66 protein-coding genes, 2 tRNA genes and 1 pseudogene are annotated in these 87625 nt (G+C 68.7%); 38 read left to right on the top strand and 31 right to left on the bottom strand.

Annotated elements, in window-relative coordinates:
• Positions 1 to 163: 163 nt before the first annotated feature.
• The 3 genes from AC16DP_RS12160 to AC16DP_RS12170 all read right to left on the bottom strand — a co-directional run bounded on the left by AC16DP_RS12160 (position 164) and on the right by AC16DP_RS12170 (position 5509).
• A complete protein-coding gene (locus tag AC16DP_RS12160) occupies positions 164 to 2611 on the bottom strand; it encodes an LPS-assembly protein LptD (protein ID WP_329734061.1) in 2448 nt (815 codons plus the stop codon).
• Between the two features lie 75 nt (positions 2612 to 2686).
• Positions 2687 to 3724, bottom strand: a complete 1038-nt coding sequence (locus AC16DP_RS12165; RefSeq protein WP_329734062.1) for an FYVE zinc finger domain-containing protein — start codon at positions 3722 to 3724, stop codon at positions 2687 to 2689.
• Between the two features lie 135 nt (positions 3725 to 3859).
• A complete protein-coding gene (locus AC16DP_RS12170) occupies positions 3860 to 5509 on the bottom strand; it encodes an ATP-binding protein (RefSeq protein WP_329734063.1) in 1650 nt (549 codons plus the stop codon).
• A gap of 313 nt (positions 5510 to 5822) precedes the next feature.
• On the opposite strand from AC16DP_RS12170, the gene AC16DP_RS12175 reads away from it, so the two are divergent.
• Positions 5823 to 7589, top strand: a complete 1767-nt coding sequence (locus tag AC16DP_RS12175; protein ID WP_329734064.1) for an ATP-binding protein — start codon at positions 5823 to 5825, stop codon at positions 7587 to 7589.
• An 88-nt stretch (positions 7590 to 7677) separates the two neighbouring features.
• On the opposite strand, the gene AC16DP_RS12180 is transcribed toward AC16DP_RS12175, so the two are convergent.
• The 3 genes from AC16DP_RS12180 to AC16DP_RS12190 all read right to left on the bottom strand — a co-directional run bounded on the left by AC16DP_RS12180 (position 7678) and on the right by AC16DP_RS12190 (position 12396).
• A complete protein-coding gene (locus tag AC16DP_RS12180) occupies positions 7678 to 9837 on the bottom strand; it encodes a spermidine synthase (protein ID WP_329734065.1) in 2160 nt (719 codons plus the stop codon).
• A gap of 16 nt (positions 9838 to 9853) precedes the next feature.
• Complete coding sequence (locus AC16DP_RS12185) at positions 9854 to 11101, bottom strand: cytochrome P450 (protein WP_329734066.1); 1248 nt, start codon at positions 11099 to 11101, stop codon at positions 9854 to 9856.
• A gap of 77 nt (positions 11102 to 11178) precedes the next feature.
• Entirely contained in the window at positions 11179 to 12396 is a 1218-nt protein-coding gene (locus AC16DP_RS12190; RefSeq protein WP_329734067.1) for a cytochrome P450, read from the bottom strand.
• 344 nt (positions 12397 to 12740) lie between these two features.
• On the opposite strand from AC16DP_RS12190, the gene AC16DP_RS12195 reads away from it, so the two are divergent.
• Entirely contained in the window at positions 12741 to 13352 is a 612-nt protein-coding gene (locus AC16DP_RS12195; RefSeq protein ID WP_329734068.1) for a hypothetical protein, read from the top strand.
• 4 nt (positions 13353 to 13356) lie between these two features.
• On the opposite strand, the gene AC16DP_RS12200 is transcribed toward AC16DP_RS12195, so the two are convergent.
• Both AC16DP_RS12200 and AC16DP_RS12205 read right to left on the bottom strand, forming a co-directional pair.
• Positions 13357 to 13956 (bottom strand): hypothetical protein, encoded by a 600-nt coding sequence (locus AC16DP_RS12200; RefSeq protein WP_329734069.1) that lies wholly within the window; start codon positions 13954 to 13956, stop codon positions 13357 to 13359.
• 10 nt (positions 13957 to 13966) lie between these two features.
• A complete protein-coding gene (locus tag AC16DP_RS12205) occupies positions 13967 to 15091 on the bottom strand; it encodes an AAA family ATPase (RefSeq protein ID WP_329734070.1) in 1125 nt (374 codons plus the stop codon).
• 218 nt (positions 15092 to 15309) lie between these two features.
• Between AC16DP_RS12205 and AC16DP_RS12210 the strand changes: the two genes are divergently transcribed.
• From AC16DP_RS12210 to AC16DP_RS12220, 3 genes are read left to right on the top strand one after another with little or no spacing between them, the layout of a single operon-like run.
• Entirely contained in the window at positions 15310 to 16665 is a 1356-nt protein-coding gene (locus AC16DP_RS12210; protein ID WP_329734071.1) for a M16 family metallopeptidase, read from the top strand.
• Entirely contained in the window at positions 16666 to 18078 is a 1413-nt protein-coding gene (locus AC16DP_RS12215; protein ID WP_329734072.1) for a M16 family metallopeptidase, read from the top strand.
• Positions 18075 to 18797: an RluA family pseudouridine synthase gene (locus AC16DP_RS12220; RefSeq protein ID WP_329734073.1), complete on the top strand. Its 723-nt coding sequence runs from the start codon at positions 18075 to 18077 to the stop codon at positions 18795 to 18797. The genes AC16DP_RS12215 and AC16DP_RS12220 overlap by 4 nt, the downstream gene beginning before the upstream one ends.
• A gap of 30 nt (positions 18798 to 18827) precedes the next feature.
• Here AC16DP_RS12220 and AC16DP_RS12225 read toward each other — a convergent pair whose 3' ends face one another.
• From AC16DP_RS12225 to AC16DP_RS12245, 5 genes are all read right to left on the bottom strand, one after another.
• Positions 18828 to 19070 (bottom strand): hypothetical protein, encoded by a 243-nt coding sequence (locus AC16DP_RS12225; RefSeq protein ID WP_329734074.1) that lies wholly within the window; start codon positions 19068 to 19070, stop codon positions 18828 to 18830.
• 8 nt (positions 19071 to 19078) lie between these two features.
• Complete coding sequence (locus tag AC16DP_RS12230) at positions 19079 to 20068, bottom strand: FAD binding domain-containing protein (protein WP_329734075.1); 990 nt, start codon at positions 20066 to 20068, stop codon at positions 19079 to 19081.
• 17 nt (positions 20069 to 20085) lie between these two features.
• The gene (locus AC16DP_RS12235; RefSeq protein WP_329734076.1) at positions 20086 to 22560 is read right to left on the bottom strand and encodes a xanthine dehydrogenase family protein molybdopterin-binding subunit; all 2475 of its coding nucleotides are present in this window, start codon (positions 22558 to 22560) and stop codon (positions 20086 to 20088) included.
• The gene (locus AC16DP_RS12240) at positions 22560 to 23201 is read right to left on the bottom strand and encodes a (2Fe-2S)-binding protein (RefSeq protein WP_329734077.1); all 642 of its coding nucleotides are present in this window, start codon (positions 23199 to 23201) and stop codon (positions 22560 to 22562) included. The genes AC16DP_RS12235 and AC16DP_RS12240 overlap by 1 nt, the downstream gene beginning before the upstream one ends.
• A 154-nt stretch (positions 23202 to 23355) precedes the next feature.
• Positions 23356 to 24093 (bottom strand): dienelactone hydrolase family protein, encoded by a 738-nt coding sequence (locus tag AC16DP_RS12245; protein WP_329734078.1) that lies wholly within the window; start codon positions 24091 to 24093, stop codon positions 23356 to 23358.
• A 207-nt stretch (positions 24094 to 24300) separates the two neighbouring features.
• Between AC16DP_RS12245 and sitA6 the strand changes: the two are divergent.
• The 4 genes and pseudogenes from sitA6 to AC16DP_RS12265 form a co-directional block, all read left to right on the top strand.
• Positions 24301 to 24540: pseudogene (sitA6, locus tag AC16DP_RS12250) on the top strand (SitA6 family polymorphic toxin lipoprotein); the annotation flags it as partial.
• Between the two features lie 4 nt (positions 24541 to 24544).
• Positions 24545 to 25264 carry a SitI6 family double-CXXCG motif immunity protein gene (gene sitI6, locus AC16DP_RS12255; RefSeq protein WP_329734079.1) on the top strand — a complete coding sequence of 240 codons (720 nt, stop codon included), beginning with the start codon at positions 24545 to 24547 and terminating at the stop codon, positions 25262 to 25264.
• Positions 25265 to 25322: 58 nt separating this feature from the next.
• Positions 25323 to 28352, top strand: a complete 3030-nt coding sequence (locus AC16DP_RS12260) for a DEAD/DEAH box helicase (protein ID WP_329734080.1) — start codon at positions 25323 to 25325, stop codon at positions 28350 to 28352.
• Between the two features lie 76 nt (positions 28353 to 28428).
• A complete protein-coding gene (locus tag AC16DP_RS12265) occupies positions 28429 to 29631 on the top strand; it encodes a C39 family peptidase (protein WP_329734081.1) in 1203 nt (400 codons plus the stop codon).
• A gap of 179 nt (positions 29632 to 29810) precedes the next feature.
• Here the strand turns inward: AC16DP_RS12265 and AC16DP_RS12270 are convergent, their stop codons facing one another.
• From AC16DP_RS12270 to AC16DP_RS12285, 4 genes are read right to left on the bottom strand one after another with little or no spacing between them, the layout of a single operon-like run.
• Complete coding sequence (locus tag AC16DP_RS12270; RefSeq protein ID WP_329734082.1) at positions 29811 to 31178, bottom strand: M50 family metallopeptidase; 1368 nt, start codon at positions 31176 to 31178, stop codon at positions 29811 to 29813.
• Between the two features lie 18 nt (positions 31179 to 31196).
• Positions 31197 to 31859: a hypothetical protein gene (locus tag AC16DP_RS12275; RefSeq protein WP_329734083.1), complete on the bottom strand. Its 663-nt coding sequence runs from the start codon at positions 31857 to 31859 to the stop codon at positions 31197 to 31199.
• Entirely contained in the window at positions 31856 to 33256 is a 1401-nt protein-coding gene (locus AC16DP_RS12280) for a hypothetical protein (RefSeq protein WP_329734084.1), read from the bottom strand. Before AC16DP_RS12280 ends, AC16DP_RS12275 begins: the two co-directional genes overlap by 4 nt.
• Positions 33257 to 33295: 39 nt before the next feature.
• Positions 33296 to 33874, bottom strand: a complete 579-nt coding sequence (locus AC16DP_RS12285) for a hypothetical protein (protein WP_329734085.1) — start codon at positions 33872 to 33874, stop codon at positions 33296 to 33298.
• 279 nt (positions 33875 to 34153) lie between these two features.
• Between AC16DP_RS12285 and AC16DP_RS12290 the strand changes: the two genes are divergently transcribed.
• The 6 genes from AC16DP_RS12290 (at position 34154) to AC16DP_RS12315 (ending at position 39546) form a co-directional block, all read left to right on the top strand.
• A complete protein-coding gene (locus AC16DP_RS12290; protein ID WP_414640807.1) occupies positions 34154 to 34912 on the top strand; it encodes an MlaE family ABC transporter permease in 759 nt (252 codons plus the stop codon).
• A 23-nt stretch (positions 34913 to 34935) separates the two neighbouring features.
• Positions 34936 to 35676, top strand: a complete 741-nt coding sequence (locus tag AC16DP_RS12295; protein ID WP_329734125.1) for an ABC transporter ATP-binding protein — start codon at positions 34936 to 34938, stop codon at positions 35674 to 35676.
• 12 nt (positions 35677 to 35688) lie between these two features.
• A complete protein-coding gene (locus AC16DP_RS12300; RefSeq protein ID WP_329734087.1) occupies positions 35689 to 37215 on the top strand; it encodes an MlaD family protein in 1527 nt (508 codons plus the stop codon).
• A 122-nt stretch (positions 37216 to 37337) separates the two neighbouring features.
• Positions 37338 to 38261, top strand: a complete 924-nt coding sequence (locus AC16DP_RS12305; protein ID WP_329734088.1) for a PfkB family carbohydrate kinase — start codon at positions 37338 to 37340, stop codon at positions 38259 to 38261.
• A 172-nt stretch (positions 38262 to 38433) separates the two neighbouring features.
• On the top strand, positions 38434 to 38781 hold the full coding sequence (locus AC16DP_RS12310) for a TIGR02266 family protein (RefSeq protein ID WP_329734089.1): 348 nt from the start codon (positions 38434 to 38436) through the stop codon (positions 38779 to 38781).
• Between the two features lie 33 nt (positions 38782 to 38814).
• Entirely contained in the window at positions 38815 to 39546 is a 732-nt protein-coding gene (locus AC16DP_RS12315) for a metallophosphoesterase family protein (protein WP_043393211.1), read from the top strand.
• Positions 39547 to 39653: 107 nt separating this feature from the next.
• On the opposite strand, the gene AC16DP_RS12320 is transcribed toward AC16DP_RS12315, so the two are convergent.
• Entirely contained in the window at positions 39654 to 40430 is a 777-nt protein-coding gene (locus AC16DP_RS12320) for a hypothetical protein (RefSeq protein WP_329734090.1), read from the bottom strand.
• Positions 40431 to 40723: 293 nt separating this feature from the next.
• On the opposite strand from AC16DP_RS12320, the gene AC16DP_RS12325 reads away from it, so the two are divergent.
• The 5 genes from AC16DP_RS12325 to hisS all read left to right on the top strand — a co-directional run bounded on the left by AC16DP_RS12325 (position 40724) and on the right by hisS (position 46377).
• Positions 40724 to 42145, top strand: a complete 1422-nt coding sequence (locus AC16DP_RS12325) for a hypothetical protein (RefSeq protein WP_329734091.1) — start codon at positions 40724 to 40726, stop codon at positions 42143 to 42145.
• 5 nt (positions 42146 to 42150) lie between these two features.
• On the top strand, positions 42151 to 43413 hold the full coding sequence (locus tag AC16DP_RS12330) for a hypothetical protein (protein WP_329734092.1): 1263 nt from the start codon (positions 42151 to 42153) through the stop codon (positions 43411 to 43413).
• 115 nt (positions 43414 to 43528) lie between these two features.
• A complete protein-coding gene (locus AC16DP_RS12335; RefSeq protein WP_329734093.1) occupies positions 43529 to 44203 on the top strand; it encodes a hypothetical protein in 675 nt (224 codons plus the stop codon).
• A 42-nt stretch (positions 44204 to 44245) separates the two neighbouring features.
• Complete coding sequence (asd, locus tag AC16DP_RS12340) at positions 44246 to 45088, top strand: archaetidylserine decarboxylase (RefSeq protein ID WP_329734094.1); 843 nt, start codon at positions 44246 to 44248, stop codon at positions 45086 to 45088.
• A 26-nt stretch (positions 45089 to 45114) separates the two neighbouring features.
• Positions 45115 to 46377 carry a histidine--tRNA ligase gene (gene hisS, locus AC16DP_RS12345; protein ID WP_329734126.1) on the top strand — a complete coding sequence of 421 codons (1263 nt, stop codon included), beginning with the start codon at positions 45115 to 45117 and terminating at the stop codon, positions 46375 to 46377.
• 123 nt (positions 46378 to 46500) lie between these two features.
• Here hisS and AC16DP_RS12350 read toward each other — a convergent pair whose 3' ends face one another.
• The gene (locus AC16DP_RS12350) at positions 46501 to 48516 is read right to left on the bottom strand and encodes a hypothetical protein (RefSeq protein ID WP_329734095.1); all 2016 of its coding nucleotides are present in this window, start codon (positions 48514 to 48516) and stop codon (positions 46501 to 46503) included.
• A 164-nt stretch (positions 48517 to 48680) separates the two neighbouring features.
• Between AC16DP_RS12350 and miaA the strand changes: the two genes are divergently transcribed.
• Together miaA and AC16DP_RS12360 are read left to right on the top strand one after the other, a co-directional pair.
• Positions 48681 to 49580, top strand: a complete 900-nt coding sequence (gene miaA / locus AC16DP_RS12355) for a tRNA (adenosine(37)-N6)-dimethylallyltransferase MiaA (protein WP_329734096.1) — start codon at positions 48681 to 48683, stop codon at positions 49578 to 49580.
• A 198-nt stretch (positions 49581 to 49778) separates the two neighbouring features.
• Positions 49779 to 50267 carry a hypothetical protein gene (locus AC16DP_RS12360; RefSeq protein WP_329734097.1) on the top strand — a complete coding sequence of 163 codons (489 nt, stop codon included), beginning with the start codon at positions 49779 to 49781 and terminating at the stop codon, positions 50265 to 50267.
• Positions 50268 to 50275: 8 nt separating this feature from the next.
• Here the strand turns inward: AC16DP_RS12360 and AC16DP_RS12365 are convergent, their stop codons facing one another.
• The 3 genes from AC16DP_RS12365 to AC16DP_RS12375 all read right to left on the bottom strand — a co-directional run bounded on the left by AC16DP_RS12365 (position 50276) and on the right by AC16DP_RS12375 (position 54136).
• Positions 50276 to 52012, bottom strand: a complete 1737-nt coding sequence (locus AC16DP_RS12365; RefSeq protein WP_329734098.1) for a response regulator — start codon at positions 52010 to 52012, stop codon at positions 50276 to 50278.
• A 49-nt stretch (positions 52013 to 52061) separates the two neighbouring features.
• Positions 52062 to 53021, bottom strand: coding sequence for a diguanylate cyclase (locus tag AC16DP_RS12370; RefSeq protein ID WP_329734099.1), 960 nt, complete (start codon positions 53019 to 53021; stop codon positions 52062 to 52064).
• A gap of 365 nt (positions 53022 to 53386) precedes the next feature.
• Positions 53387 to 54136 (bottom strand): tetratricopeptide repeat protein, encoded by a 750-nt coding sequence (locus AC16DP_RS12375; protein WP_329734100.1) that lies wholly within the window; start codon positions 54134 to 54136, stop codon positions 53387 to 53389.
• 93 nt (positions 54137 to 54229) lie between these two features.
• Here AC16DP_RS12375 and AC16DP_RS12380 point away from each other — a divergent pair.
• The 5 genes from AC16DP_RS12380 (at position 54230) to AC16DP_RS12400 (ending at position 57063) form a co-directional block, all read left to right on the top strand.
• Positions 54230 to 54315: transfer RNA gene (locus AC16DP_RS12380), tRNA-Leu, on the top strand.
• 88 nt (positions 54316 to 54403) lie between these two features.
• Positions 54404 to 55054: a response regulator gene (locus tag AC16DP_RS12385; RefSeq protein ID WP_329734101.1), complete on the top strand. Its 651-nt coding sequence runs from the start codon at positions 54404 to 54406 to the stop codon at positions 55052 to 55054.
• A 21-nt stretch (positions 55055 to 55075) separates the two neighbouring features.
• The gene (locus AC16DP_RS12390) at positions 55076 to 56446 is read left to right on the top strand and encodes an RsmB/NOP family class I SAM-dependent RNA methyltransferase (protein ID WP_329734102.1); all 1371 of its coding nucleotides are present in this window, start codon (positions 55076 to 55078) and stop codon (positions 56444 to 56446) included.
• Between the two features lie 92 nt (positions 56447 to 56538).
• Positions 56539 to 56937: a hypothetical protein gene (locus AC16DP_RS12395; RefSeq protein ID WP_329734103.1), complete on the top strand. Its 399-nt coding sequence runs from the start codon at positions 56539 to 56541 to the stop codon at positions 56935 to 56937.
• Positions 56938 to 56990: 53 nt separating this feature from the next.
• Positions 56991 to 57063, top strand: a tRNA-Ala gene (locus AC16DP_RS12400).
• Between the two features lie 228 nt (positions 57064 to 57291).
• Here the strand turns inward: AC16DP_RS12400 and AC16DP_RS12405 are convergent.
• Together AC16DP_RS12405 and AC16DP_RS12410 are read right to left on the bottom strand one after the other, a co-directional pair.
• The gene (locus AC16DP_RS12405) at positions 57292 to 58398 is read right to left on the bottom strand and encodes a polyprenyl synthetase family protein (protein WP_329734104.1); all 1107 of its coding nucleotides are present in this window, start codon (positions 58396 to 58398) and stop codon (positions 57292 to 57294) included.
• Positions 58399 to 58751: 353 nt separating this feature from the next.
• Positions 58752 to 59675, bottom strand: coding sequence for a class I fructose-bisphosphate aldolase (locus AC16DP_RS12410; protein WP_329734105.1), 924 nt, complete (start codon positions 59673 to 59675; stop codon positions 58752 to 58754).
• 203 nt (positions 59676 to 59878) lie between these two features.
• On the opposite strand from AC16DP_RS12410, the gene AC16DP_RS12415 reads away from it, so the two are divergent.
• Positions 59879 to 60442: an MlaC/ttg2D family ABC transporter substrate-binding protein gene (locus AC16DP_RS12415; protein ID WP_329734106.1), complete on the top strand. Its 564-nt coding sequence runs from the start codon at positions 59879 to 59881 to the stop codon at positions 60440 to 60442.
• 30 nt (positions 60443 to 60472) lie between these two features.
• Here AC16DP_RS12415 and AC16DP_RS12420 read toward each other — a convergent pair whose 3' ends face one another.
• Positions 60473 to 61654 carry an N-acetyltransferase gene (locus AC16DP_RS12420; protein WP_329734107.1) on the bottom strand — a complete coding sequence of 394 codons (1182 nt, stop codon included), beginning with the start codon at positions 61652 to 61654 and terminating at the stop codon, positions 60473 to 60475.
• A 9-nt stretch (positions 61655 to 61663) separates the two neighbouring features.
• The gene (locus AC16DP_RS12425; protein ID WP_329734108.1) at positions 61664 to 63205 is read right to left on the bottom strand and encodes an aminotransferase class I/II-fold pyridoxal phosphate-dependent enzyme; all 1542 of its coding nucleotides are present in this window, start codon (positions 63203 to 63205) and stop codon (positions 61664 to 61666) included.
• A 440-nt stretch (positions 63206 to 63645) separates the two neighbouring features.
• On the opposite strand from AC16DP_RS12425, the gene AC16DP_RS12430 reads away from it, so the two are divergent.
• The 6 genes from AC16DP_RS12430 to AC16DP_RS12455 all read left to right on the top strand — a co-directional run bounded on the left by AC16DP_RS12430 (position 63646) and on the right by AC16DP_RS12455 (position 73602).
• Positions 63646 to 66126 carry an efflux RND transporter permease subunit gene (locus AC16DP_RS12430; RefSeq protein WP_329734109.1) on the top strand — a complete coding sequence of 827 codons (2481 nt, stop codon included), beginning with the start codon at positions 63646 to 63648 and terminating at the stop codon, positions 66124 to 66126.
• A complete protein-coding gene (locus tag AC16DP_RS12435; protein WP_329734110.1) occupies positions 66123 to 67070 on the top strand; it encodes a phosphatase PAP2 family protein in 948 nt (315 codons plus the stop codon). The genes AC16DP_RS12430 and AC16DP_RS12435 overlap by 4 nt, the downstream gene beginning before the upstream one ends.
• 16 nt (positions 67071 to 67086) lie before the next feature.
• On the top strand, positions 67087 to 68283 hold the full coding sequence (locus AC16DP_RS12440) for an aminotransferase class I/II-fold pyridoxal phosphate-dependent enzyme (protein WP_329734111.1): 1197 nt from the start codon (positions 67087 to 67089) through the stop codon (positions 68281 to 68283).
• Positions 68284 to 68352: 69 nt separating this feature from the next.
• Positions 68353 to 69123 carry a class I SAM-dependent methyltransferase gene (locus tag AC16DP_RS12445; RefSeq protein ID WP_329734112.1) on the top strand — a complete coding sequence of 257 codons (771 nt, stop codon included), beginning with the start codon at positions 68353 to 68355 and terminating at the stop codon, positions 69121 to 69123.
• Between the two features lie 28 nt (positions 69124 to 69151).
• On the top strand, positions 69152 to 70126 hold the full coding sequence (locus AC16DP_RS12450) for a hydroxymethylglutaryl-CoA lyase (RefSeq protein ID WP_414640808.1): 975 nt from the start codon (positions 69152 to 69154) through the stop codon (positions 70124 to 70126).
• Positions 70127 to 70134: 8 nt separating this feature from the next.
• Positions 70135 to 73602 (top strand): methylmalonyl-CoA mutase family protein, encoded by a 3468-nt coding sequence (locus AC16DP_RS12455; protein WP_329734114.1) that lies wholly within the window; start codon positions 70135 to 70137, stop codon positions 73600 to 73602.
• 61 nt (positions 73603 to 73663) lie between these two features.
• Here AC16DP_RS12455 and AC16DP_RS12460 read toward each other — a convergent pair whose 3' ends face one another.
• Positions 73664 to 74938, bottom strand: coding sequence for a penicillin-insensitive murein endopeptidase (locus AC16DP_RS12460; protein ID WP_329734115.1), 1275 nt, complete (start codon positions 74936 to 74938; stop codon positions 73664 to 73666).
• 503 nt (positions 74939 to 75441) lie between these two features.
• On the opposite strand from AC16DP_RS12460, the gene AC16DP_RS12465 reads away from it, so the two are divergent.
• On the top strand, positions 75442 to 78693 hold the full coding sequence (locus AC16DP_RS12465) for a C45 family autoproteolytic acyltransferase/hydrolase (protein WP_329734116.1): 3252 nt from the start codon (positions 75442 to 75444) through the stop codon (positions 78691 to 78693).
• 9 nt (positions 78694 to 78702) lie between these two features.
• Here AC16DP_RS12465 and AC16DP_RS12470 read toward each other — a convergent pair whose 3' ends face one another.
• The gene (locus AC16DP_RS12470) at positions 78703 to 80202 is read right to left on the bottom strand and encodes an FAD-dependent monooxygenase (RefSeq protein ID WP_329734117.1); all 1500 of its coding nucleotides are present in this window, start codon (positions 80200 to 80202) and stop codon (positions 78703 to 78705) included.
• A 311-nt stretch (positions 80203 to 80513) separates the two neighbouring features.
• Between AC16DP_RS12470 and AC16DP_RS12475 the strand changes: the two genes are divergently transcribed.
• Together AC16DP_RS12475 and AC16DP_RS12480 are read left to right on the top strand one after the other, a co-directional pair.
• Positions 80514 to 82409 carry a CHAT domain-containing protein gene (locus AC16DP_RS12475; RefSeq protein WP_483956708.1) on the top strand — a complete coding sequence of 632 codons (1896 nt, stop codon included), beginning with the start codon at positions 80514 to 80516 and terminating at the stop codon, positions 82407 to 82409.
• Positions 82406 to 84592: an nSTAND1 domain-containing NTPase gene (locus tag AC16DP_RS12480; RefSeq protein ID WP_329734119.1), complete on the top strand. Its 2187-nt coding sequence runs from the start codon at positions 82406 to 82408 to the stop codon at positions 84590 to 84592. The genes AC16DP_RS12475 and AC16DP_RS12480 overlap by 4 nt, the downstream gene beginning before the upstream one ends.
• On the opposite strand, the gene AC16DP_RS12485 is transcribed toward AC16DP_RS12480, so the two are convergent.
• Positions 84572 to 86053 (bottom strand): hypothetical protein, encoded by a 1482-nt coding sequence (locus AC16DP_RS12485; RefSeq protein ID WP_329734120.1) that lies wholly within the window; start codon positions 86051 to 86053, stop codon positions 84572 to 84574. The two genes, AC16DP_RS12480 and AC16DP_RS12485, sit on opposite strands and share 21 nt — an antisense overlap.
• A 97-nt stretch (positions 86054 to 86150) precedes the next feature.
• Here AC16DP_RS12485 and AC16DP_RS12490 point away from each other — a divergent pair, with 97 nt between their 5' ends.
• Positions 86151 to 86273, top strand: coding sequence for a hypothetical protein (locus AC16DP_RS12490; RefSeq protein WP_329734121.1), 123 nt, complete (start codon positions 86151 to 86153; stop codon positions 86271 to 86273).
• Between the two features lie 23 nt (positions 86274 to 86296).
• On the opposite strand, the gene AC16DP_RS12495 is transcribed toward AC16DP_RS12490, so the two are convergent.
• The gene (locus AC16DP_RS12495) at positions 86297 to 86707 is read right to left on the bottom strand and encodes a hypothetical protein (protein ID WP_329734122.1); all 411 of its coding nucleotides are present in this window, start codon (positions 86705 to 86707) and stop codon (positions 86297 to 86299) included.
• A 373-nt stretch (positions 86708 to 87080) separates the two neighbouring features.
• Positions 87081 to 87625 (bottom strand): hypothetical protein (locus AC16DP_RS12500; protein WP_483956709.1); only part of this gene is annotated, 545 nt, incomplete at its 5' end.

Consider the following 87625-nt stretch of genomic DNA (forward strand, 5'->3'; position numbering starts at 1 on the left):
GGTGCGAGATGGGCTTCCGCTCGCAGTGAGTCCATGAGCCGAAGAGCCGGATGCGGGAATTCCGCACGTCCGGATCCGTGGGGGGCCGGGGAGGTAACTCCCCGGTCTACCCGACCAAGTTCGTGAACATCGCGCCCGGAGGGCTCCCTCGTGACTTCCGGGCTCAGCGCCCGAAGGTGCCCAGGTTCAGCACCGTCACGCTCAGGCCCCAGTCGAAGTTCGTCCCGGGTCCCACTCGCGCCCAGGAGTTGAGCCGCCAGCAGTCGCACGAGGGGCTGAACGAGACGCTCAGCGTCTGGGAGAACAGCTCGGCCACATCGCAGCGCGCGGGATCCTTCCGCTGCACCTCGGCCGCGTAGCCCACGTTCAAGCCGAACGGCAGGCGTGTGTCGGCGCCCAGCAGCACGCGGTCGATGGGCTTGTTGGCGAACGCGGCCGCGCTCGAGCAGGACACCGCCGCACCCGGGATCGGCTCCCGCGGAGCGAGGGGCGGGGGCAGCAGCATGTCGATGGGCCGGCGCACCTGCTCCGAGCTCGCCAGGGCCCGCTCGTACCCGGCGTTCACGCTCAGCCTGGGATGGATGGTCCAACCGATCCTCGCCGACAGCTGGGTCAGCCGCTCTTCCGTCTCGGGGGTGAAGAGATCCAGCCGGCCCCGGGCCTCCGCCGACACCGGCCCCAGCACCGCCAGGATGCGCCCGGACGTCTCGCCCATCCGCCGCTCGAGGAAGTCCACGCCCTGCACCACGTCGAACCGTCCCAGCTCGCGGGTGCCGTGGGTCCCGACGCGGGCGAGCAGCTTCTGGCGCAGCGCCACCTGGGCCTGGAAGAACCCATTCCCGGGCACGGCGGCGTCCACCTCGTCGTAGATCTGCGGCGAGCCCTGGCCGAAGACATGCGGCACCGCGCGCACCTCCACCGAGGGCAGGATGCTGTGGCGGATCGCGTTGGCTCCCTCTCCGAACACCCGCGACAGCTCCGTGTCCATGTACGCGCCCACCATCCCGTATGCCCGGTGGTTCGTCTCCCGGGTCGCTTCGTAGAGGTAGAGGCTCTCGCGCACCGCCAGGTACGGGGTGAGCCGCAGCACGCCACCCAGGTCGAAGGTGGCGTTCACCCGTGGCATCACGTCCAGCCGGGTGCGGGCCTGACGCTCGCCCGGATCGAAACGGCCGTTGCCCTGGGTGCCATCCGCGTCCGCCAGGAGCGGCCAGTAGGTGCCGTCCGTGCCCTCGTCCCCGAGCAGCCCGTCGATCGGCGAGAGCCGGGACAGCTCCACCTCCACGCCGCCGGTGAGCGGACCGAACAGCGGTACCGTGGGCAGCGCGTACCGCAGCGTGGGCAGCTCCTGGAAGACGGGCGGGCGCGGGGCGTCGCCGAAGAGGGGATAGCCCCAGCGGATGTCCTGGCGGTAGGCGAGGGCGAGCCCCGCGTAGTCGTCCGCGCCCCGGTGGTACACCGTGGCCGTGGAGGGGACGTCATAGTACGAGCGGGCGAATCCGGAGTTGTTGGTGGTGTCCGCGAAGAGGAAGCCGTCCGAGAAGAGCTTCACGTCCGCCCGCGCGAAGAAGTCATTGCCGAGCTTCTGCCGGTGCTCCAGCAGGCCCCAGCCGCGCAGTCCCCGCCGTGGCGCGCCGGGCGCGAGCACGTTGTAGTTGAGGGGATCCCGCTCGGGCTTCAGGTCGTAGAGCAGCTGCATCCACAGCCGCCCCTCCATCGCGGGATTGCCGTCGGGGTCGGCGAGGGGCACGTACCGGAGCTCGGTGGACAGGCGCGGACCCTTCACGCCGAGCGAGCCCCGGGTGGGATCCGCGGGCTCGGTGCCGAACGCGTACCCCGGCGAGAGCGTGAGATCGTAGCTCCGCCCGAGCGTGAGGAAGAGCGGCTCGTCCAGCTGGAATCCGCTCAGCCCCGAGCCCGTGATCTCGGGCAGCAGCAGGCCGCTCGCGCGCTGGGCCAGGGGCAGGTAGACCCATGGCAGCAGGAGCACGGGCACGCCGTACACGCGCACCGCGGGCAGGGTGAGGGTGGCGCTCTCGTCGGGCTTCACCGTCGCGCCGCTCGTGGAGATGCGCCAGGTGGGCGTGAGCACGTCGCAGTCACAGGGCGTGAAGGACGACTGCTCCAGCACGTACGTGCCATCCTCCTCGATGCGCAGGCCCCGGGTGGTGAAGGAGAAGGCGTTCTTGCCCACCTTGGCCAGTTGCTCGGCGGTCTCCTGGGCGGCGAGCTCCTCCGGGCTCACGTTCTCCTTCTGGACGAAGGCGGCGCCCTCGCCGTTGGCGTTCTCGGCCGTCAGGGTGCGCGTCCGGCGGTCCAGGGTGAGGTGCTCGGCGAAGCCGGCCAGGCCGCGCATCACCAGCAGCACGTTGCCGCGGGCCTCGGCCACCTGCGTGGTGTGGTTGTAGGAGATCTCATCGGCGCGGATGACCGACGTCCCCGAGCGCAGCACCGCGTTCTTCCGGGCGACGATGACGACCCCGGGTTCGGTCTCCACGCGCAGGTCGCCCTGGAGCTCCACCGTCTCTCCCAGGAGCTCCCCGGGCGAGGCGGGCACCGGGAGCTGCCCGGAGGCGGTGGTGAGGGCGAGGGTGAGGATCAGGCCAACCATGGGACCGCGCACTCAAGACCAACGCCGGTCCTTCGGCAATGGACTATCGCGGGCTCGGGCGCGGCCGGGCGCGGCTCACCCATTCGCACAGCTGTCGCAGACCCGCACGGCCTCGGCACTCTGCTCCACGTCCTGTTCACCGGGTTTCGTCGCGGGCTTCACGACGATCATCGTCTTGCTCGAACAACTGGAGCAGAAGATTCTTCCGCATTGACGGCAGTGGTGCTTGCGCGTGAACACGCCAAACGACGTCATGCACTTCGTACAGCGGGACACCTCGCTGTCCGGCTGCCAGACCGGGCGCTTCAGCCGGAGCGGTGGCGCTCCCTTCTTGGTGGGCACTGGCATTTCGACGGCACACTGCTTGAACTTGATGAGGGCCTTGGTGGAAGCACAGTCCGTCAGCGCCTGCTTGCTCTCGTTGGGAACCAACCCCAGCATCCGATGTCTCTCGTAGGAACAAAGCGAGACATAGCTCTCTGGATTGGAGCCCATTTTCTTGTCCGCGTAATACTGGGTGGTCTCCAGCTCGCACTGGATGAAGACCCCTCTCTTGTTTGGATCGAGAGCCAGATTGCGCGCCCGGCCACACTGGCCATAGGAGATCAGGATGTGCACGTCCAAGGGGCCGCTCTTCTTGAGCACCTCCTTCTCATGATCCTGGCAGATCTCGAGACCACACCGGAAGCCCTGCCATTGGAAACGGCCGCTCGCCGTACCTGCTTCGAACTCGTAGCCCTTCACATCCTCGGTGATCCCCGCCTTGTGCTTCTTGTCATAGCGGAGCACCTGGCCCCTGGACGCGATGAGGGCGCTCACGAAGAGCTTCTTCGACGTCGGGTCCACCCACTGCATCGAGCCGGCGACGAAGAGGACCTTCTGCGGGAGCTGATCCGCGATGGCTTGAACCTTGACGTGGTATGCATTGAAGTCATCCACGCCGTACGGCACGTCATGGAAGAACAGGTAGTCCGGCCCCACGAGCGCACACAGCTCCGAGCCGTCCCTGACGTGATTGAGCTGCGTCACCGCATGGGAGAGCAGCTCGAGCTTGTTCTTGAGGGACAACTTGAGGACGTCCGCGTTGGGCGGATTCCAAAGGATGACCTGCATGGCCATGGTCTACACCTCGGCGTGCGACGGGTTCCTCACTCCCGCCGACTCTATGCCACTTCACGAGGCGTTCTGTAACCCGATAGCGGAAAGACCCCGCGATTCCGCCTTTGGAGCGGCGCGAGCGGCGCTGGCCTACCGCAGGCAGGCGCGCACGGTCTCCGGGCTGAAGGGCTTCTCGATGCACCTCGGGCCGTGCTGATCCACGAACGCGATGGCACGTGGAGTGAAACCGCCCGCCGTCATGAAGACCATGCGCTCGAGCAGCTCCGGGTACTTCGAGGTGATCACCTCGTGCAGATCCATGCCCGTGAGCTCCGGCATCATGAGATCGCAGAAGATGACGTCATAGCCCGCGTCCTGCGCCAGCAGCTCCAGCGCGCGCCTGCCGCTGCCGGCCCGCTCCACGGTGTGCGACGGACCGATGGTCCGCACGAGCGCCTCGATGACCTCGGGCTCGTCGTCGATCACCAGCACGCGGCGGGCCTCCGGATCCCCGGGGCGCCGCACGCGCACCTCACCGGAGGCCTCGGGGGTCACCGCCTTGCCCGCCACCGGCAGCAGCACGCGGAACGTGCTCCCCCGGCCCGGCGTGCTCTCCACCTGGAGCTGGCCTCCCATGCTCGTGACGATCCCATGGCACACCGAGAGCCCCAGCCCCGTGCCCTCGCCAATGGGCTTCGTGGTGAAGAACGGCTCGAAGAGGCGGGGAAGGTTCTCCGCGGGAATGCCACACCCCGTGTCGCGCACCTCGATGGCCACCCACGACTCCTGGTGGGGCCGGATGGTGAGCGTCACCTGGTTGCTCGACACCGCCCCCTCGGGGAGCGCCTGCGTGGCGTTGAGCAGCAGGTTGAGGAACACCTGGCCCAGGCGCGACTCGTTGCCCACCACGGCGGGCACCGGCGTGTAGTCGCGCAGCAGCTGGGCGCGCAGGCGCAGCTGGTGCTCCGCCATGGACACGGCGAACTCCAACGCCTCCCGCACGTCCACCGTCCCCAGCGAGTCGAACTTGCTGCTGGCGAACGTGCGCAGATCCCGGACGATCCCCCGGATGCGCTCGGCGCCCTTGCGGGCCTGTTGCAGCGCGTCCTGCACCTCCTTCATCGCCTCGTCCAGCTCCCGCTCCGCCAGCTCCTCCAGCGCGAACGTCACGTTGGCCAGCACGTAGGAGAGTGGGTTGTTGATCTCGTGCCCCACGCCCGCCGCGAGCTGGCCCGCCGTGGCCAGCCGCTCGGCCTGGATGAGCGCGTTGCGCGTCAGATCCAGCTCGGCGGAGTGGCGGCGCACCTGCTCCTCGGCCTCCGTGCGGGCCTGGTGCTCTCGCGCGAGCAGCGCATCCCGCTCCTGCTCGGCGCGGTGCCGCCGGTTGATGTCCTCGATGACGGCGATGAAGTAGTCCGGGGTGCCATCCGGCTTGCGCACCAGGGACACCGTGAGGTTGACCCAGATGGTCTCCCCGGACTTGCGGAAGTAGCGCTTCTCCATCGAGTAGGTGGAGAGCTCTCCAGCGATCACCTGCTGGAGCTGCTGGAGATCCGCGGCCAGGTCATCCGGGTGGGTGATGTCCTGGAAGGACAGCTCCATCAGCTCGTGGTACGGGTAGCCGACGATGTCGCACAGCCGCGAGTTGACGCGCATCCACCGGCCATTCGTGCCCACGTGCGCGAGGCCCACGGCGGCCTGCTCGAAGGTGGCCTGGAAGTGGCGCAGCAATTCGTCGACGGTATCGGACGCCTGACCGCGGGAGGTGTCTGGCATGAGGGAGGAGGGCACGCTGTCCATGAGGGGGCTCAACGGGCTCCATTCTAGGACGAGACGCGGAGCCCGGAAGAGTGCCTCACGTTTTCCGGTACCCGCCGTGCATCTCTTTGAGCCCGGAGTATCAACACCGGTCGCTCCTCCGCGGCCCCCCGCCCGGACGCGCGCTCAGTCGAGCAGGTGCGGGTTGCGCAGGATGAGCAGCCCGGCCTGCACGGTGCTGGCGTAGTCGTTGCCGCGAGCGCGCTCCACCAGCAGTTGATTCGCAACCAAGGTTTTAGTTGGTGAGATCCAGAATGTCCCCCAATCGCCAATAGGGAGGGAGGGGGATTGCCCGATGCAGGAGGTCCGCTATCAGATTCATGGAAACCGGGAAGAGCGGGATCAGGTGAGCGGACGGATGGAGTGGCCCAACCACCCCTGGAGTGCCGGGAAGGGGGACCCGGCGAGTGAGCTGCGAGCCAGCCATCTGCTGTTGCAGGCGCTCACGGAGGTGCAGACGGAGTTCATCCAGGGGCGCGAGGTGCCGCAGCTCTTCGACAAGCTGCTGTCGGTGCTGTTGAAGCTGACGGGCAGCGAGTACGGCTTCATCGGCGAGGTGCTGCACACGCCGGAGGGCAAGCCCTACCTGCGCACCCACGCCATCACGAACATCGCGTGGACGGAGGAGCTGCGGGAGTTCTTCGCCCGGCAGGCGCCCCGGGGCATGGAGTTCACCAACCTCCAGACGCTCTTCGGGGCGGTGATGACGAGCGGCGAGCCGGTGGTGTCCAACGCTCCGGCGGTGGACTCGCGCCGGGGAGGGCTGCCCGAGGGCCATCCGCCGCTGCGCGGCTTCCTGGGGCTGCCGTTCCACTCGGCGACGGAGCTGGTGGGGATGGTGGGGATCGCCAACCGTCCGGGGGGCTACGACGAGGGGGTCATCGACTTCCTGCAGCCGTTGCTGGCCACGTGCTGCGCCATCCTCCAGGGGGTGCGCAGCGAGCGGCGGAGGCGCCAGGCGGAGGAGGAGCAGCGGCGCTCGGCGGAGAGCTTCCGGACGCTCATCGAGCGGAGCCCGGAGGCGATCCTCATCCATCGGGAGGGGGTGGTGGTGTTCGCCAATCCGGCGGCGGCGTGCCTGCTGGGCCATGCCTGCGGGAAGTCGCTGCGGGGGCGGCCCATCGCGGAGCTGGTGCAGCCGGGGTGCGAGGCCGGGCTCATCGAGCCGTCCCCGGTCAGCGCGCCCCACGAGGTGCTCTTCCGGCATCGCGAGGGCCGGCGGGTGTTGGGAGAGGTGGTGACACTGCCGCTGCTGTTCGACGGGCAGCTGGCCACGGTGTCCATCGCGCGCGACATCACCGAGCGCCGGCAGGTGCAGGAGAAGCTGCTGGCCACCGAGCGGATGGCGTCGCTGGGGACGCTGGCCGCGGGCGTGGCGCATGAGATCAACAACCCGCTGTCGTACATGCTGAGCAACCTGCGCTTCATGGAGGACGAGTTGTCGGCGATGGCCGGCTCGGGCGAGGGGCTCGCGGGGGAGCGGGGGCAGGAGGTGCGGGAGGCGCTGAAGGAGGCGCTGTCCGGCAGCCAGCGCGTGGTGGACATCGTGAAGGACCTGAAGACGTTCTCGCGGGGCAGCGACGAGCGGCGGGGGCCGGTGGACATCCAGTCGGTGCTGGACTTGTGCGGGAACATGGCGTGGAGCGAGATCCGGCACCGGGCTCGGCTGGTGAAGGACTACGGCGGAGTGCCACCGGTGCACGCCAACGAGTCACGGCTGGGACAGCTGTTCCTCAACCTGCTCATCAACGCGGCGCAGGCGATTCCGCACGGGGACAGCCGGGGGAACGAGATCCACGTCTCCACGAGGTACGAGGAGGAGCACGTGGTGGTGGCGGTGAGGGACACGGGGGTTGGGATTCCGGAGGAGAACCTGGGGAAGCTGTTCCATGCCTTCTTCACCACGAAGCCGGTGGGAGTGGGGACGGGGCTGGGGCTGTCCATCTGCCACGGCATCATCACCGAGCTGGGCGGGCGCATCGCGGTGAAGAGCGAGCCGGGGAAGGGGACCACGTTCCAGGTGTTCCTGCCGGTGGGCCAGCCGCCGGTACTCGAGTCCTGAGCCCTTGGCCGTGTCCATTTCCCCTCGCCGCGTCAATTTCCCCTCGCCGCGTCAATTTCCCCTCTCCCGAGGGGAGAGGGAGTATGGGTCACTCCCCCTCGCGAGGTTCGCGCCGGAGCACGGGCAGCACGCTGTGGTGCTCATCCGTCCAGAGGATCGGCGGTGGCCCGTCCTTCACCTCCAGGCGGTACACGCGGGCGGCCGTGCCAGTGAATGTAGGCCCCTGCGAGAAGCCCGCATCCGGCGCGAGAATCACCCACGTACTGCGCAGCCTGTCCCCCTGGCTCTTGTTGATGACGAGCGTCGCGTGCATGCCGGAGTCCCGGGCATGCGCGAGCGTGACGGGCAGCAGATCCAGGTGCGAGCTGCTGATGTGCAGCGCCAGCACGCCTCCGGGTGCCAGGTGCGCCCGATAGAGCGCCACGGCCTCGCGCGTGAGCAGGTGCATGGGGATGGCGTCCGAGCTGAAGACATCCAGCGCGAGCACATCGAACCCCCGAGCCTCGCCGCGCTCCAACTCCTGCTCCAGGGAGATACGAGCATCGCCCCGCACCACCTCCACCCGTGCGGGCGTGTCGCGCAGGTAGCTGAAGTAGCCGCCCTCGCCCTGGGCCAGCGAGATGACGGCCGGGTTGATCTCATAGAAGCGCACCGAGTCACCGGCCCGGGCGAGCGAGGCGCTCGTGCCCACGCCCAGTCCCAGCACCCCGATACGCAGAGCCGGTGATCCCGCCGCCTCGTGCAGCCGCCGTTGCTCGGCGATGGCCAGCCCCAGTCCACTGTCCGCCGTGAAGTAGGCCGTGGGTCTGCTCCGGCGCGAGGGCTCGATGAGCTGGAATCCGTGGGTGGTGGTGCCGTGCTTGAGCGCGAACAGATGCCGCTCCGGGTCTCCCACGCCGAGCTCCAGCACCTGCACCACGCCGAAGAAGTTGCGCACGGTGACGCGCACCTCGCGCCGGATGTCCAGCAGCGACACGCCCAGCCCCATCACCGCCGAGGCGAGCAGGAACACCCGGGCCAGCCGCCCCAGCCGCCCCAGCACCCCCTCGCCGGGTGAGGGCGACAGCAGGGGCACCAGCGCCACGATACAGCTCGCGGCGAGCGCCAGCGGGTACTCGCTGTACGTGTGGAAGACGTGCGGCGCCACCAGGCCCACGAACACCCCGCCGAGCACGCCGCCCGCGGACACCTGGAGGAAGAAGGCGCTCAGGTGACGAGGGGCCGGACGCAGGCGGTACAGCTCACCGTGGCACACCATGCAGCCGGCCAGCAGCGCGCCGCCGTACGCGAGGAGCTGGAAGGACAGCGGCCAGTGAGGCCCCTCGAAGAAGGCGCGCAGCACGCCGCCCACCGACACGATGAGCAGGGGCACCCACACCGAGCGGCGGTAGAACGCCTCGCGCTCGAAGGTGAGGATGAAGGTGAGGAGATACAGCCCCAGGGGCAGTACCCACAGGAAGGGCCCGGCCGCCACGTCCCGCGAGAGCTGATTCGTCGTGGCCAGCAGCAGCACCGACGCGCAGGCGCTCAGCCCGAGCCACGCCACCGAGTGCCACGGCCCCAGCCGCTGCGAGTCCTCGGGTGCACCCATGTCGCCCGAGGACTGCTCCGAGGCCTGCCCGGGAGCAGCGGCCTCCGCCCGCTTCCACACGTCCCACGCGCAGGAGGCGCACCCGGCCGTGAAGATCAGGAAACCCACGCCCCACGCCTGTCCCTGTGCCGAGCGGGACAGAGCGGGCTCGATGAGGAAGGGGTAGCCCAGCAGCGCGAGCAGCGAGCCGGCGTTGGACAGGGCGTAGAGCCGGTAGGGCGAGACCCCCGGCCGCGCGCGGCTGAACCAGGTCTGCAGCAGGGGCGCGGTGGTGGACAGCACGAAGAAGGGGAGCCCGAGCGAGACGGCCAGCATCGCCAGCAGCCGGCCGGTGAGCAGCGCCTCGGTGCCGGTGGAGCGCCACTCGGGCCCGGGGGCCACCGGAGAGCCCATCAGCACCGCGCGCACCCCGAGCGCTCCCACAGCGAGCACGAGCAGGCCCAGGTGCAACCGCACCTGCCGGCGCGGAGGGAGTCGCGTGGCGCTCGCGTGCGCGTAGGCGTAGCCCGCGAGGAGCGCGCCCTGGAAGAACAGCATGCACGCCGTCCACACGGCGGCCGTGCCGCCGAACCAGGGCAGCGCGTACCGGCCCGCCAACGGCTGGACACCGAACAGCAGGAAGGCACTGAGGAAGAGCGTGAAGGCGTAGCGGGCCATGACGGGGGCGCGAGGCTCAGGCGGCCCGGGCGGGCTGGTGCCGTTCGGCCTTCAGCCGGAGGCTCTTGGGGCCGCGGATGAGGAAGGCCTGGTTCCAGGGGATGGTGCCCTCCTGGCCCGGCGCGAACGACACGCGGCGCACCCGGCGGAAGAGCTCCTCGAACACCACCTTCGCCTCGAGCCGCGCCAGCGGAGCGCCCAGGCAGAAGTGGATGCCGTGGCCGAAGGAGATATGGCCCTGGGCCGCCTCCCGCGTGACGTCGAACCGATCCGGCTCGGGGAACCTGCGGGGATCCCGGTTGGCCGCCGCCAGCAGCAGCAGGACGCGCGAGCCCTTGGGAATGGCCTGGCCGGCGAGCTCCGTGTCCTCCGTCACCACCCGGACGAGGGACTGTGCCGGACTGTCGTAGCGCAGCATCTCCTCGACGGCGTTGGGGATGAGCGAGCCATCCGCCGCCAGCCGCTCCCACTCGGACGGGTGACGCAGCAGGGCCACCATGCCATTGCCGATCAGGTTGGTGGTGGTCTCGTTGCCGGCGACGAGCAGCAACCGGGTGAAGGCCATGATGTCCAGGGTGGAGAGGAAGCCGCCCTCGGCCTCGCTCGCCTCGATGAGCGCGCTGATGAGATCGTTGCGCGGCTCGCGGCGGCGCTGCTCGACGACGGCCTCCAGGTACGCGTGGAACTCCAGGAGGCTGTCCCTCAGCCGGGTGAGCTCTCCGGGCGCCCTCTGCGGGGAGATGGTGAGCAGGACGTCGTCCGACCAGCGCTTGAAGTCCAGGCGGCGCTCGGGCTCGACGCCGAGCATCTCGGCGATGACCACGACGGGCAGCGGCGCGGCCAGCTCGCGGATCAGCTCGAACTCCTCCCGGGCGAGCATGGCATCGAGCATCTCGCCGGAGAGCTCCCGGATGCGCGGCTCGAGCTCGGCCACGCGGCGCATGGTGAAGGCACGGCTCACCAGGTTGCGCAGGCGCGTGTGCAGGGGCGGAGCGGACGTGAGGAGGTTGTTCTCCGACATGAAGTGGCGGAGCACGTCCTCGCCGAGCTCCTTGGGCATCATCGCGCCGGGGCCCATCAGCTTCGAGGAGAACAGGGCCGGATTCTTGAGGACCGTGGCGATGTCCTCGTGATGGGTGAGGACGTAGCAGCCCCGCATCAGGGACGGGACGAACTGGACCGGGCCGGCTTCTCGCAGCGAGGCGTAGAACGGGTACGGATCGAGGGTGACCTCGGGGGAGAACTGGGGGGCGAGGGATGACATCGATGCTCCAGACAGAAGGTGCCTGGAGTATGCCGTGCCGGAGGGGCGCGTGCTCTCCTGTCTGGAGGGCCGGCGGGCTAGCGGCGTTCGGCACGCAGCCGGAGACTCAGGGGGCCCCGGACGATGAAGGTCTCGCTCCAGGCGATGGGGTCCTCCTGGCCGGGAGCGAACGAGACGCGGCGCACCCGGCGCAGCAGCTCCTCGAAGGCCACCTTCGCCTCGAGCCGCGCCAGCGGAGCGCCCAGGCAGAAGTGGACGCCGTGGCCGAAGGCGAGGTGCCCATGGGCATCCCGGGTGATGTCGAAGCGGTCCGGCTCGGGGAACCGGCGCGGGTCCCGGTTGGCGGCCGAGAGCAGGAGCATGATGCGCGAGCCCTTCGGGATGGGGTGGCCGGCGACCTCCGTGTCCTGGGTGGTCACCCGCAGGACGCTCTGGGCGGGCCCCTCGTAGCGCAGCATCTCCTCGATGGCGTTGGGGAGGAGCGAGGGGTCCGCCACCAACCGCTCCCACTCGGAGGGGTGTTGCAGCAGGGCCACCATGCCGTTGCCGATGAGGTTGGTGGTGGTCTCGTTGCCGGCGATGAGCAACAGCCGGACGAAGTCGATGAGCTCCAGGGTGGAGAGGAAGCCGCCCTCGGCCTCGCTCGCCTCGACGAGGGCGCCGATGAGATCATCGCGGGGCTCGCGGCGGCGGCGCTCGATGGCGGCCTCCAGGTAGGCCTGGAGCTCGCGGATGCTGTGACCCAGCTGGCTCTTGTCCCGGATGGTGAAGGAGGCGGCCTGGATGATGGCATCGGACCAGCGCTTGAAGTCCTGGCGGTGCTCGGGCTCGATGCCGAGCAGCTCGGCGATGACGGTGACGGGCAGGGGCGCGGCCAGGTCCGCCATCAGCTCGAACTCCTCGCGGGCGAGCATGGCGTCGAGCAGCCCGCGGGTGATCTCCCGGAGGTGGGGCTCGAGCCCGGCCACGCGGCGGGGCGTGAAGGCGCGGCTGACGAGGGTGCGCAGGCGCGTGTGCTCGGGCGGATCCGAGGAGATGAGGTTGTGCTCGACGCGGAAGTAGCGGAGCACCTCCTCGCCGAGCTCGGGGGGCATGACCTGCTCGAAGCCCATGACGCGGGAGGAGAACACGGTGGTGTTCTTGAGGATGGCGCCGATGTGCGCATGGCGCGTGACGACGTAGGCGCCCATGAAGGCCTCCACCTTCTGGACCGGAGTGGCCTCGCGCAGGGCGGCGAAGAAGGGATGGGGGTTGGAGAGCAGCTCGGCCATCGGCGGGAGGGAGGGGGCCTGCATCGGGCGCTCCGGTGGAGAGGGGCAGCCTGGGCTGCCCGGGTGATGGAGGACCATGAGTCTCCGCCGCCGCCTCGACAGGCCGTTCCGCCGCCGGATTGGATTGCTCTGCCCGTCACACTTCCTAAGAGGTATCCTGTACGGCCTGTCTGGCAGGCGACTCCAGGGTGGTCGGCCATCCCGGTACCATGACGCTGACGGCTACCCGTGAGGTGAGGGGCGGCGGGCATACACCGGGTGCCGGACCTTCGCCTTTGTGAATGCCGGACACTCGGGGGCCGAGACGCCGAGGGCATCTGTTCGGATGTTGGGTTGACTCGCTCCACGGCAGGCAGCAGCCTTGCGCCATGGCTCACGATTGGACCTCACTGATCCACGATGCCGTGGTCGGTGCCGTGGACGACCCCTATGTTCGCCTGCTCAAGGAGCGATTGCGTGCAGGAAGCGAGGTCGTCCGCATCCAGCTGGCGGACTCCGAGCGGGGTCCTGAGTACGTGCTCATCCTCTCGCTCCACCGGCAACTCTCCGAGATGCGCATCCCGCACTCGGACGCCTTCACGAACTGGTCCCTCGATGCGGGGGCGAGGCTGGCGGACGAGGAACAGGAGATGCGCCGGTTCGAGCTGCTTCTCCACCAGCGCTTCGCTCCGCTCCGGGATGAGCTGGACGCGAGCACCTTCGATGCGCTGCTCGTCCAATATGTGCGAACGCTCGGCCCTTCGCGTGCTTCCTCCTTGGTGCAGAAGCTGCGGACTCCGCAGTATGCGGCACAGGAGGGCAGGGCAAAGCAGCGAGCCATGCAGCGTATCGAGGACGTACTGGTGGAGCTGGCCCGGGCGCTGGGGCGTTCACTCCGGTATGACGAAGCCGCGACGAGCCGGATCTTGGACGGAGCGCTTGCTCAGTGGATGAGCCGGCACCTCACAACCGAGACCCAGGAAGAGAGCTTCCCGGGATAGGGGCTCACCAGGCGAGTACCTGGTTCATGAACCACTGGAAGCTGGGCCGGAGGGAAAGCCGGGAGAGGGCGTCCGGTTGCATGAGGGCCTCGAGCGCGAGGCGCTGCTGCTCCCGGCTGGATGGCAGGGGTTTGCCGAAGAAGTCCTTCTTGAGCACGCTGCGGGCATAGCGCTGCTCGGGGGATGGCTCGGTGAACGGATGCGCCTTGATGATGAGGAGCCAGGTTTCCAGCGTCTGGATCGGGACGACCACGCACGAGCGGTAGCCAGGATCCCGCCACCCCTGGGGAATCGTATCGAGCAGCCAGCACACGCGGCATCCGTCTGGATCCGCGACATGCTCGGCGACCTGATGGCTCGGGTGGTGGGGAAGTCCCTTGCGGCTCCCCCCATCATTGTCGATGGCGATGAGTGCGTGCCGGACACCCTCCTGTGCGGCCCTTTCGAGATAAAGCCCGGCCTGCTTGCGGACGTGCTTGCACCCGTTGAACTCGATCTCGCTCTTCCACGCCTGTACCGGGGTGTCGAGTATCCGCTCGAGCAGGCAGCGGTAGAGCTCGCCGTCATAGGCGTGGAACTCGCTGGCAATCGCGACCGTGAGCACGGCGTGGTCCTCAGAATGCGGCGCTGAACGCGCCCGTTTCGAGCAGATCTCCTGGCGGCGTCTGCTGGAGCAACTCGAGGAGTTCCGGGACGTCGGACAGGCGCTTCACCCGGGTTCCAGTCTCCGAGCGGCGGAAGAGGAGGATGGCCTCGGGCTCATCGCGGAAGGCGTTGAGGAGGACGGTCGAGTGAGTGGCGATGACGAACTGGCACTTCCGCTCCCGGACGATGTCCTTGAGCAGGTCCACGAGTTCCCGGAGGCGCTTGGGATGGATGGACTGTTCCGGCTCTTCGATGAAGAAGAGCTGTCCTTCCTCGGCGCTGATTGCGTGCATGGCGAGGGCGGTGAATGCGAGCACGCCGTCGGAGACGTGCTCCGAGTCGAACTGCTGCCCGTCCTTCTGGTTGAACCACAAGCGCTGGTGGCCAGGGGTCGGGGCCGGGCGCACGAAGACATTCCGGATTTCTGGAAGGCATCGGGCCAGGAACTGCTCCAATGCCACTGCCTTCTCCGGCATGGCCCCTCGCCAGAGTCCCAGGACGGCGGCGAGCCCGCGACCATCAGGGCCAAGCACGGGCTGCGGAATCACCTCGGAATCTGCTCGAAGCGAGGACAGCGAGAGCTTGATCATTCTGGCAGATGCCAGGCTGCGCCAGATCTCAAGGAACCCATTTAGCAATCCTATGGGTAATCCCCCGGAGCTGGCCCATTGGCGAATCATCAATGATTGGGGGTTGAGACCCGTGCGTACGGTCTCGTCGCCGAGGTTCGCCACTGCGCTTTGCCGAAAGAAGCTCTTCTCTACATCCTCGCTCTTGAGGTCTTCGTCACGAATACGCCACCCCAAAGGGGTGGAATCAAACCTCATGGAATAACTTCCATCGAGCGTGCTCCAGCCAATCGTGCAGCTAGCCCCTTGAAAAGGCGGACGGTGGAGGAGGAACTCCGCGCCCCCCTCTTGGCGAAGAGCTTCAGGCAGATCCGCAACGGTGCTGTTTGAGATTAACCGCCCCACGCTCATGAAGTTCGACTTGCCCGAGTTGTTCGGTCCCACGAGCACGGTGATGGGCTCGAGCGGGATGGTTTGAAGCTCGCCGAAGCTCTTGAAGTTCTGGAGCGAGATCGACTGGATCATGGAGCCCAGCGTAACCCGGGGCCACGGACCCGGCCACATTCGAGTCGGGTCGATGACCCGACTCCAGAGGTTCGCAAGAGGCAGGTGACGGGGACCGGCCAGCCGGTGGACCCCGGCTTCCACCGGGTGCCGGACACCCGGGGTTGTGAGTGCCGGACACTCGGGGGCCAAAAGCCGTGCTTCCCCCCGAGAGAAGCCGTGTATACGGTGGGCCACCTATGCCGAAGGCACCCGCGAACTCCGCCGTGCGCAAGGCGGATCCCGTCCTGCAATCCCTCTTCGACGTCCAGGAGGCCACGCTGCCCAACGGCCTCCGCGTCCGTCTCCTGGCCAACCACGACACGCCCGTGGTGAGCCTCTACACCTTCTTCCAGGTGGGCAGCCGCAACGAGCGCCCTGGCATCACCGGCATCAGCCACCTGTTCGAGCACATGATGTTCAACGGGGCCAAGAAGTACGGGCCCAAGAAGTTCGACCAGGTGCTCGAGTCGAACGGCGGCCGCTCCAACGCGTACACGTCCACGGACATGACCGTGTACTACGAGGACTTCGCCTCGGACGCGCTGGAGACGGTGTTGGACCTGGAGTCGGACCGGATGCGCTCGCTGCGCATCGACGACGACGCCCTGGAGAGCGAGCGCCAGGTGGTGATGGAGGAGCGCCGCGTCCGCGTGGACAACGACATCACCGGCACCATGGACGAGGAGCTGGGTACGCTCATCTGGAAGGCCCACGCGTACCGCTGGCCGGTCATCGGGTGGGAGAAGGACATCGCGAACATCACCCGCAAGGACTGCGAGGACTACTTCCGCACGTACTACGCGCCCAACAACGCGGTGCTCTACATCTGCGGGGACATCGACCCGAAGAAGACGCTGGCGCTGGTGCGCCGCTACTACGGGGACATCCCCAAGGGCCCCTCGCCCGTGCCCGTGCTCAACGCCGAGCCCGTGCAGAAGGGCGAGCGCCGCGCCGAGGTGCGCCACCCCGCCCAGTCCCCGGCCCTCATGCTCGCCTGGCACGGCCCGGCGGCGCGGGACGAGGACACGCTCGTGCTGGACATCATCCAGTACGCGCTGACGAAGGGCGAGGGCAGCCGGCTGGTGAAGAAGCTCGTCTACGAGACGCAGCTGGCCGTGTCGGTGATGGTGGACTGGGGCTGGCGGGTGGACCCGGGTGCCATCATCGTCTACCTGGAGCTCAAGCAGGACTCGGATCCGCGCAAGGTGGAGGAGGCCCTGTACGCCGAGCTGGCGCGCGTGGCCACCGAGGGCCTGACGGAGCGCGAGCTGCAGAAGGCGAAGAACAACCTGCGGGCGGATCACCTGCGGGAGCTGGCGACGAACAGCGGGCGGGCGCACGCCATGGGCCACTACGAGGTGCTGCTGGGCTCGTGGAGGGACGGGCTGACGCTGCCCTCGGTGTACGCGGCCGCCACGAACGAGCGGGTGAAGGCGGTGGCGGCGAAGTACTTCTCGCCCGAGCGCCGCTCGGTGGTGACGCTCATCCCCACCCCGGACAAAACCACGGACGAAGCCGCGGACGGAGCCGCTGACGGAAAGGACGCCGAGTAGATGGCCACCCGAGCCACGAAGAAGACGGTGAAGAAGGCGGCGGCGAAGGCCGTGAAGGCCGTGAAGAAGGTGGTGCGCAAGGAGGAGTCCGCGCCAGCCGCCGTGAAGCTGCCCGCGCTGCACGAGAGCACCACGTCCAGTGGGCTGAAGGTGCTGGCCGCCCAGCGCGGCGTGCTGCCGCTGGTGGCGGTGCGGCTGGTTCTCCGCGCGGGCAGCTCGGTGGATCCGGCGGACAAGCACGGCCTGTCGGACTTCACCGCGCGGCTGCTGCGCCGGGGCACGGCGAAGATGAGCGCGGACGAGCTCGACGAGACGATCGAGTTCGTGGGCGCGAGCTTCTCGGTGGGGAGCAGCGAGGACGTGCTGTCGCTCTTCGTCGCGACGCCCGCGGAGCACTTCCCGGAGATGCTGTCGGTGCTGGGGCAGCTGGTGCGCGAGCCCTCCTTCCCGGAGCGCGAGGTGGAGCTGGCGCGCGAGCGGGCGCTGGCGGGCTTCGTGAACGATCTGGACGATCCGTCGGTGGTGGCGGACCGGGCCTTCGTCCGGGCGCTGTGGGGAGACCACCCGTACGGGCACGACGTGGGGGGCAGCAAGGCGCACGTGCGCACCTTCACGCGGGAAGACCTGGTGCGCTTCCACCGCGAGCGGATGGGCCCTCGGGTGGCGCTGCTGTCGGTGGTGGGAGCGGTGAGCCCGGACGTGGTGGCACGGGAGGCGGAGAAGGCCTTCGCGGGCTGGGAGGGCGGACCGGAGGCGCCGGTGGAGCTGCCGCCGGCCGACATGAAGACGTCGGGCCGGATCATCCTGGTGGACAAGCCGGAGCAGACGCAGACGCAGGTGCGCATCGGCGGGCCGGGCTTCCGGGTGGGACATGCGGACTACTTCCCGGCGGCGGCGATGAACAACGTGCTGGGAGGCGGGTTCACCTCGCGGCTGGTGAACGAGATACGCGTGGAGCGCGGCCTGACGTACGGCATCCACAGCTACTTCGAGATGATGAACGCGGGAGGCGTGTTCGGCATCTCCACGTTCACCCAGACGGACAAGACGCGGGAGATGATCGACGTCACGCTCGCCGAGGTGGCGAAGGTGCGCGCGAAGGGCATCACCCCGGCGGAGCTGAAGAAGGCGCAGCGCTACCTGGCGGGGCTGTACCCGCTGCGGACGGAGACGAACGAGTCGGTGGCGTCGGTGATCAGCGACATCCGGGTGCACGGGCTCGGGGACGACTGGGTGGAGAAGTTCCGGGAGCGGCTGATGGAGGTGAAGCCGAAGCAGACGCTGGAGGTGGCGGGGAAGTACCTGTTCTCGCAGCCGCCGCTGATCGTGCTGGTGGGCAAGGCGTCGGAAGTGAAGAAGCAGCTGACGGGGCTGGGGCCGGTGACGGTGGTACCGGCCTCGGATTACGAGTGAGCGGGGTCCGCGTTCTCTTCGAGGGCGCGGGGCTGCTCGCGGTGGACAAGCCCGCGGGGATGCTGGTCATCCCCGGGCGTGGTGAGGGCGGAGGCCCGTCGCTGCGCGAGGTGCTGGAGGAGCAGCTGAAGCGGAAGGTGTACGTGGTGCACCGGTTGGATCGGGACACCTCGGGGGTGATGGTGTTCGCGCTGGAGCCCGGGGTGCACCGGACGCTGTCGATGGCGTTCGAGTCCGGGAAGGTGCGCAAGCGTTACCTGGCATTGGTGGAGGGGAGGGTGGAGGCGCCGCGGGTGGTGGACGCGGCGCTGGTGCCGGCGCGCAAGGGGCGGATGCGGGTGGCGAGGCCGGGCGAGGAGGGGAAGCCCTCGAGGACTCGGGTGAGGCCGGTGGAGGTGTTCACGGCGGCCTCGCTGGTGGAAGCCGAGCCGATGACGGGGCGGACACATCAAATCCGCGTGCACCTGTTGTCGGAGGGGCACCCGCTGCTGGTGGATCACCAGTACGGGCGGGACGAGCCGCTGAAGGCGAAGGACGTGGGAGGGGAAGGGGAGGAGGTCGTGCTGGCGCGCACGCCGTTACACGCGGCGAGACTGGAGTGGCCGGCACTGCCAGGAGTGGAGGCGAGGGCGCTGGAGTCCCCGCTGCCCGAGGACATGGCGAGGACCGTGGAGCTGCTGCGCAAAGCCCCCTCTCCCTCTGGGAGAGGGTTGGGGTGAGGGTCGTGCCGGAACTCGCGCGGTGCGCTCTCAGGGAAACCCCGCCTTATCGGTGGGGGCCCGGAAGCAGAGGCGGGCCTCTCCACAGACGTGCGGGTGCACCTGGTTGTCATCGGGCCCGACGCTCTCGCCCGTCGCGACGCACCAGAACGTCGCGGTCGAGACGTAGCCCGTCTCCCAAGCCACCGCCGAGTCGTACCGGACGCCCGGCGTTCCCTTCGAGCGCATCCGCCGGCAGACGCACGGCGGTTTCTGTCCGTGGCTCGAGTCCATGCGCTCCCTCAGGCCGCCGCCGCGGCGAGCACCGTTCTCCGCACCACCGCCTCGAGGACCGGCACCTTGTAGGCGTTCTTCGACAGGGGCGTCGCGCCATTCACGGCCGCCTTCGCCACCTGCCGCGCGAGCTCCTCGTTGAGCGTCTTCCCCACGAGGAGCTTCTCCGCTTCCGCCGCGCGCCGGGGCGTGGGCGCCACCCAGCCCATGGCGATCGCCGCCTGCCGGACGACCCGTCCATCCATCCGCAGCACCACCGCGACGTCGCAGAGGGGCCAGTCGTAGCTCTCCCGCTCGCCCTGCTTGTGGTACGCCGACTTCGTTCCCGCAGCCGGGGGCGGGATGCGCACGCGCGTCAACAGCTCGTTGGGCGCGATGACCGTGTCCGTCGAGCGCTTCATGTCCGGAGGCAGCAGGAACTCGGACACGGGCACCACCCGCGTCTTGCCCCCGGGACCGGTCAGCTCCACCGAGGCCCCGTACGCCACCAGCGCCGTGGCCGGGGTGGAGGCATGCACCATCACCGTGCGCTGGTTGTCGAAGATGGCGTGGTACTGGTTCTCCCCCTCGCGCACCCGCTCGACGTCATCGCCACCGGCCTGGTGGAAATGGTCGTACCGGAAGTACCAGCAGCGGGGCCGCTGGAGCAGGTTCCCTCCCATGGTGGCGGCGTTGCGGACCTGGGGTGTCGCGGCATGTTCCGCCGCGTCCGCGAGCGCCACGAAGCGCTTGCGCACCTCGGGCTCCCGCGACACCCGGGCCAGGGTCACCAGGGCGCCCAACTCCAGGCCCTGCTTCGCGTCGAAGCGCACCCCGTCCAGTCCCTTGATGGTCTTGATGTTGACCACCCGCCGGGGCGCCATCACGCCGTTCTTCATCAAGTCCAGCAGATCCATCCCGCCGGCCTTGGCGACCACGCGCTGGCGCTCGCTGCCTTCCCCCAGCAGCGACACGGCGTGTTCCACGGATTCAGCATCCACCCACTCGAAGCTCTGCATGCATCCTCCGATTCGTGTCAGCCGCGCAGCGCCGCGAGCACGTTCGCGGGCGTCATCGGGAGCGTGCGGATGCGCTTGCCCGTCGCGTTGTAGAAGGCATTGGCCACCGCCGCCGCCGTCGCCACGTTGGCGGGCTCGGCGACTCCCCGGGCATCCGTCGAGGACTGCGCCCCGAGCTGCTCGAGCAGGATGACCTCGATCTTCGGCGTCTCGCGCGAGCCGACGATCTTGTACTGGTCCATGTTGGCGTTGAGCTGCTGGCCGCTCCCGGGGTCCAGGTGCCGCTCCTCGTAGAGGGCGTAGCTCACGCCCTGGATCACGCCTCCGTAGATCTGGCTCTCGGTGAGCTTGGGGTTGATGGGGCGCCCGCAGTCATGCACCGCGACCACCCGCTCCACCTTGACGATGCCCGTCTCCGTGTCGACCGCGACCTCGGCGAACTGCACGCCTCCAATGCCGTGCCGGCTCAGGCCCATGTCGGGGGTCTTGAACACGTACCCCTCGTAGTCGTCCCGGCGCTCGGCGCGGTGGGAGATCTCCTCGAACCCGGCCTTCTTGACCGCCTCGCGGAAGGGCATGGCCGTCGCGGTCTTGCCCTTCACCATCACCTTGCCGTCGGCGAAGACGATGTCGTCCGCGTTCGCCTTGAAGACGGGGGCGAGCCGCGAGGCCAGCTCCCGGGCACAGCGGTACGCGGCGTTGCGCGCGGCCGGAGTCAGCGAGCTGGTGACGCGGCTGCCACCCGAGGCGGGCCCCATCGGATAACGGGAGTCTCCGATATGGGAGCCGATGTCCTCGGCGCGCAGGCCGAACTCCTCGGCCACCACCTGCGCCAGGATGGTCCGCGTCCCCGTCCCGATGTCCTGCGTGCTGCTGAAGGCCTCGACGGAGCCATCTCCCGAGACACGCACCTCGCACGCGGAGCTCGGCTGGACCAGGTAGAGCCACTGGGACTGGGCGAAGCCGATTCCCCGCTTGATGGGTCCCTTGTCCGCGCCCGCGGGCCGCCGCTTGTTCCAGCCGGCCCGCTCGGCGCCGATCTTGCGCTCGTGGGCTCGGGCCAGGCAGTCATCCGTGCCCGAGATGTCGATCTTCCCGCGCAGCGCGAGCGGATCCATGCCGATCTTCTCGGCCAGCTCGTCGATGGTCTGCTCCAGCGCGAAGATGCCCTGGACCTGACCGGGTGCGCGGAAGGCGGCGCAGGGACCGGCGTTGGTGAAGACGTCGTACTGCTCCACCGTCACGTTGGGGCACTCGTAGAGCGTGGAGTGGCAGAAGCCGACGCCCGCGCCGCCGGCCACGCCTCCGGTGCCGTAGGCCTGGACCTGGAGCGCCATGAGCGAGCCATCGCGCTTCGCGCCCAGCTTGAGCCGCTGGAGGCTGTTGGGACGGTTGCCGCCCGACACGTGCTCCTCGCGGCGATCCAGCATCATCCGCACCGGCGCTCCGGCCTTGCGCGACAGGTGGATGGCGAGCAGCCCGTAGTTGCCGATGCCGTACTTCGCCCCGAAGCCGCCGCCGGTGAAGTCGCTGATCACCCGGACCTTGCTCTTGGGCAGATCGAACATCTCGGCGGCGTCCTCGCGGACGCTCGTGACGAACTGGGTGGAGGCGTAGAGCGTGAGCCCCTCGTCCTTCCAATCGGCGACGAGCCCGTGCGGCTCCATGGGCACGTGGGTCTGCACCTGGGTGCGGTACTCGGCCTCGATGACGACGTCGGACTCGCCGAGCCCCTTGGTGACGTCGCCGCGCGGGCCCACGCCCCGGGGCTTCGTGTCGGGACCGCGCACGTTGCCCTTCTGGGGCAGGCCCGGGGGCGCGCCTCCGCCTCCCGCGGTCGCCGGCTGCTCGGTGGGGCCGGGGAAGACGCGCGGGGCGTTGTCCTTCATCGCCGCCTCGAGCTCGGAGACGTGGGGGAGGGGCTCGTACTCCACCTTGATCAGCTTCACCGCGGCCTCGGCGGCGCGGGGCGAGTCGGCCGCGATCGCCGCGATGGGCTGGCCGGCGTAGCGGACGGTGGGGTAGCGGTTGCCCTGATCCGCCTTGGGGTCACGCAGCTGCGCGGACGCGAGGATGCGCTCCAGGACGTGGATGGCCCGGACGCCCGGGTAGCGCTCGGCCGCCGAGGTGTCGATGGACTTGACGCGCGCATGGGGCAGCGGCGCGGCGACCCATTTGGCCCAGAGCATTCCGGGGAGCTGGACGTCGAAGGTGTAGCGGGCCTTGCCGGTGACCTTCTCGATTCCATCCAGCCGCGATACCGGCTTGCCGATGGACTTGAGCTTCGCGTTCTCGGGCAGGGGAGGGGGCTCGTCCTCGGGAACCCGGCGGGTGACCTCCTCGAGGTTCGCGCCGACGATTCCATACGGCAGGGCCTGCTGCCGCGAGGGCCCCGGGTTGGGCTGCGGGGGACCTCCTGCTTGTTGCCGCGGCTGTCCGCCATGGGGCTTGTTGGAGGCCCGGGGATCCGAGGTGTCCTTGACGTCTTGCATCAGCTGTTCCCCTTTGCCTTTCCGCCTCCCTGGGCCGCGGCCAGGGTCGCCTTGAAGACGTTGGGATAGGTGCCGCAGCGGCACAGATGACCACTGACCGCCTGCTTCACGTCGTCGAGGGTGCACTTGGGATTGCGCTCGACGAGGGCGGCGCAGCTCATCACCATGCCGGGCGTGCAGAAGCCGCACTGCATGGCGTCGTTCTCCACGAAGGCGCGCTGCACCGGGTGGAGCTCCTCACCCTTGGCGAGCCCCTCGATGGTGGTGACCTTGCGGCCCCGGGCGTCGAAGGCGAGCGTCATGCAGCTGGCGGCGACCTCGCCATCGAGCCAGACCGTGCAGGCCGAGCAGGCGCCACGGTCGCAGCCGATCTTCGTCCCCGTCATGCCGAGCTGGTGGCGCAGGAGCTCGGCGAGCGTCGTGGCGGGATCGGCCTGGACGGTGACGGTGCGGCCGTTGATGGACAGGGACAGGGGAGCCGGCTCCGGGCCCAGCACTGGCGGAGCATCGGCCGCTTGCGCGGCGGACGGGGCCAGGGTGGCGCTCAGGGCGGAGGCACCCGCGCCTTTGAAGAAAGCGCGGCGGCTGAGCTTGGGAAGCAGCGGGTTGTTGGGGACGGAGTCATCATCGGGTGGGGCCAATGTCGAACGCTCCTCTCGCCGGGCAAGCTACAGGAGCCATCCGATGACGGCCCATCAGGATGTCTAGGGTTGGGCCGCGAGCATTGTCTCGTCAACAGATGGGAGGCGATGGGCCTCCCGGACGGTTGTGCACTGGTCGGGGATGGGCAACCGGTCAGGCGTGGAGCGTGCGGCCGAACAGCTCGAGCAGCTTGCTCCAGTGCCGTTCGGCGGCGTCCTTGTCGTAGACGGCCGAGCCCTCCACCGCGAAGCCGTGGCGTGCGCCGGTGTAGAGCTCGGACTGCGCCTTGACGCCGGACTCCTTCAATGCGGCCTCGAGGCGCGCGATGGCCTCGGCCGGCATGGAGCCATCCTGGTCCGCGTGGGCGAAGTAGAGCTCGCCCTTCACCTTGCCCACGACGCGGTGGGGGCTGTCGGGTGAGTCCGTGGCGAGGCGTCCGCCATGGAAGGAGGCCGCCGCGGCGATCCGATCCGGGAAGGCGGCCGCCATGTGCACCGCGATGGCGCCGCTCATGCAGTAGCCGACCACGCCCACCCGTTGGCCCTTCACCTGGGGTTGCGCGGCGAGGAAGTCGAGCTCGGCGGTGGCGTCGGTGATGACCCGCTCGGGCGTCAGCGTCGCGACGAGGCCCAGGATGCGCTTGCGGAAGGCCTCGTCCGCGAAGGAGCCCTCCATGTTGGGGAGCGGCGCGCGTCCTTCGCGGTAGTAGACGTTTGGCAGCAGGACGACGTAGCCCGCCTTCGCCAGGCGGCGCCCCATGGCCTCGAACACCGGCCGAATGCCCATGGCATCCGTGAGCAGGATGACCCCGGGCCCCGGCTTCTGGTTCTCCGGGTGGAACAGCTTCGCGTCCATCGTGCCTTCACGGGTCTTGATGTCGACGTCTTGCATGAACCCTGCGCCTCCGTGGTTGGGTCGCATGGCTCTAATTCATCGGGCGCGCCTTTCCACGCGGAAAACCCACGGAACATGGCGCGGGCAACAGTCGAGGATCAGCGGCCGTCCGATGGATTGTGAGCGTGCACTCCCGACAGTACAACAGCGACCCGCCAGCCCCAGGTAGACTTCGCGGCCCATGCGAACGACACGAACACTCTGTGGTTCGAGGCCCGCGGAGTGACCGACATTCATCAGTACACCCTCCTCATCCCCGAGCATGTCCACATCCGCATCCACAGCCGAGGGCCCAAGGGGGGGATGTGGAACCAGGCCTGGAAGGATTTCAAGGAGGCTCGCCCCAACGCCTCATCCGAGGCCATCTACCGCCATGCTGGAGAGCTCATCTTCCGATTCGAGCTGACGGGCCCCGTCGTTCCGTATGCGCGCGGGGGCAGGTGACGAGATGACGAAGTTCTACCGGATCCGAGCACCCAGAAACTCCCGGTACACCGGCAGCCTCAGTGCCAGACACAAATGGGGCAGCCTGCCTGGGCTTCGCTGCCCTGAATGTGGAGCCACATGGGCCGGGGGGATGACCGGGTATCCAGGCGTGGATCTGTCCTCTCTTCCCGAACGCGGTGCGTACGAGAAGCCCCGGCCGGAGCCCTTCGACGAGTTCGTGCGTTTGCGTGAGCTGGTGCGGCCTCTCGTGCCACCTGGCGCCCAGTTGCTCCCAGGCGCGAAGTTCGGCCCGCTGGTGGGCACCGCCACCGGTGGCTTCAGCCCGTTGTTCTTCCACTACGTCGAGATGCCGCTGGCTCACCGCGAAGCGCTGGAGAGATTGCAGGCCGAGGGGGTACGCGGTCTTCACGGTTTCCCGACGGAGTTGCGCTTCCGCCAGAAGAACCACCCGGAGTTGTTGGAGCTGCAAGTCCTGCCTCACGGCCGGTTGCATCCGGAGTGCACACCGCCGGATCGGCGCCCTCCATGCCCCAAATGTGGCTGGGATGATTACGCCTTCCCTGAGGAGCCCATCCTGGATGCGGCATCACTGCCCGTGCACACGGACCTGTTCCGGCTGAGCGACTTCGAAACCGTCTTCATCGCCACCGAACGCCTCGTGGAGGCCGTGCGGCGCCTGGACCTGGAAGAGGTCGATATTCGCGAGGTTCCGGTGCGCTGACCCGAAGCGGATGCGTTTGTTGCCCGAGGCCCGCAGCGGGGATAGGGATGCGGTTCTCATGTCTCTGACCGCGGAGCTACTCGATGCCGTCCGGGAGGAAGCGCGCCCGGACACCTGGTCCGCCGGTATGGGCCTGGCCCGCGCCGGTGCCGTCTCGGTTCAGTCCGTCGGAGAGGAAGAGGCCGTACTGCGCGTGCGCGCCGCCGGCCGGCCCGCTCCCTTGACCACGGTGCTCTACCCGGAGGACGAGATCTGGGAGTGTGACTGCCGGGGCCGCGTGGACCCCTGCGAGCACGTGGTGGCGGCGGCCATCGTCCTCCATCACTCGATGTCCCAGCGAGCCCCCGCCCCGCGTGCACCCGCGCGGCCCGTGCCGCCGTCCCGGCCCGCTCCCGCCCAGGCCCCCGTGTCGCAGGGCGGCCCGCGTCCGGCGGTCGCGCCGAAGTCGGAGCGCATGGTGTACCGCTTCAAGCGCGTGGACGGGGGGCTCCAGCTCGAGCGTCTGCTGGTGCGTCCGGACAACACCGCGCGGTTGCTCGCGCGCAGCCTGGCGTCGGTGCTGACGAACCCCGTGGAGGCGGCCCGCATCCAGGTGGAGCCGTGCGACCTGCTCGCGGACAAGCTGCTGCTCAAGCCCACGCGGGGCGCGCTTCCCCCCGAGCGGCTCGAGGCGCTCCTGCGTGTCCTGGAGCCCGCGCGCACCATCATCTTCGACGGCGCGCTGGTGTCCGTTTCCAGCGAGCCCGTGCTTCCCCGCGTCACCGTGGAGGATCGCGGCGAGCAGACGGTGCTCAAGATCGAGAAGGACCCGCGCATCACCGAGCTGGTGTCCCCCGGAATCGTGGTGTGCGGAGGCACGCTCTGCCGGCTCGGAGAGCAGGGGCTCGTCGGCTCGCGGATGGAGAGCCTGCCGCAGGAGCGCGTCTTCCCGCCCGAGCAGTTGGGGGACCTCACCGGGAAGGTGCTGCCGGACCTCGCGCGGCGCATGCCGGTGGACGTGAAGAGCCAGCGGCTGCCGCCCATCGATCGCACGCTCCAGCCGCGCATCTCCCTGGATCTCAATCAGCTGGACTCGGGCCTCTCGGTGCTGCCCACGCTGGTGTACGGCTCGCCGCCCACGGTGCGCATCGACAACGGGCGCATGGTGTACCTCCAGGGCGCGGTGCCCGTGCGCGACGAGGGCACCGAGCAGAAGCTCATCCACCAGCTCCGCGACGAGCTGAACATGGTGCCCGGCCGCCGTGTGACGGTGCAGGGCAAGGACGCGGTGCAGCTCGCCGACAAGCTGCGGCGCTGGCGCGGGGGTCTCACCGGCGACGCGGCGCGCGTGGTGAGCCCCAACGTGAAGCTGAGCCCCACGCTCTCCGTGGAGACGGGCGCCACGCAGAATGGCGTGCCGCAGGTGGGCTTCTCGCTCCAGTTCCAGGTGGAGGGTGCGGGGCCGGGTGCGCCGCGCTCGGTGGACGCGGCGGCGGTGATGCGCGCGTGGGAGGAGGGTCTGGGGCTGGTGCCCCTGGAGGGCGGTGGCTGGGCGCCGCTGCCCACGGCATGGCTGAAGACGCATGGCCAGCGCGTGGCGGACCTGCTGGCCGCGCGCGGGAAGGACGGGCGGCTCGCCAACCATGCCATCCCGCAGCTCACCGGGCTGTGTGACGCGCTGGAGCATCCGCCTCCGCCCGGGCTCGAGCGGCTGGCGCCCCTGGTGCAGGGCTTCGAGAAGCTACCGGACGTGCAGCTCCCGAGGGATCTCACCGCGACGCCGCGCCCCTACCAGCTCCAGGGCATCAGCTGGCTGACCTTCCTGCGTCAGGCGGGTCTTGGCGGCGTGCTCGCGGACGACATGGGTCTCGGCAAGACGCTGCAGACCATCTGCGTGCTGGGGCCGGGGACGCTGGTGGTGGCGCCCACGAGCGTGCTCCCCAACTGGGTGGCGGAGGTGAAGCGCTTCCGTCCCTCGTTGAAGGTCTCCGTCTACCACGGCCCCGGCCGAACCCTGGACGAGACGGCCGATGTGACGATCACCACCTACGCGCTGATGCGTCTGGACGCGGCGGTGCTCGGGGCGAAGACGTGGGACACGGTGGTGCTGGACGAGGCCCAGGCCATCAAGAACCCGGACAGCCAGGTGGCGCGCGCGGCGTATGGGCTCCAAGCCAACTTCCGGGTGGCCCTGAGCGGCACGCCCATCGAGAACCGGCTCGAGGAGCTGTGGAGCCTGATGCACTTCACCAACCAGGGGTTGCTCGGGGGGCGCAAGGAGTTCGACGAGCGGTGGGCGCGGCCCGTGTCGGACAACCAGAAGGGCGCGGCTGAGGCGCTGCGCGCGCGCATCCGTCCCTTCGTGTTGCGCAGGCTCAAGCGGGACGTGGCGCCCGAGCTCCCGCCGCGTACCGAATCCGTGCTGCACGTCACCCTCAACGAGCGGGAGCGCGCCGTCTATGACGCGGTGTACGCCGCCACGCGCGAGGAGGTGGTGTCGCAGCTGGAGGAGGGCGGCAGCGTGCTGAAGGCGCTGGAGGCGCTGCTGCGGCTGCGTCAGGCGGCGTGTCACCCGGCGCTCGTGCCGGGGCAGCAGGCGCAGACGTCCTCCAAGGTGCAGGCCCTGCTCGAGGCGCTCGACACGGCGGTGGGGGAGGGGCACAAGGCGCTCGTCTTCTCGCAGTGGACATCCATGTTGGATCTCATCGAGCCGGCGCTGCGCGAGGCGGGCATCGGGTTCATCCGGCTGGACGGTGGCACGGCCAACCGCGGTGCCGTGGCCGCGTCGTTCCAGGATCCGAAGGGCCCGCCCGTGATGCTCATCTCGCTCAAGGCGGGTGCCACGGGGCTCAACCTCACGGCGGCGGACCACGTGTTCCTCGTGGATCCGTGGTGGAACCCGTCCGTGGAGGCACAGGCCGCGGACCGCGCGCACCGCATCGGTCAGCAGCAGCCGGTGATGGTGTACCGGCTGGTGTCCCAGGGCACGGTGGAGGAGAAGATCCTCACCCTGCAGGAGAAGAAGCGCGCTCTCTTCGAGTCCGCGCTCGGAGGCGCCTCCGGGGCCGCGGCCATCACGCGGGCGGACCTCATGCAGCTGCTCGACTGACACTCGCGCACGGCCGTACTGGCGGTTTCTTGGAAAACGCGTAAAGAGAGAACCCCCCGATTTCAGGAGGCGGTTCATGCGGAACTTCAAGACGGCCGTGCTCGCGGTGCTCGTCACGCTCACGTGGGTCTCCCCGGCGTGGGCGGGCCAGAGTGGCTTCTCGCGCTGGGCGGCGAGCCAGGGTGGTTTCTCCTCGTGGCAGCGCAGCGGTGTGGCCCTGGCGGCGGATGGCTCGCTCCAGGTGGATCCCCAGACGGCGGTGGCCGGGACGGATCCCTACGCGGCCGGTGCCTACAACGGTGGCAACTTCTACAACGGTGGCAGCTTCCGCGTGGGCGAGGCCACCAGCCCCGTCATGAACGCCGGCTTCTCCTTCCGCGAGGCCGTGGCCTCCTGGGAGGCCGAGACGCCCACCGGCACCTGGATGGAGACGCAGATGCGCGCCCTGGTCGGGGGCGTGTGGACGAAGTGGTACAACCTGGGCGTGTGGGCCGCGGACTACTCGACGGTGCGCCGGCACTCGGCGGGCTCGCAGTCGGACACCAATGGCTACGTGGGCATCGACACGCTGGTCATCTCCAACAAGAAGTCGGCGGCCACGGCCTTCCAGGTGAAGGTGCGGCTCTTCAGCGCGGATGGCATCGCCGTGCCGCGCGTGCGCGCCAGCTCCGTGGCCCTCTCCACCTCGCCGGACAAGAGCGCGGTGGCCTCGGTGGGCAATCCGGCTCACTGGAACCAGGTGCTCGCCGTCCCCGAGTGCTCGCAGATGGTCTACCCGGACGGTGGCCAGGTCTGGTGCAGCCCCACGTCCACGTCCATGGTGCTGCGCTACTGGGCCGGCGACACCACGACCGCCTGCGAGACGCACGTGCGCGCGGCCCTGGGCGGCGTCTATGACTGGGTCTTCAAGGGGTATGGCAACTGGCCCTTCAACACGGCCTACGCCGCCACCAAGGGCCTCCAGTCCCACGTGACGCGCTTCACCAGCATGGCCCAGCTCGAGCCGTGGATCTCCGCGGGTGTCCCCGCCATCCTCAGCGTCGCCTGGAGCAGCGGGCAGCTGACGGGTGCGTCCATCAGCTCGACCGCCGGCCACCTGCTGGTGCTGGTGGGCTTCGACGCGTCCGGCAATCCGATCATCAACGATCCCGCGGCCTCCACCGACGCCGCCGTCCAGCGCACCTATCTGCGCTCCGAGTTCGAGCCGCTCTGGCTCCAGGCCTCGGCCGGGACGGCGTACCTCATCTATCCCGCCGGCTGGCCGGTGCCCGCGCTCTAATCAATGGAGAGGCCTTGGCTGCGCCGCCTGGTGGCGCGGGGGACGAGCGCATGATCGTGTTGCGCATGCTCCCTCTCCCTTTGGGGGCGGGGGGTGAGGGTCGTCACCCGCGTGCTCGAGGGAAGACCCTCACCCTGACCCTCTCCCAGAGGGAGAGGGGACGTCCACGGGCCCTCGGATCAGGCCACGCCCTTGCCGCGCCGGGCGATCCGCTCGGCGATCTCCGGAGCGGAGCGGGCCTCGGCCAGGGCAGGATCCCGGGCCAGTTCCTCGTAGTCGTCGTAGCCCGCCTCCAGCGCACGCTTGAGCCACTCGGAGGACTGCGCCCCCTGGCCGGCACGCGCGTGATTCCGGGCCGCCTGGTACGCGGCCTCCGCGTCACCCGAGGCCTCGAAGACGCTCGCGTGCAGCGCCGCCGCCGCGCCGAAGTCTCCCCGCGCCACCGCCACGTCCGCCAGCAGCGTGTCCCGCTTCGCCGCCGCCTTCCACGAGAACTCCCGCACCGTGCGCTCGGCCTCGTCCAGCCGCTGCGCCTTCACCAGCAGGCGCGCCGCCAGCGCCACCAGCGCCTCCGTGCGCTCCTTCTCCAGCGCGGCCAGCGCGTGGGGCAGGGCGCGCTCGTGCAGCCCCGCCGCCTCGTACGCCATGGCCAGGCTGTACGGCCTCGCGGCCTCGGGCGGTTGCACCTTCTCCAGGTGCGACACCGCCGCGCGCGCATTTCCCTCGGCCAGCGCCACCCAGGCCAGCAGATCCCTCGCCGCGTTGCTCTCCTCACCCGGCTTCGCCGCCGACAGCGCCAGGTGCCCCAGCCGGGCCGCCTCGCTCTCATGCCCCGAGCGCAGCGCCTGCCAGCCGCGCGCGAGCGCATCCGGTTCGATCTCCGCCACCTTCACCGGCTCCAGCGGCTTGATGTCGCGCGTCACCTGGAGCGCCTGCCAGCACTGGTAGCCGTACATGCCGAACATGAAGGTGATGAAGAACGCCTTGATGCTCAGCGCCAGGGCCACCACGGCGCCCGCGGTGAGGACGCCCAGCCACAGGGCGATGCGCTGCCGGCTGGGCCCCAGCACGCCGCGGGCGATGTGGCCTCCGTCCAGCGGCGGCACGGGCAGCAGGTTGATGATGCCCCACCCGAAGTTCACCCACATGAGCTGCCGCAGGACGACGTAGCCCATGTAGTTCTTGGGCGGAATGAACTCATAGACGGCGTACATGAGTCCGCCGAAGAGGAAGCCGGTGAGCGGCCCGGCCGCGGAGACCGCCACATCCCGCCAGCGGCTGAGCGCCCGGTCGAAGTAGGTCAGGCCCCCGCCCATGTAGAGCCGGATGCCGGCGACGTCGCAGCCCAGGCCCATGGCCATGAGCGCGTGCCCGATCTCGTGCATCAGCACGGAGACGAAGACCACGGCCACCCACGACAGCATGGTCTGCCAGCTGCCGCCTCCCATCAGGCCGAACATGGCCGTCATCACCCAGAAGTTCGGCTCGACGAGGACGGGGATGCGACCGAGGTTGAACTGCCACGTGAAGGGAGGAGAGGAGTCCATGCTCATGAGTCTCGTGAATCAGGTCTTCGTCAGGACCCGGAAGGCGTTCGAGGTGGCGCCGTTGCTCTGAGCGTCCTCGACGACGATCAGGTAGTTGTTGCCGGGCGTGTCGATGGTGATCTCCTGCTGGCATAAGCCCGCGGAGAACGGATTGCTCTGAAAGGTGTGGGTGGAGGCGCCGCCCTTGTAGAGGCTCACCCGCACCGTGCCCCCGTAGGTGGCCGCGTCCGGACCGGCGGCATGCAGGGTGATGGTGAAGGGCTCGTTGATGTACTGGTCCCCGATGGACTCGATCCAGAAGCCGACCGAGGGCTTCACCTCGTAGGCATCCGGCAGGGTGGCCTCGCGCCCATCGCCCATCTTCACGCGGATGGCGTAGACCCCCACCTGCAGCCCGGGCTTCACCTGGCCCTGGAACTGGCCGTGGCCCAGGTACGTGTCCAGTGGCACCACCTGGGAGCCGATCTCCAGCACCGGCTGGTCGATCATCTTCACCTGCTGCTCGCCATAGTCCACGTGGAAGCGGGGCTCCACGTCGAGCTGCACGGTGATGCTCTTGGACTCGTTGGTGACCTGCTCGCGGGGCGAGACGTCGAGGATCTGGAAGGCCCCGGCGGGAGGCGTCACGACCGTCTCGCACGCACACAGCAGCGGCAGGAGAAGGGGGAGGAGCTTGCTCATAGGACGTACCTCACGCCCAGGGACGCCGACAGGCCCCCGAGCTGTGCGTCGATCTGCTGGGCCCGGGCCGAGGCGTAGCTGCCGCGCAACTCGAGCAGGGCGCTCACCGGGCCCAGGCGCCAGGCGGCCTGTGCCGCCACGAAGCCCATGAACGTGCTCCCCTGCTGGATGAGCGGCTCATCGAAGGAGGTGCTCGTCACGCGCTGGTCGTAATACAGGACACCGGCGCCCGCGCGGCCATGGAAGGAGAGGGGCCCCCGCTCGAATGCCAGCACCCGGAGGGAGCCCAGCAGGGGCAGGCCCACCACGCGCGAGTCCAGCACGGGCCCCTCGGCGCCCAGGCGGGGCTGGCTCGCCACATGGCGCAGCCCGCCTTCCACCTCGAGCGCGAGGCGGCCTCCGAGCGGCGGCAGGCGGTAGCCCAGGCCGGCCGACAGCAGGGGCCCGCGGTTGTCGCCCCCGGCGAAGAAGCCTCCGGCCATCAGGTGCAGGGACAGGTAGTGCCAGCTCAGGTACCGGCTCCAGTCCACGCCGGGCGCGGAGGGGGCGGGGGGCGGTGCCGCCACGGGCGTCACGGGCGGCGGAACGTGGGCCACGATGGGGGCCGCCACCGGGGCCATGACGCGCGCCGCGCCGGTGCCGTCCTTGAGGTGGGCATCCACCACCACGGCCCGGGCCCCGGTCTCCGGCTTCACGCGGAACACGCCCGGGCCCTGCTCCTCCACGCTGCCGCCCTGCACCTCGAGCGTCACCTCCGCGCGCGGCACGAGCTCCTCGGCCAGCAGCGTCAGCCACCCGGTGCCGTCCACCGGGAACACGTCCGGGCTGAGCACGGCCACCAGGGGCCGCTCGGGAGGCACGTCGAGCGGGGTGGTGCGGCGCGTCTGCTGGCCCTTGGCGGTGGCCAGCACGATGGCCTCGCGCACCCCGGGAGGCACCTCGACGGGCACCTGGGCGCGGCCCTTGCGGTTGGTGGTCACCGGGCCGAAGCGCATGTCGGCCACCTGCACCACCACCTGGGCGCCCGCGCCCACGTCCGTGGCCACGTCCAGCTCCGTGCGGCCCAGCAGGGGGATGCGCACGGTGGTGACTTCCGGCGGACCCTCGGCCGCGTCCACCCAGAAGGCGAGCACGGCCAGCAGCGGGTAGCGGATGTCCGGCGGAATCCACCGGTACGAGAACACGCCCCGGGCGGTGGCGGGCAGCGGCATCAGGTTGCCCGTGGAGGCCACGGCCCGGAGCGGCGGAGTACCGCGCGGCACCTTCACCTGCACCACCACCGCCCGGTCCCGGCCCAGCACCACCTGGGTGGGCGAGGCCGTCGCCGGGAAGGGCGCCGCCTCCACCACCAGGGGCAGGGCGAGCATCAGCAGCAGTGGGAGGAACGGCGCGCGCATGTGAAGGGGGCCTACCGTCCAGCCTCCCCGGCGTCTCTGTCAACCCTCGGCGGGGTTGCCCGGCGGGGAAGCGGGCTCTTCCGTTGTCTCAGAGATGGGCTTGTCCGCTGGGCCCGTAGCTTTCGCGCTGGGCGGGCTGAACGCCGGCTTCTCCGCCGGGGCCCCGCCACGTCCGTGGACGAGCGTCTTCGTCTCGGACTTGAAGGTGATGTCCACCTTGTCCCCACGCACCGCCGTCACCAGTCCCAGCCCGAAGGTGGGATGCTGGATGACCTGATCCGGCTTGTAGGTGTCCTTGGGGCTGTAGCGGGGGGCATTGGCGATGTCCTTGCCCGCCAGCTGCTCCTCGAAGGAGATGATGATCCTCTCCTCGGCGGTGGGGCGGCTGGCCCGGGGAGCCTTGGTGCCGCTGGTACCGCCGCCGCTGGAGCGGGCCGACGGGCTGGGCTTGTCGGTGGTGCCCGGTGCCGAGCGGAAGGCGTGGTCTCCGTTGCAGGTGTTGCACCGGACTCGAGCGATCTTCGTGCCCACCATCGCCAGGATGGTGTGGGCCAGCGTGAGCCGGCACCGGGTACAGAACGCGTCGACCTCGCCGCCGACCTTGTGTTGGGTCGCCATGGGTGTTGCTTCTCGCTTCTCTTTTTTGAAGGGGAGGGAAAAAGGGCGGCGGAACATAACGGCAAGCGCGCTCGGGAGAAACCCCTTTGTCGTGGCGTGTCACGAGCGGGGGGCGGGCGCCTGGATGCCTGGGCTGCCGGGAGGCGGAAGGGGGCTCTGGAGCCAGAGCGTTTGCTTGTTCCGGCTGGTGGGAAACGTAGAGTAGGGCCCCACGTGGCCTCCGACAACGCACAGAACGCCGAGCAACAGCCCGAGCAGCCCTCGCTCCTGACCCAGTCCATCGAGGGCGTGGGCCGGGGTGCCATCGCGACGGTGGAGGAGCTGGGGCATCTGGCCACCCTCGGGGTGGACGTGGTGCGCTGGGGCGTGCGCCGGCCGTATCGTTGGCACAACCTCTTCTTCCAGCTGGACTTCGTGGGGGTGGGCAGCGTCTTCATCGTGCTGCTGACCGGCCTGTTCACCGGCATGGTGTTCGCCCACCAGTCCGCGCGCGCCTTCGAGATGTTCGATGCGCAGAGCCTGGTGGGCCCCACGGTGGCCCTCACCCTCACGCGCGAGCTGGCCCCCGTCTTCTCCGCGCTGATGGTCACCATGCGCGCCGGCTCCGCCATGTGCACCGAGCTGGGCACCATGCGCGTCACCGAGCAGGTGGACGCCCTGGAGACCATGGCCGTCAACCCCATCCAGTATCTCCTGGTGCCCCGGGTGCTGGCCGGCCTCTTGATGGTCCCCATCCTCACGCTGCTCTTCGATACCTCGGGCATCTTCGGGGCCTACATCGTCTCGGTGGGCACCCAGGGGGTGTCCGCCGGTACCTTCATCAGCCGCACCCAGCAGTGGTTGGATCCCATCGACGTCTACGAGGGCCTCATCAAGGGCGCCGTCTTCGGCCTGGCCGTGGCGCTCGTGTGCTGCTTCAAGGGCTTCAACGCCACGGGCGGCGCCAAGGGCGTGGGCCAGGCCACCACCGAGGCCATGGTCTCCAGCGCCCTCTCCATCTTCATCCTCGACTTCATCGTCGGGGTGCTCCTGCACTGATGGCCGATCCAAGCTCCCGGCCGATGATCGAGATCTCCGGCCTGCACAAGTCCTTCGGTGTGCACAAGGTCCTCACGGGCATCGATCTCACCGTGCCCGCGGGCAGCACCTGCGTCATCCTCGGCGGCTCGGGCTCGGGCAAGACGGTGCTGATGAAGCACATGATCGGCCTGCTCAAGCCGGACCAGGGCCAGGTGGTCATCGACGGCGAGGACATCGTCCCCATGGGCGCCCAGGAGCTGGAGCGGGTGCGCCACAAGTTCGGCATGGTGTTCCAGGCCGCCGCGCTCTTCGACTCCATGGACGTCTACGACAACGTGGCGTTCCCCCTGCGCGAGCACCGGGGCCTCTCCGAGGAGGAGATCCGCGAGCTGGTCCGCTCGAAGTTGGATCTGATGGGCCTGCCGCGGAGCGCCGAGCACAAGTTCCCGGCGGACCTCTCCGGCGGCATGCGCAAGCGCGTGGGCCTGGCGCGCGCCATCGTGATGAATCCGAAGATCGTCCTCTACGACGAGCCCACCACGGGGCTGGATCCCATCACCACGGACTACGTGGACGAGATGATCCTCGCGGCCCAGCGGGAGCTGGGCATTACGAGCGTGGTCATCAGCCACGACATCGCCTCCGCCTTCAACATCGCGGACCAGATCGCCTTCCTCAGCAAGGGGGTGATCCTGGAGCAGGGGCCCCCGGAACAGCTACGCTCCTCCCAGCACCCCGCCGTGAAGGTCTTCCTCCAGACCTGGTTCGGAAAGAATGATTAGGAGTCACACCCGGTGAAGAAGCTCGTCACACCGTTCCGAGTAGGCCTGCTGGTGCTCATCGCCGGAGGGTTCCTCTTTGGCTTCATCCTGTTCACCCGGAAGGGCGGGCTGGGTGAGGACGAGTCCCTCCAGGCCTACGCCTACTTCCGGGACGCCTCGGGCCTGGGGCCCAAGAGCCGCATCCAGATCGCCGGTCTCCCCGTGGGCGAGGTGGAGAGCATCAAGCTGGAGGGCACGCGCGCCCGGGTGACCGTGCGCATCCGCCGCGACGTGGCCATGTACGAGGACGCCACGCTGGCCAAGCGCTCGGAGTCCCTGCTCGGCGACTACCTGCTGGATCTCAACCCCGGCACGGAGCTGGCGCCCCCCCTGAAGGAGGGCGGGGAGATCCGCAAGGTCATCGACGTGCAGGGCATGGAGGCCGTGTTCGCCTCGCTCAGCCAGATCACCTCGGACATCCAGCAGGTGACGGGCGCGCTGCGCGACGTGCTCGGCGGCGACAAGGGCGCCGGCTCCATGGGGCGGATCGTGGAGAACCTGGTGCGCGTGTCGGACGCGGTGGATCTGACGGTGCGCGCCAGCTCCGAGCGCCTGGACGCCATCCTGCGCAACGTGGAGGGCGTGAGCGCGGACGTGCGCGGCATCACCCGGTCCAACGAGCAGAGCGTCAACAACATCGTCGACAACATCGAGGTCATCACCCGCGACACCCGGGAGGTGCTGGCCACGGTGAACAAGCTGGTGGGCGCCGGTGGGGAAGGGGACCTGAAGGACAGCGTGGCCAGCCTCAAGCAGACGATGAGCCGGCTGGACAAGACGCTGGCCAACCTGGAGGACGTCACCACCAAGGTGAAGAACGGCGAGGGCGCCGTGGGCACGCTGCTCACCGACAAGCGCCTGGGCCAGAAGCTCTCCGAGTCCGTGGAGGACCTGTCCGACTTCTCCTCCAGGCTCACCGGCCTCCAGACGGAAGTGGGCCTGCAGGCCACCTATCTGATGGAGCAGGGCTCCTCGAAGAACATGCTGACGCTGCGGCTGGCCCCCAAGCCGGACAAGTACTACCTGCTGGAACTGGTGGATGATCCCCGCGGCACCACCGAGACGCAGTACGTCCAGGCCAACCCGCCCTCCTCGGGCGAGCCCGTGGTGCAGAAGCAGACCATCACCAAGGAGTCCTTCAAGTTCAGCGCCCAGTTCGCCAAGCGCTACTACTTCACCACGCTGCGCTTCGGCATCATCGAGTCCACCGGCGGCGTGGGCGCGGACTTCCACTTCTTCAAGGACCACCTGAAGCTGTCCGTGGACGCCTTCAACTTCTCCGTGGCCGAGCTGCGCTACCCCCGCATCCGCACCTCGCTGAGGGCCCAGGCGTTCGACCGGCTCTTCGTCGTGGCCGGCATGGATGACCTCCTCAATGATCCCCGGCGCGACACCAACACCCGCCGGATGCTCGCCGGCCGCGACTTCTTCTTCGGCGGCGGCATCTACTTCACGGATGACGACCTGAAGGCCATGCTGCCCGTCCTCCCCACGCCCTGAGTGTGGGTCCGGCACCAGATGGCTTGACCTGACCGGGTCAAGCGTCGTACCTCGCCACGGCACGGGCGGTCCCCTGGGAGCCCCGTGCCTGGTACTCGAAGGCCCCTCTCCCTGGAAGCCCCATGTCTCTTCTCGTCGTTGGCTCGGTCGCGCTGGATTCGGTGGAAACCCCCTTCGGTCTGAAGGAGGACGTCCTCGGCGGCTCCGCCACCTACTTCTCCACCTCGGCCTCCTTCTTCGCCCCCACCCAGGTGGTGGCCGTCGTCGGTGAGGACTTCCCCCAGGCCCACCTGGACTTCCTCAAGGCCCGGGGCGTGGACCTCGAGGGCGTCACCCGCGAAAAGGGCCGCACCTTCCGGTGGAAGGGCCGCTACGGCTTCCAGCTCAACGAGGCCGAGACGCTCGACACCCAGCTCAACGTCTTCCAGTCCTTCTCGCCCCGTCTGCCCGAGAAGTACCGCGACGCCCAGTACGTCTTCCTCGGCAACATCCACCCCGAGCTCCAGTCCCAGGTGGTGGATCAGGTGAAGGCGCCCAAGCTGGTGGCCGCCGACACCATGAACTTCTGGATCAACGGCAGCCGGCCCGCGCTCCTCAAGACGCTCAAGCGCGTCAACCTGCTCTTCGTCAACGACGCCGAGGCCCGCCAACTCACCGGCGAGCACAACATCGTCCGCGCCGCCCGCGCCATCCTCGAGATGGGCCCCCAGCGCGTGGTGGTGAAGCGCGGCGAGTACGGCGCGCTCCTCTTCGAGAAGGAGCACATCTTCGCCTGCCCGGCCATGCCCATCGCCGACGTGTTCGATCCCACCGGCGCCGGGGACACCTTCGCCGGCGGCTTCATGGGCACGCTCGCCATCGCCAGCCACGTGGACACCGAGACGCTGCGCCGCGCCATGGTCATGGGCAGCGTCATGGCCTCCTTCACCGTGGAGAAGTTCAGCCTCGAGCGCCTGCGCGAGGTAACGCGCTCGGAGATCCGTGCCCGCTTCTCGGACTTCAAGCGCCTCACCCACTTCGAGGACCTCGGCCCCCTCGAGGGCTGAGCCGGCTGAGCCGGAGGAGTCCGGCACCGGGTGGGGCAGAATGCCCCTTGCCCGGCTTGACGGATTTTTACGCTGTCCCTATCCTTGGTTCCCGCGATTCCCGCGTTCCTGGGGAAGAATCGTAGGCCGCTGGGGTTCTCCTGGCGGCCGAGCAGCGCGGAGGACGCCGGGGTTGCGGACGGATAACCGAAAGCACGCACGTTTCCCCTCGCGCCTGCGGTGCTGGTGCGAGTCGGACACCATCACGCTCTACGCGCGGATCGCGAATCTGAGCGAGGGTGGGTTGTTCCTGCAGACGCACACCCCGCTTGCATTGGGGCGGCGGACGCTGCTGAGGTTGAGCAGCGGCGAGGTGCGCGAGGTCATGGCCGAGGCGACGGTGGTGTGGAGCCGGCCGCAGCGGCAGGACAAGGGGCCGCCGGGAATGGGGCTGAAGTTCGAAGCGCTGGATTCTGGCGCGCTGGCACTGCTGCGGCGCATCATCTCCGAAGAGCAGCGAGGGGCGACGTTCGGTAACTAGGCACCGGACGTGGGCCACCGGCGAGAACCCACCATGCGAATCGCGATCATCTCCGACGTCCACTCCAACATCGAGGCCCTGACGGAGGTGCTCCGGGTCGCGGAAGAGCAGAAGGTGGATCGCATCGTCTCCCTGGGAGACATCGTGGGCTACGGGGCCTCGCCCAACGCGTGTTGCGATCTGGTGCGTTCGGTGACCGAGGTGACGCTGCTGGGCAACCACGACGCGGCGGTGGCCGGGCGGATGGACTACTCGTACTACTACGACGCCGCCCGCCACGCGCTGGACTGGTCCGCCGGGGTGCTCTCCGACGAGAACATGGAGTGGCTCAAGAGCCTGCCCTACACGTACCGGATTGGGGACGTGGGCTTCAGCCACGGCTCGCCGGTGGAGCCCAAGGCGTACGAGTACATCTTCGCGCTGGAGCAGGCGCGGGAGCTGGCGCCGTACGTGGAGCACCTGCCGGAGGTGACGTTCATCGGGCACAGCCACCTGTGCAAGGCGTTCGCCATCGGCAACGGCGAGGTGCATGACGTGGTGGCCCAGAAGTTCGGCATCCGCCGGGGCTACAAGTACATCATCTCGGTGGGCAGCGTGGGGCAGCCGCGGGACTACGACAACCGGGCCTGCTTCGTCATCTGCGACACCGGGGCGCGCACGGTGGAGTACCTCCGGGTGGAGTACGACATCGAGTCGGCCGCGCAGAAGATCTTCGACGCCTCGCTGGCGCTCAATTTCGGCAAGCGACTCTTCCTCGGGGTGTGAGTCGTGAACCCCAGGCCCCTAAACCGTCCGGACCACGTCGACGCAGATCGACGCCAAGCCCCCCTGAGCGGCCAGCGCCGACGGTCAAGCGCAGCGCAGCGCACTGCTCAGACGTCGCACAGAATGACCTGCCGCAGATAGGCTTCTTGCGGTGCAGGGCCGGGCAGAGCAATAAGAGCTTTCGGAGAGACATTGCCTTTCTTGGTGCGGATCTCTGGATGCTTGGCCGCCCACTCCACCAGATAAGCGTCGAACCGGGTGTTCCAGGCCTCATCGGCGTTATGGCGGAAGAAATTGCAGATGGAGAAATGCGGCGCCTTGAGGAAGGCGCTCGTTTCCATCCCGCGGAACACCGCACGCCACTCGCCGAGGCTCTTGGCTTCGGCCTCAAGGGATGAGCGGAAGGCGGCGAAGGTCGTCTTGTCACGCTCCAACCCGATAGCCAGTACGGGCACCCTGCTCAGCGCCGCCAGGCGGGCCAGTAGGCGGCCATTCTCCGCTTGGTCCCCTTGCAGGCGGGCGACGAGTGCTTGGTCTTTCGAGCGCATCAGTGCGCTCAGGCCACCGGTTCGGGGCGTATGGTAGGTGCTCTTGTTCCACACCAGCACCTTCGAGCCCACCGCCCCGGGCTGGTCGAAGGCTGCGTCGAGGAAAGCGCGAGCCCACCGCCCGGCTGAGCCCAGGCCTGAGAGGTATTCCTTGCGCGAACGCTCCTTGGGTCCCGGGTTGTCCGCGACCATGATGAGTTCGGGCATGGGGCCAGCGGCGGTGGCGAACACGGTCGCTTCCTCGTTGGGCACGAACAAGGGGTCCGTCTTGGCCTGCGTGCGCACGCGCGCCAAAGCGGCCCTGAGTATGTCGCGGAACCGAGCTTCGTCCGTCATGCCGTCCGCCTCCGGATCGCCCGGCGGGCTGCGGCGGCTTGGGGTGCGTTGCGGATGAGCACTTGAGGTCCCTTTCCTCTCTGGCCTGATTGATGAGGCGGGCTGTCGTGCGGGCGGCGGCCCGGGTGATGAGGCGCTGCTCATGACACAAGACCGCGACCTCGCGAGGGTGGGCCAGTATCAACCGTCCCCAGCCCTTCACCTAATACGCCGAATCGAAAAAGCAACGCCATGATGCGGCGGCTCCTCTAGAGGAGTGCCGGTGTAGGCTGCTGGGAAACACGGGGGGCCTGATGAACACGTTCGAGTGCCGCAACTGCCAGCGCCATTTCCAGGACAGGAGGCCCATCTGCCCAGTCGTCCCCAGTCACATGGTGAGGCTGGCCAGACGGGACGAGCCGCAGCTCCTCCCGGCGCGCAAGAGCCTCGCGCCGAACACGCCGACGCTGAAGACGGAAGGTCCGGCCGCTGGTGCTCCGCTGGTTCCAGGAGAGTGGACGGAGAGCGACCGGGAGAAGTGCAACCAGCGCTGGAAGGACGCCTGCCTCCACAACCTGCTGGCGAACAACTTCCGCCGCTACACGCGCATCATCGAGCGCCGGGACTTCTACAGCTGGTTCTACAGGTACTCGGTCGACAAGGGCTTCCACACGCGCTGGGCGCTCGCCGCGTCCATCGTGGCCACGGGAGCGCACGAGGTGGCCATGATGAATCCGGGTCTGGAGGACATGGGCCGGATGGCCGATACCGTCAGCAACGAGCTCCAGGCCATGATGCGCGAGGGCAATCAGGTCATCTTCGACAACGTCTTCCCCAAGCTTGGTGAACTGCTGACGCGCCGCCATGGTCCACTCCAGGACGATCCCGCCCGCATGTGGGACATGGGCACGTTGTCCGAGGAGCAGACGCTCATCCAGCCTCTCTACCAGGGAGTCTCCCAGGCGGCGCGCACCCAGCTCAACCAGATTGCCCGCTTGCAGGGGCTGCCCGGCGTCGTCGCGGCCTTCTCGGCCAGTGCTGTCGTCAGGGATGAGCCACCGTATGTCCGGGGAGGGCGTGTCCCTGGCTTCATGGGCACCACGCTCACCTCCATTGACGAGCGCTGGCACTATGGAATGGTCCTGGGCGACATGTTCACCCCCGGGGGAACAGGCTATGACCCCGTCAGGCACAAACGCCCCGCGCCCTCGGCCGGCTACATGAATGGCGCCGAGCTGGCCCGGGTGCGCACCCGGCCCAACCTCCACCGGCTCGACGCCGCGCTGGATGGGGGCGCCGTTGGGGCCACCTGGCTCACCCGGCAGGTGGAAGCGCTCCTGCGCCAGATGACGACCGCCGAACAGGCCGAAATCCTCCGGGACCACAGGCCCGAGGGAGGCCGTTACTCCGTACGCCTGCGCATCCTCTCGCGTCGCACCCTGGTCTCCGTGCTGACCACCTGGCGCGGCAACCTTGAGGCGCAGATGCGTTTCCTGAGCAGCCACATCGGGGGGGAGAACAACGGCCCATGGATTGACATGAAGTACAGCGATCTTGCCCCCCTCGTCCGCCCTTTCAGCCAGGCCGAGAAGAACCGGCTGCACACGCCTGAGTGGCAGCGCGTCTTCACCCTCGTCTGTGACGACAAGAGCATGCAGGAGGCCGTCAGGGACCTGGGGCTTGCGGAGCCGCTGCGGACGCGGTGGATCAAGGGGGAGGAGCGCTTCTTGCGCTGAACGCGATGAGCTTCGAGGAAGACAAGAGGACGAGGCAAGGGGGGAGGACGCGGCGGACGGTCCTGGTGGGGCTGCTGCTCACGGTGCTGCTCGTGGGTCTGTACCTGTACCGGCACGAAATCGTGCTCGCGCTCATCTTCGGGCGGGGGGTAGACGTGGAGTGGGCGCGAGACGTCCAGCGGGACAACAGCACGGGCCATGAGTCGGCCCACGGAGTCATCGCGACCGGCAACGGCTTTTCCGTGGTCGGACAGACCAACTCCCGGCAGCACGGGGTAGAGCACGCCTGGGTGCTCCGGTTCGACAAGGCTCCGCCCCCGCGCTGGGAACGGACCCATGCGGGTAACGGCAAGCTCGGGGCCGCGAGCCGTGCCATCGCCTCCATGCAGGGAGGAGGGCTCGTTGTCGCTGGAACGGAGTATGTGACCGGAGGTGGATTCCAGGAGTGGCTCCTCGCGCTTTCCCCAGCGGGGGACGTCCTCTGGGAGCGCACTCCGGGCCGGGAGGGCGTCAACGGGCTCGACGCCGTCGTGGTGCTCGAGGACGGCTCCATTGTGGCGGGAGGAAGACAGGACAGAGAGGGCTGGGTGGTGAGGATGGACTCGCGGGGCGATATGCTCTGGGAGGTGAAGCTGCCGCGGCTCGAGCGCGTCAACGCGCTGGTGGCGCTCCCGGCCCAACGCGTGGCCGTCCTGGGGGTGACGGAGACGTCGACTGTCGGACTGGGAGTCTCCAGGCTGTTGTTGCTGGAGTCCGACGGCCGGGCCACCGTGGAGACGCGGTTGCCAACCGACGGCCGGGGGGAACTGGAAGCACTCGCGCTGCTGCCGGATGGAGGGCTGGTGGCGACCGGTAGCCTGAGCCGCCCTGATTCGATGGATTGGAGTTTCTGGGTGATCTGCATGAATGCGCGGGGAGAGCCCCGTTGGGAGTACGTCTCGGAGTTGCTGCGGATGGACGCCGGTTCGGCCCTCACCGTGCTACCGGATGGAGGCGTGGCGGTGGTGGGGTTTTGGTGGAAGGACCTATTCAAGGACGATCGGGAAGCCAAGGTGTGGCGCTTCTCCGCCGATGGGCGCCTGCTCTGGCAGCGGTCCTATGGTGGTGACAAGGACGACTCGGGCTCCGGCATCGCCCGGCTGGAGGATGGAAGCCTGGTGGTCGTCGGCACGACGATGTCCAAGGGGGCGGGTAAGACGGACCTGTGGACCTTCGGGCTGTCCCCCGAGGGCGAACTGCTCTGGGAGGAGACGTTCGGGGCTCCCTGAGCCGGGGGCCTGTCGTCGCAGTGCGAAAAAGGGGTGCGGCGGTCCGGAAATGGCGTAGAAAACCGGACCTGTGCGCCCCTACAGCCCCCCCAGCCGGATCGTCGTGGGCCTCCTGATGGCCCTTTTCGTGGCGGCCCCCGTGGCCTGCCGCAAGCCCGCCAAGCCCTCCGAGGCCTATACCCAGGCGCATACGCGCTTCGGCAAGCTGTACGGAGAGAAGGGCGATGACGTCTTCCTGGACCCGGAGCTCGCCGAGGTGGAGTCGCTGCTGGCCCAGGTGCCCGCGGACAGCCTCGACGCCCAGGCCGCCCAGGAGCTGCGCGCCCGCATCCAGACCGGCAAGCAGCAGGTCGCCGCCCAGCAGAAGGCCCAGGAAGACGCCATGGCCAAGGCGCGCGAGCAAGGTCCCGCTTCCTCCAACTTCGGCTCGGACACGGGCTCATCGTACGCTTCCGCTCCCTCCGACTCCGAGCCGGCGGACGAGGACTCGGATGCCGGCACGGTCGACGCGGACGCGGGAAGCGGCGTGCCTGGGGTCGGCACCCCGGAGGCCCAGCTGGCCAGCTCCGGCTGCTTCCAGAAGGGTGAGCCGCTCGAGGTGAAGGGCCGCGGCCGCCGGGATCGCTGGGAATTGGCGGACCGCCCGGCGTGTCGCCAGCAGTATGGCGCGCTCCAGGATCAGGTGTTGATCATCGAAGAAGGCAAGGTGCTCGCCCAGGTGCCTCGGAGCGCCCTCCAGGCCATCCCCGTGGATGGCGGTACGGGCCCCACCCCGGATGCCGGCCGCTAAGGCGCGCATCCCCCTTTCGGACCTTCCACGCGGAACCGTCTCATGAACGAACAGACCTTCATGAAGTTGATGAACATCCTCCCCAAGTCCGCCCTGTCCACGGCGGTGGGGATGGCCACCCGCCTGCCCGCGCCGGCCCCGCTGCACCGGGCCGCCATCCGGGCGTTCGCGAAGATGTACAACGTGGACGTGGCCGAGGCGGAGCACACCCTGGAGCAGTACCCGACCTTCGCCGAGTTCTTCACCCGCGGCCTGAAGACGGGCTCGCGCCCGGTGGATCCGGGCGAGAAGGTGGTGGTGTCCCCGGTGGACGGCGCCGTGTCCCAGGTGGGCTACGCCGAGCACGGCCGCGTCATGCAGGCCAAGGGCATCCACTACACCGTGGGCGAGCTGCTCGGTGACGAGGAGGCGGCGAAGCCCTTCCACGGCGGCGCCTGGACCACCATCTACCTGTCCCCGCGCGACTACCACCGCATCCACTCGCCGCTGGGCGGGAAGATCACCGGCTACTCGTACATCCCCGGCGAGTTCTGGCCCGTCAACCCGGCCTCGGTGAAGAACAAGCAGGCGCTCTTCTGCGTCAACGAGCGGCTCGTGACGTACCTGGACACCGTGGCCGGCAAGTGCGCCGTGGTGAAGGTGGGCGCCACCTGTGTGTCGCGGATCAAGGCCGCCTACGAGGACGTCATCACCCACGTGGGCAAGCCGGGCAAGGTGCACCGCTACGACACGGCCATCCCGGTGGAGAAGGGCGGCGAGCTGGGCCGCTTCGAGATGGGCTCCACCGTCATCCTCGTGTTCGAGCCGGGCCGCGTGAAGTGGGACGACAGCCTCCAGCCCGAGGCGGTGGTGCGCATGGGCCGGCGGATTGGAGAGATTCCGTGAGTCAGAAGGTCAGTGGCGTCAAGGGCATGAACGACATCCTCCCCGGCGACGTGGAGGTGTGGCAGCACGTGGAGCGCACGGCCCGCGAGTTGTTCAGCCGCTTCGGCTACAGCGAGGTGCGCACGCCCGTGGTGGAGGACACCGCGCTCTTCGTGCGCACGGTGGGCGAGACGACGGACATCGTCGGCAAGGAGATGTACACCTTCGAGGACAAGGGCGGCCGCAGCCTGTCCCTGCGTCCCGAGGGCACCGCTCCGGCGGCGCGCGCGTACATCGAGCACTCGGTGCTGAACAAGGAGCCCATCACCCGCTGGTTCTACATGGGCCCCATGTTCCGCTACGAGCGCATGAAGACGGGCCGCTACCGCCAGTTCCACCAGATTGGCGCCGAGGGCTACGGCTCCGGCGAGCCCGCCCAGGACGTGGAGCTGATGGACATGGTCGTGCAGCTCCTGCAGAAGCTGGGGCTCACCGACGTGTCGCTCAACATCAACTCGCTCGGTGACGACGCGTGCCGGCCCGGCTACCAGAATCGCCTGGTCGAGCACCTGCGCGCCCACGCCAGCGAGCTGTGCGCCGACTGCCAGGTGCGCCTGGACAAGAATCCGCTGCGGGTGCTCGACTGCAAGAACGAGCGCTGCCAGCAGATCGCCAACGACGCGCCCAACATCCTCGAGTCGCTGTGCGAGCCGTGCCGCGCGCACTTCTCCGAGCTGCAGCGCAAGCTGGACGTGACCGGCATCAAGTACGTGATCAACCCGCGCATCATGCGCGGCCTGGACTACTACACGCGCACCGTCTTCGAGTTCATCGCCTCGCACCCGGCGCTGGGCACCGCGAGCACCGTGGGCGGAGGTGGCCGCTACGACAAGCTGGTGAAGAGCCTCGGCGGCCCGGACGTGCCCGCGGTGGGCTTCGGCCTGGGGTTGGATCGGCTCTGCCTGCTCCTCAAGGAGACCGGTCAGACGTTCTCCCAGCCGGTGGACCTCTTCATCGCCTCGGCGGACGAGGGCTCCTCGGACGAGGCCTTCGGGCTGGTGAGCCGGATGCGCCGCGAGGGACTGCGCGTGGAGTTCGATCCGCGCGGCGGCAGCCTCAAGAGCCAGATGAAGCGCGCGGACAAGACGGGCGCCCGCTTCACCCTGGTGCTCGGACAGAACGAGCGCGAGAGCGGCCAGGCCCAGCTCAAGCCCATGGCCGGCGGAGACTCCATCCCCGTGCGGCTCGCGGACCTGGCCTCCGCCGTGCGCGAGGCGCTCGCCCGGCCGGCCGCTGCTCCCGCCGCCTGAGACGGGAAGAGTCTCAGGAACCCGGGCCTTTCGTCCCGTGGGCTTCCAGACCAACCGCCGGAGGGTGGAGCCAGAACCCCTCCGGTGCGCCCCAGGCGTCCCCGCCATGAAGGTGGCCCTCGCTCATGGTGCTGGGGAGTCCGTGCCAGGCCGCTCCTCTGGGACTTCGGGGAGGGACGAGCGTTCATTATCCGAGGTGCTCTTGTCCCGGAGGGCCTGGCACTGGCGCCACAACGCGTCCTCCAAGAGTCCTGCGCGGGAGATGAACGCGAGCAGGAGGAAGTGTCCGTCCTCCAGGAGGACCTTCACGCTCTTGGGGTAGCGGAAACCGCTGCCGCTGGGGTCGCGGATGTCGAGCGGGGAGACCTGGAGGGGCTCTCCTCGCATGGGCAGCCAGATGAGCCGGCGCTCGGTGAGCCAGTAGCGTCCAGAGCGGCGGTACTGGAGCCAGAAGCAGAGCGCGGTGAGGAGCAGCCATGTGCCCCACCAGACTCTGGAGCCGGGCATCCAGGAGAGCCCGAGCAGCAGCAGCACCCCTGGCAGGAACAGGGACGGAGAGAACCCTCCGGAGCACAGGAGCTTCTCCCCGGGGGCGAGCGGAGTGGGAATGGACTGGAGGACGCTGCGCTCGAGCCGGTCGAGCCGCCGCGCGAGGCCGGTCTCCCGCTCCTCGGGTGGGCCGAGCTGACGGCTCGCGAGCGCTCCGACGCGGGCCCGCAGTCCCTTCACCTCCTGGGCGAGCACGAGTGCCGGCTCGGTCCCGGCCCATCCCTCGGAACGGGCGCGATGATGAAGCCGCTCCAGCGCCTCGATGAGCGCGGGCTCCTGACGGATGGCCTCCCGCAGCGTCTCGAGCCGTGAGCGCAGGTGCAGCTTCCACTTGGGCGCCCGGAGCGCTTCCTCCAGGGTGGTGTAGTGCGCGTGGGCGGCCTCCAGCACCTCGAGCCCGCCTTCGAGCTGGCGGCGGATAGCGTCGGATGACGGCAGCGGGCGTCGCCGCTCCTCGTGAGCAGGAGCCACCTGGATCCACGGGGCTGGATTGGCGGGGAGCGAGCTCGAGACCTGGAACGCCTGATGGGGTGTCGTGGGGGCCCGGGACATCGGAAGAGGCGGGTGGACCTGGAAGGGGACGAGTTGGAAGAAGGTCCTCTTGTCGCCCTTGCGCCTCAGTACGAGCCGCAGGCGCCATCTCAGCTCATGCGTCCTGAACTTGAAGCTGGTGGGCGCATTGGCGCGGATGGCGAGCGTCACGTGGGGGATTTCGAGGAACTCTCCCGCGTTCAACGCCCGGTTCGTGCACGTCAGGAGGGGCTCCGTGTGCACGACCTTCTCTTGTAGGAGAGTCCCATCCTCTCCCTTGCTCGTCACCAACTCGGCGCACTCCGCCGAGACCGACAGGTCATGCTCCCGCAGCCGTTTTTGGGGCCGCAGCTGGATGTGCAGTCTGGTGCTCCCTCCCGGGGGCACGATCGCCGGGTCGAGCCACAATCTGCCCATGGCGTGATTCCAGGCCGGTCTGCGTTTCCGCCATCGGGAGAGGAGTATCCAGCCGATTGCGATGAGGGGGAACACGGGCATGAAACTGTCCATGCCGCGCAGCCCGAAGGAGAAGAACAGGGCGAAGAACCCCAGCATGAACAACCACCCCCGGAAGAGATATCCCAGGGGCTCCTCATCGGGGGCGGCCTTCACCTCCAGAACGTGAGAGGAGTCCGGCCCTGGACCCGTGGCGGCAGGTGCTGGCTGCCTCGTCTCCGCGAGCACCAGGTGGAAGGGCTTCTCCGCCCGGTATGGGGGGTCCAGGAATCTGGAGAGGGAAGCATCGGCCCGCAGAGCCCAGTCCACGGACATCAGGTGCCCATGGTAGGTGAGTGGCAGGACCGGAGCCTCGAGACGGAACGGGTAGCGCAACTCCTGGCCGGCGAGCCACTCTTCTCCCTCGTTCAAGGTGAGCAGGTGCTCGGGGTGGGCCTCATCGAGGATGCTCCCGCCTCGAGCCCGCCATTGCCAGCCGAGGGTCAGCTGCTCACACCGGCATGGCTCGAGGACGTTCACCACGACAGTGCCGGTGATGAACTCCCGAGGCGCATAGGTCCTCCGGCTGTTGTCCAGTTCGATCTGGATCGAACACTTCGCCATCGGCCATCCCCCGGACGAGCGCGCCTCGCCTCCTGAAGGCAGATGACTCATGGTTACGTCTCGGGGAGCGCTGGGGGATCGCTCCGCGGGGCCGATGAACCGTCCGCTGGTGTGTCCTTTGTGCGCTCTGTCGTGCACGCCCCATCCTACTATTCTCCTCCGAGATGAAACCCTTCCTCACCGTCATCGCGGGGCCCACCGCGTCCGGGAAGACCGCGATCGCCATCGAGCTCGCCCGCCGCGAGGGTGGGGAGATCGTCAGCGCGGACTCGCAGCAGGTGTACCGGTCTTTCGACATCGGGACGGCGAAGCCCTCGGCGGAGGAGCTGGCCACCGTGCCGCATCACCTCATCTCCGTGGTGGACCCGCTCGAGCCCTTCTCCGCCGCCGAGTACCAGCGCCGGGCCGACGCGGCCATCGAGGACATTGCCTCGCGAGGCAAGCGCGTCTTCGTGGTGGGAGGCACGGGCATGTACCTGCGCATCCTGCTGCATGGCCTGGTGGAGGCGCCGGGAGCGGACCCCGAGCTGCGCGCGGAGTTGGAGGCGCTCGCCGCCGCCGAGGGCCGGGAGGCCGTGCACCGCAAGCTCGCCGAGGTGGATCCGGAGACGGCCGCGAAGCTGCCGCCGAAGGATCTGGTGCGCACCATCCGGGCGCTGGAGATCCACAAACAGACGGGCAAGCCGGCCTCCGAGTTCCGCAAGGAGCACGCATTCGCCGCGGACCGCTATCCCTTCCGGATGCACGTGCTGTCGCCGCCGCGCGAGGAGTTGTACCAGCGCATCGACGCGCGCACCGCCGCCATGTTCCAGCACGGGCTGGTGGACGAGGTGCGTGAGCTGATCGCCCGGGGTTACGGCGAGGCCGCGCCGATGCGCAGCGTGGGGTATGTGCAGGCGAAGGCGGTGGTGGACGGGACGCTCACGGTGGAGGAGGCCATCCAACAGGCGGCGCAGGAGACGCGCCGTTACGCCAAGCGGCAGCTCACGTGGTTCCGTAAGGAAGCGGGAGCGAGCTTCGTGGAGCCACCGTATGAGGTGTTGTTGAGCCGCGGGTCTGTCTGAGCCGGTTCCGCCTCCCGCTAGCCCGGCGCGCGAGTCGAGCCGCGAGACGCAGAGGGTGGGGCAGGGGGCCTGGACGCACTGGATATTCTGCGCTCCGGGATTTCGCGGGGTTGCGCGCGCACGAGCCCTCAGAATTCCGAGGTAACCGGAGGCGCGTCACCACCGTACGACAGGGCACTCCGCTGAAAGGACTGCCCGATGCACCCGCGTTTCCTGATCCTCCTGGCCGTGCTTGCCACCAGCGCCTGTGGGCCCTCGTCGTCAGTGGACGAGGGCATGGGCGTCATCCAGGAGCTCGACACCTCCGAGGCGGGCATCACCGCCTTCGTGCGAGAGGGCCGGTACAAGGAGTGGCTCGCCGAGCCTGGCGTCCACGAGACGCGAGCGCCGCACGGCAGCAAGGTGCGCGTCTTCTTCAATGACCCGGTCGTCCAGTCACTGCGCGTGGGCAACACCACGCACCCGGTGGGCAGCATCCTGGTGAAGGAGCTGTACGAGAGCGATGGCAAGACGCTCCGAGGTCATGCCCTGGACGTGAAGATCGCCGAGGGCCCCGGCAAGGACACGTGGATCTTCTACGAGGGCTTCGGGCCGGAGTACGCCAGCAACTACTACGGCCGGGGCCACGCGACCTGCCACGGCTGTCATGCCAGTGGCAGGGACTACGTCACCACCGCGCTGCCCTGAGGAGCGCTTCAGGAGGCGTAGCGGCCCGTCTCGTCGGACACGACATCGCTCTCGGTGGAGCGGCTCGACGAGGCGGCCTGCGCGCTGGCGGGGACATGGCCCAGGAGCTGGCGCAGCAGGCGTTCGGGATCCACGGGCTTGGGCAGGAAGGCCTCGGCGCCGGCCTCGAGCGCGCGCTGGCGCACGTGGGGCCGGTTCAACCCGCTCATCACCACCACGCGGGTGTCGCGCGTGAGCGGGTGCTGCTTGAGGCCCTCGCACAGGCGCAGGCCGTCCACCCAGTGCAGCACCACGTCCAGGAGGATGGCCGTGGGCGGGCGGCGAGCCACCGCGCAGAACAGGGCCAGCTCATCGGCGAAGGCCACCACCCGGGCTCCCGTGGACTCCAGGAGCTGCGTCATCGCCTCGCGCTGATCCGGGTCATCATCCACGATGTAGTAGAGGTCCGGCTCGAGCGAGGGAATCGTCGCGGGCAGGGGCTCCACGGCGGTGCGCACCCAGGAGGCCATGGTCTCGCGGATGCCGGCCCAGCGGGCGGCGTGGAGCAGGGAGAGCGGAGTGGGGGAGGAGAGCCCCATCACACCGCCGCCGCCCATGCCGCCCGAGGTGCCGCGGTTGCGAGCCGCGAGGAAGGCCTGGGGAGCACGGCGTCCGGCGCGGCGCAGCCAGGCCATGGAGCGAGCGCCCGCGGCCGAGTCCTCGAGCATCTCATGCAGGCCCTCGCGCACGTAGCGGCGCTCCAGGGCCGAGCCCTCGAGTCCCGCGTCCAGCAGCGCCACGGCGGCGCGGCTGCACGAGGCCAGCGTCTCGGACAGGCCGAGCTGCAGCGGATGACCGAACGCCGCCGCGCCCACGGCGAGCTGTCCGGGGGCCACGAGCGTGCGGCCGGGGCCGTAGGGCAGCCGCGTCGTCTCCAGGGCGGCGAGCTCGAACCCTTCCTCCACCAACCCGTCGCGGGCGGCCATCATCAGCACCTGGCACAGGTCCGCCGGAGTCACCGCGGCCCCGAAGGCGAGCGCGTACACGGAGTGCGCACCGGGCAGCAGCAGCAGCCCATCCACCGAGCCCATGGGCGAGAGCCACAGCCGCGCGAGCGGCGCCACGGACAGCCGGGGCGAGGCATGCCGCAGCCGGGCCTGCACGGCGGAGATGGTGGGAGCGGGCTTGAAGCCCGGGAAGAAGGCATCGCCCATGGAGGGGCCGGCGCCCGTGGCGAGGGCCACCGCGTGGAAGCGCTCGCCGCTGCCCTGGGCCCTTACGACGAGGGGACCGCTCTTGCGCACCGCGGCGGGAGCATCCGGCGCCGAGGGCTGGTTCTCCACCCGCTCGACGCGCCGGGGCACGAAGCGAGCGCCCTGCGACGTCGCCGCGCCCGCGAGCACCTCGCGCACCAGGGCGAGCCCCCCCTGACCCTGGGGCCACGCATCCACCACCCACAGCCCGCCGGGAGTCGAGGGCAGCACCTCGCGATTGCCGTGGGAGAGGATCTCCACCCCGCGCAGCTCATGGGCGCGCCACTCGGGGGGCACGCGGCAGCCGAGCGCGGCGAGCCGGGAGCGGCACTCGGGCGTCAGCAGGGCGGGCGGGGCGATGGTGCCCGGCTCTCCGCTCTCGTACACCCGGACATCGAGCGCGCAGCCGCGGGCCCGTCCATTGAAGAGCAGCGAGGCGGCCAGTCCCGCACCGGCGATTCCACCGCCCACGATGGCCACTCGAGAACCGCTCGCCAGCTTGCTCCCGTTCATCCGCGCCCTCACTCCACCGTCCATCGGACCTCTGGGGGTTTCTGGTTTGTCAGTGCCGCTGAACCTTCGGGGGCGGCATCTCGGCCGCCCCGTACACCACGACCCGATCGCGGCCCTCGCGCTTGGCCTCGTAGAGCGCCGCGTCCGCCGCTCTCAGCAGGGCGTCGGTGCTCTCCTTGGGCTGCGCGGTCGAGTGATCCGCGATCCCCACGCTCACGCTCAGTCCGAAGGGGGCCGGCCGCCCATCGCTGCGCGTCACCTTCACGGTGCGCAGTCCGGCGCGGATCCGCTCGGCGAAGACCGCCGCCTCGGCCGCCGTCTGGTGGGGCAGCAGCGCGACGAACTCGTCGCCGCCGAAGCGGGCCGCGAAGTCCACCTCGCGCAGGTTGGTGCGCAGGTGGCTGGCCAGCGCCAGGATCGCCCGGTTGCCCACGTCGTGGCCCATGCCGTCGTTGATGGCCTTGAGGTGATCCAGATCGATCACCACCACCGACATGGGGTACTGGTAGCGGTTGGCGCGCTTGAACTCCTCTTCCAGCCGCAGGGACAGCGCCCGGAAGTTGGCCAGCCCGGTGAGGGCATCCGTCTGGGCGAGCACCTGGAGCCGCTGCTGCTGCTCGCTCTGGCGCAGGGCGCGATCGATGCGGGCCATCAGCTCGCGGGCGCTGGCCGGCTTGTGGACGAAGTCCACCGCGCCCATCTCCAGGCACTTCTCCAGCGTGGCCTCGTCGGAGTCGCCGGTGAGGAAGATGACGGGCACGGACTCGGTCGCCTTGTCGTGCTGCAGCGACTCGAGCACCGCCAGGCCGTCCTCGTGATCCAGGAAGCGATCCAGCAGGACCAGATCCGGGTGCCGCTCGCGAGCGAGCACCAGACCGGACTCGCCGTCGCTGGCGCCCAGCACATCGAACCGGGCGGCGAGCAGCTCCACCAGACTGTCGCGTGTGCCCGGGTCGTCCTCCACGACCAGGATCAGGGCCCTCTCACTGGGGCGCTCGTGCCGTTCCATGGTCCGCTCCACTTCCCGCGTCTGCCTGGTAATGGCAGGCCGAAAGTCTCGGGTGCCACGCCCGCTGGAGGGTGTGCCCTCCCGCCCGTCCCCGGCCGCCGCCCAAGGCACGCACCCCACGTCCTCCGCCTCCTTCACCCGAGACCCCCGGCTGCCAAGTCCGCTGTCTCCACCACCTGGCCGGGCCACTCGGGCCCGATCACGTGTCAGCCCAGGAGCAAGGGCCGTGCCCCTCTTCACGGCGCCAGAGGGGGGAGTGATTCCAGGGACTTGCAGCGTCCGTCTCGGGAGAAGGCGCCCCCGACCAGGCAAGAGTTGCAGCGTTCCCGGTTATCCCACCAGTAGGAATTCCCGGGAGGAGGGGGTCAGCGTCGGGGGGTGAACTGAACGCGCCGGCCCCCGCCGCCGCCCAGCATCTGGGGGGGAGGCGCCTCCAGACCGAACTGCCACCACATGGGCTCGTACGGCTTCATCTTCAGCTTCTTGTCGTTCTGCAGGGCGGACAGGCTGTTCTTCAGCTTCTCGTCCGAGGGGTTGGCCTCCACGCCGCGCCCCAGCACCCGGAGGGCCTCGTCCTTCTCCTTGTTCTGCACGAGGCACCACGCGTAGACGGCCCACACCAGCGGCTCCTTCTTGCCGGCGGTGACGGCGGCCTCGAAGGACTGCTTCATGGAGGCGAAGTCCTTGCGCTGGTAGTGCAGGGCGCCCTGCATGGCCTTGGCCATGTAGTTGCGCGGGCTGGCCTTGGCGAAGTGCGCCTGGGCCCCGTCCAGATCCTTGGACATGTACTTGAGCATGCCGATCTGCGAGTGGATCTCCGGCCCCACCATGAACTGCCACTTGTCGTAGGCGAGCCCGCCCTCCAGCATCTTGATGGCCCGCTCGACACGCGCCTGGGCTTCCTTCTGGCTGGTGGGCTGCCCCTGGAGCTCCTTCTGGACGGAGCCCATGAGGACCTGCAGTTGGTTGCCGATCCGCCGGGCGAGCACCAGGTAGGTCGCCGCGAAGGCGATGGTGCCGGGGATGATGCCGGCCCAGATGGAGCCGATACCGGACAGCTTGATACCGAGGGTGATGACGAGACCCACACCCAGGGCGATGAGAAGGTTGTACATGGCGCCCGTTTATCCATCAGTGTGTAGGACCGCAATCTTCAGATGCACCCGGACAGGCATCGCGGTATACGTTCGCTTGTTCCAGCCCCAAGGGGCCCTCTGTCGAAATTGGTAGACGAGGCGGACTCAAAATCCGCTGCGGCTGACCCCGCGTCCCGGTTCGAGTCCGGGGAGGGCCATTCCGGGGAGTTCTCGCCCGATGGGAAGGGGCACTACTCCCTCCAGGCGCGCAGTGAGACTCCGGAATCCAGGCGGGAGGTCCTCTCGATGAAGGTGTTGTTGGTGGAGGATGACGCCAGTCTCCGCGAGGGGATGGGGGAGCTGATCGCCGAGCAGGCCCAGGTGCGCGAGGCGGGCAGTGTGGCCCAGGCGTTGGAGGCCTTGAAGGAGGAGCGCTTCTCGCTGGTGGTGACGGACCTGCGCATTGGCGAGAAGGGCGAGGGGGGGCGGATCATCCTGGAGGCGGCGCGTCAGCGGCTGCAGCCGGTGGCGATCGTCAGCGCGGCCACGGCCGAAGAGGTGGTGAAGGTGCTGCGGCCGCACGAGCCGGACGCGGTGCTGGCCAAGCCCTTCCAGATCGAGGACATCCTGGATCTGGTGGAGCGCTTCGTCACCTTGCGGACGCAGGTGGAGACGGCGGCGAAGCGCGTACCGCCGGGCGAGGGGTGGACGGAGGTGGCGGCGGGCGTGCGGGTGGTGGAGGAGCCGGGCGGGTGCCAGTGGCTCCGGATGGAGCCCGGGGCGAGCCAGGGCCGGCCGGTGTACCGGGGGCGCTCGGGCATGGTGGTGGTGGAGGGCTCGCTGGAGGTGGAGGGCGAGCGGCGGACGGGGCACCAATATTTCTACCTGGCGGCCGGACCGCGTGAGGTGCGGACCCACGAAGGATGTCTGGCCGTCTCGATGGCGCTTCGCGGGTAGCGGAGCGCTGGCGGTTCGAGCGTGAGCACGACTCTCTGGCCTGGCACATTCGTGGACGAGGACCGTCTGGGGCGTCCCTCGCGGCGCGCGGCGACGGCGGCGCTCGAGGCGCACCTGTCGGTGTTGAAGGGCGATCCCCTCAAGGCGGCGCTGGCCAACGCGTTGAAGGACGCGGAGGGCCTGGGCGGCCAGGAGCGGCGCTTCACGGCGCTGGCGGTGCGCGAGATGTCGCGGCACCAGCGGCTGTTGGATCTGGCGGCGCGCACGTTGGGGCACCCTCCCAGCAAGATCGGCCTGCTCGAGGATCAGACGCTGGTGCGCTACGTGCTCTGGCGCCGGCTCTTCTGTGGGGCGAGCTGGGCGCGGATCAGCCACGAGGTGAAGCTGCCCGGCCCGGTGCGCCCGCGGACCATCAAGGATGATCTGCTGGCCCAGGTGGCGCAGTCGCCGCTGCCGGAGCCGCCGGTGCCGGCGTCGGGCCCGGAGCGGCTGGCCACGCGCTACTCGTTCCCCAACTGGCTGGTGAACCGGCTGGCCGAGCTGCACCCGGAGCCGCTGCTGGAGGCGATGCTGGCGGCGCTGGACGAGGATCCCTCGCTGCACTTCCGGGTGAGGCCCTCGGGGACGCGGGCCGAGGTGGTGGCGCGGTTGGTGGAGGAGGGCGTGGCGGTGGAGCCGGTGGACGTGGCGCTGGACGCCGTGCGCATCACCGAGGCGAGCCACCGCGTCTTCGAGACGCGGGTGATGAAGGAGGGCCGGCTGCAGGTGCAGGACGTGGGCAGCCAGCTGATCGTCGAGGCCTGCCGGCCGCTGGAGGGCACGCTGTCGGGGCGGCTGGTGGCGGACGTGTGCGCGGGGGCGGGCGGCAAGACGCTCGCGCTGGCGGACGAGGTGGGCAAGGCGGGGCGGGTGGTGGCGGGAGACCGCTCCCGGCGGCGGCTGGCGCAGGCGCGCGAGCGGGCGAAGGAGCTGTCGCTGCGGCACGTGTCCTTCCCGCATCCGCTTCCGCTGGAGCAGGCGGACGTGGTGCTGGTGGACGCGCCGTGCAGCGGGACGGGCTCGCTGGCGCGGGAGCCGGATCAGAAGTGGAAGCTCACCGCGAAGTCGGTGCAGGAGTTCCACGACACCCAGCTGGGGCTGCTGGAGGAGCTGGCGGGCCAGGTGAAGCCGGGGGCGCTGCTGGTGTACGCCACGTGCTCGCTGCTGCCCGAGGAGAACGACGCGGTGGTGCGCGACTTCCTCGCCACGGTACCCGGCTTCACGGTGGAGCCCCTGGCCCCTCTCTTCGGCCCCGAGCGGGCGGCCGTGCTCTGCGATGGCCCCTTCCTCCGGGCGCTGCCGTCCCGGGTGCCGGGAGGCGGCTTCTTCGCGGCGCGGCTTCGCAAGGCCTGAGAGCACGCGGGCCCGAGGGCAGGCGGCATTGACAGTCCTGGCGGCCCCACGCTACGCAGGAAGGCGATCCTTTTTCCGAGAGGTCGCATCCGGTGGCAGCCGACCCCAAGCAGTCCGAGGCCCTCCGTCAGATCCAGGAGGCCTTCCAGTCCGCCCAGTCGCAGATGGCCCAGCTGCGCCAGCAGGTGGAGAAGCACGCCGAGCTGGCCCGGGCGAAGACGCAGAACGACTTCATCCAGAAGGAGAAGGAGCGCGCCCTGCGGGAGCTGGGCGAGGCCGTCTTCAAGCAGGTGCAGAAGGGCAGGCTGGAGTTGCCCTCCACGTTCGCCCCGCTGCTCAAGGCCGTCGAGCAGGCGCAGCACAAGGCCGAGGCCCAGGCCCGGGAGATCAGCGATCTCCTCCAGGAAGGTGAGGAGACGGCCCAGCGGCTGAAGCAAAAAAACGTGGGGGGCTCGAATTCGGGAGTAGCCTCCCGCACGAAGAAGTTGTAGAAGAGCGCCGCTTTCGACGTTGGCAACCACTCCCCAGGTGGTTGCGGCATTGTGGGGCTATAGCTCAGCTGGGAGAGCGCTTGAATGGCATTCAAGAGGTCATCGGTTCGATCCCGATTAGCTCCACAATGAAGAAGGCCCGCCTGGTGAAAACCCGGCGGGCCTTTTCATTTTCGCCGCGCCGCTCGAGCGCACGCTCGCGGCCGGTGGCCTCCACCTGAATCAGCGAAGCCGGGAGGGAAGAGGAAACGCGAACGCCGCGTCCCCACGGGGCGAGGTGTGCCTCGCTCTTGCTCGTGGGAAGGCGGCGGGTGGTACGGCGGGAGGCCAGGGCGACGCTCGGGGCGTCGCGGCTCAGGCCTCGCGGATCATCAGCATCTGGAGCAGATCGCGCAGCATCTGCTTGAGACCGCCGGCCTCGGGCAGGCTCTGGAGGATGCGGGAGGCGGCGTTGGTGGAGCGCTCGATGATGCGCTCGGTGGCGGCGCGGCCCTCGTGCTGCTCCACGAGCTCGCGGGCGCGCTGCAGCATCGTCTCGTCCTTGGGGCCGGGGATGCAGAGCGTCTCCAGCTCCTGGCGGGCCTCGGGCGTGGCGCGCAGGTACGCGGCCAGCAGCGGGAAGGTGCGCTTGCCCTGCGCCAGGTCCGAGTCCGTCGGCTTGCCCACCACGGAGGACTGCCCGTACAGGCCGAGCAGATCGTCACGCAGCTGGTAGGCGGTGCCCACGTAGCGGCCGAAACGCTCCAGCTTGTTGATGAGCTCCGGATCACCGCCGGAGAGCATCGCGCCGCACACGAGCGGCGCCGTGAAGCCGTAGAGGGCCGTCTTCAGGTAGGCCACGCGCAGCGCGTTGTAGATGGACAGCTCGGCCAGCGGCTGGTGCGGCAGGCGGATGTCCATGTACTGCCCGGCGGCGGTGTAGCGGCACACCTTGAGGAAGTAGCGCGTGGCCACGTCCGCGTCCGTCAGGTTGCAGCCCAGCATCACCTCGAGCGAGCGCCCGTAGAGGTGATCTCCGATCACGATCGCGAGGTTCTCTCCGAGCCGCCCCTCGCCGAGCATCTTGTGAAGTGCGGCACCGCCGCGGCGCGTGTCGGCCTGATCCGCGACGTCATCGTGGATCAGCATGAAGGTGTGCAGCAGCTCCGTGGCCGCCGCGAACCGCCACAGGCCCGAGGGCGCCCGCGTGTCGCCGCGGCCCAGGGCGTAGCCCACCAGCACCAGGCCCGGACGGATGCGCTTGGAGGGCCGCAGGCTGTAGCTGCGCACCTGCTCCAGCACCTTGTTCCATGCCGGATCCAGGTGGCGCTCGTCCTCGAGCTCCAGGATCTGATGCAGCACCACCTGCGTCTGGTACTGCACCGTCTTGGCCCAGGACACGAAGTCCACGGGCGACGGGGACGCGGACTGCTGCTGCTCTGCCGCCGGGGGCCCGGCCTGTGGAGACTTCCGCTCTTTCATGACGGGGGAGGTGGCACCCGAGGTTCCGCGCGTCGGCATCGTATCCTGGACTGCGGCAACCAACGTCAGCATAGCGAACCTCCGGGGCTGTGCAGCTTGGGGGGTCGAGCAAGCCCCATGGATATTCTTACGGATTTTAATATCAGAAAACTTTTATACAGGCAATCGCGGAATCTCGTGGAGAAATATTGCCGTTCGAGGAGAGACGGAAGCCTCTCAGAGGGAAAAAGTCGTAATAGGTCCGAGAATACCCAGATGTCTCTATTGACTCATCCCCCTGTTTGTACACCCTCACGGAAAAAGAGCGGCCGGTCCAAAAGGACGTCGGCCGCTCGGATCCGCCACGAGTGGAATTACCTGGCGTTCTTGAAGATGGTCATCACGTCCTTGAGCAGCTTCACGGACTCGTCGTGGGGCCGCTGGAAGGCGTTGCGGCCCATGATGGAGCCGAAGCCGCCGCCGGCGGCGATCTGGCGGATCTCCTCGAGCAGGTCCTCGGTGGTCTTGGACTCGCCGCCGGAGAAGATGACGATGCGCTTGCCGTTGAAGGCGGACTTCACCACGTCGCGGATGCGATCGGACATGGTCTTGGTGGGGATGTTGAACTTCTCGTAGACCTTCTTGGCCTCGGCCTGCTCCAGGAAGTCCTTGGGCGGCTTGACCTTGATGACGTGGGCGCCGAGCTGGGCGCTGATCTGCGCGGCGTAGGAGATGACGTCGATGGCCTGCTCACCCTCCTTGGAGATGCTGCCGCGGGGGTAGGCCCACAGCACGGTGGGGAGGCCGTGATCCTTGGCCTCGGCGATCAGATCGCGCAGGGCCTCGTACTGCTCGTTGCGGTAACCGGAGCCCGGGTAGATGGTGTAGCCGATGGCCACGCAGCCCAGACGCACCGCGTCCTTCACGGAGCCGGTGACGGCGGACATGGGGTGCTCGGGCTTGCCCAGCGTGTCCGAGTTGTTGAGCTTGAGGATGAGGGGAATCTCACCGGCGTACTTGCCGGCCACGCACTCCAGGAAGCCCAGGGGCGCGGCGTAGGCGTTGCAGCCGGACTCGATGGCCAGGTTGATGTGATAGTCCGGATCATAGCCCGCCGGATTGGGCGCGAAGGAGCGGGCCGGGCCGTGCTCGAAGCCCTGGTCCACCGGGAGGATCACCATCTTGCCGGTGCCGGCGAGCGTGCCGGTGTTGAGCAGGCGGGCCAGGTTGGTCAGCGTGCCGGGGTTGTCGGACGGGTACCACGAGAGGATCTGCTTGACGCGGTCGGTATACGCCATGTGCTCCTCGAGTTGGGGGCGGGAGGCCCCTTGACTTGGCGGGGCGGATTCTGCACAGGCGCGCGCCAGGTACCAAGCAGATCATTCGTAGCTTCGTCGCGACACGAACGCTCGGAGATCGCGCGGAGTGGGCGTGAATAAGTCCGCGCCGTCAGGTGTCATCCCTCCTGTCTTCACTCCCAGCACCCCGGAGTTCCACAGATATGTTCGCTTCCCTGCTTGCCGCCGTGCTGCTCACCGCCGCACCCGCACCGCTCGATGTCGTCAAGTCGGGCAACACCGAAGTCCAGAAGATCATCACCGCGAAGGGGGGCACCGCGGAGCAGCTCTCCAAGACGGTGGATCGCTTCGTGGACTGGGGTGAGTTGTCCAAGCGGGCGCTCGGAGAGACGTGGGACAAGCTGACGCCCGCCCAGCGCACGGACTTCTCGGAGACGATGCAGGGCCTGCTGCGCGCCTCCTACGCCCAGAGGGCGCTCAGCCAGGGCAGGGCGCTCGTGCAGTACGGCCAGCAGTCCATCCAGGGCAACGAGGCCACCGTGGGCACCAAGGTGATCATGAGCCGCGACCGGCTGCCCGTGCAGTACAAGCTCTTCCGCGCGGCCGGCAAGGACGAGTGGCGCATCTACGACATCGTCACCGATGACATCTCGCTCCTGGAGACGTACCAGGGCCAGTTCCGGAAGATCATGGCCGACAAGGGCTTCAACGGCCTGCTGACCACCCTGAAGGCCAAGCGGGCGCAGCTCGAGAAGTCGCTCGAGTAGCGCCCGCCCGGGCCGCGTCCACGGGGCCCTCTACAGGGCCTTCTCGTAGACGCGGTAACGCTTGGACTGCTTGCCGCCCATGGACTCGATGGCGCGGTTGACGAGGTGGTTGTCCTCGAGCGTCCAGGAGATCTCCCCGCCCTCGTAGCCCAGCTCGCGCGCCTTGTTGAGCGTGTCCAGGTAGAGGATGGCGTCCAGGCCGCGGCGCCGGTAGCCCTCGACGGTGCCCAGGAGGATGAGGCGCAGCCGGCGGATGCGGCGCGAGGCCAGCAGCAGCTTCGCCAGGCCGATGGGCAGGCCGAAGGTGGTGAGCCGGCCGTTGGCGGCCTTGATGGCCTCGTTGGCGTCGGGGATGGTGAGCGCGAAGCCCACGGGCTGGCCCTTCACCTCGGCCACCAGCGCGAGCTCCGGCCGCACCATCTGCTTGAGGTCGCGCGCCAGGTGGTCGAACTCGTGCTCCGTCATCGGGACGAAGCCCCAGTTCTTCTCCCAGGCCGAGTTGTACATCGTCTTGACCCGGGCCACCTCGGCGTCGAACTCCTTGAGGTTCACCGGGCGCACCGTGACGCCCTCGCGCTGGCGGATCTTCTCCGCGATGCGCGCCACCTTCTCCGGGGGAGGGGTGGAGGAGGACAGCTCCCAGGCGAACAGATCCTTGGCCTTGGTGAAGCCGTTGGCCTCCAGGAGGGCGGCGTACCAGGGCGGGTTGTACGTCGTCATGATGGCCGGCGGGGTGTTGAACCCCTCGATGAGCAGGCCCACCTCGCCGTTGGTGGAGTAGCTCATCGGGCCGATCACCGAGGCGAAGCCCTTGGCGCGCAGCCACTCGGCGGCCTTCTCGAAGAGGGCCCGGGCCACGCCGGCATCATTCACGCACTCGAAGAGGCCGAAGAAGCCGACGTTGGTGCCGTGGAACTCGTTGTAGCGGGGGTTGTTCACCGCCGCGATGCGCCCCACCACCTTCCCGGCCCTGCGGGCGAGGAAGAACTCCACCTCGCCGAACTCGAAGAAGGGGTGCTTCTTCGGGTCCATGAAGTCCCGGCGCTCCATCTCCAGGTGCGGCACGAAGTTCGGGTCGCCCTCGTAGATGGAGTAGGTGAGGCGGATGAAGGCCGTGCGGTCCGCCGGGCTCCGGACGGGAGTCACCTCCACATCGGCGGGCAGGGGAGGCTGCTTGGATTCGGTGTTCTGCATCTCGGCGGCGACGGCCATGGTGGTGTCCTAGCTCCTGTCCTCGTGCCCGTTGCGGATGAAGAAGTTGGCGCCCTTCTCCAGCAGCATGCCGGGGATGTTGGCGCGCTTCTCCCAGAGCTTCATCGGCATCTGCCCCAGCTTGCGGATGTCCTCCGGCTGGAGGTTGGCGGCGCGCCAGGTGAGCGTCTCCACCGCGTCGAACAGCTTGCCGGCCACCTCGCGCGAGGACATGCGCGAGAGCTGATCCAGGGTGAAGCCGTGGTGGCCGTGGGTGCCCTCGCTGGCGGCGGCCCACTTCTCGGAGGCCTTGTTGTTGCGCACCCTCGTGCCGGGGCGGGCGATCTGCACCGGGGTGTACGTGGAGGGCCGCGTCTGGGGGATGACGTCCAGCTTCTTGCCAATCTGCTCGAAGATGTCGAGCACCCGGTCCAGCTGCTCGTCCGTGTGCGTGGCCATGTAGCTGGTGCGGATGAGGGCGTGCCCCGCCTCCACCGCGGGCGGAATCACCGGGTTGGCGAACACGCCCGCCTCGTGCAGGGCCCGCCAGAAGCGGAAGCACTTCACCTGATCGCCAATGTGCACCGGCACCACCGGCGTCACCGACACGCCCGTGTCGAAGCCCATGGCGCGGAAGCCGTTGTGCATCTTCTCGGCGATGTCCAGCAGGCGCGCGCGCCGCTGCGGCTCGGCCTCGATGATCTCCAGCGCCTTGAGCGCCGAGGCCACGGCGGCCGGCGTCATGGACGCGGAGAAGATGACCGAGCGCGACTTGTGGCGGATGTAGTTGATGACGTCCGAGGGGCCCGAGAGCACGCCGCCCAGCGAGGCGAAGCTCTTGGAGAACGTCCCCATGACGAGGTCCGTCTCCTTCTCCAGCCCGAAGTACTCCGAGGTGCCGCGGCCCTTCTCGCCCAGCACGCCCATGGCGTGCGCATCATCCGTCATCACCCGCGCGCCGTACTTCTGCGCCAGCTCCACGATGCGGGGCAGGTCGCAGAGGTCGCCCTCCATGGAGAACACGCCGTCGGTGATGATGATCTTCCCGGCCTTGGGCTCCTTCTCGGCGGCCTGCTGCAGCAGCTGCTCGAGGTGCTCCAGGTCGTTGTGACGGTACTTGCGCTCGGTGGCGAAGGACAGGCGGATGCCATCCACCAGCGAGGCGTGGTTCTGCCGGTCCGCGAAGACGATGTCGTGACGGCCCAGGATGGAGGAGAGCGCCAGGTTCGTCTGGAAGCCGGTGGAGATGACCACCGCGGCCTCGCGGTTGAGGAACTTCGCCAGCCGCTGCTCCAGCTCCTCGTGCAGCGCCAGGGTGCCGTTGAGCAGACGCGAGCCGGAGCACGTGGTGCCGTAGCGCTCCACCGCCTTGATGGCCGCTTCCTTCACCCGAGGGTCCGCGCTCAGGCCCAGGTAGTTGTTCGAGCCCACCATGATGATACGGCGGCCTTCGATCTGGACCTCGGTGGCACCGTACGACTCCTCGATCGCCCGGTAGTACGGATAGAGACCCGTGGCCTTGGCGATGCGGTAGTCCTTCCAGCTCCGGCACTTCTCGAAAACGTCACTCATGGCGCTCTTCTCTCGTGGGGAAGATCCGCCTCCGCGGATCTCCAGGGCGCGCTTCTCGCGGTGTTCTCTCCGACCCGGGGCACCACAAGCGCGCGTCCTCCTCCTCGGGGGGCTTGGAGTCGCCGTCATTATTGAGTCACCCTCCGGGTGTCAAGACACGGACGGTGGCCCGCGAGCCCCGGGGTTCACTGGGAATCCTCGGGTAGGGGTTGACACCTGGGGATATTCCCGTCGAGGGGCGGACGGGTGCGCAACCGGTTGCACAACCGGGACTCAGGTGCCCTGGTTCAGAGGGGAGATGTCACACGGATGGCTTCCACACACGGGGTGGAAGGCTTCCAGGCCGGGGGGTGTTCGTTCCCAGATTCGCTGAGGCCGTGACAGGGGGCGGGAAGTCTGCTTTCTGGCGAGCCTCCTTCGACTGGCGACTGGGGATACGCGTGGCTGACTCTCTTCGACGGCGTGGGTCCGAGGCCTTCATCCGGGGAACGCTCGCCCGGCCCTGGCGGGTGTTGCTGGCCTTCACGGTGCTGGCGCTCGGTGGCGCGCTGCTGGCTGGACGGCTGGACTTCCGTGGCTCCTTCGTGGAGCTGCTGCCCAGCGAGACCCGCGAGGTGCAGGACCTGAACCGGGTGGCCCAGAAGGCCGGCGGTGACGGCTACCTGGTGGTGCGCGCGCGCGGCGCCGCGCCCGAGAAGCTGCGGGAGCTCTCCAACGCGCTGTCCCGGAAGCTCGAGACGCTTCCCGAGGTGCGCTACGTGGAGAACCACTTCGACGTGGGCTTCTTCGAGGAGCGCGGCCTGCTGCTGATGCCCACCGAGAAGCTCCAGGAGCTGCGCGCGGACGTGGACGCGCGGCTGCGCTACGAGAAGCAGCAGGCCATCGCGGTGGATCTGCTCGACGAGGCGGACGCGCCGCCGGACTTCGACGCCATCGTCAAGAAGTACAGCCCGGACACGCCCATGCGCGAGTACCTCGGCAACGCGGACGGCTCCGAGGTGTACCTGATGGTGAAGCCGGGCGGCACCGCGGGCGACATCGTCTTCGCGCAGAAGCTGGTGGATGACGTGCAGCGCGTGTCCAACGAGGTGGTCCAGGGCTACCCCGGGGTGACGCTGGACTACGCCGGCGCCTTCCAGGCCCGCATCGAGGAGGACGTGGTGATGCGCAGGGATCTGTCGCGCGCCGCCATCCTCTCGGCGGTGATGGCGGTGGGCATCATCCTGCTGGCCACGCGGCGGCTGTGGGCGCTGGCGGTGGTGGGCGTGCCCGTCATCTTCGGCGTGTCGCTGACGTTCGCCTTCGCGGAGCTGGCCATCGGCCACCTCAACATCGTCACGGGCTTCCTGGTGGCCATCCTCATCGGCCTGGGCCTGGAGTACGGCATCCACCTGGCCATGCGCTACTGGGAGGAGCGGCGCGAGCACCCGGCCGCCGAGGCGCTGGGCGAGGCCGTGCGCGGCACCTTCGCCGGAGCGCTCACCTCGGCGTTGACGAACGCGGCGGCCTTCTTCGTGCTCGTGTTCGCCCAGTTCGAGGCCTTCAAGCAGTTCGGCCTGCTGGCCGGCGTGGGCGTGCTCCTGGCCGTGCTGGTGGCGTACGGGCTGGGTCCGGCGCTGCTGGTGATCGGCGAGCGCCTGCGCCTGGGGCGCAAGCCGGCCGGGGTCCACGCACCCGAGGCTCCGGCGCGGCAGGTGCCGTCCAAGCCCCACAAGCCCTGGCCCACGGCCGTCATCGCGGGCCTGCTGGTGGCGGTGCTCGGCTTCGCGGCGTACTCCGTCTACGTGCTGCCGCGCATCGGCTTCGAGACGAACATGCGCAAGCTCCGGGGCGAGTCGCCCTCGGTCGTGCTCGATGACCACATCAGCGAGCAGCTCGGCACGCACCTCAACCCGGCCATCCTCCTGGTGGACGACCTCGAGCAGGCCCAGGTGGTCGAGGACGTCATCACCGAGGTGAAGACGCGCCACGGCGCCGGGTCCACCTTCAAGCAGTACGCCTCGCTCAACGAGCTGCTGCCCCAGGACGTGCCGGGGCACCAGGAGCAGCTGGCCGCGCTGCGCGCCACGCTGGAGCGGCTGCCCGAGGAGGCCCAGAAGGATCCTCGCCTGGAGAACGTGAGGAAGATGCTGGAGGCCCAGCCCTACGGGGAGGCGCAGCTGCCCCTCGAGGTGCGTCGCCGCTTCGAGGCGCAGGACGGCAAGGGCATGTTCCTGCTGCTGTTCCCCTCGGTGTCCAACCACGACACGCGGGAGCTGTCGGCGTGGGCCGCGCAGCTCGACGAGGTCATCGCCGGGGCCAAGGCCCGGGGCGTGGACCTCGCGGTGTTGGATAGCAATCGGATCGCCGCCCGCATCTTCTCCATGGTGCGCGCGGATGGCCCCTTCATCCTCTGGTCGGCCGCGGCGGTGGTCTTCTTGACGATCCTCCTCAGCCTGCGCAGCTTCAAGCGAGCCTGCCTGGTGGCCGGCCCTCTGTTCCTGGGCATGCTCTGCCTGGCCGGAGGCATGTACCTCTTCGACGTGCAGCTGAACTTCATCAACGCCGTGGTGCTCCCCAACCTGCTCGCCATCGCCGTGGACAACTCGGTGCACCTCTTCCACCGGTATGAGGAAGAGGGCCCCGGCTCCCTCGGCCACGTGGTGCGCCACACGGGCTTCGCGGCGGTGGTGGCCACGCTGTCCAACGCGGCCGGCTACGGCGCTCTGTTGATTTCACATCACGCCGGACTGCGCTCCATCGGACAGATTGCACTTCTGGGGGTGATGTGCACCTTCCTGGGTACGACGGTTTTCTTCCCGGCGATGCTCGCCTTGCTGGAGCGCTGGAAGAACCGCAAGAGGGATGGGGGCATGATTCGGAGCCTGGACATCGCGGTGAAGGAACCCACCGGCGAACCGGGGGAGCGTAAGTCTGCGTGAACGCTTGGACCTCGTATGAGCGCGCCCGAGCGGGCGTCCGGAACGTCCACCTGCGAGCAGTCGACGTCGTCATGATCGTCTCCTGCTCGTTCGCCGCTCTGACGCTCCTGGGCCCGGCCCGCTGGGCCCCCGGCTCTACGAAGTCCATCGTCTACTTCGCCGTCTTCGCGCTCGGGCCCCTGGTCCTGCGCACCCTGGAGTCCTACTTCCCCCAGCACCGGCTGCTGGCCTTCTTGGCCAACTTCTGGCTGCTGCCGGTGCTCGGCCTCAGTCACGAGGTGCTCAGTCCCCTGGTGACCGCCGTCACCCCGGTGCTGCGGGATGCCCAGCTCGTCGCCATGGATCAGCGGCTGTTCGGGGCCCAGGCCTCGGTGGTGCTCGGGCAGCTCGTGCCGCCCTGGCTCACCGACATCCTGATGATCTGCTACTACGGCCACTTCATCTGGCCGTTGATGCTGGGCGTGGTGCTGTACTTCGCCGGCCGCCACGACGCCTTCGACGAGTACCTGCTCGCGCTCAGCCTCTTCTTCACCTTCAACTACCTGTTCTACGCGCTGGTGCCCGCCATCGGCCCGCGCTACTTCCTCTCCTTCGCCTTCGACCAGCCGCTCCAGGGTGTGTGGGTGACGGCCTTCCTGGACTCGGTGATGCGCCTGCCGAGGTTCGCGCAGGACTGCTTCCCCTCGGGCCACACGGGGACCACGCTGCTGGTGTTCGTGTACTCCTGGCGTTTCGCGCCGCGTTACTTCCGGGTGACGTTGGTGCCCGGCCTGTTGCTCATCGCCGCCACCCTGGTGGGCCGCTTCCACTACGCCACGGACCTGCTGTGCGCCGTGCCGCTGGTGGCGGTGGTGGTGGGCCTGGCCGTAGGGTGGGGCCGGACGTTCGCCCGGCGCGATCCCGTGGCGCGCCCGGTGACGATGGACGCTATCGTGCGCCCCTGAACAAGGGAGCGTATGCATGAGCAGGCAGATCCTCGCGGGCCGCGTGGCCCATCTCGGTACCACCGTCTTCTCCGAGTTCAGCGCGCTGGCCCTCGAACACGGGGCCATGAACCTGGGGCAGGGCTTCCCTGACTTCGACGGGCCCGAGGCCGTGAAGGAGGCCGCTCGCAAGGCCATCACCGACGGGGTGAACCAGTACGCCCCCAGCCCCGGTCTGCGTGACCTGCGCGTGGCCATCGCCGAGCACGGCGCGCGCTTCCACGGACACACCGGCATCGATCCGGACACCATGGTGACCGTCACCAGCGGTGCCACCGAGGCCATCCTCTGCGTGATGCTGGGCCTGGTGGACCCGGGCGACGAGGTGGTCCTCTTCGAGCCCTTCTACGACTCGTACGACGCCAACGTCGGCTTCATCGGAGCGAAGGCGCGCTACGTGCCGCTGCGCCCGCCGGACGGCTCGCACGCCACGTGGTGGTTCGATCGCGACGAGGTGCGCGCGGCCTTCGGTCCCCGTACGCGGCTGCTCGTCCTCAACTCGCCCCACAACCCCACCGGCAAGGTGTTCACCCGCGAGGAGCTCGAGTTCCTCGGCGGCCTGTGCGCTGAACACGAGGTGAAGGTGCTCTCGGACGAGGTGTATGAGCACATCCTCTTCGGCCCGGCGCGTCATGTGCGGCCCGCCACGGTGCCCTCGCTGGCGGACCGGACGCTCACGGTGAGCAGCGCCGGCAAGTCGTTCAGCCTCACCGGGTGGAAGATCGGATGGATCATCGCTCCGCCACCCCTGCGTGACGCGGTGCAGCGCGCGCACCAGTTCGTCACGTTCGCCACGGCCTCGCCCCTGCAGGCGGCCTCGGCGGCGGCGCTGCGGCTCCCGGACTCGTACTTCCAGGAGCTGGGCGCCATGTACCTGGCCAAGAGGGATCGGCTGCTGACGGGGCTCGCGGAGGCGGGGCTGAAGGCGTACGCGCCCGAGGGCAGCTACTTCATCATCGCGGACATCTCGGACAGGGGCTTCGCGGACGACGTGGCCTTCTGCCGGCACCTCGTGACGGAGGTGGGAGTAGCGGCCATCCCTCCGAGTGTTTTCTACAGTCCCGAGCACAAGCAGTTGGGGCAGGGGATGGCGCGCTTCGCCTTCTGCAAGACGGAAGCGGTACTGGATGAAGCGGTGCGCCGGTTGAAGGTGGGGCTGGCTCGGGCCCGCTGACGCCTGGTCTCCCAGAGGCCGGGTGGCTTGCGACCCCTACACCCGGGTGTTACACCCCCGCGCCACACCGTGAGCTTCTTCGGCGAACTCTACCTCCGCTCCACACTGCCGTTCCTTTCCGAGGAGACGACGGCGAAGGAGGTGGCGTACCTCGCGAGGCGCTTCGAGCAGCTCGAAGTGCCCGGGCCGGTGGTGGACCTGGGCTGTGGTCATGGCCGCCATGCCGCGCGTCTGAATGCCCGGGGGCCGCTGGCGGATCGGGTGCTCGGCCTGGAGCTGGATGCCCTGTCCCTCCAGGAGCGGCTGCCTGGGTTTCCAGCGGTGCGAGCGGACCTCCGCTCCCTTCCATTCCGGACGGGCTCGCTGGCGGGCGCGTATGCCTGGTACTCGACGCTCTTCGTCTTCTCGGACGAGGAGCACGAGGCGCTGCTGCGCGAGGTGGCGAGGTGCCTGCGGCCCGGTGGCCTCCTGGTGCTGCACACCGTGCCGTACGATCGGCTCGCGTCACAACCGGAGGCTTCCTTCTCTACCCGGTTGCCGGACGGTAGCCTGCTCGAGGAGCGGAGCCGGTTCGACGCGGTGCGTGGCCGCGACGAGGCCACGAGGAGGCTCACGATGCCGGACGGACGTGTTCTGTCGGGCCACTATGCCATTCGTTACTATCCTCTTGCGGATCTGACGCGGCTGTTGGAAGCGACGGGTTTTTCGGTGTGCTGGGTGCACGGCGGGTTGGAGGAGGAGCGGCCCTCGGACACATCGGTGGATCTGATCGTGGGCGCCCGGCTGCGGTTGCACCCGGGATCCGAAACGGTGAATTTCAGGAGTGGAAGCTCGACATGAGCGGAAGCTCGACGCGGGACATCGTCCAGTGGACTCGAATGAAAAACGCCGCCCGCGCGTGACCGGGCTCGGCAACCTGCCGGAGAAGGTGGACGTCTACGAGGTGGGGCCTCGGGACGGCTTGCAGAACGAATTGCGCACCCTGCCCACGCGCGACAAGGCACGCCTCATCGAGGCGTTGATCGCGGCGGGGGAGAAGCGCATCGAGGTGACGTCCTTCGTGTCACCCAAGTGGATTCCGCAGCTCGCCGACGCGGAGGAACTGCTGCGTCTGGTGGGGCGGCGCGAGGGCGTCACCTTCTCGGCGCTGGTGCCCAACCTCAAGGGCCTGACGCGCGCCAAGGAGGCGGGCCTGGAGGAGGCGGCCGTCTTCATCTCCGCGTCCGAGGCCCACTCGAAGAAGAACATCAACAAGACCATCGCCGAGGCGGTGGCCGAGGCGCGGCAGACCACCGAGGCCGCGCTGAAGGCGGGCCTGCGGGTGCGCGGCTACCTGTCCACGGTGTGGGGCTGCCCCTACGAGGGCGAGGTGCCCGTCTCCCGCGTGGTGGAGATCAGCCGCGCCCTGGTGGACGGCGGCATCTACCAGCTCAGCCTCGGCGACACGATCGGGGTGGGGACGCCGCGGCAGACGGAGACCCTGCTCAACGCGCTGCTCGAGCACGTGCCGGTGGAGAAGCTGGCGCTGCACCTGCACGACACCCGCGGCACCGCCCTGGCCAACGCGCTGGTGGGCCTGCAGCTGGGCGTGACGACCTTCGACGCGAGCATCGGCGGACTGGGCGGATGCCCCTACGCGCCGGGCGCGGCGGGAAACCTGGCCACCGAGGACCTCGTCTACATGCTCCATGGCATGGGCGTGCAGACGGGCATCCAGCTCGACAAGCTCGTCGAGGCCGGCATGGTCGCCCAGGAGCTCATCGGCCGGAAGCTCGCGGGCAAGTTCCTCCAAGCGGCCCTGGGCGAGCGCGAGAAGAAGGCGAACCGCCGGGCCACCACCTGACATTCCACATGCGAAACCCCCAACCCAACCCCATCCCCACGCCCTACAAGCCCCGGCACCACGTGCGCATCGTGACGGCCGCTTCGCTCTTCGACGGGCATGACGCCGCCATCAACGTGATGCGCCGGCTCATGCAGGCCTCGGGCGCGGAGATCATCCACCTGGGGCACAACCGCTCCGTGGCGGAGATCGTCGACTGCGCCATCCAGGAGGACGCCCAGGGCATCGCCATCACCTCGTACCAGGGCGGCCATGTCGAGTTCTTCAAGTACATGATCGATCTGCTGCGCGAGCGCGGCGCGAACATCAAGGTGTTCGGCGGCGGCGGCGGCACCATCCTCCCCACCGAGATCGAGGAGCTCCACCGCTACGGCGTCACGCGCATCTACTCGCCGGACGACGGCCGCGCGCTCGGCCTGCAGGGGATGATCGACGACCTCATCTCCAAGTGCGACTTCGAGAAGCGCACCCCGGAGTTCGCGCCCGTGCTGTCCTCGCTGCCCCAGCGCGAGCCGTCCAAGGTCGCCTCGCTCATCACCATCGCGGAGAACTTCGCCTCCGCGGGGGACGCGCTCCGCGAGGCGCTCGGGAAGCTCAACGCCAACACCCCGCGCGTCCCCGTGCTCGGCATCACCGGCACCGGTGGCGCGGGCAAGTCGAGCCTCGTGGACGAGCTGGTCCGCCGCTTCCTCGCGGACTTCCCCGACAAGACGCTCGCGGTGCTCTCCATCGATCCGTCCAAGCGCAAGTCCGGCGGCGCGCTGCTCGGCGACCGCATCCGCATGAACGCGATCGACAACTCGCGCGTGTACATGCGCTCCATGGCCACGCGCCAGAGCAACCTCGCCATGTCCAAGCACGTCGGCGAGTCGATCGAGATCTGCAAGGCCGCCGGGTTCGATCTCATCGTGGTGGAGACGTCCGGCATCGGCCAGTCCGACACGGAGATCACCGAGCACTCGGACGTCTCGCTCTACGTGATGACGGCCGAGTACGGCGCGGCGACGCAGCTCGAGAAGATCGACATGCTCGACTTCGCGGACGTGATCGCCATCAACAAGTTCGACAAGCGCGGCTCGCTGGACGCGCTGCGGGACGTGCGCAAGCAGTGGAAGCGCAACCACAACGCCTTCTCCACGCCGGACGAGGCGCTGCCCGTCTACGGCACCATCGCCTCGCAGTTCAATGACCCGGGCATGAACCAGCTGTACCGGGCCATCATGGACACGCTCGTCCGGAAGACCGGGGCTTCGCTCCAGTCGCACCAGGAGATCACCCCGGGGATGAGCGAGAAGAAGTGGATCATCCCGCCCGAGCGCACCCGGTACCTCGCGGAGATCGTCGAGACCTGCGAGGCCTACGACAAGTTCGTCCGCGCCCAGGCCGCCATCGCCCGGCGCATGTACCAGCTGCACGGCACCATCGAGGCGCTGCGCGCCAACGTGGGCAAGACGCGGCTGGAGATCGTCGAGCCCCGGGACGCCTCGGACGTGGTGCACGTCACCCAGCGCGTCGAGGGCGAGCCGGCCTACCTCGCCGATCTGGCGGGGCTCTACCAGGACCTGGAGTCGCGCCTGCACCCCGAGTGCAAGCGGCTGCTGGACGAGTGGCCGGCCACGAAGCGCCGCTACGCCGCGTCCAAGTACCAGTACCAGGTGCGCGACAAGGTCATCGAGATCGATCTCTTCACCGAGTCGCTCTCGCACCTGCGCATCCCCAAGATCGCCCTGCCGAAGTACGAGGACTGGGGCGACGTCCTCACCTGGCTGCTGCGTGAGAACGCGCCGGGCGCCTTCCCGTTCACCGCGGGCGTCTTCCCGCTCAAGCGTGAGAACGAGGACCCCGCGCGCATGTTCGCGGGGGAGGGTGGCCCGGAGCGCACCAACAAGCGCTTCCACTACGTCTCGCGCGGGCTGCCCGCCAAGCGCCTGTCCACGGCGTTCGACTCGGTCACGCTCTACGGTGAGGACCCGGACCACCGCCCGGACATCTACGGCAAGGTGGGCAACTCCGGTGTGTCCATCGCCAACGTGGACGACGCGAAGAAGCTCTACTCGGGCTTCGATCTCGCGGATCCGTCCACCTCGGTGTCGATGACCATCAACGGTCCGGCGCCGATGCTGCTCGGCTTCTTCCTGAACGCCGCGGTGGATCAGCAGTGCGAGAAGTGGATCCGCGCCCAGGGCCAGACCGAGCAGGTGGAGAAGAAGATCACCGAGCTCTACCAGCGCCGCGGGATTCCCCGGCCGCGCTACCAGGGCGAGCTGCCCCAGGGCAACGACGGCCTGGGTCTGCTGCTGCTCGGCGTGTCCGGTGACGAGGTGCTTCCCCGGGAGACCTACGAGAAGATCCGCGCCTCCACGCTGCAGGCCGTGCGCGGCACCGTGCAGGCGGACATCCTCAAGGAGGATCAGGCGCAGAACACCTGCATCTTCTCCACGGAGTTCGCCCTGCGGCTGATGGGCGACATCCAGCAGTACTTCATCGACAAGAAGGTCCGCAACTTCTACTCGGTGTCCATCTCGGGCTACCACATCGCCGAGGCGGGGGCGAACCCCATCTCCCAGCTGGCCTTCACCCTGGCCAACGGCTTCACCTTCGTCGAGTACTACCTCTCGCGAGGCATGCACATCGACGACTTCGCGCCCAACCTGTCGTTCTTCTTCTCCAACGGCATGGACCCCGAGTACACGGTGCTCGGGCGCGTGGCGCGGCGCATCTGGGCCAAGGCCATGCGCGACAAGTACGGCGGCAACGAGCGCTCGCAGAAGCTCAAGTACCACATCCAGACTTCTGGCCGGAGCCTCCACGCCCAGGAGATCGCCTTCAACGACATCCGCACCACGTTGCAGGCCCTGCTGGCGCTCAACGACAACTGCAACTCGCTGCACACCAACGCCTACGACGAGGCCATCACCACGCCCACCGAGGAGAGCGTGCGCCGGGCCCTCGCCATCCAGCTCGTCATCAACAAGGAGTTCGGGCTCTCCAAGAACGAGAACCCGAACCAGGGCTCCTTCATCGTCGAGGAGCTGACGGACCTGGTCGAGGCCGCCGTGCTGACCGAGTTCCGCTCCATCTCCGAGCGCGGTGGCGTCCTCGGGGCCATGGAGCGCATGTACCAGCGCTCGAAGATCCAGGAGGAGTCGCTCTACTACGAGACGCTCAAGCACGATGGGACGCTGCCCATCATCGGCGTGAACACCTTCCTGGATCCCAAGGGCTCTCCGACGATCATCCCGCCGGAGGTCATCCGCGCCACGAAGGAGGAGAAGGACTACGCCATCAGCTCGCGCGACGCCTTCTGGAAGCGCAACGAGGCGACCGCTCCCGAGGCGTTGAAGGCCGTGAAGCGCGCCGCGCTCGACAACGGGAACATCTTCGCCGCGCTGATGGACGCTTGTAAGGTCTGCACGCTGGGGCAGATCTCCCGCGCGCTGTACGAGGTGGGCGGGCAGTACCGGCGCAACATGTAGTGAGGGGCGGGGAGACCCTCACCCTGACCCTCTCCCAGAGGGAGAGGGGACGAACACGGGCCTACCGCGATGCCGCGGGGCCCATCTGCATGATCGCCGCCGAGGTGTTCGCCGGAGAGCCCTGCACCGAGGGCTCCTGCGCGGGCGCCTGCGGCTGCGTCTCGACGGCCGTGTCCGTGCTCGCCGGGGCGCTTCCACCCGTGCTCTCCGCCTGCGCGGCCACGGCCGGCTCCGCCGGAGCGGCGGGAGCCTGCTTCGTGGCCACGGCGGGCGCCTGCTCCTCCAAGCCGGGGGGCATCCGGCGCGGCGGAACGACCAGGGGCGGAGGAACGGGGCAGCGGGTGCAGGGGCCCCGCAGGGGCACCGCGAGCACCTGGCCGATGCGCAGGAACACGCCGCGCATCCGGTTGGCCTTCTTGATGGCGTTGATGCTGGAGCCGTAGCGCAGGGCGATGCCACCCACCGTGTCGCCCGAGCGCACGCGGTGCATCTGGATGTTCTTGTCCGGCTGCAGCGCGAGCAGCGGGGCCACGCGGCGGCCCAGCTCCTGGGCGCGCGGGTTGAAGAAGCGCACGTGGAAGTGATCGCGGTGCCCACGTGCGTGCTTCACCAGCGACCTCGCTCCGGAGTTGAAGAGCGAGTCCAGCCACTCCTTGCTCTCGCCCTTGCGCAGCGCGTAGTCGTACAGGACCTTCTGCACGCGCTTGTCCACGAGGATCATCTGCACGTCCGTGTGGATGGCGAGCGACTTGAGCAGGGCCCAGTTCAGCTCGAGATCGATGTGATTCTCGCGCGCGCGCACGCGCACGGGCTCGGCGGTGGGGTAGTAGAAGCCCAGGTCCACGTCCCGGCCGTTCTGGTGGCTCTTGTGCGGGCGCAGGTAGCCGCCCTCGCGCGAGCTGAGCTGATTGACGCGCAGCGGCGGCGCCTTCGGGTACTGGGCGCGCACCTCGCGGATGGCCGTGGACAGGTAGTCCACCGTCTCCTTCGTGGCCCACGCCAGCTCGGGCGAGACCACGATCCAGTCATTGTTCTCCGGCTGCGGCACGCGCACGGCGTTCACCATGCGGCCGCTCTCCACGAACCCCACCGAGATGGAGCCCAGCGCGGCCGGATCCTTCTTCCACATCGCCGTCAGCTCCTCGTCCGACAGCTCCGCGGTGTAGAGCGGCCCGTTGGGGACCACGCCGTTCGCGTCCGTCGCCTCCTCGGCCTCGCCCTCGTCCGCGTCGGGGGTGCCCGCCAGCTCCTCGTCGTCGGCGGCGGCCTCTTCACCCTCGGTGGAGGACTCGGCGGCCGCGAGCGCCGCGTCATTGTGCTCGACGACCTGCGTCACGGCTTCCGGCGGGGGCTCCGATGACGGTGGGGCGGCTCCCTGTGAAGCAGCCGGCGCCAGGGCGGGCTGGACGGCCGCCTGGGCAGGAGACGTCGACGCCTCCTGCACCGGGGCCGTCGCCTTCGACGGAGAGACGGTGGGAGCAACGTGCGCGGTGCAGCCGGCGCACAGCAACAGGATGATCCAGGATGTAGAACGCACTCGGCGCGGAGCATGGACCGAAATTCTTCCGCGCCAAAGTAAAGGGTTGAGGCTGGCTCGGATTCCAGGCAGGCACCGCTCGGGAATTTGACGCGGGGCAGGGCGTTCGTTCCGCCTTTCGTGGCCTGCTCGCTCCCTTGCTCTCCCAGTCAAATCAGGCACTTCGAGCCCACCGGTGATGACCTGTCGCGTCAGCCGATGGCTCCGAGGCGCGGGTTGACGCCCCAGGGGTGGAGTGGGCGAAGTAGGCAGCCCCGCAGCGTTCCTCCATCTCCTCCGGGAAGGACATGACCCCTCTCCGTATGATTTCGCGATTCACCGGCGCCCTGCTGTTCACCGCCGGAGCGCTCCACGCGCCCTCCTCGGGGGCCGCGCAGGTGCCCGTGACCAACGCCGGCTTCGAGGCGCAGGCCGCCTCGGGCCAGCCCACCGGCTGGAGTGTGACGGGCGGGGGCAGGGTGGCCTCCAGCCCCGAGGGCAAGGCCGAGGGCGCGCGGGGGCTCGTCATCGAGAACCCGGCCTCCGGCGCCGAGACCACCGTGCAGTCCGAGCCCGTGAAGCTGCAGGTGGGCCGCCTCTACCGCCTCAGCGCGTGGGTGCGCACCCGCGGCGTGCAGGCGGATCCCCAGGCGCGCTACCCGACGGCGCTCGGGGCCTGCCTGTCCATGAAGAGCTTCCCCTTCACCAACTGCTCGCCCACCCTGGGCGCGGAGCAGGACGGCCGGGTCTCGGTGCTCTTCTTCGCCATCCAGGGCACGGATCGCGTGCAGCTGCACCTGGGCCGCAACGGCAAGGCCACCGGCACCGCCTGGGTGGATGACGTGCGCCTCGAGGAGGTGGATGACATCACCGCCTACCTCCCGCTGGAGTCGGTGCGCTGGGCCGGCAAGGGCTTCCGCTATGACGACGGCGGCTGGAAGTACGTCCACATCGAGGGCGAGCCCTACGAGCGCGGCCAGCAGTACGGCGAGCTCCTGGCCGACGACATCGTCCGCTACATGGAGAAGGTGGGCATCCAGAAGAACCGCCAGGACGCGGTGAACGGCTGGAGCCAGGTGCGGCTGCTCACCGACTCGCTCTTCCTGCGCAAGTACGATCCCGAGTACCTCGAGGAGATGAAGGGCATCGCCGACGGCGTCACCAAGGCCGGCGTGAAGTTCAAGGATCGCGAGGTGGATCTGCTCGACGTGGCGGCCCTCAACTCGGTGGTGGACCTGGGGCAGCTCGAGGACGCCAACCGCGTGAGCGCCACGTCCCTGTCCGGCCGCGTCTTCATGAAGGCCGAGGACGAGACGGCGCGGGCGGGAGAGGGGGACCACTGCTCGTCCTTCGTGGCCACGAAGTCCGCGACGAAGGATGGCCAGTTCGTCATGGGGCAGATCTTCATGTGGAACGGCTACACGGGCGTGCACTGGGACGTGATCGCCGACGTGCAGCCCACGCGGGGCCACCGCTTCGTGATGCAGACCTTCCCGGGTGGCATCCACAGCGGCGCGGACTGGTTCATCAACGACGCGGGCATCGTCATCGGCGAGACCACGGTGGGCCAGACGCCCTTCGATCCCGAGGGCACGCCGCAGAGCAACCGCATCCGCCGGGCGGCCCAGTACGCCAACTCGATCGACGACGTGGCCCGCATCCTCAAGGAGCGCAACAACGGCCTCTATTCCAATGACTGGACGCTCGCGGACGCCAAGACGGGCGAGGGGGCGTGCTTCACGCTCGGCACGAAGAAGACGAAGCTGTGGCGTACGGGGGGCGCGGGCAAGACGGGCAATACCCCGGGCAACCTCAAGGACTTCATCTGGGCCAACAACAACAACCGCGACCTGGAGGTGCGCAAGGAATACCTGCCCAACCCCCAGAACGCCCCGGTGGACCTGGCCTTCAACACGTGGAACCGGGACATCGCCTTCCAGGAGTACTTCGAGCGCTACGGCAAGGGCGGTATCGATCTGGAGAACGCCATCCGCATGATGGCCTCCAGCCCCATCAACCGGCCCCACGCCTGTGACGCCAAGCTCACCACCGGCGAGATGGCCGGCAAGCTCGTGTTCATCGCCCACTACGGCAAGACGACCCTGCGCGAGAAGATGGTGGGCGGCCGGTGGATCCAGGACCTGCCCGGCGCCACGCCCCACCTGACGCTCGGCTACACCACCTTCAGCCCCATCTTCGTCGCGGACAAGCTGAAGGAGGCCCTCGCGAGGTCGAGCGCCCTGAGGGAGGAGAAGGCCCCTGCCTCCAAGCGTGATACGTCGAAGGTCAAGGAGTCCCTGGGCTTCGACAAGAAGCTGCTGTGGGCCAACACCGTGTTCCCCGCCACCGACGGCGAGAACTGGCTCGTGAGCGGCACCGCCGCCTACTGGAACCTGCTCAACAAGCTGCCGGACTCGGCGGACAAGGCCTTCGAGCAGCAGCGCGACGCCCTGGCGGACCTCAACACCCGCTACCTGTACCTCTCCTCGCGCGAGGGGGATGTGGTGCCCGCGGCCGCGCGCACCTCGTACAACCGCTATGGCACGTATGCCATCCCCCGCCTCAAGGGCACCTTCCTGCTGCACCAGCTGCGCCTGCTGCTGGGCAACAAGGCCTTCTCCAAGGTGATGGGCGCCGTGCACGCGCGCTACGCCAACAAGAACATCACCACCGCGGAGTTCGTGCGCACCGCGTCCGAGGCCGCGGGGAAGGACCTCTCGCCCTTCATCGCGCAGTGGGTGGAGCGCGGCGGCCTGCCCGAGCCTCGCATCCGCGCCAGCAGCACGAAGGCAAAGGACGGGTATGACGTGACGGTGAAGGTGGAGCAGGGAGGCAAGCCCTACCACTTCCTCACCACCGTGGAGCTGTTCACCGCGAAGGGCTCGACGCTGGAGCGCGTGGAGGTGAAGGGCGCGAGCGACACCTTCACCTTCCACGTGGCCGAGCAGCCGGTGCGCGTGGTGTTCAACACGACGAATGACATCCCCGTGCCGCGCGAGCACTTCCAGGTGCTGTCCAACGCGATGGATGATTTCAGCCAGCTGCTCTTCGTCCACGGCACGGCGCGGGGGGTGGAGGCGGATCGCACGCTGACGCTCAACTTCCGTGACATCGTCGCGGATGCCTTCATGGACGTGCTCGCGCCGCTGAAGCCGGACGCCGAGGTGACGGACCAGGAGCTGGCGAGCCGGGATCTGTTCGTGCTCGGAGGCGCCGAGGACAACGGGCTGGTGGCGCGGCTGGCGGCGGAGAAGAAGCTGCCGGTGGAGATCGGCCGCCGGTACTTCCGCTGGCAGGGGAAGACGTACGGCCGCTCGGATGACGGGCTCGCGGTGGCGCTGCCCAACCCGTGGAACGCGAAGCGGACGCTCTACCTGTACCTGGCCAACAGTGGCCCGCAGCTGTGGCACATGACGCGCACCTTCATGCCGGGCCAGCTCCAGGGCTGGGCGCTCTACCGGGGTGGCGAGGTGAGCGCCAAGGGCTACCACGGTGTTGACGCGCTGGCGGTGGAGCTGACGGAGTCTCCGGCTCCCGAGCTCAAGCCCATCGGCTCCGCGGCCGGGGCGAACTGAGCCCGGGCGTCAGGGCAGGGGAGACAGGTTCGAATCCTGTCTCCCAGCTCGGGGCGGCCCGAACCACTGGGTGAGCGCGTCCGTGAGCCCGAGCTGGGTCCGGTCTCCCACCCAGGCCACATGGCCGTCGGGCCGAATCAACACGGCGGCGGGCGCGGTGACCGCCCCGAGGACAGGCAATTCCCAGGGGCCACCGTATTGTGCATCGACGATGCTCACCCGATCTGCCCAGGGAGCGAGCTCGAAGCCGCCGGGCTCACCGAGGTTGAGCAGAAGGGGCCGCGCCGCGTGCAGCAGCGTGAAGACGCGCCGTGGGCCGTTCGCTGTGACGAGGTCGAGATCCGGCATGCGGCGTCCGAGCAGCGGGTGTCCCTCGCCAAGCTCGTAGCGGATATCCAGACCCGACATCATTCCGGCGATCCGCTTGCGGGGTTCGTCCATCCGGAGCAGCTCGGCGAGGGTTTCTCGCAACGCCTCGATGCGGTCGTCCGATCGAAGCAGCGCGAGGGACGCCATCGTGTTGTGCAGCACGCGTGCCGCGACCGGGTGGCGCTCGAGCTGGTACGAATCGAGGAGGCTGTCGGGCGAGGTCCGCTTGACCACCTGGGCCAGCTTCCACCCCAGATTCACCGCGTCCTGCACGCCGAGGTTGAGGCCCTGCCCACCCACGGGGAAGTGAACGTGTGCGGAATCGCCAGCCAGCAGAACGCGGCGGTCGCGGTAGGCCGCGGCCTGCCGGGTCAGGTCGGTGAACCGGGAGATCCAGTTGGGGTCGTGGATCCCGTAGTCGGTCCCGTAGACGGCGACGAGCGCGTCGCTGAGCTCGCGGAGCGTCGGTTCTCCGCGGGGGCCGATCCGCCGCTCGGTCACCATCACTCCCACCCGGCCCTCCGCCAACCTGGCGAAGGCATGGACGCCGATGGCATCGCGGCGCATCCCCCATTTCGGCTCCTGCGTCATCCGGACCTCGGAGATCAGACAGCTCACGGTCGGATCCCATCCGGCGAACTCGATGCCGGCTGCTTTCCGGATCACGCTGCGTCCGCCGTCGCATCCGACGAGATATTCGGCCCGGAGCGACGGACCGTCGGAGAGCATGATGTCGACGCCGCTGTCATCCTGTGCGAACCCGGTCACCTCCCGTCCGCGGTAGATGCGCACTCCCAGCTCGTTGACCCAGCCGGCCAGGATGCGCTCGAACTCCTTCTGCTCGAGGCCGAGCCCGTAGGGATGCCGGGTGGGAAAGTCGCTGATGCTCAGGGGGATCCACGCGAACCCCGCGACCTGCGCCACCTGCCCCCGCGAGAGGAATCGCTCCACGACTCCACGTTGATCGAGAACCTCGAGGGTGCGTGCGTGCAGGCCGCGTGAGCGCGCGCCGTCGAGGTCCTGGGTCTCGCGCCGCTCGACGATCGCGACGTCGACCTTCGCCAACGCGAGCTCGGCCGCCAACATCATCCCCGTCGGTCCGCCTCCGACGATCACCACCGCATGCTGGGTCAGGGTCATGGCCGCGCGGTCTACGCCAGCGCCGCCTTCGCCCGGCATCCGTCATGGGCTCGATTGTTTCCGCGCCGGAAACCTGCTTGTCTGCGGGCAACTCGGAACGCTGGCTGAGGGCGAGAAGGCCTGTGCACATCGTACCGCCACCCCTGGTGTTAATCTCCAGCCCCATGGCGGAGAAAGGTACGGGGCCCGCGCGGCTCTGGTTGGAGATAGATATCGGCGCGGCGGAATCGGGCCTTCGGGTCACGGTCCGCGGTTGCCGGGGGGAGAGACCCGAGCCCGGAACACTCGGCGCGGACGTCACGCCGGAGAGTTTGCGAACCTTCTCCGACAACCTCCGGGCCACGGCCCGGAAGCAGTCACCCCTGGAGGAGCACCTCGCGCGAGCCCAGGCCTTCCACGCGGCGCTCTTCCAGGGCGCGGTGCAGCAGGTGCTCCTGCCCCTGCGCGAAGCGGCGAATGAGGGCCCGGTGCTCCTGCAACTGGGACTTCATGGGCCACTCCTCCAGGCCTTCCCGTGGGAGGCGCTGTGCGAGCCTCGGACGAAGCGGGGCTTCCTGGGCAACTCGACGGACATGCTGGTGGTGCGCGGCGTGACGTCGACACAGCCCTGGCTGCCGCGGGAGATCCAGGGGGCGGTGCGGGTTCGGGCCTTCGTTCCCCAGGAGACCCACGCGCCCGCGCTCCGCGCGCTCCAGGGGGCGCTGCACGAGAGCATCGCCTCGGGCGAGGTGGAGTGGTTGGAGCCTGTCGTCGGTGCGCGGCTCCAGCCGCGTTACCTCCCCGAGCTGCTGCGGTGCGAGCCCATGCCTCATGTCCTCCACTTCCTGGGGCACGGTGGCGTGAGGGCGGACGGGACGCCCGTGCTGCAACTCGTGGACGCCGAGGGAGAGGAGCGCTGGTTGGAGGTGGAGTCCCTGGTCGAGCAGATCAAGGCCAGCGGGCTCCACAAGCACCTGCGCCTCATCGTCCTGGATGCGTGCGAGGGGGCCCAGCCGGGGGCCTTCGCGAGCGCGGCGGAGCTGCTCGCCCGGACGGGAGTGGCCGCCGTGGTGGCCCACCTGTGGCCCGTGCGCAATGACGTGGCGCGCTTGTGCTCGTCCACCTTCTACCGGGCGCTCACCGGGGCCAGGTCACCCCAGAAGGGGGACGTGGCGCTCGGTCTCCACGAGGCGCGGCGCATGGTGCTGATGGAGCATGGCACCGCCGAGGCCTTCTCTCCGGTGCTGTACCTGCGCGGCCATGACTCCGTCCTCTTCGACTTCAAGCACCGAAAGGAATTGAGGGCGCCCGCGCCCGCGCCACGCGTGGACAATCCGCTGGCGCTCGCGCTGGAGCGGCTGATGGAGGGCCCTTTCTCGCTGCTGTTGGGAGACGAAGGAGGGCACCTGGGCTCCACCCTGGATGGCTTCCATCAACGGATGCGCGAGGATCTCGCCCACGCAGGAGCGGCTCCGCCTTCCGAGCACCTCCCCACGAGCGCGCTGGCCCAGCAGTACCTGCTGCGCCTGGGGGAGAAGGAACTGGACTTCGTGTTCCAGGAGACCCTCGGAGGGGAGGCGACTCCGCCGCCTCTGTTGGAGGCTCTGGCGCGCGGGTTGTGGCCCGGTGTCCACGTCACATTGTTGCGCCTGCCCCTGCTGGAGCGCGCCCTGGCCGAGCACCGGCCCGAGCTCACGCTCCATGTCATCCAGCCTCCAGAACCCGGTGGGAAGCGGGCCACGGTGATGCGGCGTGAGGCCGGCGGCAAGAGCTGGGAGCGGCTGGCCCGGCCTCCGTCGTTACTGGACCTGGAGCAGGAACTGGTGGTGCTCCGTTTGTACCGGGGCTATCTCCCCTCGAACCTCCACGATCGGCCATTGCTCACCGAGGATGACTTCCTGCTGGGGGTGCATGCGCTGGAGCAGATGCTGCCGCCGGATCTGGCGGATGCCATCCAGAGCGCGCTGCTGCGCCATCCTGCGCTGCTGATGGGGTTGTCGATGCTCAGCTGGGACCACCGGATGTTGCTCTACCGGCTCTTCGGGTCTCAGGCCCTGCCGTCGGGGAGCCTCGCGGTGGTGGAGCCCGGTGGGCAGCAGGAGTGCGGGCTGTGGGAAGAGGGGCGGGGGCTGCCCGGCAAGGCCCCCTTGCGCCATGTCTTCGAGGCGAGCGCCGAGGTGCTCGCAGCGCTGCTCGAGACCCGGGGCTCGGGAGGGCGGACGTCATGAGCGCGGAGATGGGCTTCAACCCCTTCCTGGGGCCTCGTCCCTACAGCGGGAGCGAGGATGATCGCAGGCTCTTCACGGGCCGAAACGAGGTGACGCGGCGGTTGATGAACCGCATCCTCGCCCATGCCTGTGTCACTCTGCATGGGCCCTCCGGAGCTGGGAAGTCCTCGCTGATGCAAGCTGGAGTGATTCCCCGGTTGAAGCAGGAGCACGACTTCCGGGCCGTGTCCGTGGACGGGTGGCCCGCGGGCGAGGCGCCCCTGCCGTGGTTGGCGCGGGCGATGTTCGCGCAGCTCGAACTGGGCAACGTTCCAGAGGCGCTTCCGGCCGCCGAGGCTCTCGAGCTGGCGGTGGAACTGGCCGAGGAGCGCTCGGAGCGGCCGGTTCTCATCTTCCTGGATCAACTCGAGCAGCTCCTGCTTCCAGGGCATGCGGTGGAGGAGACGGAGGAGTTCCTGGAGGGCGTGGATGCCTTGGCGCGCAAGACGTCCCAGAAGCTGTGCATCGTCCTGTCGCTGCGCGAGGACTACCTGGGTCGCTTCCGGGACAGGGCGCGAGGATGGAGGACGCTCTTGGAGGGGGGCTTCCGGCTCGGGCCACTCACGGTGGGGGAGTTGCTGGAGGTCGTGCTCCATTTGGCGACCCTGGGCCAGCCCTCACAGTCATGGGTGAGGGAAGAGACGCGAGCGCTGATGCTGCAGGTGCGGATGCCCGGGCAGCTGGCCAGGGACGAGGCCGAGGTGCAGACGGCGTTCGCCCAGATCGTCTGCCGGGCCTTGTGGGCGGAGCGAGCGGAGGGAAGCCTGGTGCGGGCGGTGGATGCGGAGAACATCCTGCACGGGTACCTGGAGACGACGTTGGCCGGACTGGGCGCGTTGACGCCAGCGGCGCAGCGGCTGCTGGAGGAGCACCTGGTCGCCGCGGATGGAAGCCGGGCGCTGTTGACGGAGCAGGAGGCGCGGGCCGCGCTTCCTCCAGAGCAGGCGGACACGGTGCTCGACTGCCTGGAGCGAGCGGCGGTGCTGCGTGCCGAGGAGCACTACAGCAGCCGGTACTTCGAACTAGGGCATGATTGGCTGGCCCGGAAGGTCTTCGAGTCCAAGCAACAGCGAGAGCAGAAGGCGGAGCAACTGCGGCTGCTATTGGAGCGCCGGAAGTTGCGACTCATGGCTGCGGGATCCGTGGGACTGGTGGTGCTGGGCACCTTGTTTGTCTGGGGCGTGTTTCAGACAAAGCGGGCGGAAGAGCAGGCTCAGCGTGCTCGCTTCCTTGGCATTATGGCGGGAGCACGGGAACTGCTGGGGCGCGGGCAGATCGCGAGGTCGGGCAAGTTGCTCCTTGAGATCACTCAGCCAGCGCAGGTGAAGGATTGGCTCAGTCTCTCGAACGAAGTGCTGGGATTCACTCAAGAAGTCGCACTGCCTTGTCCAGGGTGTTTTCGCGCCTCGTTCAGTCCGGATGGACAGTACATTGTGACGATCTTTCGCGATAAGGCGCGGGTGTGGCGAGTGGATGGGCAGGGGGAGTCAGTGGTGCTGCGCGGCCATGAGGGACGGGTGGGGTCCGCAGCCTTCAGCCCTGACGGGCAGCGGGTGGTGACGGCCTCCGAGGACAAGACGGCGCGGGTGTGGCGCGTGGACGGGCAAGGGGCGCCGGTGGTGCTGCGCGGCCATGAGGGAGAGGTGTGGTCCGCAGCCTTCAGCCCTGACGGGCAGCGGGTGGTGACGGCCTCTGTGGACGCGACGGCGCGGGTGTGGCGCGTGGATGGGCAGGGGGAACCGGTGGTGCTGCGCGGCCATGAGGGAGCGGTATTGTCCGCAGCCTTCAGCCCTGACGGGCAGCGGGTGGTGACGGCCTCCGAGGACGCGACGGCGTGGGTGTGGCGAGTGGACGGGCAGGGGGCGCCGGTGGTGCTGCGCGGCCATGAGGGGCCGGTGGGGTCCGCAGCCTTCAGCCCTGACGGGCAGCGGGTGGTGACGGCCTCCACGGATGGGACCGCCAGACTCTGGTCTCTGTCCGTTGACAGAGTTCGACAGCGGCTACGAGAAGCCAACAAGGATTGTCTCTCCGCGGGCGACCGGATGACCTATGTCGGCGAAACGGAAGCCCTCGCCATTGAGCACTACGAGGCCTGCGAGCGCTCCTACGGCCGCGTTCCCCTGTCAGCCGCCGCCGTTCCGTAGGCACAGCCGTGCCGCCGGGTCTCCCAGCAGCACGTAGCCGCGCAAGTCATTGCGCTCCATCCAGCGCGCCGCGTGTTCGACCGGATCGACGGGATCCGGCCTGCCCTCGAGCAGGGCATCCTGCCGCTCCTGATACTCCGTCATCAGGCCGTCGTTCACCTCGCGGTATGCGCGCATCAACGCGTCCAGCGCCACGCCCGCCCGGCTGCCGTTCGCCAGCACCTCCAGCGCTCCGGCGATCCGCGAGGCCCGGCCGCGAGAGGCCGCACCCACGGTGGTGAAGCCATACGTCCAGGCCAGGTCGCTGTGGCCGATGATGGCCAGCGGGCCTCGTGGGTTGGCCAGGGCCGCCTGGGGCAGGGCGGCGAGGAAGGGACGCTCGCCCTCCTTGGGCAGGCTCTCCAGGACCTCCTGGGCGTGGTCCTTCTGGCCGCCCTCCCGGGCCAGCAGCGTCAGCCACGCATGGAAGGCACTGCGCGGGGGCGTGGCCGCGCCGAAACAGGCCAGGCAGAACCACATGCCCTCGGGGAGGAAGGGCGTGGTCCGCAGTTCCTCCGCGGAGAGCAGCTCTCCGCTCGCGAGGCGCAGGGCCCCTTGTTGTGAGCGCTGCTGCTCCAGGGAGCGCCAACCCCGACGAGGCTTCCCGAGTCCATGGCTCACCGAGAGCATCACCCCCGAGCGTGCCGCACCTCCCGCCTGGAGCAACTCCTCGAGGCCCACGCGCTCCTCGCTCCATTCCCGCAGACGCAGCGCCGGGTGCCGCCGCTTCCACCGGGTCTCCACCTGCTGCGCACAGGGATCCACCAGCAGCCGGCGGCCCTGGGCCGTGGCGGGAGTGCCATCGTCCGCGCAGTACAGGAGTACCTCGGCGGCCTCGTCCGGGTCGGCCCGGCCCTCGCTGGCCAGCACCTTCTCCGCGTAGGCCCGGTAGCCCGCGAGGTCCGGCGCCCCCGAGGACGTGGCCATGTGCAGCCGCCCCACGAGGGCTCCGAGGGCCATCACCTGTTGTAGCTCCATGGACAGTGGGTGAAGGTCCCCGAGCAGCAGCAGGTACCTGGGCCGGTCCTCCTGGGGCACGGCCTCGTCCTGGTACACGTCCCGGCGCCAGGCCACGGAACGCTTCGCGTCCATGTCCGCGGGCACCCGGTACACCCGCACGGGCGCGCCCTGTTGCCGCTCCCGGTGTTCCATCAGCGGCGCGATGGCTCGCAGCAGCGCCTCGCCTTCTTCGCCCTCCGGAGCCACCACGCCCCAGCGCTGGGCGGACAGGTCGTTCGGGTTCGCATCGGGCTTCTCGAGTGTGGGCACCTCGGCCCGGCCCGGGAGCTTCTCGGGCCGTGGGGCTGCCCGGGCCGATTCCTCGGGCAGTCCGGCGGGCAGCACGGGTTGCCGGTCGTCCGCTCGGGCCAGCAGCAGGTTCAACCCGCTCGGTACGCTCTCCAGTGGTCCCTTCCGTGTCATGGCGGTGTCCCTCCCACCCCCACCTTCGCACAACCGGGCGCCCGGCTTCGTCGCGAGGTGTTGGTTCTAGGGTGTGAACACGAAGAGGGGGGTGCACATGACGACTCATCGCGACTGGATGCTCGGTACCCATCACGCCGACTTCGTGGACACCCCGGATCAGGTGTCCGCCGCCATCCAGCGGCAGCGCCTGAAGCGCGGCACGCAGGTGACTACCTGAGTGAGGGACTCGCCCGAAGCCGCTCAGTGAAGGGGCTGGCCGAGGGAGTCGAGGACGGGGCGGCGGGTGGGGAGGGTGTGGTGCTCGTGGTCGTAGAAGCACTCGGGACCGAGCAGGGAGATGAGCTCGCGCTCGCGCGCCATACCGGACGCGGTGCCCGCCTCGGTGGGCAGCTCGTAGGGCTGGACGAGGACGAGGTCCTCACCGAGATTCTGGCGGCATTCGGCGGGCAGGGAGTCGAGGCGCTCGCCGAACATGCGAAGGAAGGGCGGGCCGTAGAAGTTGCGCCAGAACAGGCCCGGGAGCCCTTCGCTGTAGTCGCGCAAGTTGAAGGTGAGCTTCGAACCGATACCTTCAGGCTCCAGCCGCTGGGTCTTGCGTTGGATGTCGCTCTCGAGTGCGCACCATGCCAGCGGGGATTGTACGAGTTGCATGACCGTGGCCACCTGCTGAGCATGTGACGTCCACCAAGGAGCCTTCAGGGCTGATTTCGCAGAGGTCACCCAGATGAGCTTGCCATGGTGCGGGGGAGAGCCAGGCTTGGAGGGACGAACCCAGATGAACTCCTTCTCCGTCCTGGAGGAAATCCACAGGTTCGTATTCTCTTCGTAATAGGAGACGAGTGGCTCGGCGTTGAGCACGCCTTGAGGGATTTTCTCCTTCGTCGATACGGAACCGTACCGGACGGGAGCAAACCATTGGAACTCGTCGAAAACGAGGTGCAGAAATTGGCGTAGCACATCGCTTGAGATCGGCCCAGGCGGAAGATGGATGTATGTGTCGAGAGCGTTGGCGGACACGAGCACCTCAAGGAGGGTGATACATCACCTTCGCCTTTCCTTCCTGGGCGAGTTCCCGCAGGAACCTCTCCAACTTGCCGGACATTTTCGTAGGCCCATCAGGGTGCTTGGCAGAGCGCACCCATAGCTCGAGGTGACCGCCGTACTTCTCCACATACTCGATCATGGCCTCGAGGTTGCCGGAGAGGGACAACTCCTTGCGAGCCTTGGCCTCGACGAAGGGGTAGGGCTGGCCCCACACCAGCTCCGCGGGGTTGCCCTTCACCGAGTCGGGGATGAAGCCCTGAGCGCGGCTGCCCGGCGGCGGCATCATCATCGCCCCGTTGCGCTCGTATCTCCCCACTTGGAGGATGGCATCCTCGAAGACGTTGCCCGCCTGCCGGTTCTTGAGGATGGACTCGTACAGGCGCTCCCAGTCGGCGTCGGGCTGGAAGGAGAAGCGGGGGTACTTCTCCGGGTGGCGGAACTGATAGTCCACCCAGCGCTGGGCCTTGTGCAGGGGCGTGCCGGGCAGCAGCCGGCTGCCATCCGCCAGCGTGCGCGCGCCCAGCA

It is taken from the genome of Archangium sp., assembly GCF_057119385.1.

What these genes read in the sequence shown, in the direction of transcription:
- AC16DP_RS12325 (WP_329734091.1), top strand. Translation starts at nt 40,724, where the DNA reads ATGAACACGTTCGAGTGCCGCAACTGCCAGCGCCATTTCCAGGACAGG.
- AC16DP_RS12465 (WP_329734116.1), top strand. Translation starts at nt 75,442, where the DNA reads ATGATTTCGCGATTCACCGGCGCCCTGCTGTTCACCGCCGGAGCGCTC.
- AC16DP_RS12160 (WP_329734061.1), bottom strand. Translation starts at nt 2,611, where the DNA reads ATGGTTGGCCTGATCCTCACCCTCGCCCTCACCACCGCCTCCGGGCAG.
- AC16DP_RS12485 (WP_329734120.1), bottom strand. Translation starts at nt 86,053, where the DNA reads ATGACACGGAAGGGACCACTGGAGAGCGTACCGAGCGGGTTGAACCTG.
- AC16DP_RS12415 (WP_329734106.1), top strand. Translation starts at nt 59,879, where the DNA reads ATGTTCGCTTCCCTGCTTGCCGCCGTGCTGCTCACCGCCGCACCCGCA.
- AC16DP_RS12165 (WP_329734062.1), bottom strand. Translation starts at nt 3,724, where the DNA reads ATGCAGGTCATCCTTTGGAATCCGCCCAACGCGGACGTCCTCAAGTTG.
- AC16DP_RS12260 (WP_329734080.1), top strand. Translation starts at nt 25,323, where the DNA reads ATGTCTCTGACCGCGGAGCTACTCGATGCCGTCCGGGAGGAAGCGCGC.
- AC16DP_RS12470 (WP_329734117.1), bottom strand. Translation starts at nt 80,202, where the DNA reads ATGACCCTGACCCAGCATGCGGTGGTGATCGTCGGAGGCGGACCGACG.
- AC16DP_RS12275 (WP_329734083.1), bottom strand. Translation starts at nt 31,859, where the DNA reads ATGAGCAAGCTCCTCCCCCTTCTCCTGCCGCTGCTGTGTGCGTGCGAG.
- AC16DP_RS12385 (WP_329734101.1), top strand. Translation starts at nt 54,404, where the DNA reads ATGAAGGTGTTGTTGGTGGAGGATGACGCCAGTCTCCGCGAGGGGATG.
- AC16DP_RS12265 (WP_329734081.1), top strand. Translation starts at nt 28,429, where the DNA reads ATGCGGAACTTCAAGACGGCCGTGCTCGCGGTGCTCGTCACGCTCACG.
- AC16DP_RS12205 (WP_329734070.1), bottom strand. Translation starts at nt 15,091, where the DNA reads ATGATCCAGTCGATCTCGCTCCAGAACTTCAAGAGCTTCGGCGAGCTT.
- AC16DP_RS12245 (WP_329734078.1), bottom strand. Translation starts at nt 24,093, where the DNA reads ATGCAAGACGTCGACATCAAGACCCGTGAAGGCACGATGGACGCGAAG.
- AC16DP_RS12375 (WP_329734100.1), bottom strand. Translation starts at nt 54,136, where the DNA reads ATGTACAACCTTCTCATCGCCCTGGGTGTGGGTCTCGTCATCACCCTC.
- miaA (WP_329734096.1), top strand. Translation starts at nt 48,681, where the DNA reads ATGAAACCCTTCCTCACCGTCATCGCGGGGCCCACCGCGTCCGGGAAG.
- AC16DP_RS12195 (WP_329734068.1), top strand. Translation starts at nt 12,741, where the DNA reads ATGGCTCACGATTGGACCTCACTGATCCACGATGCCGTGGTCGGTGCC.
- AC16DP_RS12420 (WP_329734107.1), bottom strand. Translation starts at nt 61,654, where the DNA reads ATGGCCGTCGCCGCCGAGATGCAGAACACCGAATCCAAGCAGCCTCCC.
- AC16DP_RS12225 (WP_329734074.1), bottom strand. Translation starts at nt 19,070, where the DNA reads ATGGACTCGAGCCACGGACAGAAACCGCCGTGCGTCTGCCGGCGGATG.
- AC16DP_RS12320 (WP_329734090.1), bottom strand. Translation starts at nt 40,430, where the DNA reads ATGACGGACGAAGCTCGGTTCCGCGACATACTCAGGGCCGCTTTGGCG.
- AC16DP_RS12455 (WP_329734114.1), top strand. Translation starts at nt 70,135, where the DNA reads ATGCGAAACCCCCAACCCAACCCCATCCCCACGCCCTACAAGCCCCGG.
- AC16DP_RS12315 (WP_043393211.1), top strand. Translation starts at nt 38,815, where the DNA reads ATGCGAATCGCGATCATCTCCGACGTCCACTCCAACATCGAGGCCCTG.
- AC16DP_RS12370 (WP_329734099.1), bottom strand. Translation starts at nt 53,021, where the DNA reads ATGGAACGGCACGAGCGCCCCAGTGAGAGGGCCCTGATCCTGGTCGTG.
- AC16DP_RS12270 (WP_329734082.1), bottom strand. Translation starts at nt 31,178, where the DNA reads ATGGACTCCTCTCCTCCCTTCACGTGGCAGTTCAACCTCGGTCGCATC.
- AC16DP_RS12285 (WP_329734085.1), bottom strand. Translation starts at nt 33,874, where the DNA reads ATGGCGACCCAACACAAGGTCGGCGGCGAGGTCGACGCGTTCTGTACC.
- AC16DP_RS12180 (WP_329734065.1), bottom strand. Translation starts at nt 9,837, where the DNA reads ATGGCCCGCTACGCCTTCACGCTCTTCCTCAGTGCCTTCCTGCTGTTC.
- AC16DP_RS12335 (WP_329734093.1), top strand. Translation starts at nt 43,529, where the DNA reads ATGGCCCTTTTCGTGGCGGCCCCCGTGGCCTGCCGCAAGCCCGCCAAG.
- AC16DP_RS12170 (WP_329734063.1), bottom strand. Translation starts at nt 5,509, where the DNA reads ATGGACAGCGTGCCCTCCTCCCTCATGCCAGACACCTCCCGCGGTCAG.
- AC16DP_RS12350 (WP_329734095.1), bottom strand. Translation starts at nt 48,516, where the DNA reads ATGGCGAAGTGTTCGATCCAGATCGAACTGGACAACAGCCGGAGGACC.
- AC16DP_RS12230 (WP_329734075.1), bottom strand. Translation starts at nt 20,068, where the DNA reads ATGCAGAGCTTCGAGTGGGTGGATGCTGAATCCGTGGAACACGCCGTG.
- AC16DP_RS12185 (WP_329734066.1), bottom strand. Translation starts at nt 11,101, where the DNA reads ATGTCATCCCTCGCCCCCCAGTTCTCCCCCGAGGTCACCCTCGATCCG.
- AC16DP_RS12480 (WP_329734119.1), top strand. Translation starts at nt 82,406, where the DNA reads ATGAGCGCGGAGATGGGCTTCAACCCCTTCCTGGGGCCTCGTCCCTAC.
- AC16DP_RS12210 (WP_329734071.1), top strand. Translation starts at nt 15,310, where the DNA reads ATGCCGAAGGCACCCGCGAACTCCGCCGTGCGCAAGGCGGATCCCGTC.
- asd (WP_329734094.1), top strand. Translation starts at nt 44,246, where the DNA reads ATGAACGAACAGACCTTCATGAAGTTGATGAACATCCTCCCCAAGTCC.
- AC16DP_RS12280 (WP_329734084.1), bottom strand. Translation starts at nt 33,256, where the DNA reads ATGCGCGCGCCGTTCCTCCCACTGCTGCTGATGCTCGCCCTGCCCCTG.
- AC16DP_RS12405 (WP_329734104.1), bottom strand. Translation starts at nt 58,398, where the DNA reads ATGAAAGAGCGGAAGTCTCCACAGGCCGGGCCCCCGGCGGCAGAGCAG.
- AC16DP_RS12305 (WP_329734088.1), top strand. Translation starts at nt 37,338, where the DNA reads ATGTCTCTTCTCGTCGTTGGCTCGGTCGCGCTGGATTCGGTGGAAACC.
- AC16DP_RS12490 (WP_329734121.1), top strand. Translation starts at nt 86,151, where the DNA reads ATGACGACTCATCGCGACTGGATGCTCGGTACCCATCACGCCGACTTC.
- AC16DP_RS12215 (WP_329734072.1), top strand. Translation starts at nt 16,666, where the DNA reads ATGGCCACCCGAGCCACGAAGAAGACGGTGAAGAAGGCGGCGGCGAAG.
- AC16DP_RS12175 (WP_329734064.1), top strand. Translation starts at nt 5,823, where the DNA reads ATGCAGGAGGTCCGCTATCAGATTCATGGAAACCGGGAAGAGCGGGAT.
- AC16DP_RS12295 (WP_329734125.1), top strand. Translation starts at nt 34,936, where the DNA reads ATGATCGAGATCTCCGGCCTGCACAAGTCCTTCGGTGTGCACAAGGTC.
- AC16DP_RS12440 (WP_329734111.1), top strand. Translation starts at nt 67,087, where the DNA reads ATGAGCAGGCAGATCCTCGCGGGCCGCGTGGCCCATCTCGGTACCACC.
- AC16DP_RS12410 (WP_329734105.1), bottom strand. Translation starts at nt 59,675, where the DNA reads ATGGCGTATACCGACCGCGTCAAGCAGATCCTCTCGTGGTACCCGTCC.
- AC16DP_RS12495 (WP_329734122.1), bottom strand. Translation starts at nt 86,707, where the DNA reads ATGCAACTCGTACAATCCCCGCTGGCATGGTGCGCACTCGAGAGCGAC.
- sitI6 (WP_329734079.1), top strand. Translation starts at nt 24,545, where the DNA reads ATGACGAAGTTCTACCGGATCCGAGCACCCAGAAACTCCCGGTACACC.
- hisS (WP_329734126.1), top strand. Translation starts at nt 45,115, where the DNA reads ATGAACGACATCCTCCCCGGCGACGTGGAGGTGTGGCAGCACGTGGAG.
- AC16DP_RS12330 (WP_329734092.1), top strand. Translation starts at nt 42,151, where the DNA reads ATGAGCTTCGAGGAAGACAAGAGGACGAGGCAAGGGGGGAGGACGCGG.
- AC16DP_RS12190 (WP_329734067.1), bottom strand. Translation starts at nt 12,396, where the DNA reads ATGCAGGCCCCCTCCCTCCCGCCGATGGCCGAGCTGCTCTCCAACCCC.
- AC16DP_RS12360 (WP_329734097.1), top strand. Translation starts at nt 49,779, where the DNA reads ATGCACCCGCGTTTCCTGATCCTCCTGGCCGTGCTTGCCACCAGCGCC.
- AC16DP_RS12425 (WP_329734108.1), bottom strand. Translation starts at nt 63,205, where the DNA reads ATGAGTGACGTTTTCGAGAAGTGCCGGAGCTGGAAGGACTACCGCATC.
- AC16DP_RS12365 (WP_329734098.1), bottom strand. Translation starts at nt 52,012, where the DNA reads ATGAACGGGAGCAAGCTGGCGAGCGGTTCTCGAGTGGCCATCGTGGGC.
- AC16DP_RS12235 (WP_329734076.1), bottom strand. Translation starts at nt 22,560, where the DNA reads ATGCAAGACGTCAAGGACACCTCGGATCCCCGGGCCTCCAACAAGCCC.